The sequence below is a fragment of the Rhizobium sp. 10N414 genome (assembly GCF_056394785.1).
In genome coordinates this window covers 1-111,078 of record NZ_JBFTIN010000001.1, presented here as the reverse complement: position 1 = coordinate 111,078, position 111,078 = coordinate 1, and the positions used below count along the sequence as shown (strand labels likewise).

Here is a 111,078-nt window from a genome sequence, read left to right as displayed (position 1 = left end):
ACCGCATCTTCAGCGGCAGCTTGTGCACCCAATGGTGATGACCGGGGCGCCGCGGTGTCGGCGGCACGTTCTTCGCCGCACGGCGCATGGCACTGACGCTCTCGACCAGCATCAGTCCACCGACCGTGCCGAGAAAGACGACGTAAAGCAAGGAGATGATGAGATCGAGCTGACCGATCCGCCTGAGCAGCGAGAAGATCCAGATGCCGATTGTCGCACCCGTGAGACCCCCAATCAGCAGTACGGTTCCGAGCTTCAGGTCGAGCGATCCACGCCGAAAATGCGTGATGGCGCCGGATATGGAGGAGGCCACGACCTGATTGGCGCCGGTGGCGACGGCAACGACCGGCGGGATGTTGTAGAAGATCAGGAGCGGCGTGATCAGGAAGCCGCCGCCGACACCGAACATTCCGGAGAGAAAGCCGACGGCTGCTCCCATGCCGAGAATGATGAAGATGTTCACCGACAATTCTGCGATAGGCAGATAGATTGTCACAGCAGACCCCAATCTATGAACTGCCCCCACAGGCAGGCGTCTTACATCTTGTTCGAATGGTGCATCATACGGTGAAATCGTTGCCAGAGGATTTCGATTAGCGACACGCGATCCACTCGATAGCGTGATCACTCTCGAATATTCAGGCTTTTTTTGGGTTTTATGACAGACCTTTAGGGGTCGATCCCGACAAAGCGTGCCTAGTGCCGCATCCGGATCGCCGGTTGAATGCGAGACGCCTGCCGACTAGGGTCGGAGCAGGATTGTCCGGGGGATTCGCGTGAAGGCAGGATTGGTTCGTTGGTTGCTGATGGCTTGCGTCCTTCAGCCGGTTGCGGCGAAGGCGGAATGGCAGCCGATCGAAGAGGTGCGGACCTACGCGGTGACGGGCAGTTCCGGCGCAGCCTTGTACGATTCCATCGGCGAGCACGGTCCCGAGCTTGGCCCCGGTCGGGTGGTGGCGCACACGACTTTCAAGCTGACCTGGACCAGAGAATACGAGCGCCGGGGCGATGCCTGCGTGCTTGCCGTGGCGCGGCCGAAGCTGATCATCACCTACACGCTGCCGAAGCCGACCGGCAAGCTTCCCGCTGCCACCCAGGCAAGCTGGGCGACCTTCATTGCCGGCATCGAAACGCATGAGCGGGTGCACGGGGACTATATCGAGCAGATGGTCCGGGACATCGAGGCGATGAGCGTCGGCTTTTCCGCCGACAATGACCCGGATTGCCGCAAGATCCGGGTCGAACTCACCAAGCGGCTCGGCGAACTCTCGGCGCGACAGCGACAGCAGGGCCGCGATTTCGACAAGGCGGAGATGAGCGAGGGCGGCAATATTCGCCGCCTCGTCCTGCAGCTCGTGAACGGCCCCTGAGGGCCGTTCGAACCTATGGCGGTTCAGCCCAAAGCGGCAGCGGCCACCGGCGCGAGGTGCGGCCAGACCTCGAGGGCGCCGCGATAGATCATGCTCAGCGCCACGTAGACGATGATGGCAAGGCCGAGATAGGCGATCCAGTGGTAGCGGTTGAGCAGGCGCGCGATGAAGTTCGCCGCAATACCCATCATCGCAATCGACAGGATGAGGCCGATGACGAGGATCGTCGGATGTTCGCGGGCAGCCCCCGCAACGGCGAGCACGTTGTCGAGCGACATCGACACGTCGGCAATGACGATCTGGCTGGCTGCCTGGAAGAAGGTCTTCTTCGGCGCCGCCGCGTCGCCTTCGGCACCCTCCACTTCGCCGCTGCCGTTGCGCAGATCGCGCCACATCTTCCAGCAGACCCAGAGCAGGAGAATACCGCCGGCCAGCAGCAGGCCGATGATCTCGAGAAGCTGGACGGTAACGCTGGCGAGCGCGATACGCAGCACGGTGGCAGCAAGAATACCGACGAGGATCGCCTTCTTGCGTTGGTCGGCCGGCAATCCGGCGGCGGCAAGACCGATGACGACGGCGTTGTCGCCGGCAAGCACGAGGTCGATGAGAATGACCTGCAAGAGCGCCAGCAAGCCGGCCGAGGTGAAAATTTCCATAATCTGATAATCCCTGACATATGCGAAACGCCCGCCGGCGCGCCGATAACGCATAAATGATCGCTGATCGGCTGATCAAGGGGCGAGGACCTATTGTGGAAAAGTTCTGTCGCCCGTTGCAGTTCCGCCCGGTCGACAAACGACCTTCATTTTCCTGACGTAGAGTTCTTTGCATGGCCTGGGATTGGCCATTGCGCCGCGAACGTGCTAGCGAGAGCCGCAAAAAGCCCCGGCCGGCATGATCGAGGGGCGCAGCAACGCTTTCGGACTCCACGCAGACATGATTCGCATCGAGAATATCAGCAAGCAGAACAGCCACCGCATCCTCTTCATCGAAGCCTCCGCAGCCCTCAACAGAGGCGAGAAGATCGGCCTCGTCGGCCCGAATGGCGCCGGCAAGACGACGCTCTTTCGCATGATCACCGGGCAGGAGCAGCCCGATGAAGGCCAGGTCGCGGCCGAAAAGGGCGTGACGATCGGCTATTTCAATCAGGATGTCGGCGAGATGGCCGGCCGTAGCGCCGTGGCCGAGGTCATGGAAGGTGCTGGGCCTGTCAGCGTCGTCGCGGCCGAGTTGCGTGAACTCGAAGTGGAAATGGTCGATCCCGACAAGCTCGACGAAATGGACCGGATCATCGAGCGCTATGGCGAAGTCCAGGCACGGTACGAGGAACTGGACGGCTACGCTCTGGAAGGGCGTGCGCGCGAAGTGCTGGCAGGCCTGAGCTTCACCCAGGAAATGATGGACGGTGATGTCGGCGGACTGTCGGGCGGTTGGAAAATGCGCGTGGCGCTCGCCCGCATTCTTCTGATGCGTCCGGATGTCATGCTGCTCGACGAGCCGAGCAACCACCTGGACCTGGAAAGCCTGATCTGGCTGGAAGAATTCCTGAAGACCTATGACGGGGCGCTTCTGATGACCTCGCACGACCGCGAGTTCATGAACCGCATCGTTGGCAAGATCATCGAGATCGACGCCGGCTCGTTGAACAGCTACTCCGGCGATTACGGGTTCTACGAACAGCAGCGGGCGCAGAACGAGAAACAGCAGCAGGCGCAGTTCGAGCGCCAGCAGGCGATGCTTGCCAAGGAAATCAAGTTCATCGAGCGTTTCAAGGCGCGCGCATCGCACGCCTCGCAGGTGCAGAGCCGCGTCAAGAAGCTGGAGAAGATCGACCGGGTCGAGCCACCGAAGCGCCGCCAGACGGTCGCCTTCGACTTCCTGCCGGCCCCGCGCTCCGGCGAAGACGTGATCAACCTCAAGAACGTCCACAAGAAGTACGGCAGCCGAACCATTTACGAAGGCCTGGACTTCATGGTCCGCCGCAAGGAGCGTTGGTGCATCATGGGCATCAACGGTGCCGGCAAGTCGACCCTGCTGAAGCTGGTTGCTGGTTCCGCCGAGCCGGACCAGGGCAGCGTTGCCCTCGGCGCCAGCGTCAAGATGGGCTATTTCGCCCAGCACGCCATGGATATCCTCGATGGCGAGCGGACAGTGCTGGAATGGCTGGAGGATTCCTTCCCGCAGGCAGGGCAGGCGCCGCTGAGAGCGCTGGCCGGCTGCTTCGGCTTCTCCGGCGACGACGTCGAAAAGAAGTGCCGCGTGCTGTCGGGTGGCGAAAAGGCGCGGCTTGTCATGGCCAAGATGCTCTTCGATCCGCCGAACCTGCTGGTGCTCGATGAGCCGACCAACCACCTGGACCTCGACACCAAGGAAATGCTGATCAAGGCGCTGTCGCAATACGAGGGCACGATGCTGTTTGTCTCGCACGACCGGCATTTCCTCGCGGCGCTTTCCAACCGCGTGCTGGAACTGACGCCTGACGGCATCCACCAATATGGCGGCGGCTACAAGGAATACGTCGAGCGCACCGGTTACGAGGCACCTGGCCTGCGGGGCTGAGGGTAGCGGGGCGCCGGTCGACCTGCGGGCCCGGGCACGACGGCAGGTGGCGATGGAGCAATCTTTCCAGAAGCCGCACTCGCTGGCGGCCAGCCGTGTGATGACGCATCCGCCGGATCGCGCCTTTTCCTCGCCATCGACCAGTCCGCCATCCTCGAAATTCATGGCCTCGACGACGGCGAGCACGTCGACAACGGGCAGGGCGAGAAGTCTTTTCAGGAACAGGCTGCTTCGCATGCGTCTCCTCCACGGCAGCTCCGCCGCCATGTTTTCGACCATCGATCCGGAGAGCCCACGCAAATGCGGAACCTCACTGGTTAGAATTATTGTGGCTCCGCATTTGCGTGGCCTTCGGCGTTCTTCGGGATATCCCTACCCCTTCAGGCGATCGCCTCGTCTCGCTGCGTCCGAGCAGATCGGCCCGAACTTGCATGGCTGAACCAAACCGGATGCTGGAACATCCGGGGGAGACTTGTGATGGCAGCGGTCTAATGCCGATGCCCGGCTTTCGCCTCCCTGCCTTTGACTACACGTTACAGCCTCCGGCAGGGCGCCTGCTCCCGCCTGCCCGCGAAAGTCTCGCGAAACACCCCGGCGACGGAAGCGGAGGATTTTAGGCACGGGGCCGGGGAGCGAGGATGAGAGATCGGATAAGTGATTGATATGGCGTAACTCGGCGCTGTTTTGCTCCGTTGAGGCACCATGCACTCGATCGGATATTGCATCAGCATATCCCGATTTCGCATGGTCGGACCCGCCTCTAGTCTGCAGATGGGATACTGGTCACATTTACCGTAACGTACTTCCGTATTGAGCCCCGCAAGCATTCACTCCGGATGACGCATCAAGATCGGAGGAGGCCTGCCATGAGGTCTATCGCGCTATTATGCATGCTGCTGCTCGCCGGTCCGGCACTTTCGGCAGATAGGACCGCACGGCAGGTGTTCGACCAGGAGATCGAGCGGAATGCAGTCCAGGCGGCAGTTTGGGGCATACCCGTCGTCAACTACGATCTGATGCGGCAGGAGATGCTTGAGAAGACGCCCGGCAAGGTCGGACAGGTCATCTATTGGGGCCGCCCGCTGGACTGGATGAACCAGACGCTGACGCCCAATCCGGACGCTCTCTACTTCATGGTTTTCTTCAGCACGAAGGACGGCCCCGTCGTTCTCGATCTGCCGCCGGCGGAGGAAAAGGCCTCCTTCAACGGCAATATCGTCACCGCATGGCAATTGCCGCTCGAGGATGCCGGTCTGCTCGGATACGACAAGGGCAAAGGCGGCAAGTTCGTGGTCCTGCCGCCGGGTTACACGGACAAGCTGCCGGACGGGTTCATTCCGCTGCGGTCCGAGGTCTACGGCGGCTACATGCTGTTTCGTTCGAACCTTGCGAGCCATGGTGATGCCGATGTCCAGGCCTCCATCGACTACGGCAAGAAGCTGAAAATCTATCCGCTGTCGGCCGCCGCCAATCCGCCGGAGACCGTTTTCTCCGACGTGAAGGATGTTCTGTTCGATTCCACGATCAGATGGGACGCGAGCTTCTTCGACAATCTGAACCGTGTCGTACAGGAAGAGCCGTGGATCTCCCGCGACCGCGTGATGATCGACCAGCTGAAATCGATCGGCATAGAGAAAGACAAGCCGTTTGAGCCCGATCGCCACACCAAATCCCTGCTGACCAAGGGCATCAAGGAGGCCGAGACCCTACTGGAGGCGAAATACGATGCCGGTCTGCCGCCCTTCTTCAGCGAGAAGAGCCGCTGGACCTTCCCGGCCTATCCCGATCTCATCAAGGCCATGCAATCTGATTTCGCCGAACAGGACGCCTATCCGGTCGATCATCGCGGCGTTGCCTACAGCTATGCCTATATCGGCATCAAGAGGCTCGGGGCCGGTCAGTTCTATGCGATCTCGATCCGCGACAAGGATGGCAATGCCTTCGACGGCGGCAAGACCTATCGTCTCCATGTGCCTGGCAATGTTCCCGTCCAGCAATATTGGTCGGTGACGGCCTATGACCGGCAGACGCACGCGCTGATCAAGAATGTTGCGCGTGCCAGCCGTTCGTCGCAGATTCTGGAACTGGTGAAGAACGGAGACGGATCCGTCGATCTCTATTTCGGTCCCAAGGCCCCCAAGGGCAAGGACACCAATTGGGTGCCGACCGATCCGAAGCGGCAGTTCGAACTGATGTTCCGCGCCTACGGCCCGACGAAGGAGTTGTTTGACAAGAAGTGGGTTTTGTCGGATGTCGTCAGGGTCGCCGCGCCCTAGGTGTCAGCACGAGGGCCCATTTATGACTGGCATCGTGAGCCAAGAGCTCCCATGACGGATACAGAAACGATCATCATCGGTGCGGGACCGGCAGGATTGGCCTGCGCCGTGGCGCTGCAGGCGCGTGGACGCCCGTTTCTGGTGCTTGAGAAAGGCGACACGCTGGCTGCCTCCTGGCATCGCCACTACGACCGCCTTCGGCTGCATACCCACAAGATGCACTCGGCTCTGCCGGGAATGCCAATGCCACGGCGGTTTCCGAAGTATCCCTCGCGGCAGCAGGTGATCGAGTATCTCGAAACCTATAGCTCCTCGAACGACATCGAGGTCAGGTTCGGCGTGCGCGCGACGACGATCCGCAAGGACAAAGAGTGGATTGTCGAGAGCTTCGAGGGGGCATTCGAGGCGAGCAATGTCATCCTCGCGACCGGGCTTTCGAACGCGCCGATAAGGCCGTCCTGGGAGGGGCAGGAGCTGTTTTCGGGCAAGCTTCTGCACTCCTCGGAGTTCCGGAATGCCGCGGAGCTTGCAGCCGAGCGGGTCCTCGTCGTCGGCTTCGGCAACTCCGCCGGCGAGATCGCTCTCGAATGCGCCGAGGCCGGCCTTCATGTCGCCATGTCCGTGCGTGGTCCGGTCAACGTCGTGCCGCTCGAGCTGTTCGGCGTGACGACCGCCAGCATTGCCATCGCCCAGCGGTTCCTTCCCTATCGCCTAGTCGACGCGGTGAACGCGCCGATCCTCAGCCTGCGTTTCGGGGACCTCGGGGCGTTCGGAGTGGAAAGGGCAAAAGGCGGGCCGCTGGCCGGCATTATCGAAAGGGGCCGCACGCCGATGATCAACATCGGCACGATCGAGCGGATCAGGTCGGGGGATATCAAGGTGTTCCCTGCCGTCACGAGTTCCGACGATCGCCAGGTGCAATTCGCGGATGGCCGCTCCGGCATTTTTGACGCGATCGTCCTTGCGACCGGCTATCGGCCGGGGCTCGAGGCGCTGCTGGCCGACTTCAAACAACGATTTGGCGGCGCCGACGGTCCCGCGCGCGGAGATCTCCAGCCGGCGAATGATGGCCTCTACTTTTGCGGCTTCACCGCCGTTCCAACCGGCCTTCTCCGGGAAATCGGACTTGAGGCCGAGAAGATCGCGGCCTCCATCGCCGGCCAATGATGTGTCGTCCATCGCCCGGGACCGGCTTTGTGTTGCCGAGCCTGCGACGGTTGGACCAGCCGTTCAGGCTGGCGTCAGACGTGCTGCCTACATGAAGCGCGGGCTGCAACGGAAAGGCTGATTTGATGAACAGGTACGCATGGTACGCTCTCGCCGCATCTGCCGCGATCGCAACCGCTTCGCCGTCATGGGCGGCTACGACTGTGAAAGTGACCGAAGGCGGCGAGGGCGGCGGGCCGATGACCCTGACGCTCGACCAGGCCACGATCAAGGCAGGGGAAACGATCTTCGCGGTTCACAACGACGCGATGACCGAGGAGCACGAGATGGTGCTCGTCAAGCTGAAGTCCCCGGACCAGAAGGTTCCGTTGATTGCATCCTGGCATAGGGTCGATGAAAAGCAGCTCAAGAGCATCGGCGAAGTCTCGGACCTAAAGCCGGGAGCGGACGGGCAGTTGAAAACGAAGCTCGCGCCCGGCGCCTACCTGCTTCTGTGCAATATCAAGGGGCATTACGAGGCGGGCATGCAGGCCAGCCTTACCGTGACCAAGTAGCCGCGAGATCGAAAGCCAGCCGAAAGCACCGCTGGCTTTGATGACAGGTGCCAGAGGCGGCTTACGCCGCCTCCTTATCCTTTGCGTAAGGGTCGAAGCGGCCGTAGAAGGTCTCGCCCTTGGCCGCCATGTCCTCAAGCAGCGCCGTCGGCTTGAAGTGTGCACCGTAAGCTACAGCTAACGTTTCACATAGCTCCACGAAGGCCTTCACGCCCATCCCGTCGACGTAGGAGAGCACGCCGCCGGTATAGGGCGCGAAGCCGAAGCCGAGGATGGAGCCGACGTCGGCCTCGCGCGGATCGGTGACGATGCCTTCCTCGATGGTGCGGGCTGCCTCCAGTGCGATGGTGACGAGGAAGCGCTGCTTCAGCACCTCGACATCGACGTCTTCCGCCTTCTTCTGCGGGTAGAAGGTCTTCAGCTCGGGCCAAAGCGACTTCTTGGCCGGTTTCGCCGGATAGTCGTAGAAGCCCTTGCCGTTCTTGCGGCCGCGGCGGTCGAGCTCGTCGACCATCTTGTTGATCAGCGCCATATGTTCAGGATCGACGGCGGCTTCGCCGAGATCGGCGACGGTGGCCTTGAGGATTTTCTGCGACAGATCGATCGCCACCTCGTCGTTCAATGAGAGCGGGCCGACCGGCATGCCGGCCATCTTGGCAGCATTCTCGATCATCGCGGGCGGGACGCCCTCGATCAGCATGTCGTAGGCTTCGTGGATATAGCGGAAGACGCAGCGGTTAACGAAGAAGCCGCGGGTGTCGTTGACGACGATGGGCGTCTTCTTGATTGCGGCGACGTAATCGAGTGCCACCGCCAGCGCCTTGTCGCCGGTCTGCTTGCCAAGAATGACCTCGGTCAGCATCATCTTCTCGACCGGCGAGAAGAAATGCACGCCGATGAAATCGGCAGGGCGCTTGGAGTTCTTGGCAAGGCCTGAAATCGGCAGGGTCGAGGTGTTGGAAGCGAAGATGGCGCCTTCCGGCAGCACGGCTTCAACCGCCTCGATCACGGCCTTCTTGACCTCACGGTCTTCGAACACGGCTTCAATGACGAGATCAGCATCCTTGAGGTCGGCATAGTCCGCGGACGGGACGATGCGCGAAAGCAGCGCCGCACCGTCATCCTGCGTAAGGCGTCCCTTACCGATCGAGTCCTTCACCAGGCCTTCACCGACGCCCTTGCCCTTGGCCGCCGCTTCGATGTCGCGGTCGATGAGGGTGACGGGGATGCCGGCGGCGGCGGTTACATAGGCGATCGAGGCTCCCATGAAACCGGCGCCGACGACACCCACTTTCTTCAACTCCGTTTTCGGGATTCCGGCGGGGCGGCGGGCCCCTTTGCCGAGCTCCTGCATGGAGATGAAGAGCGAACGGATCATCGAGAAGGCTTCGCTGGTCTGCAGGATCTCGGTGAAATAGCGCTGTTCGATCTTGAGGCCGGTGTCGAAAGGCACCTGTAGGCCTTCATAGACGCATTTGAGGATTGCGAGTGCTGCCGGGTAGTTGCCCGCCGTTTCGCGGCGCAGGATCGCCGGTGCGGCCGGCCAGAGCTGCGCTGCCGCAGGCGTCCAGATACCGCCGCCGGGCGCCTTGAAACCCTTTTCGTCCCAAGGCGCGACTGGCTTGAGGCCGTCCTTGATCATCTGCTTGGCAGCCGGGATCAGCTGATCCGGCTCGACCACCTGATGCACGAGGTTCATCGCCTTGGCGCGCGCTGCTGTCAGCGACTGGCCTGTCGTCATCATCTGCAGGGCCGACTGGGCGTCCGCCAGGCGCGAGACACGCTGCGTGCCGCCGGCACCGGGGAAGATGCCGACCTTGACCTCGGGCAGCGCGATCTTCACCGACTTGGCATTCGAGGCGACGCGGCCATGGCAGGCGAGCGACATTTCGAAGGCGCCGCCCATGCAGGTGCCGTTGATCGCCGAAACCCAGGGCTTGCCGGAGGTTTCGACTTTGCGGAAGAGGCCGGTCATGCGGCCGACGAGATCGAACAGCTTCTGCGCAGCGCCATCGGGATTGGCGGCCTTCTCCTGCTGATAGAGCGAGAACATCGACTTGATCATCGAGAGGTCCGCGCCGCCCGAGAAGCTCGACTTGCCCGAGGTGATAACCGCGCCCTTGACGGCGCTATCGGCAACGACGGCATCAACGATGGCGTTCAACTCGTCCATCACCTCTTCGGTGAAGACGTTCATGGATTTGCCGGGCATGTCCCAGGTGACGAGAGCGATGCCGTCCGCGTCGGTTTCGACGGTGAAGTTCTTGTAGGTCATCGTCTCTCTCCCTTAGACGCGTTCGATGACGGTTGCGGTGCCCATGCCGGCGCCGATGCAGAGCGTGACGAGCGCGGTGTTGAGGTCGCGCCGCTCCAGTTCGTCCAGCACGGTGCCCAGGATCATCGCGCCGGTGGCGCCGAGCGGATGGCCCATGGCGATGGCGCCGCCGTTGACGTTGATCTTGTCGTGCGGGATCTCGAAGGCCTGCATGTAGCGCAGCACGACGGCGGCGAAGGCTTCGTTGAGCTCGAAGAGATCGATGTCGGCGAGCGACATGCCTGATCGTTTCAGAAGCTTTTCGGTGACGTCGACAGGGCCGGTCAGCATCAGCGCCGGGTCGGAGCCGATATTGGCAAAGGCCTTGATGCGGCCGCGGGGCTTGACGCCCATGCCTTCGCCGCCGGCCTTCGAGCCGAGCAGCACGGCGGCCGCGCCATCGACGATGCCGGAGGAATTGCCGGCGTGGTGAACGTAGTTGAGGCGCTCGACCTCCGGATGCGCCTGGATGGCGACGGCTTCGAAGCCGCCCATCTCGCCCGGCATCTGGAAGGAGGGGTTGAGCGCCGCCAGCGCCTGCATGTCGGTGCCTGGGCGCAGGTGCTCGTCATGGGCAAGGATAACAAGGCCGTTCTGGTCCTTCACAGGAATGACGGAGTTCTTGAAGTAGCCCTTCTCCCAGGCATTCGCAGCGCGCTTCTGGCTCTCGACGGCATAGGCATCGACGTCGTCGCGCGAGAAGCCGTATTTGGTGGCAATCAGATCGGCGGAGACGCCCTGCGGCATGAAATAGGCCGGGAAGTTCACCGACGGATCCATGAACCAGGCGCCGCCGGACATGCCGAGGCCGACGCGAGACATGCTTTCGACGCCGCCTGCGATGACGATGTCATCGGCGCCCTGGGCGATCTTCGCCGCGCCGAAATTCACTGCGTCGAGGCCGGAAGCGCAGAAGCGGGAGATCTGCATGCCGGGCGCCTTGGTGGAGTAGCCTGCCTCGAAGGCGGCCCCACGCGGGATGACCGCGCCTGCTTCCATCACTGGATCGACGCAGCCCATGACGATGTCATCGACCGTTGCCGTATCGAGCCCGTTGCGGTCGCGGATCGCCTCCAGCGTCTTGGCGGCAAGCCGCACCGACGGCACCTCGTGCAGCGAGCCATCCTTCTTGCCGCGGCCGCGTGGCGTGCGCACGTGGTCGTAAATGAAAACCTCGGTCATTCCTCTATCTCCCTATCGGCGGCAAGCGCCGTTGAACTCAAAAGGCCTCGGCGGCCAACGTCATCATCGTTTCCGCGCCGGTCTCGATGCGGGCCTTGCGCAGTGCCGTTTCCGGCATGATCCGCTCCATGAAGAAACGGGCTGATATCAGCTTGTTGCGCAGGAATGTTTCGCGTTCGGTTTCTCCAGCGGCAAGGCCATCATTGGCAGCCTTGGCCATCTTTGCCCACATGTAACCGAGCACGACGAGGCCGAAGAGATGCATGTAGTCGGTGGAGCCGGCGCCGGCATTGTCGGGCTTGGCCATGGCGTGCTGCATGAACCACATGGTCGCCGCCTGCACGTCGTTCAACCCCTTCTTCAGGTTCTTGGTGAAGAAGGCCATCTGTTCTTCGTTGCGGTTCTCCTCGCAGAAATCGCCGATTTCCTTGAACAGCGCCATGACGGCGCGGCCGCCGTTCTGGCCGAGCTTGCGGCCGACCAGGTCGAGCGCCTGAATGCCGTTGGCGCCCTCGTAGATCATGGCGATGCGCGCGTCGCGCACATACTGGCTCATGCCGTGCTCTTCGATGTAGCCGTGACCGCCGAAGACCTGCTGTGCCATGACCGCGTGGTCGAAGCCCTTGTCGGTCAGGACGCCCTTCAGGATCGGCGTGACGAGGCCGAGAATGTCGTCGGCGGTCTGGCGCTCCTTCTCGTCCGCCGAACGGTGGGCGATGTCGGATTTCAGGGCCGTCCACAGCAGGAAGGCGCGGCCTGCCTCATTGAAGGCGCGGATCGTCATCAGCGAGCGGCGGATATCCGGATGCACGATGATCGGGTCGGCTTTATTGTCCGGCGCCTTCGGGCCTGACAGTGAACGGCCCTGGATGCGCTCGCGGGCATAGTTGACGGCGTTCTGATAGGCGACTTCGGAGATCGCCAGTCCCTGCAGGCCGACGCTGAGACGCGCCTCGTTCATCATCACGAACATGGCGCTGAGACCCTTGTTCTCGGCACCGATGAGGAAGCCGGTTGCCCCGTCATAATTCATGACGCAGGTGGCGTTGCCGTGAATGCCCATCTTGTGCTCGATCGCACCGCAGGAAACCTGGTTGCGCGCACCGACCGTGCCGTCCGCCTTGACCAGGTACTTCGGCACGATGAACAGCGAAATGCCCTTCGTGCCTTCAGGTGCGCCCTCGATGCGCGCCAACACCAGATGCACGATGTTGTCGGTCATGTCGTGCTCGCCGGCCGAGATGAAGATCTTCTGGCCTGACAGCTTGTAGCTGCCGTCTGCCTGCGGCACCGCCTTGGTGCGCAGCAGGCCGAGATCGGTGCCGCAATGCGGCTCGGTGAGGTTCATGGTGCCGGACCATTCGCCGGAAACCATCTTCGGCAGATAGGTCTGCTTCTGCTCCTCCGAGCCATGCACGAAGATCGCCGCGATCGCGCCCTGGGTGAGCCCCGGGTACATCATCAGCGACATGTTGGCGGAGGAGGTGTATTCGCCGACGGCGGCATGCAGTGCGTAGGGAAGACCCTGGCCGCCGAATTGCTCGGGAACCGCAAGGCCAGTCCAGCCGCCATGGCAATAGGCGTCATAGCCGCCCTTGAAACCATCGGGCACCGAGACCGAGCCGTCTTCATGGCGCACGCAGCCTTGCTGATCGCCGGAATAGTTCAGCGGGAAAAGCACTTCCTCGGCAAGCTTTGCCGATTCTCCGAGAATCGCCTCGATCATGTCAGGCGTCGCGTCGGCAAACCCCGGAAGATTGTTGTAGCGTTCCAGGCCGAGCACGTCGTTCAGCACGAAAAGCGTGTCGTTTACCGGGGCCTTATAGACTGGCATCGTTCGAATTCCTCCAATTCGGCACGCCGGACGAAGCCGGCATTTGAGAGTCTCTTACAAAATATTGACGTTTGCGTAAACGTCAAATTTCGCGCTTGCTCGAATTTGTGATGCGATTGTGTGGTGCGGTGTCGGGAAGGGCCGACCGGGAACGTCCTTGGGGTGTCGAACCTTTCATCAGAGCAACAACGAGGAGGACAATCCATGCTCAAGGTCAGTTCGAATCTCTGGTTTGAGAAGGACGTCCAGCAGGCCGTCGAATTCTATGTGGCAACGATCCCGAATGCGTCCATGGGGCGCACGACCGTGCTTCCGGCCGAGACGCCGAGCGGCCCGCCCGGCAGTGTCATCATCATCGAGTTCAAGCTCGGGCATCAGGATTTCGTGGCCATGCAAGCCGGTCCGCTTGATGCGTTCAACCATGCATTCTCGATCTCGGTACAATGCGAGACGCAGCAGGAGATCGACCGGATCTGGAGCACCTTCCTGGAGAACGGCGGCGTGGAGGAGCAGTGCGGCTGGCTGCGGGACCGATGGGGCCTGTGTTGGCAGATCGTTCCCCGCGTGCTGAGTGAGATGATTGCCGATCCCGACCGGGAGCGCGCCAAGCGTGTCACCGAAGTCCTGCTCGGCATGGTGAAGCTCGATATCGCGAAGCTCGAAGCAGCCTACCGGTAGCTCTTGATGGCAGTTTTCGGTCGTGGCGGTGCGGGAACGGCAATCTTGTGGGTCGTGTGCGGGCATTGAAAACGCCTGCAACTCTAGCCGTGCGGATGCGGTTTGCGGCCTCTCGCAGAACCTCATCGCCGGCGTGACGGCCGAGCCTGTCATTGATGCCATTGAAGCCATCCATATCGAGATAGAGCGCCCCAAAGGTCTCGTTCGCCGTCAGCGCGGCTGTTTCTCCGTCATCGATGCGTCGGCACATACAACGATGCGATGGGGGCTGAGGGCAAGTGCATAGCGGCGTTCCTAAATGTGGACAACGCCCACACTGCGCGTGAGGCTTTCGTCTAAGCTTTGCCGGAACTGTTTGCTTCCGGGGGAAGACAGGCTAGATTTCACAAGGCAGACTGATGAAAGAGCTTTGGAGGAGCGATTTTATGAGACGGATGTGGCCGGAGGAGTTCAATTCCATTCTCGATGGAGCCGAGGAAGTCACGCTGGAGCTGCCGGCGGTGGAGCACGAAGACGGCTCACGCAGCGAGGCGGTGAGCCGCAAGGCCCTGAAGGTCCGCATGTCCATGGAGGACTACGAGCGCATCTGGCCGCTGGCCGAAATGCGCTACCGTCTCGATGGCAAGATGGCCGGCAAGGCGATCACCTTGATCACCACCAATCCGCACTATCATCGGTGGCACCCCGCCGATGGCGGCAGCGTCGACAATGTTTCCGACAGCGGCCGCCACTACACGACGAAGTACGTCGTCGTGCATTTCCTGCTCGACGATGTGAGGGAAACGGCGGCGGCCTGAGCCGCCGCTAGGATCCAGGTTCACGCGGCGTCCAATGCCTGTTGCAGGTCGGCGACGAGATCGTCCGGATGCTCGATGCCGATCGACAGGCGGATGGTCGATTCCAGGACGCCGATCCGCTGGCGGACGTCGGCCGGCACACCCGAATGCGTCATCGTTGCCGGATGGCTGGCGAGCGATTCCGTGCCGCCGAGGCTGACCGCGAGCTTGAAGATCTGCAGGGCGTTCAGGAACTTGAACGAGGCCGGCTGGCCGCCAACGATATCGAACGAAAAGGTCGATCCCGCACCGCTGCACTGCGCCGCGAAGGTCCGCCCGACCGGCGAATTGGCGTCGTGATAGGGCAGGTAGTGGATCCCCTCGACCTTTGGATGCTCGCGCAGGAAGTCGGCAACGACGCGGGCGTTGTTGTTGGCCCGCTCCATGCGGATCTGCAGGGTCTCCAGCGAGCGGCCGAGCATCCAGCAGGAGTGCGGGTCAAGCTGCGTGCCGATCGCGCCGCGCAGTGCCTTGACCTGCTTCATGACGGCCTTCGAGCCGAGGGCAGCACCCGCGATCAGGTCCGAGTGGCCGCCGACATACTTGGTCAGCGAGTAGAGCGAGATATCGGCGCCGTGCTCGATCGGCCGCTGGAAGACAGGGCCAAGCAGCGTGTTGTCGCAAGCAATAACAGGCGTGTGTCCCTGTTTCCTGCCGATCGCGTCTGCGACACGGCGGATCATTGCGACGTCGACGAGGCTGTTTGTCGGATTGGCTGGCGTCTCGACAAGGATGACAGACACCCGGCCCTTGGCCATGGCTTGTTCCGCAGCCGCTTGCACCGATGCCTCGCTGACGCCATCGGCAAAGCCCACCGCCGCAACGCCGAGATTGAGGAAGGTCTTGGCCAGCAGGGTTTCCGTTCCACCGTAGAGCGGCTGGGAGTGGAGCACGGCATCGCCGGGACGAACGAAGGCCAAGAGCGTCGTGGCGATCGCCGACATACCTGACGAAAATAGGGCGCAGCTTTCTGTTCGCTCGTAAACGGCAAGCCGGTCCTCGACGATCTCGCTGTTGGGGTGATTGAAGCGCGAATAGACGAGCCCCGCGCCTTTGCCTTCTGGCGGTTCCTTGCGGCCGGAGACGTAGTCGAAGAAGTCGCGGCCGTCCTCGGCGGACTTGAAGACGAAGGTCGACGTCAGGAACACCGGTGGCTTTACCGCCCCTTCCGACAATTCCGGATCGTAGCCATAGTTCAGCATCTGCGTTTCGGGATGCAGGGCGTGGTTGCCGATATGAGTCTTGGAAGGATGCGGTGCGGTCATTGTCGTCTCCTCGCGAGATGCCGTGATGCTCGCAAATTATATCAGAACGCGCGGACTGTTCTTGCTATTTGCCGCGCGGCTATGCTCTATAAAGCAACTTATTGCGGAGAATGGCGAATTGTGACGCAGAAAATTGCTGACGATATGGATCGGAAAATCCTCAAGGAGCTGATGAGCGACGCTCGCCTTCCCAACAACGAGCTTGCCGAGCGTGTCGGGCTTTCTGCGTCCGCCTGCCTGCGCCGTCTGCGCCGGCTGGAGGATGCTGACATCATTCACGGCTACACGACACTCGTCGATCCCACCATTGACGGCTGGACGATGACGGCGCTGGCGTCGGTTCGGCTCAGCCGCCAGCACGAGGACGAAATCCAGATGTTCGAGAGCGCGGTTCGCGGGTGGGACGAGGTACTGGAGTGCCATCTCGTCACCGGATCGCGCGACTACGTGCTGAAGGTGATGAGTTCAGGCCTCGAGGACTACGAACGGTTCATCAAGGGAAAGATCGCCCGGCTGAAATGCGTCGATACGATCGAAACCAGCTTCGTGATGAATACGATCAAGGCGCGGCGGGTGTAGTATCCGCAAGCTTGTCACGATCCGGGCATCTATTTCGTTAGGCGCCGCATGCTGGGAGCGGATGGCTGACATCGGTGCCCGCAGTGCCGGCGTGTTTCAACGCGATCATTGCGGCGCAGGCTGCATGTGGTGGATCGGGCTACCGTCCACAGCCACCGCCTGCGCATCCTCGAGTTTCTTGATGTCGTCCTCGCTCAAGGTCGGGCGATCCACCTTGATCGTCAGCTTGTTGAGCTTGGCAGTCAGCGCGAAGGGCGGCGAGTAGTCGGCATCGTTGACGCCCGTTAGCGTGTCGGAACCGACGTCGAAAGCCTCATCCCACTGCAGGATCATCGGAAGGGTGTGTTCCATCTTCTGGGTATCCACGACCTTGCCGTCCACCTTGAGTGTGCCCGTGCCCGATCGGCCGACGCCGCTCATGTTGTTGAAGGCGAGCGTTCCGATGCCGAGGCCATCATACTGGAAGTCGAATTCGAGCATGTGCTTGCCGGCAGTGAGCGCATCCGGCCCTTGCCATTTCACCCGCTTCAGATCGACCAGGTTCCAGAGGAACACCGGCTTGCCCTTGAGAAGATAGAAGCCGTAACCGGCGAAGCGGCCTCCCGAAGTCAGGATCATGCCTTCAGCGTCCCCCTGTGGCACGTCGATGTCGGCGGTGATCGTGTAGGAGCTGTTGAGCAGGGACGGCGAGTCGCCCTGCGGCAGGCCCGTCATCGGATGCGTGTAGGTGAACTCGGTGCGGCCGGCCGTGATGTTCGGGCGCGGGGCGACGATGCGTGCGGCGACCGAGGCGTCCATCGGGAAGACCTGGTATTTCTTCGCCTCGGCGAGGAAGAGATCCTTCATCGCCTTGACCTTGTCGGGATTCTCAGCGGCGACGTCCTGCGACTGGCTGAAATCCTTGCTCAGATCATAGAGCTGAAGGACCTGGTTGTTTAGCGGGTCCGGGTTGGCGGTGCCGAAGGCTTCCCAGGGCGCACGGTTTACCTTGGTGCTGAGCAGCCAGCCGTCATTGTAAAGGGCCCATTGGCCGAACATCTCGAAATACTGCGTCTTGTGGCGAGTCGGCGCCTTGGCATTCACCTTGTCGAAAGTATAGGCGAAACTCGTTCCCTCGATCGGCGCCTGCTTGATGCCGTCCACCATGTCCGGCGCCGGAATGCCTGTTACCTCAAGCAGCGTCGGGACGACATCGATCACGTGCATGAATTGCTCGCGCAAGCCACCCTTGTCGGTAATCCGTACCGGCCAGGAGACTGCCATGTTCTGCCCGACGCCGCCGAGCCGCGAGGCGTTCTGCTTGAACCAGGAGAAGGGCGTATCGAAGGCCCAGGACCAGCCCGCCGACATGTGGTTGTAGGTCTGTTCGGTACCCCAGACGTCATACCATTTCATCTGTACATCGGTCGGCATTTCATTGATGCCGTTGAAGAACGCCACCTCATTGGGTGTGCCGAGAGGGCCGCCTTCCGCGCTCGTACCGTTGTCGCCGTTGATGTAGATGACGAGCGTGTTGTCGAGCTTGCCCATGTCCTCGATCGCCTGGACGACGCGCCCGATCTCGTGGTCGCTGTAGGCGGCGTAGGCGGCATAGATTTCCGCCTGCCTGATGAAGAGTTTCTGGTCCTCTGGTTTCAGATCGTCCCAGTTCTTGAGGATACTGGAGGGCCAGGGCTCCAGCTGCGTGTCCTGCGGGATCACGCCCAGCTTCTTCTGGTTCTCGAAGATCTGCTCGCGCAGCTTGTTCCAGCCTTGGTCGAAGAGATGCATGGCGCTGATCTTCTCTACCCACTCCTTCGTCGGGTGATGAGGCGCGTGTGTTGCGCCGGGCGCGTATTTCATGAAGAAAGGCTTGTCAGGCGCCGTCTGGTTGAGGCGAGTGAGATAATCAATGGCGTCATCGGCCATGCCGGTCACGAGGTTCCAGCCTGGCTTGCCCTCGAAGGGATAGATCTGGGTGGTGTTGCGGAACAGGTTCGGCTGCCACTGGTTCGCGTCGCCGCCGACGAAACCGTAGAAATATTCGAATCCCATGCCAGTCGGCCATTTGTCGAACGGCCCGATCGAGCTGGCGGCGAAGGCCGGGGTGTTATGGTCCTTGCCGAACCAGGAGGTGGCGTAACCATTGTCGCGCAGGATCCGGCCGATGGTGGCCTTGTCCTCGGGGATGATACTATTATAGCCGGGGAAACCCGTCGACTGCTCGGAGATCACGCCGAACCCGACCGAATGATGGTTCCGTCCGGTGATGAGAGCCGCGCGGGTCGGCGAGCACAAGGCAGTCGAGTGGACATTGTTGTACCGAAGGCCATTGGCGGCGACGCGATCCATGGTTGGTGTCGGAATAACGCCGCCGAACGTGCTCGGCACACCGAAGCCTGCGTCATCCGTGATGACCAGCAGGATGTTCGGCGCTCCTTTCGGCGGCACGATACGGGGCGCCCACCAGGGTTTCGAACTGAGAGCATCGTTGGTGATGGTACCGCCGAAACTCGGGTCCGGCGCCGGCAGCTGCCTGCCATCGATGGTTGTCGTAGCACCCGGCGCACCCAGTGTTCCGGTGACTTGTTGTGCATATGCCGCTCCTGTAGCAAGAGCCAATGTTGCTACGGCGGAAGCCAGTGACATCAGTCTCGTCAGTTTCATGACGGTTCCCTCCAACTAGCCCAAAATCGAACTCCCTTTCATTCCAAGCGGTTCGTTTACTTCTGGTAGAAGATATCACGAGAGCGAGGCCAAAACCATGCGCGTGGGGCATTAGCACAATGGTGGAGTGGTCTAGGCCGGCCTCGAGGAGCGGCGGTTTATCATGGAAAGATCGCCCGCCTGAAATGCGTCGATACGATCGAGACCAGCTTTGAGATGAATACCATCCAGGCGCGGTGGGTGTAGTATCCGCAGGCAAGCTTGATGCTCACCTGCGCCGCAGGTTTCGTCGACAACGACCGGAGGACAGCTATGACCGAGTTTCCTTACAGTTCCGCTCTCATCGTCGGTGCAGGCCCGGGCCTCAGCGCGTCGCTTGCGCGTCAACTGACCGGGCGCGGCGTCAGGGTCGCGCTGGCGGCGCGCAACACCGACAAGCTGAGCAAACTCGCTGGCGAAACCGGCGCGCTGATGTTTGCGGCGGATGCCGCCCAGCCGGCGTCCGTCGCCGCCCTTTTCGACGAGGTCGCGGCGGAAATCGGGGATCCGGAGGTTGTAGTCTATAACGCCAGCGGGCGCCTGCGCGGACCGTTGACCGAACTCGATCCGGCAGCGGTCGAACAGGCAATTGCGGTCAGCGCCTATGGCGGCTTTCTCGTTTGCCAGCAGGCTGCAAGGCGCATGATCCCCCAAGGGCGCGGAGCGATCCTGTTTACCGGGGCGACGGCGAGCGTGAAGGGATATGCCCAGTCGGCCGCGTTTGCCATGGGCAAGTTCGCCCTTCGCGGCCTTGCCCAGAGCGCTGCCCGTGAATTGGGGCCGAAGGGAATTCACGTCGCCCATTTCATCATCGATGGCGGAATCCGATCGGAGGTGCGCCGGGAAGACCCGGCCAAGCCGGATGCGACGCTCGACCCGGATGCCATCGCGCAGACCTACATCGATGTCTTACTGCAGCACCGAAGCGCCTGGTCACAGGAAATCGAGGTTCGGCCATGGACGGAATCGTTCTGATCTCCGTCTTGAGCCTTTCAGGGGACTGGCCGATTTCAGCACGCAAAGTGCTGAAAATCCTGAAAAGTTAAAAAAATCTCACGTCGGTTAACGGGTTATTTACCACGTTTCGTGAAAGGTGCTGTTTGAGCATTGGCGACTTGCATTCCTTTTTTCAGTCTCGCGTTTCATGGGAATGCCGCTACGCCGTACAGGTTGAGGAAAGTCTAATTGATTATCCCTTCATGAACGGTGCTCACGCCCGCATTCCGATGCGGCGGTGACGGAAGCCAATGATCGGCCCTGACGAGGGTTCGGACAGATGAAGCGAGCAAGAAGATGAACGGATCGCGATCAAATTCCCCACGGCATTCCGACAGGGCTTCGCTCGATGCGCTGAACCGCACCATCGAAGGCCTGGAGGCGAGGATCGAGGGTCTGATGGGTGCGGGTGCTCGCGACCAGCGCCAACGCGCTCCGGCGCCGGAGCGCGACGTCTACTCTGATCCTTACGCCGCCCGCGCACCCCATGCCGCCGAGGCGCGGCCGGATCCTTTCGCAGAAATTCGCCAGCGCCAGCGCATCCTGGAAGCAAGCCGGGAACGTCCTGCTGCGCGCGAACCCGCCGCCTACACGCGCGAGCAGCCAGCTCCGTCGCGTGCGCCGCTCCCTGTTGCCGAACGCGCGCCGCGTCCCGCCGCTCCGCAACCGGCCTCGGCACAGCCGGCCTATCGTCCGGCGGAAGACACGATGACCGAGATCGCGCAAGCGCTCGTCAATCTTCGCCAGGACCTGAAGCGTGACATCTCCGATGGCGTGACGCGCGAAATGAACGCATTGCGAGAAGAGATCCGCAGCATCAAGGTCGGCGCGGAAGACAACCGGTTCGCCGATGACATCCGTGCCGATATGACCCGCCTCGCAAGCAGCATCGATCAGCTTGCCAGCCGCTCCAGCGCGCCTGAGGCGCAAGGGCTGCGTGGCGAGTTCGAAGAGCTCCGCTCGTTGATGGACGGGCTCGCCCGCGAGGATTCCATTCGCCACATGGAGACCCGCTGGGACGGCGTCGAGAACCAGCTGCATGCGCTCGACACCGCCGGCCTGCAGGAGGAGCTTGTGGCGCTTGCCTACCGGCTCGACGATATCAAGCGCCATATCGGCGGCATGGGGGAAAGCCCGGCCGTTCGCGCACTGGAGGACAAGCTTATTTCCATCGCCACGGCGATGGAGCAGTTCGGCAGCATGATCCAGCCGCACGATCGGGCGATGGCCGAGCAGTTTGCGGCAATGGATAGCCGTCTCGACGAAATCAGCCGTGCTATCGCGGCAACCGGCCGCGCTGCCGCCAGCGGCGATCCGGCCATGATGCATCGTCTCGAAGGCCGCCTGAACGCCCTGGGCGAGCAGATCGATCTAATGGGTCATAGCGTCGCGAGCCGCGCGGCCCCGACCGATGCCCTGGCGGATCGGTTGGAAACCCTGACGTTGCGCGTCGAGGAACTCGCCAACGCCGAGGCGACCTCGCGCCTCGACGAGCGCCTGGAGCATCTGTCCTACCTGCTCGAGCGGAGCCACAAGGCTGCGCCACAGCCGGAACTGACCGGCGCACTCGCAGATATCTCGCGCAAGATCGACGCACTCGAAGTCGGCTCGGTCAACGATGCGCTTGCGCAGCGCCTCGACTATCTCGCGCGCCGCATCGACGAGATGGACTTCCAGCCGCTTCAGCCCGTCGTTGCTTCCGTGGACGACAGTGCTATCAGGCGCATCGAAGGGCGGCTCGGCGATATCGTCGCACGCCTGGAGGAAAGCACCGCGGCACCGGCGGCTGATACGCATGCGCTACGCAACCTCGAGGACCAGATCGCAAACCTTTCGGCGCTTATGAGCGAGCCGCGGCCGGCTGCCGAACTGCCGGCGGAATTCGACCGCCGCATGGGCGCGATCGAAGACTACATGGCGACCAGCGACGAATACATCATCGAGGCTGCCCGCCAGGCGGCGGAAGCGGTGGTCGAAGCCTATGCAAGAAACGGTGCCCTGCAAGGTGGCGCGCCGGCTGCGGCTGATATGTCGGCGCTCCATGCGCTTGCCGAAGACTTGCGTCAGCTCGAAGACCTGAGCCGCAGCAGCGAAGAGCGCACGCACAAGACCTTCCAGGCCCTGCACGAAACGCTGGTCCAGATCGCCGAGCGACTGGACACCATGGAAGACCGCGCGGTCGCAAGGCCGGCAGCGAGAATGCCGGCGGCCGATGTCGATTTTGCCGTCGATACTTTTACGATGATGCAGGCCGGCGCCGAGGAAGCACAGAAGCCGGTGGTTTTCGGAACCCGCGCCTCGGCAAGCAGTCAGCCCGAGGTCGCCGACGAAGCGCCCGCCCTACCGGTCATGGCGACGACCGACACCAGTGTGGTCGCGATCGAAGCGGCAATGAAGCCCGTATCATCCGCAGCTCCCTCCAAGGGTAGCCTGCTTGCTGGCCTCGGCAAGCGCCTGCTGCCCGGCAAGAAGGCCAAGGCTGAGGCCGCCACCGCTGAACGCACGCTCATCGACCCGGTTCCTTCCATCGATCCGGTCGATGTGATGCCGCCGGAAGCTGCCAATGAGCCACTGGAGCCCGGCTCCGGCGCGCCTGACGTCAAGAAGATCCTCGAGCGCGTGCGCGCCAGCCAGAACGCCGCCCGCGTGAATGCGAAGCCGGCAACGGAAAACGAGCGCGCGGACTACATCGCCGCAGCCCGCCGCGCCGCGCAGGCTGCTGCGATGGAGACAGAGCCGAGCGCCAAGCCACAGCCAGCCAAGGCCGACAGGAAGGCAAAGGACAAGGATGCGGTGAAGGGGAGCACCTTCTCGCGCTTCCGCCGTCCGATCCTGCTGGCCGTCGGTGCCGTATTGCTGGCCATCATGGCGTTCCCGCTTGCCCGCACGCTGACGACCGGCCAGTCGGCGCCGTCCGCCGAAGTGGCGGTGCTGACCGATTCATCCAGCAATGCCCTGCCGGTGGACAGCGAGACGGCGCCCGACCAGGCCGTGGTAGCCGCTCCGGAGGTTCCGGCCACTGAAGCCCCGGCCGTGGACGCACTGGCCGCGCCGCTTGCGAGCAGCGATACGGCACCGGCGCCGGCAGCACCCGACCATCTGACGGCCGCCGCACCGCTGACCGGCGACGCGGTTGCCCCGCTCGCGCCCTCCGGCGCTCCCCAGGACGCCTCCGGTTTCGTTGCCAAGGAAACGACGCCGGCTGCTGCCGGCATGGCGACGACGCCTGCCGCTCCGGTGGCGGAAACAGCCGGCATTGCCATTCCCGACACGGTACAGCCGAAGTCGCTCGCGGATGCCGCCAGGAGCGGCGATCCGCTGGCGCTGTTTGAAATCGGCGCCCGCTACAGCGAGGGCCGGGCCGGCGTCGCCGCCGATCCGAAGGAAGCGATAAGCTGGTATCAGCTCGCCGCCGACAAGGGCTTCGGCCCGGCGGAGTATCGCCTCGGAAACATCTACGAGAAGGGCACAGGCGTCGACCGCGACATCGCCAAGGCGAAGCAGTATTACGAGCAGGCGGCAAACCGCGGCAACGCCAGCGCGATGCACAATCTCGCCGTGCTCTATGCCTCCGGCGCGCTCGGCCAGCAGGATTACAAGGCAGCCGCGGACTGGTTCGTCAAGGCAGCTGACCTCGGCATCACCGACAGCCAGTTCAACCTGGCGATCCTCTGTGCCCGCGGCAATGGGATCACGCAGGATCTGACCGAGTCCTACAAGTGGTTTGCGATTGCCGCCAAGGGCGGTGACAAGGACGCGGCACAGAAGCGCGAGGAAGTTGCGAAAGCCATGAAGCCGGACCAGCTTGAGAAGGCGCGTGCCAAGGTTGACCAGTGGAAGGCCGTGCCGCTCGACAGCAAGGCGAATGGCGTGGACCTTCCCGACGAGTGGGTCGGCAATGCCACCAAGACCTCGACCGTCGATATGAAGAAGGCGATCCGCAACATCCAGGCGATCCTCAACAACAACGGCTTCGACGCTGGCCAGCCGGACGGCGAGATGGGCGCGAAGACGGTTGCGGCGATCAAGAACTTCCAGAAATCGATCGGCCAGGAGCCGAGCGGGAAGATCAACGACGATACGGTGAAGGCCCTGCTGGCGCGCAACAAGGGTCCTGCCACCAAGGTCTGACCAAACGTTCGCCCGATCTCCCAGGCCGCGCATGAGAGATCGGCACGTATGCGCGCTTGGCGTGCAGGTCCGTGCAAGCTTCGCGGAATACCTATGAGCACAGGCCTTGATGCAGTTGATCGACCCGCGAATGGCACGATTGTATTTTATCGTGGCTCAGGCGGAGTAATTTCGCATTCGACGTGTATTTCTTTGGCAAATGCTATTTGCAAAATATTGCAACTATGATTCTTCTTGCTGCGTAAGTGCTCTGCGTATCGTGATTCGTGAATATCTTTGATGCTGAATGACTTGGCGGAGATTCCGAATGATAGGTCTGGATATTGAGAGTTGGGCGCTGACGCGAGCTCATCATATTGTCCTGAACGAGGGATTGAATCTTGCGAAGGCGGCGCAAGATCTGGATCGCAAGCGGTCGCGTACGCTGGTATACGAGCTTCAGAAAGTTATCGCCGCCGCCATTCTTGAAGCGCATGCAGCCTCGATCAATTCCAATAGACTGCAGGCGGGGCAGGAAGCCTGATTTTGTCTTGCCTGGACGCGGTGGCCATCGACTGAACTCGGCGACTCCGGCCGTTGCAAAGGGCGGAGGAGGAACCCCATGAAGAGAACCTACACGGGCAGCTGCCATTGCGGCAAAATCCGCTATGAGGTCGATGCCGATCTCCAGGCCGGCACCGGTCGCTGCAATTGCTCGGTCTGCGGCAAGCGGCGCTATTGGGGCGCGATCGTCAAGCCTGAGGATTTCCGCCTGCTGTGCGAGGAGACAGCGGCGGGCGACTACCAGTTCGCATCGATGAGCGGCCATCACCGCTTTTGCCGGATCTGCGGCCTGCATGCCTACGGGCATGGCCATATTCCCGAGATCGGCGGCGACTACGTTTCGATCAATATCGCCTGCCTCGACGACATAACGCCGGAGGAGCTCGCCGCGCTGCCCATCCGCTACATGGATGGGCGCCACGACAACTGGTGGAATGAGCCGGCGGTGACGAGTTACCTCTAGGCCCTTTCAGGGTTCTAGTCTCAGGCAGGCAGCCTGGCAGCCCTGCTGCGCTCGGCGCGCAGGCCGAGAAGCCCGGCGCCGGTTACCAGAATGATCGCCGTTGCGTAGAGATCGGTGGTCAGCTGGTAGCCGAGAGACTTGGCGAGGAAGCCGGCGAGAATGGCCGGAAGGCTAAACGCCAGATAGCTCTGGATATAGAAGGCCGACAACAGGCCGGCGCGCTCGTCGGCCTTGGCGAGCGGCATGATCGTGCCGATCGACCCGAGGAAGTTTGTGCCGAATCCGGCGCCGGTAAAGAAGGTGCCGACGAGCAGCAGCGGCACGTTGCCGAAGTGGACGCCGGCGACAACAGTCAGAATTCCAAGCGTGGTCGCCGCCGTGCCGAAGCCGAGATTGGCCGCGCCGGACTTGGCGCGCCTGAGATAGACCACAACCGCCCCCGACACCATCAGCGCCGTCACGATCAACCCGCCCGTGAGCGGCGCCCGGCTGCCCGTCGTGCTGGCGACCAATGACGGAACCAGCGAGAGGTAGAAGCCGCCAAGCGTCCAATTGGCGATGTTGATCGGCGTCACCAAGGCGAGCGGCCGTTTGACCTGCGGCGGAATCGAAATTGTCGGCTTCAACGAATTCCAGAAACCCGGCCGACGGCCGCCAGTCTCCCGGGTCGCCCAGATGGCGCCGGCTTGCCCGGCGAAAGCCGCGAGCAGGATGGCATAGACGAGGTGGAGCGGGAAGGGACCATACTGGATTAGGGCGCTCGTGCCGACTGCACCGACCGCCATGCCTGACAGCGGTGCGATGGAGTTGACGATCTGGCCCTTCGCCCGGTCGACGTCGACCAATGCTGCCCCAATCGAGGCGCCGGCAATTCCGGTTGCCAGGCCTTGCACGATCCGCGCCGCGATCAGCCAGTCTGGGCCACTTGCCACGACGAACAACGCCATGGCGACGATCTCCAACATCAGGGCGGTGAAGATCACCGGCTTGCGGCCGAGGTGGTCGGAGATCGAGCCCGCTATCAGCAGTGCAGTCAGGAGCGCGAAGGCATAAACCGCGAAGATCACGGTGATCAGCACCGGCGAGACCGCAAAGCTTTCCTGATAGATTCGATAGAGCGGCGTCGGCGCTGCGGAAGCGCCGAAGAAGGTTGCCAGCGTAATTGCATGGAAGGGGATCGGATTACGGGAGGTCGGTGTGGATTTGGCGGCGCCGAACATATATAAGCCTCTTAAAGCTAATTTGTTGCGTTAGCCATGTAGGTCGACCTGCCATTAAAAGCAAATAATTTGCGTTAACAGCTCGATCAAAGATGTTGAAGCATGCGCCGGCGCAGGAAACAGGACGTTAGAAATGGCAGCAAAAGAAAATCCCCGGCCGGGCGGCCGCAGCGCCAGGGTGCAGGCTTCAGTGCATCAGGCAGTCCGCGAACTGCTGGCCGACATGGACCGGGCAGACGTGACAATCCCGCTGATTGCAACAAAGGCCGGCGTTACCCCGTCGACCATCTACCGTCGCTGGGGCGACCTGCAGGAATTGCTGGCCGACGTCGCCGTCGAGCGCCTGCGCCCGGACATGCAGCCGATCGACACCGGCAGCGGCCGAAGCGATCTTGAAGCCTGGGCGGAACAGTATGCCGAGGAGATGTCCTCCGGCGTTGGGCGCGAGATTATCCGCGACGTGCTGGCCGCGCAGGACAATGCCAATGCCGCCAAGTGCTGCGCCTTCACCCGCGAGCAGGTGGAGCTGCTGAGCGATCGGGCGCTCGCGCGCGGCGAGAGCTTTCCGCTGGTCGATAGCGTGATGGATCAGGTCGTTGCGCCGATCATCTACCGCATACTTTTCGGCGACGAGCCAACCGCCGAGCGTGTGCGCGGCCTCGTGTCCGGCGTGATGGCGAAGGATGCGGCGGTCACTCCGCCGCCGCCCGCTTCTGAGCGGAAATCTGCGTAATGTAGGCCCTCAACGCTGCCGGGCGCACCGGTTTGTGTTGGAGCCCAATGCCGTGCCGCTCGACTTCGGCGCGGACCTCCGGCGTGCGGTCGGCCGTGACGATCAGCGCCGGAATGAACGCCATGAAACGCTCCCTGAGCGTCAGGATGGCGGAAACGCCGGTGCCGTCGCCGAGGTGATAGTCCGCGATCACGAGATCCGGCGGCGGCTGGCGTGTATCGAGCGCGCCGACATCGGCCAGCGAACCCAGGCATCGCACCTCGCAGCCCCAGCCGCTGATCAGCAGCTGCATGCCTTCCAGAATATGCGGCTCGTTGTCGACGCAGAGGACCTTCAATCCCTGCAGGCTCTGCGCCGAATGCTCCACCGGCTGGGCTGCGCCCAAGCGCTCGAGTAGTCGCGACGCGTCTCGCGGCATGACGATGCGGAAATCCGTGCCCTTGCCGTGTGTCGAGTGGAGTTCCACCGGGTGATTGAGGACACGCGCGATGCGATCGACGATCGAGAGGCCGAGGCCCAGTCCGGAAGCCGTCCTGGCGCCTTCGTCGAGACGGGCGAATTCCTTGAAGACCGTCCGGAACTTCGAAGGCGGAATGCCGATCCCGGAATCCATCACCTGGATGACGACCTGATGTCCGCGCCGACGCGCACCAACCAGCACCTTTCCGTCGATCGTGTATTTGATCGCGTTGGAAACAAGATTCTGCACGAGGCGGCGAAGCAGGTTGGGATCGGAGCGGACCCGAAGCGAGGTTGGCATCACCACCAGCTTCAGGTTTTTCTCACGGGCGATCGGCTCGAAGTCCGTTTGGATCCGCTCCAGCAGGTCGGAAAGTGGCACGGAGGCGAGGCGCGGCCGCATCGCCCCGGTGTCCAGCCGCGAAATATCGAGAACCGCGCCAAGGATGGTTTCGACCGATTCCAGCGCGGAATCGATGTTGCGAACGATCGCACTGCTTTCGGACTTTCCCATGCGCTCGACAAGCGCCGAGGAATAGAGCCGGGCCGCATTGAGCGGCTGCAGGATGTCGTGCCCGGCAGCGGCGAAGAAGCGTGTCTTTCCTAGATTGGCTTCGTCGGCGGCGGCTCTCGCTTCGCCGAGTTCGCGATTGACACGGGTCAGTTCCGCCGTCCGCTCGGCAACGCGCTGTTCCAGCGTTTCGTTCGCCTGCTTGAGCGCTCGGTCGGCGGCGACGCGTTGGGTGATGTCGGTAAAGGTTGCGACGATGCCCTTGTCCGGCATCGCGTTGGAGCGCACTTCGATGATGCGTTCGCCGCCGCCGAGCACCAGCGCGAAGGGTTTGTCCAGCGTCAGGAAGTGCCGGACGGTCTGGTTGACGTCGCCGGCTGGCACATCGCCGCGCTGGCTGAGGATCGCCACGATGTCGGCGAGCGGGAAGCCCACCTGTCCGGTATTCTCCGGAAGGTCCAGCAACTGCCGGAAACGGCGGTTCCAGATCGTCAGGTTGTTCGAGCTGTCGAAGACAGCGATGCCCTGGTCCATCTGAGACAGCGCCGTCTGCAGCATGTCCTGGTTATATTGCAGGGCCTCGCTCGCCTGGTCGAGCAGCCAGGCGGTGTCGGCCGAGGCGTCCTCCACTTTCTGAAGGATCAGCGACAGCACAAGTCGAGCGGAGGAAGAGCCGATGGCGCTGCCGAGCAGCTGTTCCGTAAAATGAATGAGCGCCATGTCGGCTGGTTGGTCGTCCTCCAGCTTGCGGCCCGAATTCTGCTGGTAGGTCTGGAACGAACGCTCCATGCGCTCCTCGCCGAGATAACGCGAGACCGTCGCCTTGAGATCGGCGATACTGATGCGGGTCTTCCAGCCGCGCGTGGCAAACTGCGAGCGGGACTGCCGCTTGACGAAGATGCCGGCCTGGATGCGTTCGAGCGGCCGCGCATTGCGGGTCACCGATCCGACGACGAAGAAGGCGGTGTTGACGAGCAGGCTCATGACCGTGGCATTGACCAGCGGATCGGCATCGGGTGCCGAAAAGATCGTCGTGCCGGGAAAGATGAAACCGAGGACTGCGCTTGCGACACCCGAATAGTCCGGTCCGCCAAGCGAAGGCAGGAACAGCAGGTAGACCCAGATCACGAAGCCCGACGTCAGCCCAAGAATGGCACCGCGCGCATTGGCTCGCCGCCAGACAAGGCCACCGAACAAGGAAGGGGCCATCTGCGCAATCGCGGCGAAGGAGAGGAGGCCGATCGAGGCCAGCCCCGTCGTGCTGTCGGTTGAACGATAATAGGCGTAGCCGAGCAGCAGTACGGCGAAGATCGCGCTGCGCCTTATGTTGAGCAGCGTCTTGGCGAAATCGCTGCGCTGACCCGAGCGGTCGACGAGCTTCCGGTGCAGGAAGATCGGCATGATGATGTCGTTCGACACCATGATCGACAGCGCCACCGAAGCGACGATCACCATGGCGGTGGCGGCGGAAAAGCCGCCGATGAAGGTAATCAGCGAGACAAAGGGCATCTGCCCGGTAAGCGGTAGCGAAAGCACGTAGAGATCGGCATTGCCGCTGCCGCCAAACGTCAGCAGGCCACCGATCGCCACCGGCAGCACGAAGAGATTGATGGCAACGAGATAGAGAGGGAAGAGGAAGCCGGCCAGCCGAAGCTCCCGGGCGGTCCTGTTCTCGACAACGGTGACGTGGAATTGTCGCGGCAGCATGATGATCGCAAACGCGGACAACAGCGTCAGCGTGATCCAGCGGCTGATCGGTGTCTGGTAGTTCAGGGCCGAGAGCACGAGCTGGTTTTCGCTGGCCTTCTGCCAGAGATCGGATGGACCGTCGAAAAGGAACCAGACCACGCAGACGCCGGCGGTGAGGAAGGCAAACAGCTTGACCACCGACTCCATGGCGACGGCAAGGATCAACCCGTCCTGGTGCTCGGTCGCATCCGTGTGGCGCGTGCCGAACATGATCGCGAAGCAGGCGAGCACTAGCGTTACGAGCAGTGGCAGGTCGAGAAAATAGAGGTTGCCGCTGCCGATGCCGTAATCCGACGGGTTGAGCATAGCCGTCACGGTGCTCGACACCGATTTGAGCTGCAGGGCGATATAGGGGATAGCGCCGACGAGGGAGATCAATGCCACGATTGTCGCGACCGCCGGATTCTTGCCGTAGCGCGCGGAGATGAAATCGGCGACGGATGTCAGCTTCTCGGCCTTGGCGAGCTCGATGATCCGCCGCAGCACCGGCATCCCGAGCGTGAAGACGAGGATCGGGCCGATATAGATGCCGAGGAATTCCAGCCCGCGTTGCGATGCCAGTCCGACACCACCGAAATACGTCCAGGAGGTGCAGTAGATCGCGAGGCTGAGTGCATAGACCGCGGGGCGGCCGCCAACGGGCGTTCCGAACATCCGACGCCTGCGGTCGCCATGGCTCGCGACCGCAAAGAGCAGTAGCAGATAGCCGAAGGCAGATGCAAGTATGACCCAGCCTGGCAGCATTGAACCTCCACCGATGCACCACGCACCGGTTCTCCCGGACAGTTGCAGATTACGGGAATTTGGCGTCGTTGAACATCAGGGGGTGTATAGGTCTTAAGTCAAAGACCGCACGCAGGTCCAATAATTTGTAATTGGCAATTGAATAATTGCATCGAACATGTAGCTAATAAAAACAATGACCTGTCAGTGCGACTGCATCAGAGGGAGACGGATCGGATGCTCAATGAGTTTAAAGCATTTATCGCCCGCGGCAATGTCATGGACCTTGCTGTCGGTGTTATCATCGGCGGCGCTTTCGGGGGGATCGTCAGGTCGCTGGTGGACGATATCATCATGCCGATCGTCGGTGCCATTTTCGGCGGCTTCGACTTTTCCAACTATTTCATCGGCCTCTCTGCCAACGTGAACGCGCCGACACTGACCGCAGCCCGCCAGCAGGGCGCGGTCCTGGCCTATGGCAGCTTCATCACGGTTTTGATCAACTTCCTGATTCTCGCATGGATCATCTTCCTGATGGTCAAGGGCGTGAATACGCTCCAGAAGCAGGTGGACAAGCAGATGAAGATCAAGGAGGCCAAGGACGAGGCGGCCGCGCCGCCGGCCGATGTGGCGCTGCTGACGGAAATTCGCGACCTGCTGGCCAAGCGTCCGGCCGTCTGATGAGATTATGAGCCTTCGCCGACGGGCGCGGGGCTCATCCATCACGAAAATCGATATCGCATCACCGAATGTCATGGGATTTGCCGCCTTATTTGCTTTATATGAGCGCAAACCGGAGTGATGCATGTCGATAGTCAGTAGTCTTAGCCCGCGCGCCCTCTTGGCGCCAGAAAGCGGGATCGTCGAAGTTGTCAACTATGCCCGTGGCCGTGACGGCCTCCTGCCGCTTTGGGTCGGCGAGGGAGATCTGTCGACGCCGGATTTCATCAACAAGGCGGCGATCGAAGCGCTGTCGGGTGGCGAGACCTTTTATACCTATCAGCGCGGCATCCCGGAGCTGCGTCAGGCGCTTTCCGACTACTATGCCAGACATTTCGACGTCTCCCTGCCGGTCGAGCATTTCTATGTCACCGGTTCCGGCATGCAGGCGATCCAGATCGCCGTGCAGGCGCTGACCTCGCCGGGCGACGAGCTCGTCTATCTGGCGCCCGCCTGGCCGAACATCGCCGCCGCCCTGGAAATTGCCGGCGCCCGGTCGGTCGGCGTCCAACTGACCTTCGAGGGCGGCAAGTGGGCGGTCGATCTCGACCGTATCGCGGCGGCCATCACCCCGAAGACCAGGGGGCTGTTCATCAACACGCCGTCCAATCCGACCGGCTGGACTGCAACCAAGGATGATCTCGCAGCCATCCTGGCGCTCGCGCGCAAGCACGATCTCTGGATCATGGCCGACGAGATCTACGCGCGCTATTACTTTGCCGGCGGTCGCGCGCCGTCCTTCCTCGATGTGATGGAGCCCGACGACAAGGTGATGTTCGTCAACTCCTTCTCCAAAAACTGGTCGATGACCGGCTGGCGTGTCGGCTGGATCGTTGCCCCGCCGCAAACCGGCCAGGTGCTCGAGAACCTCATCCAGTATTCGACCTCGGGCGTGGCGCAGTTCATGCAGCGCGGCGCGGCCGCGGCCCTGAATGAGGGCGACAGCTTCGTGCAGTCGAACATCGACAAGGCCAGACGCTCCCGCGACATCCTGTGCGACGCGCTGATTGCAACGAACCGCGTCGAGACGCTGAAGCCGGACGGCGCCCTCTATGCATTCCTCAAGATCGACGGCGTGACCGACAGCCGCAAGGCAGCGATCGACATCGTCGACAAGACGGGTGTCGGGTTGGCACCGGGCGCGGCGTTCGGCGCTGGCGGCGAGCTCTTTCTGCGCGCCTGCTTCCTGCGCGACCCGGCCCAGATCCAGGTGGCGGCCGACAGGCTCTGCGACTATATCCTCAAGCTCTAGGAGTGTGGAGCCGGCTCGACCCGGCTTTTGCGTGAGCGCGTAGCCAACGCCCCGCCGCGTACTCAGACAGGCCGACAGAGCAGATTAGCCGCTGGCGCGGACTCGCGCTAGGCGGCGATCAAGGAGGCGCTGTCGACAACTTCCGCGAAGTCTGCCTTGAGGTGGGCCATCGTGACATCAAAAATGACGCGCGCCGACAGGTTTTCGGAAGGTAGGTCAAAACCCAGGACGGCATCCCGAATGACCGTCATTCTAAAGCCAAGGTCTGCCCCGGCGCGCACCGTAGAGTTGACACAAAATCCGGCGACCGCACCTGTTACGATAAGGCTCGTGATACCCTTTTCATGAAGGTATCGTGCCAATTCCGTTGAGGCGAAGCCCGACGACGTGGTCTTCACGAATACCGGCTCATTCGCGATTGCTTCAGCGCAAGGCATCGCCGGATAGCCCGGCGCATCCGGATGCAGCGGCGATGCCGGGTCATCATCCCTGTGTCTTATGTGGATTACCGGTTGCCCCGCGTGGCGGAAGGCCGTGACAATGGCGGCGATCCTTTCAGGAGCGTTGGAATTGACGTGGTCTCGTCCAGCATCCAGGCGATGCTGCATCGTCATCTGCATATCGATAATGACAAGTGCCGCCGTCATTTTACTGATCCCTAGTATGCTCGGTGCCCCGACCAATCACCTAGCATGGGGTGAGAGAACCGCAAAGGGCCGACAACGACAACGCGCTCGGCGGGAAAGCGCCCGGCCGCCCGGTCGGATGCTGAGAAGGGGGCCAGCGTCGGCGATAGCCCAATGAAGCCAGGCGGCTTCAGCCGCCAAGCTCCACTTTCGTTTTGGATTGCCTGGTTGACCAAAAAGTCGTCCTATTATCAAGCAGCTTTCGAGGCTCAATCGTTGATTTCGGGCTCGACGAGCTTTGCCAGATTGCGCAGCGATTCCTGCCAACCGAGATAGCATGCCTCCGGGGGAATAACGTCCGGTACGCCCGCCTGGACAACATTCAGTTCGGTGCCGACGGAGACCTTCTTCAAGGTCACCGTGACCTCCATCTCACCGGGAAGGTTCGGGTCGTCGAACTTGTCCGTGTAACGGAGCTTCTCGTTCGGAACCAATTCCAGATAGCTGCCACCAAAGGAGTGGCTATTTCCAGTCGTAAAGTTCCGGAAGGACATCCTGTGTGTTCCGCCGACAGTCGGCTCCAGATGATGCACTGTGCACGTAAACCCATTTGGCGGAAGCCATTTGGCCAGCGCATCCGCCTCCAGGAATGCGCGATAGACTTTCTCAGGGCTGGCCGCCAGAACGCGGTGAAGATGTATCGTGTTGAGCATGATGATCCTCCTTTGAATGCAGCATGGGAATGCCCGAGGACGAACCTATCTTTGTCAGTCCGACAATGGATTGAAAATATTCGCTCTCAGCCTATGTCGGTTCCGTGTCCAGTAGGGCTGACATTGTTGCTCCTGCCAGTCCAGTTGTCTTTACGGTTGGCGTGCCAGCTATACAGCTTGGGCATGTTTGGTGTAGCAATTCCCTTAGAGGTTTAGCGGGGAGAGTGGGACCGTGGTGAGGAAGATAATTTCTCTCTTATTGGGAACGGTGCTCGTCATCTCCGGAATCTATGGCGTCCTGTACCTGCTGTATTTCACCGTTTATCCCGTCAGGACCCTGTATTATCTGGTGCCCGGCGGGCTGTTCGTCATTGGTATAGTGATCCTGTGGGAAGATCTTACCAAATTCCTTCGGCGGCATTGAAAGTCTGGACCTGGTGAGCTGCCGCAGAAAAGAGCCCTCGAAATGGTACATCAATAAAATTGTAGCGGAGCCCGAAATCGGCCTCTAACCACGCCATCAAACTTACCGGCGAGGAAGCCCCGCAGAGCGCTTTCGATAGGAAATTCTGAAAGGAAAGCAGCGTCAGATGCCCCCGCGTGAATGAAGTGGGGATGCGGGATATGGCAATTTTGGTCACGGGTGGCGCGGGCTACATCGGCAGCCACATGGTCTGGACATTGCTGGATGCGGGCGAAGACGTCGTTGTCCTGGACAATCTTTCGACCGGCTTTCGCTGGGCGGTCTCTCCGCGTGCGCGCTTCTATCTCGGCGATGTCGCCGATGCCCAGCTTCTGAAGACGATCTTCATCGAAAACGACGTCGACGCCATTATTCATTTTGCCGGCTCCGCGATCGTGCCTGCATCCGTCGCCGATCCGCTTGCCTATTACGACAACAATTCCGGCAAGACGCGGGCGCTGTTGAGCGCTTCGATCAATGCCAACATCCGCCATTTCGTCTTTTCCTCCACCGCCGCCGTCTACGGGCCGCAGAAGACGTCCGAGCCGGTCAAGGAGACCGCGCCGCTCAATCCCGAGAATCCTTACGGCCAGTCCAAGCTGATGACGGAATTCATGCTGCGGGACGCGGCGGCAGCCTACGATTTTGCCTATGTCGCGCTGCGCTACTTCAACGTCGCCGGCGCCGACCCGTTGGGGCGCAGCGGTCAATCGACATCAGGCGCCACTCACCTGATCAAGGTCGCCTGCGAGGCGGCACTCGGCAAACGCACCGGTGTTCATGTCTACGGCATCGATTACCCGACTCATGACGGTACCGGCGTGCGCGATTACATCCATGTCAGCGACCTCACCGCGGTTCACTTGAAGGCGCTGCAGCATCTACGCCGTGGGAGCGGCTCGCTGGTTGCCAATTGCGGCTACGGCGCCGGGTATTCGGTGCTCGACGTGCTCAATATGGTCAACTGCCTGCACGGACACTCCTTCAAGATTCACATGGCGCCGAGGCGTCCGGGCGATGCCGCAAGCGTTGTTGCGGACTCAAGCCTTGCCCAACGCGTTCTCGATTGGAAGCCGACACACGATTCATTGGAGACAATCGTTCAAAGCGCGCTCGACTGGGAACAGTTCCTGATGGATCGCAACGTCGACGATCTACAGAGCCTCCATCGAGCGCTCGCCGCCGCCTCGTTCTGAGAAACGAAATCAATCCCAGGCTCAGCCATCGACTATGCCGTCGAGTGCGCTAAGGTGGCATGACGGTTGATGGCACCGGTTCGCTTGACGCCGGATGGCGACCCGAAGGTGCAACGGAGCGAGGAGGTCAGCATGCGGGACGAGGTTCACCAGAGTGAGGTGATTGTCGAACGGCGGGGCTCGGCCGGCATCATCCGCCTCAATCGACCGCGTGCGCTGAACAGCCTGACACTCGATATGGTCCGCGCCTTTGCCGCTGCAATGGACGATTTCGCGGCAGACGCCAGCATCGCCATGGTGATCGTATCGGGCGAGGGGGAGCGCGGCTTCTGCGCCGGCGGCGACATTCGCGCACTGCACGAGAGCGGCCGCGCCGGCACCGATCTGGCAATGACCTTCTGGCGCGAAGAGTTTCGCTTGAACCATCGGATCGCGACCTACCCAAAGCCCTATGTGGCGCTGATGGACGGCATCACCATGGGGGGCGGCGTCGGCCTGTCATCGCACGGCCGCCACCGCGTCGTAACGGAACGAACCAAGCTTGCCATGCCGGAAACGGGCATCGGCTATTTTCCGGATGTCGGGGCGACCTGGCTGCTGCCACGCGCGCCGGGCGAGGCCGGCACCTGGATGGGGCTGACGGGACTGACAGTCGACGCGGCAGATATCATTTATGCCGGACTGGCCGATTGCCATATCGCTTCTTTCCGGCTGCCTGACATCGTCGATACGCTGGCGGAACTGCCGCGAAACGCGGCGCCCCGTGACGTCGAGGTGGTGCTGAAGAATCTCTCCAGCGATCCGGGGACGAGCGCCGTCAAAAGCAACCGCGACCTGATCGAACGTTGCTTTCATTTCGGCACCGTCGAGGAAGTCATCGATGCGCTTGGGAAGGAGCCCGGCGATTTTGCCGCCGAAACGCTGCGGATCATCCGAACCCGCTCCCCGACCAGCCTGAAACTTGCGCTTCGTCTGCTGCGCCAGGGAAGGCAAAGCAGGAACCTTGCCGAATGCCTGAACCGCGAACTCGGCGCCTGCCAGCAGATATTGAAAAGCCCGGATTTCTACGAGGGCATCCGCGCCGCCATTATCGACAAGGATCGCAATCCGCAGTGGATGCCGGCGACATCGGAGGCGGTCGACCAGGCGGCCATCGATGCCTTCTTCCGGCCCGCGGAGCCGCCGCTGGCGCTCTAGCGCCACATCCCGCGCATGCGTGCGCCGACATCGACGCGCACCTGTCGGGCCTGATGCGACGCGCCGCCATCGGCTCTGGATTGTGGCCAGCCGACCACCTCGAAGAACTGCAGCAAGGTTGCCGGAATGAAGCGCGTGCGCGACGCATAGACGTGCCGGTCGCCCTGCGCGTTCTGGCCGTGCGTGAAGAAGCGTTGCGGCACGACGAGGTCGAGATTGTCCTTGGCGCGGGTCATCGCGACGTAGAGCAGTCGCCGTTCCTCCTCGATCTCGGCGCTGGTGCCGACCGCGAGGTCGGACGGGATGCAGCCGTCGACGACGTTCAGCATGAATACCCGTGTCCATTCCTGGCCCTTGGCGGAATGGATCGTGGAGAGGATCAGATAATCCTCGTCGAGCAGCGGCACACCGGCCTGGTCGCTGGTCGCATCCGGCGGGTCGAGCGTCAACTCCGTCAGGAAACGCTCGCGGGAAGGATAGCCGCTGGCGATCTGCTCGAGTTGCAGAAGGTCGGCCTGGCGGGTCGAGGCGTCCTCGTGCAGGCGTTCGAGATGCGGCGAATACCATTCGCGGACGAGGCCGATTTCTGCCGGCCAGCCGGCCTTGCCTGTCTTCACTTCCTGGAGCATCGCAACGAAGGCCGTCCAATCCTCGCCGGAGCGGGGAGGGGCCGGCAGGTCGGCAAGGGCCTGCATCGGGCTTGCATCCGCGGCCATCTGGTCGATGACGCGCTGCGCCGTCGAGGGCCCGACACCCGGGAGCAGTTGCATCAACCGGAAGCCGGCGACGCGGTCGCGCGGGTTCTGAGCAAAGCGCAGGGCGGCCAGCATGTCCTTCACATGCGCGCTGTCGAGGAATTTCAATCCGCCGAATTTCACGAACGGAATGTTGCGCCGTGTCAGCTCGACCTCCAGCGCTCCGCTGTGATGCGAGGCACGGAAAAGCACCGACTGCTGCTTGAGCTTCACGCCTTCTTCGCGGTTCTCCAACACCTTGTCCGCCACGTATCGCGCCTGGTCGGCCTCGTCGCGCACGGTGACGAGCCTTGGACGCTGGGCCGATTGGCGCTCTGTCCAGAGGTTCTTGGTGAAGCGCTCCGAGGCGAGATCGATGACGGCATTCGCCGCCGCGAGGATTGGCTGCGTCGAGCGGTAGTTGCGATCGAGCGTGATGATGTTTGCCGAGGGGCTGAACGCGGCCGGAAAGTCGAGAATGTTGCGCACGGTGGCCGCGCGAAAGGAATAGATCGACTGCGCATCGTCGCCGACGACGGTTAAGCCTTGTCCACCAGGCTTCAATGCGAGCAGGATCGTGGCCTGCAGCCGGTTCGTATCCTGGTATTCGTCGACAAGCACGTGGTCGAAGCGGCTGCCGATATCGTCGGCGATGATCGGTTCGCTGACCATCTGTGCCCAGTAGAGGAGCAGATCGTCATAATCGAGAATGTTCTGGCTCTGCTTGGCCTCGACATAGGCGCCGAAGAGGTCTCGCAACTGGTTTTCCCAGGACGAGCACCAGGGGAACGCGTCGCGCAGAACGAGGCCGAGTTCGCTTTCCGAATTGACCACGCGCGAATAGATCGCAAGGCAGGTGCCCTTTGTCGGAAATCGGTTCTCCATCTTCGAGAAGCCGAGCTCGTGCCGGATGAGGTTCATCAGATCGGCGCTGTCTTCCCGGTCATGGATCGTAAAGGCGGGGTCGATGCCGATCTGTACCGCATAATCGCGCAACAGCCGTGCCCCGATGCCGTGAAAGGTTCCGCTCCAGGCAAGCGCGTCCGCCATGATGCCGGAATTGCCGCCGAGCACCTGGACACAGATACGCTCGACACGACGCGCCATCTCGGCGGCCGCGCGCCGGGAAAATGTCATCAGCAGGATCCGGCGAGGATCGGCGCCTTTGACGATCAGGTGCGCAACGCGATGCGCGAGCGTGTTCGTCTTGCCCGAGCCGGCGCCGGCGATGACGAGCAAGGGACCGGCAACGTGGGTGCCGTCAGTGAGCGTGCCGTATTCAACGGCCGCGCGCTGCTGGGGATTGAGCTTTTCAAGATACATTCAGCCGTCCGGTTGCTTCGGCGGAGAATCGCACCGCGGAAATATTCGACGTTCCTTGAATGTTCTCGAACGCTGCGGCTGTCAAGCGTGAGCGCATCAGGGGAAATCGGGCACGATGACGCGCCTCGTCAGTTTCAGCGTGCGATCCGGCTGGAGGATATAGGTTTCCTTAACCCTCTGGCCGCGGGAGTCGTAGAAGGAATTGTAGATGACACTGCCGGGCGGCGATTTGGTCAGTTTCGTGCGCGGTTGCCCGCCATAGGTGATGCTCCCCGGAATGGGCTGAACCTCGGTGGAGCTGTCCGTCGTGCAGCCCGATAGTATGACGAGCGATAGAAACGTCGGAAGCAGAACCTTCATCGCGGTAACCCTTAACTAAACCTATGGTATATATGGCGCCTCAGATCAGGGCGCCAAGTAGCGTGGGCTGGGCTCCCCGAGATTCTTTCGAGTATAGATTGGTGCGGCGCAACTAAAACCCCCTCCGGCGTTACCCTGTAACAGACTTTGCCATTTGGAGGCGATGATGGTGCTTCGATTTCAGACGACGGAAGGTCACGGTGGTGCTTGCGGGCAGGGCCACAGCCTCGCGTCAACACGCGCCTCGGTCGAAAGCGCTCTCAGTGCCGCCTATGACGTCGATAGTAGCGAAATCGTCGTCTCGATCCTGGGGCTCTATGTCGTCCTGGAAGGATTCGTCCGGCAGAAAGGCCATGTCGAGCGGGCGGTCGAGATTGCCGGAGACGTGGTCGGGAAGGGTTATGTCCGCAGCCGGATGCTGCGGCGTTAGCCAGCCTACCCACATGTAATACTGTAAGTTCATCAGTTTTGACGCACGCATACGGCATGTTGCTGCGCACCCGGAAATATCCGCCTATCTTCATATAAAATAATACAATTTAGCTCGACCGAAAATACGAAGAATTAACTGTGCGAAAGTAGTAGCGGCGACACTGGAACTAAAAGCGTGTTTCATTAGTTAATGCTCGTAATCAAAACACGGGAGAAGGGCATGCGAAGACTTCTTCGACTGGGAGCGCCGGCTTTTGCGCTGGCATTAGGGACTTTCATCACGCCAGCTTCGGCTTCACTCGAGATTACGAGCGACTATTCCGCCCTGCCGCAGGACGAGATGGCGATGAACGAATATACCGGTTCGGTGTCCTGCACCGCGCCGACGACGCATTATGTGCCATCCTTCATCCGGTCTTTTGACGGCACCATTATCGGCGTCGGTTACCTCGAGGTGCAGAGCGACGGTCGCTGCTGATCGTTTGCTCGTCCGTCTCGGAATCCGATGAAATAGGTAGGAAGATCGCGCTCCCCAAGCCGGGGGCCGATCAACTTTTCTGGTTGTGAGTTGTGCACTGCAGCACATTGCGTTAGCTTCCGCGAAGCTGAGCCTCAACCAGAAGGATACCCTATGATCATTGAGAGCAAGCGGATCGGATGCCTCGACGGGCTGCGCGGACTGGCCGCACTCTGGGTCCTCCTAGGTCACAGCCTGCAATTGACAGGTTGGCACCTTCCGATCCTGTCGTCGCCAGATTTGGGCGTCGACCTTTTCATTATGCTGTCCGGCTTTCTGATGGTCTTTCACTATCGGTTACGCGAGACCGCCAACCCCTGGGAAAAGCCATCCACCTGGTTTGGTTTCTGGCTGAAGCGCTTTTTCCGAATTGCGCCACTCTACTACGTGATGCTGTGCATCGCCCTGTTGCTGGGGCCGCAGCTCTATGAGAGCCGCATGGTCATTGACACCTTCCTATCCCACGGTCCGCAATTGCCGGAGCGCTATCTGGACGGTAGCCTGCGCAACCTTCTCATGCACGCAAGTTTCCTCTTCGGACTGCACCCGGCCTACGCGTTCCGCACACCACTGCCCGATTGGAGTCTTGGTTTGGAGATGCAGTTCTATGCGGTCTTTCCGCTGGCGATGCTGCTCTTGAGGAAAACCAGATGGCTGCCCGGCGCCGCCCTGATTGCGCTTGGCGGTTTCGTTGTCGCCAAGGCCGTGCAGGCCGCACACATCGATTTTCCGATGCCGTCGTTCCTGCCGCTGAAGATGCATGTCTTCCTGTGCGGCATGCTGATCGCCAACGGATTGTTCGTGACGCCGCGGCAAACCGTCATGAATGGCCTGCTTGCCGTCATGCTGGTGATGATTCCGATCGGCGGCGACATGACCTCGACGAAGGTCGCCGTCCGCCTGCTTCTGGTCGTCGGCTTCTTCGCGCTGGTGCATTATCATTTGTTGCCAGGTCTGGTCGGAAAGCTCGGCGATAGCGTCTCATCGCTGATGGGAAATCACTTCTGCCATTGGCTCGGCGAGCTCTCGTTCGGCGTCTATCTGATTCACCTGCTTTTGCTCCAGCCGCTCGCAGCATTCGTCATAACGCATTTCGGGGCTGAGATTTCCGCGCCGGCGCGCTTTGCGATCGTGGTCGCCGCCCTGCTGCCATTGGCCTATGCGCTGGCATATCTCGGCTTCACCCGCATCGAGGGGCCGGGCCAGACGCTTGGGCGCAAGGTGCTGGAAATAATCCGGAGACGGCGCCTGAAGCCGGCCTGACGCATCGGCTTATCGCAATCGAGGCTCGTCTGCTTTCGCTGAGGGTGACGAGCCTCTGACCATCGTCATGATGGCTGCACACTTTCTATTGAGGGACGTGCCTTGATGGCAATGAGGTTAATCGCGCTCCCAACAGCAAGCGCTGCCGAGGGTTAAACAAAAATAAACCATTGCCCTGTTCCGGGACAGGTTGTCGACGATCTGCCGGCGATTGGCGGATTAAGGCCTGATCAGTTGACCTTCAGCTTGGCTTCTTCCGCGGCCGCTACGAATTCCGCGCGTGCCTCCTCGACCGTCTTTCGACCATCAAGGGCGGCTCTGCAAGTGCTTCTTGCCTTCAGATAATGCAACCCGCGACTGCTCGGCCACAGGTCTGCCAGGCATTTCAGCGCGTCCATAGGGCCGACGATCGTGCGTGCGCCCGTATTTTCAAACCCCACATGAATAGGATTATTCCACTTCTCGCTGGCCATAGGCGCATTCTCCGTTGCTTACGCCAAAACGTGCAAGTCAGCCTTCGCGTTCCCCCAGAAGGCCCGTACTGAGTGTATTTTAGCGATATTTTCGGAGCCCGCAAACAGGAAAACCGGATGCTGGTTGATCTCGGTATCCACCGGCGCCGTCCCCCAGACCGCAGATCTTTTGAGTGCCGTGGGAGGTTATCTCTTTTTTAGCCGGCAGATCGGCTAAGCGCACTTTTAACTGGCTGAAAACAACGCTTTGTGCAACCATGGAAAGCTCAACGTCAGTCGCCCTCTGTTAGCGTTGGAGATCGGTGATGCAGGACCTCAAGAACGTTCTGAATGCTGAATGCCAGAAGTATGTTTCTATGGTCATATCCATGCGGCGCGGCAACCAGCGATGGCTCGAACGGGATGATGCCACGGGCTCGAACGTAGACGTGACCGATGCAAAGCTAGCAGCGTTTGAGGAAACCGTCCGGACGCTGAGGCAGATGATCCAAGACCTCGATGAGTCCGACTATACGCTGTGCCGTCCGACAAAGGATTGGCACTTCGACGCCTGAGACCGGACCAGGGCATTTTCTTTGAGCCGATGAGTTGGCAGTGCTTTCCCGCGAGTCCTATCGGAAATTATAAAGCGATTGCGGGTCATAGACGCAGGCGTAGTCGAGAATGCACTGTTTTCCCGTGGCATCTTGCAGGTTGGTTGTGTCCCGTTTGTCGCCGGGGCCGCATTTGGCCGGCGGATAACGGAAGCTCCGGCCACCGATGCCGACGCGCACGAAAAGCTTTTTCTCCTGGCGAATGATTTGCGTGATCTCAGTGCAGGTATGCTCACGGGCATTGATCTGCGTCACCGCGCCGGCAAAGGATGCGGACGACAGCAAAAGCGCGGCCGCTAGAACCATGTTTTTCATGAACGCCTCCTGGTTGCCGACAATTGAGCAGCGCACGTAGCACGATTCAACTGAAATCTCAGGGCGTTAGGTGGCTGCGCACTTGCGGGAGAGGCGTTCTTTCGCAGCCGAGAGTCACAGGTTGCCGACGGTCCACGCGCCAATAGAGCGATCATCGTCAAGCGCGACGGTATGAACCGCGGGTGACACGATTTCGCGCCGCCGTTTAAAACGACGCAGGCTTTACTGGCTGGAGTGCCGTTAAGGAAGCTTCCGAGCATCTGGGGATAGGTCTCATCCGCCCGAGTTTATGCCGCTGTGGATCGACGTAAACGGCCACTCTCACTCCTAAAAACGGCTGGACACTTTTCCAAAAAGCATAATGACGGCGTGGCAATAATGAGTGTCCAGTCACACGCTACCCGTCTTGTTTTTGTTGAGTTTCCGTGTGCCGGCTCTGGACACCAATGCACTTAAGCCTACTTGTTCTTCAGTAGCCATACCTTCCCGGCCATTGTTATCCCGTAGACGTCTTTCGAAGCGTTATCGTCGAGATGCCGCCGCTCCAGCAAGCCAGGCGCCTTTAGCTCATCCAGAACTTTGGCTGTTACGGACTTCACTTTCAGAGGCCGTTCCTTCCAGCGGTCCGACTTTGCGTAGGTTACCGTCGCATTCTGGTGCGTCCATTTGTTCGATGGCTGAAGATACAGGTCTCCGTCCCGAGCGAGTTTCAGTGCGGCAATCTGCGATGGCGTAAGCTCGATCATGTAGGAAACCTATTTGTCTTCTGTCTCGTGAGAACGTGACGGGAACATGCCGCACGGATTTTCTGTGCAATTCGTGGTCTGTTCCACACTTTCACGTCGTTTCGCGCGCCTCTCGGTCGCTGACGTCCACGCTCTTCTATCTGATTTTCCTAGAGAAAACTGGTGCTGCCGAGTGGGATTGAACCACCGACCTCACCCTTACCAAGGGTGTGCTCTACCACTGAGCTACGGCAGCAGGAACCAGACGCGCAACCGAACCGGCTGCATTGCGTGAACGGGGGGCCTATTGCCACAGCTTCATGATAAGCGCAAGCCGCAATTTCCATCTTTGTAGAGATTGAGGCCGGCCCACTTTTGGATTGGCGCGAATTCGGCTAAGTCTGGGCGATGACCGAAAACACCGAAAAAGGCCAGAAGAGCCGCAAGGCCGAGATCGAACGCCAGGCAAAACTACGTCGCGAGCGGGCCGCCGAAAAGCTCCGAGAAAATTTGTCCCGCCGCAAACAGCAGACCCGTGCGCGTCGATCGGGGCAGGCGGATGAGACGGATGGCCTGCCTGCCGCAAAAATGGACGAATCATAATGTTCGGTTCACGGCGAATTGAAGCCCCCGCTAATTTCGTCTAAACACCCGCATCTTTTTACAGACAGCCTTTCAGAAAGGCGGGCATCGCCCGTAAGCGCACATGGATCGTATTAGAATTGTCGGCGGTAATGAGCTTAACGGCATCATTCCGATTTCCGGCGCCAAGAATGCCGCCCTGCCGCTGATGATCGCCTCGCTACTTACCAGCGATACACTGACGCTTGAGAACGTGCCGCATCTGGCCGATGTCGAGCTTTTGATGCGCATCCTCGGCAATCACGGCGTCGACGTTGCCGTCAACGGCCGCCGCGAGCGGCAGGAAGACGCTTACTCGCGCACCATCCACTTCACCTGCCGCACCATCGTGGATACCACCGCTCCCTATGAGCTGGTGTCCAAGATGCGCGCCTCCTTCTGGGTCATCGGTCCGCTGCTGGCCCGCGAAGGCCAGTGCCGCGTCTCGCTGCCGGGCGGCTGCGCCATCGGCACGCGTCCGGTCGACCTCTTCCTCGATGGCCTGACCGCGCTTGGCGCGAACCTCGAGATCGACAGCGGCTACATCAATGCGACGGCACCGAAGGGCGGCTTGATCGGCGCCCGCTACACCTTCCCGAAGGTATCCGTCGGTGCGACTCACGTCATGATGATGGCCGCAACGCTTGCCCGCGGCACGACCGTCATTGGCAACGCCGCCCGCGAACCGGAGGTCGTCGACCTCGCCAACTGCCTCATTGCCATGGGCGCCAAGATCTCCGGCGCCGGCACCAGCACGATTACGATCGAGGGCGTCTCGTCGCTTTCCGGCGCGCGCCATCGCGTCCTGCCCGATCGCATCGAGACCGGCACTTATGCCATGGCCGTCGCCATGGCCGGCGGCGATGTCACTCTTGAGCACACGGATATCGCGCTTCTCGACACGGCCCTTGAAACGCTCCGCCGCGCCGGTGCCGAAATCTCGCCGACCAGCAACGGAATGCGCATCCGCCGCAATGGCGTCGGCATCAAGCCGGTGGATATCGTCACCGATCCCTTCCCGGGCTTCCCCACCGACCTGCAGGCGCAATTCATGGCGCTAATGACGCGTTCGACCGGCATCTCGCATGTCACTGAGACGATTTTCGAAAACCGCTTCATGCATGTGCAGGAACTAGCGCGCCTGGGCGCGAAGATCTCGCTGTCTGGCCAGACGGCGAAGATCGAAGGCGTTCCGCGGCTGAAGGGTGCGCCCGTCATGGCGACCGACCTGCGCGCCTCCGTCTCGCTCGTCATCGCCGGCCTTGCCGCCGAAGGCGAGACGATGGTGTCCCGTGTCTATCACCTCGATCGCGGCTTTGAGCGCCTGGAAGAAAAGCTGACCCGCTGCGGCGCCATCGTCGAGCGTGTGAGCGAATAACGAAAGCGCGCTTCTCAGCCCTTCGATATGGTTGCGCATTGTCGTGTCGCGCCTTATGTCCGTTGTCTGACGCATCGCCATTCCGGCGATGCATTGGCGATGGGGTATTGCCTGAATGACCGACCTGAAGCTGGTAGCACTCGATAGCGAAGATCTTGCCGTCGTCTCCGCGCATTTGCAGGATAGCGTCTTCAAGGTCGCCGATCTGGCCTGGTCGCCGCGCGAAGGTCAGTTCTCGGTCGCCGTCAACCGCTTCGTGTGGGAAGAAGCCGGCAAGAAGCGCAGGGGGTTCGAACGCCGCCGCGCAGCTGTCGTCTTCAAGCGTGTACTTGCGGTTCGCTCCACCGGCATCGATCGCGAGAACCGCGACGCGGTGCTGTCGCTGCTTGCTATCCGCTTCGAGCAGAAGGGCGAGGGGCCGGAGGGAACGGTCGAGCTGGCGCTGTCAGGCACGGCAAGTGTTGCGCTCGATGTCGAATGCATCGAGGTTCAGCTTGCGGATATCGGCGGAGCGTGGGAAACCGCATCCAAGCCGCGCCATCCCGGCGCCTGAGAACTGGTTGTTCTGTTATCAAAGAGGAATATCGCATTGGCAATCTGGCTGGATCAGGCATCGGAAGGCTTCGAGCAACGGTTTGCCGCCTTCCTGACGACCAAGCGCGAAGTCTCCGAGGATGTGAATACGGCAGTCCGCGCCATCATCGATGACGTCAGGGCACGCGGCGACGTGGCGCTTGCCGAATACTCGAAGAAATTCGACGGGATCGATTTTGCCGTAACGCCGATGCGCGTGACGGAAGCCGAGATCGACGCAGCGGTCGAAGCGGTGCCGGCCGAGGTGCTTGGCGCGCTGAAGGTCGCGGCCGTGCGGATCGAATCGCATCATCGCCGCCAGTTGCCGAAGGACGATATCTATGAGGACGACATGGGCGTCGGTCTCGGGTCTCGCTGGACGGCGATCGAGGCGGTCGGCCTTTATGTGCCGGGCGGTACTGCGAGCTATCCGAGCTCGGTGCTGATGAACGCGGTACCGGCCAAGGTTGCCGGCGTCGACCGCATCGTCATTGTCGTTCCGGCAACCGGTGGCGTGGTCAATCGGGCCGTGCTCGCCGCCGCCAAACTCGCGGGCGTCACCGAAATCTATCGGCTCGGCGGTGCGCAGGCCGTTGCAGCCCTTGCCTACGGCACCGAAACGATCGCGCCGGTCGCCAAGATCACCGGCCCGGGCAATGCCTATGTGGCAGCCGCCAAGCGCCAGGTCTTCGGCACCGTCGGCATCGACATGATCGCCGGTCCCTCGGAAGTGCTTGTCATCGCCGACAAGGATAACAATCCGGACTGGGTGGCGGCCGATCTTCTGGCGCAGGCCGAGCACGATGCGAGCGCGCAGGCGATCCTCGCGACTGACGATGCGGAGTTCGCCCGGTCCGTGGAAGCAGCCGTCGAGCGGCAGTTGAAACTGCTCAATCGGGCCGAAACCGCTGCCGCAAGCTGGCGCGACTTTGGAGCGATCATTCTCGTGAAGTCGCTCAAGGACGCCATTCCGCTGGCAAACCGGATTGCGCCCGAACACCTGGAGCTTGCCGTTGCCGATCCGGACGCGCTGCTGCCCCGCATCCGCAATGCCGGCGCGATCTTCATCGGCGCCCATACGCCTGAAGTGATCGGTGACTATGTCGGCGGCTCGAACCACGTTCTGCCGACGGCCCGCTCGGCCCGGTTCTCCTCCGGTCTCTCGGTGCTCGATTTCGTCAAGCGCACCTCGATCCTGCGCCTCGGTCCCGAGCAGCTTCGCACGCTCGGTCCCGCCGCCATAGCGCTGGCCGTTTCCGAAGGACTGGACGCACACGCACGGTCGGTCGCGATCCGCCTGAACCTGGAAGGGTGACAGATGGCAGCGGGCGACTTTCGGCTTTGCGACGTCGTCCTTGACGACAGCATCGGCAGAGCGACGCCCGACGTCGAGCACGAGCGCGCGGTCGCCATCTTCGATCTTGTCGAGGAAAACAGCTTTACGCCCGTGGGTCATTCCGGTGGGCCGTACCGGCTGAATATCTCGCTGGTCGACTCCAAGCTGGTTTTCGCGATCACGACGGAGGACGGAGGCGCCGTCGCCACCCACATCCTGTCCTTGACCCCGTTTCGTCGCATCGTGAAGGATTATTTCCTGATCTGTGAAAGCTACTACGAGGCGATCCGCTCAGCCTCGCCGAGCCGCATCGAGGCGATCGACATGGGACGGCGCGGCATTCACAATGAGGGCTCGCAGACGCTGAGGGACCGCCTGAACGGCAAGATCGAGATCGATTTCGATACCGCACGCCGGCTGTTCACGCTGGTTTGCGTGCTTTACTGGCGCGGTTGACGTCGATGGAAGCGCAGGTCGACGCAGGCGAAGGAAAAAGGCCGGGAGCCATCCTGTTCATGTGCGGCATGAACTGCATTCGCTCCCCGATGGCCGAGGTGATCGCCCGCAGCATGCTGCCTGCGAACGTCTATATCAGGTCCGCGGGCGTCCGTTCGGGGGAGCGGGACCCCTTCGTCGATGTTGCGCTTGAGGAGATCGGCCTTTCGCTTGGCCGGCATCATCCGCATACGCTGGAAGAACTGGAAGATGATTACTTCGACCTGATCATCTCGCTCTCGCCGCAGGCGCACCATGCAGCGCTCGAACTGACCCGGTCGAAAGCCATCGAAGTCGTCTATTGGCCAACCATCGATCCGACAGTTGTTCAGGGCACGCGAGAGCAGATTCTGGACAGCTACCGGCAAGTCCGCGATCATCTGACCGAACTGATCGAGAGCCGGCTGGTTAGAAGAAACACCATCGCCGCGCATTCGGCGTGAAACAAATGACGGAAACGCGATCAATTAGGTTCACAAACCCTCGTTGATTGTGTAGTTTCCGCCCAAAATTTTGGGGCGGCTGCCGCCGTCATCTCAACCCACAGGAAGAAAACCACTATATGCCTAAAGAAGAAGTCCTCGAATTTCCGGGTATTGTGACCGAGCTTCTGCCGAACGCAACGTTCCGCGTAAAGCTCGAAAACGAACACGAGATCATCGCTCACACTGCTGGCCGCATGCGCAAGAACCGCATCCGCGTTCTGGCCGGCGACAAGGTTCTCGTTGAAATGACGCCCTACGACCTGACCAAGGGCCGCATCACCTACCGCTTCAAGTAGGCCTGCATATAAGGCTTGAAAGGCCGCTTTCTCCGTCTTCCGGTGGTCGAGGTTCCATGGCGCTGAAATACAAGCTCATTCTGGCTTCCGGCTCGCCCCGCCGCGTTGATCTGCTCAATCAGGCAGGGATCGAGCCTTCGCGTCTCATGCCGATGGATATCGACGAGACGCCGAAGAAGTCTGAGCACCCGCGCTCGCTCGCCCGGCGCCTGTCGACGGAAAAGGCCGAGGCAGCACTTGCCGCCATCAAGGGCGACATGACGTGGAAGGGCAGTTACATCCTGTCCGCCGATACCGTCGTAGCTGTCGGACGCCGTATTCTTGGCAAGGCCGAGTTCGCGGATGAGGCGTCAGCCTCGTTGTATCTCTTGTCCGGGCGCAGCCACTGGGTCTATACCGGCGTCTGCCTGGTGACGCCCGACCGCAAGATCCGCCAGAAGATTGTCGAGACGAAGGTTCGCTTCAAGCGTCTTTCCGGTTTCGAGATCGAGAACTACCTTGCGTCAGGGCAGTGGCGCGGCAAGGCCGGGGCCTACGGTATCCAGGGCCTGGCCGGAACATTTGTGCAGAAGATGGTTGGCTCCTACACCAACGTCGTCGGCCTGCCGCTTTATGAAACCATCCTTTTGCTGACCGGCGAAGGCTTTGACGTGCATAGCCGGTGGCCCGAGGGCTGATCCTCGAAGGAACCGCTGATGTCTGACGAAAACAAGGCCGCCAAGGTCGAACCGCTGCGCAAGACGCGGCCCTGCCCGGAATGCGGCAAGCCGTCCAACCGCGAACACTACCCGTTTTGCTCGAACCGCTGCCGCGAGCTCGATCTTTCGCGCTGGCTCTCCGGCTCATACGCCATCCCCGTTGCCGACGACGAAGCGAAGGCGGATTACGAGGACGAGCAATAGGCCGGTTTTTCCACGGGCGAAGCCATTAAATTCGTTGATGAATTTGGAAAATTCCAAGGCTTCTCAAAAAACTGTCATTTGGCGCTTGCCATGTCCGGACAAGATGCTATAACCCCGCTCGCTTCCGGGGCGAACCAAGGCCCCTCGGTCCTTTCCCAGGAAAGAATGTCTGCGAAGCGGGTTAGCCCAGATAGCTCAGTTGGTAGAGCAGCGGATTGAAAATCCGCGTGTCGCTGGTTCGATTCCGGCTCTGGGCACCATTTTAAGCCATTGTTACACCTAGTGTTTTTCATGTTTTCTCACCTTTTGCTTATTTGAGTTTGACACTTTCAGACTCCGGATTTGACAATTTTCGTTTTTCGTTTGTTCAGTTCGGCCTCAAAATCGGCGACGGCGGATTTCGTGCGCTTCGTCATGTTGGCACGCCGGGAATAGTGCTTCGCCATTGCTTCCGTGGCGTGGCCGAGCACCAGTGCGATTGTTCCATGGTCCTTGCCCATCTCCGCGAGAATGGTTGCAACTGTGTGCCGAAGACCCTTCAACGTTAGCCCGGGCTGGATCAAACCTTCCGCCTCCAGCTTTCCTTTAAGTCTGCTCCAGTTCGTGCTGAACCCATTGTAGGTCCAGGGTTGGCCTCTGCTATTGGCACACAGCGTCAAGGCATCATGCTTCGGTGCACGCGCAATCGCCTCAGCGACAGGCTCGAAGAGAGGCAGGTAGATTGGCTGGCCAGTCTTGTTGCGGCGTGTATCGAGCCCGGCTTGCGTAATGGCCATCCTCGGCAGTTCCAGCGCGTCCTGCGGATCGAGCGCATAAAACATCATGAGGGCGACCGGCAGCAGCATGTGAGGTGGCAGCGCTGCGAGAACGGTTTCACGCTCAGCGTCGGTCCATGGTCGGTTAGCGTCGGGAAGGGCCTTGGGGCGTCGGGCGGGCTTTACCTTGGCCGCAGGATTGTCCTTTGTGAAGCCATACTCAATTCCCCAGTCGAAGATCACTGAAAGGACGGAGCGTACGTAATTAGCAAAGCGAAACTTGCGTTTCTCCAAGGCCTTGTCCCGGATCTTTGCTATAAATGGAGGCCTGAACCGGTCCAGTGGCGTGTCGCCAATCGCCTGAAGATAGTCGAAACATTTCTGATAGTCGGCGCGCGTTCGAGGAGCCAGCTCGGCGCGGAACCTGACGCTTTCGCGGTATTTCGTAATCAGCATTCCCAGTGTACCGGGTTTGGCCTCCTTTTCATTCCGCAGTTCGTTGATGCGGTGAATCTCCATGTCGAACGCCAAGGTGTATGGCTCGAACCTTCGGCAGTCGATCTTCTCCCGTGTCTTGCGGTGATAACAGCGCCAGTCGCCGTCGTGGTCCCTGAAAATCTGCCAACCCGCGTATTTGTTCGGGCGTCGAACCCGAGGCTTCCTCATCCGAGGCGCTCCAGGATTTCTGCGTCTGTATCCGCGTTTCCGGCTTTGATCAGGTCGAGCCACCGATCAAGGTCGTGGATGTCGTAACGCTCTTCGCTTTCGGGCATAGCGACCGGCTTGACGGAGCAAATCCTCGGGAAACGCCTCAAAGGTAAGCCGACATAGTCCGCTGCCTGTTTTATGGACATCATTCGCGGCTGAACGACACGAATATTCAACATAGCATTCGCCATTGTCCTGCTCCTACCACTGACACGGAAAAACTGGGAAATGTGTTCTGGAGGCCTTGAGAACCGCGCGATCGAACCGGCCGGAGGTTGGACTGCCCACCGCTCGTGCGTGCCTTTTCCCATTCCGAGGCCAGCAACGCTTCGCCGACTAGAGCCCGACCATCAGATGCCTGTATTTAATTTCATTCTGAATTTGGCTGGCACGATTGCACCTTTCTCAATTTGACCGTGCTGCGGATCCGAGGCAATTTGCGCCGCGGCTCTTCAAGCGTTTTCATAGGTTTCAAAGAAGATTGATTTCGGAGCCGAGTAAACTGACAAGTCTGCGAGTCGAAGTTGGGGTCGAATTCGATGTGAATCCTTGATTGGGGCTGCACGAGAACGAATGGGCGAAGCATGCGCGACGAAGATGCCGGCAATACCGCCGAATTGAAAACAACGTTGACGCGCGCAGAAATGCATCAACTTGTTTGGTCCGTGCCAATGAACATTCTTGCGGAGCGACACCTGGTCCTTGGTGTCGCTCGTCTCGGCCGGGCTTGGCATCGGCTTTGTCCCGGAATGGACGCGTGAATTTCCGAACCGCGCCTTAGAGCTGAAGAAGGTCAGAGGCATCGACTTCCGGATCGGGCTGGGGGTTGCCTGGAACCGAGAAGATCCGACCGCCTCGCGCGACGACATCGTCGATATCGCCCGGTCGCTGGCACGGCCGAGGCGGTGAGGGCGGCCGTGTGAGGCTAGCCTCCTGATTACTCGGCCGCCCGTTCGCCGATCCTTGGTTGGCCTGCCTGCTGTTGAACATCCCTTCTGCCGCCCGCGCCTCGCGTCCTGCGCCGGCTTTTGGTCCTGCCGGGCTCGCGCTGGCCCGCAACAGCGTTGCCGTCCTCCACTCCGTTGCGGCCCTATCGGGTGCGTGCCAGCGCTGAAGGCCCGGCATTCGGACCGCCGTAGCAGGTCGCGATGGTCGCGACCTCGAACGGAGGTTTAAACATGACGAGGCAGCCGACAAAGCAACGATCCGATCTCTACAGAAGCATCACCGACAAGATCATCGCCGAACTCGAACAGGGTGTCAGACCCTGGATGCAGCCCTGGAGCACGGCTTGTGCGAGCGACCGGATCACCCGGCCGCTGCGCCACAATGGCGAGCCCTATTCCGGAATCAACGTCCTCATCCTCTGGTCGGAAGCGATTGCCCGTGGCTTTACCTCGGCCACCTGGATGACATTTCGTCAGGCCCGCGAATTCGGGGCGGCGGTGCGTAAGGGCGAGACCGGCACGACCGTCGTCTTTGCCAGCTCCTTCCTGCGGGCCGAAACCAGCGAGACCGGCGAGGCGGTTGCGCACAGCATCCCGTTTCTGAAAGCCTACACCGTCTTCAACACCGACCAGATCGACGGACTGGGCGAGCGCTTCCGACCAGTTGTGCCGGCTCCAGATCCGATTGCCCGCATCGGCCATGCCGACCGCTTCTTTGCCAATACCGGCGCCCTGATCCGGCACGGCGGCTCGTCAGCCTACTATGCGCCGGCCCGCGATCATATCCAGATGCCGGCCTTCGAAGCCTTCCGGGACGCACAATCCTACGTCGCCATCTTAAGTCATGAGCTGACCCACTGGACGGCAGCCCCGCATCGTCTCGCTCGTGACCTCAGCCGTTATGCCAAGGACAACAGCGAACGTGCCCGCGAGGAACTGATCGCCGAGCTCGGCAGTTGCTTCCTCTGCGCCGATCTCGGCGTTGTTCCGGAACTCGAACCACGGCCCGACCATGCGAGCTATCTCGCCTCCTGGCTCAAAGTGCTCTCAAGCGAACCGCAGGCGATCTTTACCGCCGCCAGTCAGGCGCAGCGCGCCGTCAGCTACCTGCACTATCTCCAGCCTGAAGGGGAGGCGGCGTGAGCCGTCTTCTCCCCTCAATGGAACCACTCGCCGCAAAAGGCCGGCACCGGGTCAGCCTCAGGCTCTAACGTTGGGTCGATAGCCACGAGAACGCTTTTGGGCAAGAAGAGTCAGAAGGAGAGCGACGGCTTCTTTCTCGCTGTTGAAGAGGTGCACCCTCTGCTGGCCGCGTCTTCCGATGCGCCCCCAACTGCGGGTAAGCGACACATCACCAAAGAGGGTCGGCTCGATCGACAACTGATAGAATCGAGCCATGTTTCTCTTGAAGTCGGTGATCTCAATATTGAGGTGGTAGGGCTGTGCGATCATGACGGAAGGATCGCAAAGTCCTGTCAGAGGCGTCCAACGACTTTTCTGAATCGGTCGGTCCTGACCGATTCATGTTGGTTATGGCCGTCGCTGTTACTGCTTCTTTCGACCGGGCAGGGAAGCGAACTTCGTCGGGCGTCAGGAGATGGAAAGGTCGGACTTTTCGGAATCAAGAGCACGGGCTGCCGAATGGAAGACCACGGTCGCCCGGCCACTGCGCATCATATTGGCGGCGGCGTTTTTGATTTGACGGGCATAGATCATAACGCCGTGCCGCCATCCTTCGGCGATTGGTCTTCACCGTGTGGCTTCAGAAGATCGTCGACAATTCCCGGTCGCCCTCGCGACTGAGGAACTTCGGTAACGCGCGTTGGACCCATTCGAGAAGGGGTCGCGAAGATGATGCGCGGTCGCCATTCTCCAATCGATGCAGCACCAGTGCTCCGATCAGGACCTTTCGGCGTGTATCGATCGCCCGCTCCTGTTTGCTGAGGCGCAACAGTAACGTCTTCTTTCTAGCCTCGAGCTGGGCAAGTCGTTCGCTAATTGTCGTGCCTGTCACGATGATCATCTCCGCTTGCGTTTTCACCCGAGCGTTTGGGCCAACTGGCCCTCGCAGGTTGCACGGCAACGAAGCTGGCTTAGGGGGTGTGCTCCGGCAACTCGCATATGTGCGGGTAGCAGCACGCGGTCGAAAGCCTAAAAATAGAACGCGGACGTTGCCGCATGGTCCCACCGGGACCCGAAGAGACCAAGGCGATGAGGGTACAAGGGCGCACTTACGGGTTGCTTCACAACCCACGGCGCAGATGCCGGATCTGGATGGGAAATAGATCGAATGGCGATCTATCATTTGAGCATGAAACCTGTGGCACGCAGCGGTGGTCGCAGCGCCGTGGCTGCTGCCGCCTACCGATCCGCGACAAGGATTGAAAATCAGCGTGACGGGCTCGTTCATGATTTCCGCGCCAAGCAGGGTGTTGAGCACACGGAGATCGTCATTCCGGAGGGTGTGGCTGCCGAATGGGCGAGGGACCGTTCGGTATTGTGGAACGCGGCGGAGTTCGCCGAGACACGCAAAGACGCGCGTGTTGCCCGCGAATTTGAGATTGCACTTCCGCATGAGCTGTCTTCGACCCAGCGTGTCGATCTGGCGCGGGAGTTCGCGCAAGGGCTCGCCAATCGCTATGGCACCGCAGTGGATTTCGCGGTGCATCAGCCGCATGTTGATGGTGACGTCCGCAACTACCATGCGCATGTACTGATGACTACGCGACTGGTTGGGTCAGAGGGGCTTGAAAGCAAGACGCATATCGAGCGGGCCAACAAGGAACTTTTACCGAAGGGGCTGCCAACCTCGCAAATGCAGCTACGCGATATCCGCCAATCTTTCGAGCAGACGGCGAACGAGCATCTGGCGCGAGCCGGTCTGGACGTCAGGATTGATCATCATAGCCATTTAGAACGCGGGCTTGAGATCGAGCCGACTGAACACATGGGCGTGCATGCAACGCAGATGGAGCGGCAGGGCAAGCCGGTCAATCGGCGGCGGCTGGATGAGGAGCCTGCCGGGCGTAACGCCGAGCTCATCCGGGAAAAGCCGGAGCAGGTGCTTTCGCTCATCAGCAATGAGAAGAGCGTGTTCGACCGGCGCGATATCGCCCGGACGCTGCATCGCTACGTCAACGACGATATTCGGGAGTTCCAGAGCGCTTTTGCCAAGGTCATGGCCTCGCCCTCGCTGGTGGTATTGCAGCCTGAGCGGATCGATGCAGCCACCGGCGAGACTGAGGTGGCGCGGTATTCGACCCGTGAAATGGTCGAGATTGAAAGCGGGTTGGCCGATCGCGCGGAGGTCATGAAGAATGCACGGAGCCATGGCGTCGATCGTCGTCACGTCGATCGGTCGATAGAGAAGCAGGATGCGGCGATACGTGCAAGCGTCTCCAGAGACACTGCCGGAAAGGTGAAGCGCGGCGAGCAGGACGGATTGGAGCGGGAACGGCAGATTGCGGCGGCGCGGCTGTCCCACGAGCAGCGGGCGGCGATCGAGCATATCACCGGGGCAGGGCGGATTGCGGCGGTCGTCGGTTTCGCCGGAGTTGGCAAGTCCACCATGCTTGCGGCCGCGCGCGAGGCGTGGGAGGCCCAGGGCTACACCGTCCACGGCGCGGCACTGTCGGGGAAGGCGGCCGAGGGCCTGGAGGAAGCATCCGGCATCCAGAGCCGGACGCTGGCGTCGTGGGAATACCGCTGGCAGTCACAGGGTGACGGCAACGTCAGCCGCGACCAACCCGGCCGTAGCGACGTCTTTGTGATCGACGAGGCGGGGATGATCGGGAGCCGGCAGCTTGCTCGCTTCATCAAGGCGGTGGACGAGCGCGGGGCGAAGATCGTACTTGTTGGCGATCATGAGCAGCTGCAGGCGATCGGAGCCGGTGCACCGTTCCGGGCCATTGCCGAGCAGATCGGTCACGCCGAACTCTCCGAAATCCGTCGTCAGCGTGTCGATTGGCAGCGGGAGGCGTCGGTGGCCTTTGCGACGCACCGGACGACCGAGGGGCTTTCCGCCTACCGCGACCATGGCGACATTCGGCTGAGTGAGACGCGGGACGAGGCACGAGCCGAAATGGTGAGCGATTACCTGGCCGATCGCGAAGCGCGACCGGCGGGAACGCGTGTGGCGATGGCGCATCGGCGGGCCGATGTTCGGGCTATCAATGACGCGATCAGATCTGCTCTGTGGGAGCGTGGCGAGTTGGCAAACAGCTGCGGGCTGACTCAGGGCGAACAGGGCAACGTGCCTGACGAAGGGCATGGGCCCTTCGGACGCGAGCTGACGTTCCAGACCAATGACGGCAAACGATCGTTCGCGCCGGGTGACCGCATAGTGTTTCTTGAGAACAGCCGTGATCTTGGTGTCAAGAACGGGATGCTTGGCACAGTCGACAGTGTTGAAGCCGGCCAGATCGTGGCAACACTCGACGGGACTGGCGACAGAATCGGCGTGGCGACGGACGAATACCGAGCATTCGACCATGGCTATGCAACGACGATTCACAAGAACCAGGGTGCGACTGTGGACCGTGCCTATGTAATGGCGTCGGGGTCGATGGACCGGCACCTGACCTATGTCGCCATGACCCGCCATCGCGACAGTGTACGGCTCTATGCCGACAGGCAAGAGTTTGGCGCTCGCAACGCCGGCCGGCTGGTCGAGCACGGCCACGCTCCGTATCAACACGATGCCAAGAACCGGGCCAGCTATTTCGTGACAGTGGAAAACGACAAAGGCCAGAAACACACGGTTTGGGGCGTGGACCTTGAGCGGGCGATGGCCGAAGCTCAAGCTGAACTCGGCACGAACATCGGCCTTGAACATCGCGGATCGGATACGGTGCGGCTTCCGCATGGTATGCTCGTTGAGCGGAACGCGTGGAAGATTCATAGCGCCGATGAGCTGACCTACGCCCAACTGGAACACCGCCTCAGCCGGTCGGGGGTGAAGGAAACGACCCTTGACTACACGCGCGACTTTGCCGAGCGGCGAGGGATCGCGGAGCAATTGGGGGCCCGGAGTGAGATCGAAATTCGGGGCGAGTGTGCCGAGCTACGTCCGGAGTGGGAGTCGAAGGCCGAGGATCACAGGTTTCTGCGCGGATCCGCATACAAAGTTGGCACGGATATTAAACGAGAAGAATCTGCAAGAAATCTGGTGCGCGATCACAAGAATCATGACGTGGCCAGGGAAGGTCTGCAGAAAGCCCCAACTCAGAAGCGCAGCATATTCGCCGGCCTCAAGCTCAGTGTAGGCCGAGGAGCAGCTTTAGAGCGCGGGACAGCCTCGAAAACGCAGCGGCCGGAAAGGGAAGAGGGCTTGCGCTCTTCTGGTCGCGATCAGGAAGCTTCGGCGGCGCATCGGCTGGCGGACCGGGCGCGGCCCTTGTCGGCCTTTGAACAGGCCGTTGACCATTATGCGCAGGCCTTTAGCGCGGCCGACAAGCAGATACGCGAGAACTTGCCCGTCCTTGAAACCCAGAAGCAGGAACTGCGCATCGCGGGCCAGCAGCTCGACCGGGCGCGGCCTGGATCGCACGAACTGATCCGGTCCGCCCTGCAACATGATCCGAAGACGGTTGAGGCGATAACGGAGCTTTCCGGCCGCGCGCGTGTCGGTGAGCTTGTCGGCGGTATGGATCGGGAGCGAGTGGCATTGGCCGATCCGAGCGTCCGGGCCGAACGGTTCGTGCAGCGCTGGCACGAACTGCAGGGCGAGCGCCGGCAACTTCAAGGTTGGCAGCATGATGAGGCCCGCCAGAAGGTCGAGGGCGAGATGCGCGGCATGGTGAAGGGCCTTGAGCGCGACGCGCAGGTAGAATCCGTCCTGCGCAATCGAAGCCAGGACCTTGGAATTCGCCATATGCGGCAGGATCAGACCATTGCCCGTGAGATGGAACGGCAGCTGTCCCAGAGCCGCAGCCGGGGCCTCGGGCTGGAACGATAGGAAGGAGACGGCATGACCGATCGACTGGAGGGCGCCAAGCCCGATGAACAAGACGAAGCCGGCGATCCGGCCCAGGCGTTCGATACGCTACGGCGGACGGTCGAAGATCTCGCTGGCGATCTCACGCGCGAAATGACGACGATTCGAAAGGGTGTGGAGGCTGCCTTCGAGAAATTCCAGCAGCCGATCGATTACGGTCCTGATCTTGGTCGCATCGTCCAGCAGCTCGCCGTTGTCGGGCAGCATCTAGAAGCGGTCGAAAAGACGCCGGCGCTAAGGAATGATCCCGATCACTATGCGCGTGCGCTCGAGAACGCCGCGGAGCGGGTTTCGGGCAATGCGGCGCGGATGATCGAAGCGCGAGGACAGAGCCTCGAGCGCGTGTCGAGCGCGCTTGGGGGCTACGTCAGGAGTGCCCGCCTGCGCCGGGATCAAAATTGGTGGGTATGTAGTGCGGGTGTCGCCGGCCTGGTCGCCGGCATGCTATTGACGCTGTTCCTGCCGCGCGCGCTTCCCGGATCGGTCGATATGGCCGTTGCGTCGACAGTGATGAACGCTGATCGTTGGAACGCCGGCATCTCTTTAACGCAGTCGGCGAACGCCAGAGGATGGCGCAGCATTGTCGATGCGAGCAACCTTGTGAGCGCCAACCGGGAAGTGCTAACCGCGTGTACGGAGATGGCTGCCAAGGCAAAGAAAGATCAGCGTTGCACGATCACGGTGGCCGTGCCGGAAAAATAGAGCACGCGAACAAGTTTCCGTTCGGCGCGTCTAAGCTCGGCGCCTGAACCAGTCTACTTGAAGGCCGCCACCGCCGCGTAGGCGGCTCCAGATCATATCCGCCGTTGTTGCCTATCCAGGCGGTTAGAAGGTTATGCGATAAACTCTTTAAAACGTGCCCTTAGAATTTGGTCCCGTTTCCGAATGCTGTAGGCGTCGTTTCTGGTACGGGCCATCAGCTCATATTCGGCGTGACCTCTTGCATTCGCACAGAAAGGGCATCGGACGGAGGTTCATTCGAAAGGCTACCGTGTCGAGTTTGGATTGCAACTGAACGCCGATCAGCAGCAGGCGGTCCGTCAAAGCCGGCCCGGTCGTGCCACAGGAGATAGGTCAATGAGACTGACCCAAAGGCAACGTATTGGCCAAAAAGGCAAAATAGTATGGCAATCGACAGCTGACCGCCATCTAGGAGCCGGGGAAAGCCCGTGCCCTTGCGGTATGGCTGGTGATAAAGTGGCATAGGGTGGTCTTCCCGGCCCAGCAGACCTTCTTTGATGTCGCCAGCTATTCATGACGCCCTCCGAACGTTGTTATCTCGAGGGTCTTCATTTGCGATGCGGCCTCGACGGCGGCCGAAGAAGGCTATCCAATTGAGAGTGTCGGGGCTTGCATCATCCGGCGGCCAATAGCCGGGCAACGCGTAGCCTGCTTTCCCGTTTCTCACCGTCCGGACACCCAAGGCTTCAAGCGATGGGATACCGTGATGACGTAGCCAAATGCGCCATTGTTGAACCTGAACCGCCTTTGTTTCTGCAACGAAAACGAGCGGGATGGCTCGCCGCGTCTCGACGCGCGGCGGGGCGTCCTCGCGCGGGTTAGGTTTATTTATTTTTTCTTTCTCTGGGTTTGGCGGACATATCTGTCCCCCTTTGCCGGACACATCTGACCGCCTTGCTGGACCAATCTGACCGCCTTTGCCAGAGCAAAGGGTGACAATCTTGTCCGTCTTTTCGCGGGCCTCCGATGCGCGTAAAATCGACGCCGCTGAGGGACGATATTCCGTGTTGTGCCCGATGCCATTTCCGCGCTGGACCTCGAACCATCCTTTAGTCTCAAGTTCACGGACGGCGCGCTGAATGGTTTTGACGCTCCGGCCGGTCGCGTCGGCAATCGTTTGATAGGACGGCCACGCCTTTTCGGTGTGGCCGTTTAAATGCGTGGTGACGACGTAGAGCGCCACGGACCGCGCATTGTCGCTCACGTCCTTGTCGCAGCTCAAATGCTGAAGCCATTGCAGCTTCACATCTCGAAACGGCAGCACCCCACTCATCCGCGCCTCCCGACATATGGCAAGCGCGCGGTGCATAACTGGCGACGCTCGGACCTACTCCTCGGTCGCTTACCGCACCGACCTGTCACCAATGAATCCCCAGAAGGTTGTGCAGGAGGGTTTGACAGGGTTGCCATAAGTAGTTGATTTGGGGGAGACGGTTTGACCTCATTTTTAAAGTAAGCCATCGAAGTTGCGACAATAAATGCGGATTGAAAATCCGCGTGTCGCTGGTTCGATTCCGGCTCTGGGCACCATTTCACCACCCATTTAGTCGTGTTTATCTAGCCAAGTTTCCAGAAGCCTGGCTTGGCTGGATGCCACTATCTCTTAATGACCGCTTTCGGCCCCAAGCGGACTATCCGTTCAATTTGCATTGCTGGCAGGTTTGCGCGATTCCGGGAGCCGCTCCACTGACAACGCACCCCCTGGTCAATCCCAACCGCTTGAGGCTGCATCGTGTAGTTGCAACACGGACGGAGGTAAATTAGTATCCTCTGACATTGAGGCGAGGGGTGAAGCCGGCCATTCGCTGGTGCCAGGTTATCTCAGGGCGATTTCGGTTGGGGGACCGAGCCATGGGGATGGAATTCGACGTTGCTAGCATAGAACGCGCGTTCGTCGAGGCGGCACTCGATCCAACGAAATGGAACGAGGCGATGAACGCCGTCACGATCGCCACTGGATGCACCGGTGCGGTTCTTTTTGATACCGGCAATCATCTGCCAGGACTGCCACACAGCGAAAGCATGGTTCGGTCGCTCGAGGCCTATGTCGAGGGTGGCTGGATTGATCGCGACGTCCGCTACGGGGTGCTTTCGACGCTGGTGCAGAGGGGTGTTGCGACGGATTTCGACATATTCACCCCCGATAGCATCTCGAGGCATCCCTACTACCAGGAATTCCTCGCACCGAACGGGCTGCAATGGTTCGCTGGGGTCAAGGTCGCGTCGAGCGACAGCCTCTGGTGTCTGGCCCTGCAACGCTCCCCAAGTCTCGGTCCGTTTACTCCGGCACAGCTGCACTCCCTGGTGAGCCTCTCAGGGCGTCTCGGCACGGCCTGCGCCATAACAAGGACGCTCGGCCTCGGGCGCATCGATGCTGCACTCGAGGCCTTCGACATGAGCATGACGGCGGCGATCATCTTTGATGGATGCGGCAATGTTCTAAGGTTGAATGCGGCAGCCGAGCGCATTGTCAACGAGCCTGCCAGGGATGAAACCTGTCCTACAATCACCGTGCGGGCAAAGCGCTTATACTCATACGACACCTCGGCTTCGAGGTTGTTCGAGATGGCCCTCGCACAGGTGATACTCCGAAAGGACACGACGTTCGCCGATCCGATCCGGTTGCCGCGACAGGATCGCGTTCCGATCCTCGCCTATGTGACTTCCCTAGCTTCGATCGCATTCAACCCGCTGGCTCCCGGGCAGGCCGTCGCAATCCTGATCGATCCGGATGAGCGGCGCTCGCCCACGCAAGCGTGCCTTCAGAAATGCTTCTCATTGACCCCAAGCGAATCCAAGCTGGCGCAGAAGCTGGCGATGGGACTTTCCCTCGACGACGTTTCCAGGGAATGTTGCATCTCCCACGAGACGGCCAGAAACCATCTCAAGGCCATCTTCGGCAAGACGAACACGCATAGGCAGTCGGAACTTGTCGCCGTCCTTTCGCAGTTCGGCCAAACTCGACCCGCGAATTGACGCGCGCTAGATTTTTGCGTGGCCGGAAACCCAATATTCTTTCCTCAAGGTCTCCGAAAATATCGAAAGAGCTACGTCAAAACCTTTAGCACGGGCGGCAAATCCGACGCGAAAGTGGTCCGGGCATCTAAAGCAGTCGCCTGGCACGACCAGGACGCCGGCATCGGCGAGCGCCATGCAGATCGGGCGGGCGTTTCTGCCGTCCATAACCCAGGGGAACGCGATTGTCCCGGCTTGAGGCTTAACCCACGACAGGATGCCTGGCTGGCTCTCCATGAAGCTCGCAAGCTTCGTAAAATTTGCGGACGCCACTGAGCGCAACCGCGCAAGAATAGCGTTGCGATTGGCAAGGGCGTGGGTTCCGATCCTCTCCAGGAGCGGCGCGCTGCCCATCGTGAAGTAGCTTCGTGCTTCGACGATGCGCTTCCGTCTCCGCCCATCGGGGTCGACAATCCATCCCAAACGCAGTCCAGGAAGGCTAAATGTCTTCGACATGTCACCGATGACAATCACATTTTCGATGCCTGTTGCCGACCGTTCGGCCGTCCCGAAATAGACAGGGTGATAGGCCTCATCCACAACCAGCGGAATCCCGCGGTCCCGGAGGCCGGCTGCGAGTTCGGAAATCTTGCCGCGTGACAGGATCGTTCCCGCCAGATTGTGTGGCGTATTGACCAACGTCAAAACGGTCTTGTGGTCCGAAGCCGCAAGGATTTGATCGGCGTCCTGCCGATAGCCGTTGTCCCGCGACAACTCGTATCGACGGGTTTGCAAACCCCATGCCTGCGCCATAACTTCGAAGGGAGTAAATGCGGGGTTCGGAATAAGGACATTGTGATCCGGCTGGGCCGATATACAAAGCAGGATCGCGATTGCCTCCGATGCACCGGACGTCACAACGACCCATTCCGGATCGACGTCGTAAAGCGCAGCGATCACCCCTCGGAGATCAGGGTCGCCGTCGGGAGGCGCGTCGCCCAGAACGACTTCCGAGACATTCACCGCCTCGTTTCCCAAAGCTAGCAGTTCCCTCAATGTCCAGGTCGGTCCCGCGCTCGAAGCCAGGTCGTAGAGTATAGGGGATCGCGAGGATCCGTATTTCGCCAACCATTGATCAAGCAGGTACGGTGCAAGCTGCATTTGCGACACGTCCTTCTGGTTCGAAATGACCCATCGTTGATAGGTTGAACCGTCATGGCATGAATGCCGGAAGTTGGGTGACGCCAAGCAGTATGCATCCGCGACTTCCGGGAATTTCCTGATTTTCCATATCAGTTGGGAAGGGTCTGCCCATGGCGGCATGCGTCAGGAATGATGGTCGTTGTTCTGTCAGTCGTTGCGATGGCGACCCACTTCCTCCCACCGACAGACGACAAAACGCCTCACCATTCGTCCACCGGCTGCGGCAGACCCCGTCCCCCCCTCTAACGGACCGGATTTTAGTGTTGAGACAATACAACCGCATGACCCGTTTGGGTCATGCGGTTAAGGAAAATCGCGGTGTGGATGCGGTACCTCCGGCTGCCACGAAGATCATTGGCTTCTCCACAGCCGTGACGCACCAGTCGTAAGGCCACCCGCAGGGAAACCTCTTTGGCACAGCGTGCAGCTAGGCTGGCCTACGAAGGCGAACGCAGGACGCTTGAGCGCCTCGTTCGCCCTCAATTGGCCCAGCCCCGGTCAGTAACCGCACGACAACGCGTTTGTCGGTCTGAAGCCATGTGCACAGGCGGGATTCACGGAATACCGCGGTTGATACTGAAAATCTCCGCGATTTGAACTTTGCGGAGTTGTTGTGCAGGCCGAAGCAAACGCGGCGAACCCTATCAGTATAAGCATCCGAAGTCTGCGCATCGGTTTCTCCCTGCAGCGGTTGAACTCGTGTAGAGAAACAATCTACCACCCCATCTGGCGCATGCGAACGAACACTTGACGGCGAAATTGTCTTTGTGTGGCGCCGGTGGAGCGGTACCTTGCACGGCGTGAATACGCCCCTTGACGCTGTCGCAAAATGAGAACAAAATAGGAACATTCCTATGGAGGTTCTCATGACCCATACTGAACAGGTTATCGCGAATGCCCTTGCTGCCGTCGCCGCAAGCCGGGCGGAGCGGGAGCGCGATGCCGAGCGCCGCAAACGCGTTTTCGGCCAGATCGATATCGGCCGCCCTCTGCCTGTAATCAAAGGCCAGCAACTCAGCCTTGACCTTCACTGATGACGACGTGATTGAGACGATCGCCACCGTGCTGAAGGACGTCCGGTGCCAATCGGTATCTTACGATGGCATTGCCTGGCCGGAACTCGTTTGCCGCCGGCCCAAATGAGTTGGTCCGCACCGGCTCCTGCCGCGAAATTCGACGACAGGGGTGCCTCCCGTGACTGCGGCCCAATCGGCGCCGTCGCCCATATTGACGGGACTCGTGATCTGCCTGCCCTCTGTGTAGAGTGTGTCGCGGCCAGGACCCATGTCGATATTGCCGTTGACTGCTCCTGGATCGCTGAAACCGAGATTGACATCTCACTCGTCGCCCAGGCCCGTCGTCGCTGACCCGGCCTGATAGAGAACGCTCACCGCCGATGGCTTGCTGGCCGCCAACTGACGCAGGTCATCAGCCTCCGCCTTTACCGTCGCCCGGCTCACGTGCTGAGGCGTGGTGGTAGGCACGGCCCAAAGTAGATCCTTTCTCAGTCAGCCGATGCTGCTGTGAAAACCGCCAACTGGGCGTCGAAGGCACGCTTGAAGGCCGGCCGCGCTTTGCCGCGGGCGACATAGGCGGAAAGGATCGGGTATGCGTCCAGCATGCCCAATCCTTCCAATCTGCGCAGTACCGTCACCATGAGGATGTCGGCGGCACTGAAGTTCCCGTCGAGCCAGTCGGCATCGCCAAGCCGATCGGAAAGTTCGCTCAGTCGCTTGCGAATGCGTTTGTCAATCATGGGCAGGCGTTGCTCGTACCAGGGCTGGTCGCCCTCCAGGAATCTGGCAACTTCTCTATCGACGATCGGCGGCTCTATCGTGTTCAGCGCGGCAAACATCCATTCGATCGCGCGTGCCCGACCATTTGTATCGTCAGGCAGGAGGCCCGCATGGCGCTCCGCGATATGCAGCACGATCGCCCCCGATTCGAACAAGGCGAGATCGCCCTCCTCATAGGTCGGAATCTGCCCGAAAGGTTGGACCGCGAGATGCGCGGGTTCCTTCATCGCTTTGAACGAAAGAAGACGAACGTCGTAAGGCTGGTTCACTTCTTCGAGCGCCCAGCGAACGCGCATGTCGCGCGCCAAACCCCTGCCACGATCGGGCGACCGTTCAAAGGCGGTAATGGTGATGGCCATTGTTGTTCTCCATAGCGTGTCTGTCTTGAAGACGACCGGCTAAACGAGATTCCGACACCCAATGTTCAAGATAGTCCTCGCGGTTGGTTCAAATAGGGGAAGGATTCTTGCTGGCGCGAGGGGGCAGCTTTCGACTTATGCTAGCCGTTTCTTCCGCACAGGCCGCAAACGCCCACATCGCGAAGGGCGCCTTGCCTGCTTCGACTAAGCCATCCTTCGCAGCACATCGAGCAGCGTCTGGGCGTCATCATTGGCGCCGATCCGCCGGAGGCCGTCGTCCGCAAGCGTAGCGATCGCCTCGAGCGCTTCGTGCTCGCTCCAGCCCGCATCGACCGATGCCGCGACGAGATCGCGGAAGGCGAACTGCAGCGCGTCCTGGCAGCGGATGTCCCGGTCGGGGTCATCAGTGGCGACGAAGGGTTTGTAAATGTCTCTCATCTCGCTCTCCACGAATGTGCCGACGAGGCAGAATAGTCGAAATGTGTTTAAGGAAATGCTTAAGAATTTGCCAATCTACAGGGGTGAAATGCCGATGCGATGGGCGGGGAGTGTTGCGGCGCGTAGCGGTCTCCCGCAACGGTAACAAAATGGTCCTCAGAAGGTTAAATCTCGGACGGCCGCCGTTCTCAATTCTATTGCGGAATGATAATACTGTCAGCGCAAACGGAGGGGGATACTCTATGCCACGCATATCGCAGCTATACTTCAGGACGGCAGTCATATTTCTGATTATCGGCATCCTCATGGGGCTGAACATGGCGATCTCGCAGGATCACAGCGTGATCGGCGCCCATGCGCACTGTAATCTCTTGGGTTGGGTGACGATGGCGATCTTTGGCGGCTACCACGCCCTCAATCCTCAGAAGGCCGAGAAGCGTCTCGCGATGATCCAGTATTACGTCTACACGGCAGGCATCGCGCTCATGGTGCCGGCGCTCTATCTCATGCTTCAGGGCAATACGGCCATGGAGCCGATCGTCGCTCTCGCGTCGGTCATCACCTTCGTCGGCGTGTTGCTGTTCGCTTTCATCATCTTCTCCAGCGAAAAGGTGGTACTCACACCGCCGGCGCCGTCATATCGCTGATCTGTCCAATGCAGCGTCTGGCAGGGTAGCCGCCCTGCCTGGCACTCCGCCCAGCGCATCTCGTCGCCGGACATCGATGTCGCTTTAATTGCGAGCCCGTTGCCTAGAGTTTCAATGGACGATCTGAATGCGGATCTGTTCCTTCGCCGCGTATTCGTGGCAATCGCCGGCAGCATCGCCGACGAAGATCACATCGCCATCGGAATCGAACAGGCCCCAGCAGGCTTCGTCGTCGAGGTAGACTTTTCTGACATAGCCGAAGGGTTCGGCATCGAGGACGACGCTGGGTGCATCAGGAACAGCCGCAAGTGTTCGCATGGATAACTCCATTGAGTCGTTTCTGTTTTAGTGCAAGCTTATATTGCACTTTGAAGCTGACCTGGGGCTATCCTTAGAAATCGGGATGGGAAACTGAGGTTGACGAGCGGACGGATTGGAGTCGACCGAATCACCCGAGTGGTCTGTTTCCGCCCCTTCGCCGGAGCTGAAGCGCATTGCCGCGGGCAATCAAAATCCTTATCTAGCACAGGCTGTCATCACCAAAGGATTTTCTCATGGCCGCCGATCTCAAGGCTCGTCCCCGTCCCGTTGGAGCAACCGCCGTTCTTGGTCGCACCGGCTTTCCACATGTCACCTCGGCCACCAAGGGTGAGCTCGATATCGTCACCGGCACCTCGCAACCTGGCTTCAATCCGCTCGACCTCCTCTATGCGTCGCTGTCAGCCTGCCTGGTCCTGAGCGCGCGCATTGCCGCAAGCCAGATGGGCATGCTCGACCGGATCACGGAGATCACGGCCGACGTTACTGGCGAGAAGGCAAGCGAAGGCCCGTCGCGTGTCCAGACATTCAACATCGCCTTCTCGATCAAGGGCGACCTCGATGAAGAGACGCGCCTGAAGATCGCCCATGCGGCGGAAGAAATCTGCACGGTCAGCAACACAATTCGCGGGGCGCCTGAATTCTCGACCGTCATTTCCGGCTGATAGGCTCGGTGCTGCAAATTCGCATCGGCGGGCAATAAGATTGCGCTTTTGCCTGCCCCTGTCGCTCCTCGGCTATCACGACACCATCGCTTCTGATAGGTCCGTTGCTCGCCGCCGGTCGTCGGGCGGTCAGAACGCATCGAGAGCTAATGTCGCAGGCCGCTTCCACCGTCGCAGAAACCCCCGCATCCAACCGTTTTCCCCTCGCCGCCCTGATCCTCGGCGGCGCGGCGATCGGCGGCTCGCCGATCTTCGTGCGGCTGTCGGAAGTCGGGCCGATGGCGACGGCCTTCTGGCGCGTCGCCCTGGCGCTGATCCCGATCTTCATATTCTCGCTTGCGAAGGGCAAGGATGCCGGCTCGAAGCCTGAAAAGCTATCCGACTATGCCCTGCTGGTCGTGCCGGGTGTCCTGCTCGCCATGGATCTCGCGGCCTGGCACCTCTCCATCACCATGACGTCGGTGGCCAATGCGACGCTGCTTGCCAATCTGGCTCCCGTCTTTGTCACGGTGATCGGGCTTCTGTTTTTCGGCGCAGTCGTTACCCGTGTCTTCGTTCTCGGGCTGGTATTGGCGCTTTCTGGCGTGGTTGTCCTGAAGGGCGGTCCTGCGGCGCTTGGCAATGGCGACCTCAGCGGCGATGGCGTCGCGGTCATCGCAGCCGTCTTCTATGCCGGCTACATCCTGGCAATCGGCAAGCTGCGCAGCCGGTTCGATACGGTCCGCATCATGCTCTGGAGCACGGCGTCGGCTGCTGTCTGCATCTTCCCGATCGGCTTCTTCTACGAAGGCCACATGCTACCGCCGACGGCCTATGGCTGGGCGATCATCTTCGGTCTTGCCTTCGTCAGCCACGCGGGCGGGCAGGTGGCGATTGCCTATGCGCTCGCCTATCTGCCGGCCGCCTTCTCCTCACTGACGCTGCTGCTGCAGCCGGTCGTGGCGGCAATCCTCGCCTGGGTTCTGCTCAGCGAACCGATCGGCCCGATGCAGGCGATCGGCGGGGCAGTGGTGCTCGCCGGGATTCTGGTTGCCCGGCGAGGCTGATCTCAAATCAGGCGGCGGCCGCACGGGCGACGCGACGCGCATCGAGGATGGCGAGCGCCTCGTCGACCGTTGAGGCAAGCTCCGCCTTGTCGCTGTTGCAGGTGCCCCAGGCCTCGATGAAGCTGCTCGTCTTGCCGTAGCTGTTGTCGAGAACGCAGTGATCGGCGCCCAAGAGCACGCACATGATATGCCCGTGCATGCGATCGGTGATGACCTGGCGCGCCGAGCTCAGCAGGGCGACGCCACGGTCGAAACGCTGCTGCGCCCGTTCGCGATAGGCAAGCTCCGTCATCCGCGCGCGGCCGCCGATACGGCCGGTCAGAAGGCCCTTCAGGATCGCGGCGTGCTTCGTCTGGCGCTGGAAATCGGCAGGCTCGTCGGGCCAGTCCGATTTCACGGTACCCGGACGCAAGGTTGCTGCCGTCAGGTCCTGTGCGGTGCCGACTTCCTGGTCCTCACGCAGATTGAGCAGCAGCTCGTGCTGCGGCGTCGGTCGAGTGACCGGACCGATGCAGAAGGCCATGTCCGGGCAAAGCCGCGTTTCGCACTGGAACCAGCGCTGGGCAAATTCCAGGCTTCGCTGGTCGCGAACGAGAAGCGTGAACTGACCGTGGCGCTCGATCGCACGCGCGGTGCTGTCGACATTTGCCTGCTCCTTGAAATGGATCGTCTGCGGCATCTGGACGATCGGGCGGCCCTTGTGCTTGTCGAGCAGGCCTTCGCGGAACTGGCGGTAGCCGGCCCAGATGTCACCGAAATTGCCGCCGCCGTGCAGGAAAATGCGACCGCTGCTGATCGCGCCGAGCATCCGGTCTTCATCATAGGTCGGGATCTCGGTCACGTAGGTCGGGCGCGTACGTTTCTTGTCGAAATAGGCAAGCTCGCCGAGCCAGATGGCGCTGTCGCCAATATTGTAGTGGTTCGGGAAGTCGAGAAGCGCAAAACGCTCGGACGGATCAAAGAGGTCGGAAAGGCAATTGGCGATCACGCCCTGCAGGCGGTTGATGATCGTAATATTGGATTCCATGAAATGCTCCTTGTTTACGGACACTCGGGTCCATGCAAGCGGCTAGGCTTCGGCCTGTTTGCGGAATGGGTTGAGGGACATGGCAAGCGCGATGTAAGGGCGGATGACCGAGCGGCCGAAGATCGGCAGGAACGCCAGGTAAATCAGTCCGCCCAGGCCGATGCTAAGGCCAAGCGCGAGCCAGCGGTTTTGAATGTGCTCTACGATGACCGGATGCGCGAACCACACGCAGACGGCCATCAGTGTCGCGCCGCAGAAGGGCAGGGCGACGGCCTTCAGCGTGCTTTTGGCGTCGATATGCGCGTATCGCTGAAGCACATATTGCTGATAGGGCATCGTCAGCCAGGCACGCAGCGTATAGCCCGCAGCAACGGCGACAACGCCGTAGGGGACGAGCAGCCAGGTGAGGATCAGCGTCGTCACGAGCTGCAGGGCGGCGACGGACAGGATCGATTCCGCCCGGTTGACGGCCGAGAGCGCCGACGAGGCAAAGAAGTTCGTGACGAAGGGAACCGCCATCAGCACGAGGACGGTGGCGATATCGCCGGCATTGCCCCACTTGTTGCCGAAGAGCAGCGCGATCATGTCGTTCGACAGGGCGCCGAAGCCGAGCAGCAGCGGGATGGTTCCGAGCGCGGCTGCACCGACGATCTTGTTGTAGGCGTTGCGGAAGGCCGTGTGGTCGTTCTGCAGGCGCGACAGCGTGACGAGCGATACGCTGCCGATCGGGGCCAGCACCGCTTGGCCGATCAGCTCGATCAGCCGCCAGGCAATGCGATAGCGGCCGACTTCGACCGGGCCGAACCAGCGCGAAATGAAGATATCCTGCACGCGGGCGAGCAGCATCCACATCAGCTGGGTCACGACAAGGCTGATGCTGAAGAGGAAAACGGACCGGAACATCGGCACATTGAAGCGAAACTTCGGCATCCAGGGATAGTAGAACCAGCCGAGGAGCACGGTCACGGCGGCGTTGACCGCGGTCTGCGCAACGAGCGCACAGACGCCCCAGCCGAGAAAGGCGCAGACGACTGCGGTAATGCCTGAGAGCAGGCTGGCGGCGATTGCCTGCCCGGCGAGGCTCTTGTGGCCGAATTCACGGGCAAGGCGCGCATTGTGGATGACGGCCAGCGACGAAATCGGAAGCAGTGGTGCCAGCCAGCGCAGAATGCCTGAAACCGATGGATCGCGCACCAGATCGCCGTAGTAGGGCGCGAAGAAGAACACCAGCGAGGCAACGATGGCGCTGAAGGCGATCGTCGCCCAGAAGGCGGTATCGGCAAGCTCCTCGTCGAGATCAAGCTGGCGCGTGACCGCATCGCCGAGGCCTGCATAGGCAAGCACGCGGCCGATTTCCACGAAGAGGCTCGCAAGCGCGAAGGTACCGAAATCGCCGGGCCCGAGAATGCGTGCGAGGATGACGAAGATCACGAAGGTCGCGATTGTGCTCCAGGCCACGCGAATGACCGACCAGAGGACGGAAAGTGCGGTTTTCTTCTTAAGCTCGGCGTGCGCAATTGCCGTATCGGCCATGCATTGTCCAATCGAATTTGGCTCGCGAAGAGTCGCGCGGTGATTCTGTTGGCGGCGAAGCGAAACCTCAGGCGGGCTGCTTTGCCTTCGGCGCTCGCCAGTAAGCGAGCATGCCGGTCAGGTTGTCACGAAGCTGGCTGCGGTAGGTCAGGCCAAGTTCCTCGTTGAGTTTTCGGCGCCCGATGGCCTCCATGAGCGCCTGGCGGATTTCCCAGCGCAGCATGCCGCGCATGTTCGAGCGGCGATCGAAGAGATATTTGGCGTACAGCGCTCCGTTGCCGAAGGCGTAGCCGGTCTGGAGACGTTTGATATCCGCGAGTTCACGCCGTCCATGGAAGTGTTTGACGGCAAAATCCGGCAGATATTCGACACGCACGCCGGCATTGAAGGCGCGGTGCACGTAGTCGGTGTCCTCACCGGAGCGGAAAGGGGAGCCCGCCCCGAAGCGAGTATCGAAAAAGCCGATCTTCTCGACCAGCCCATGGGGAAACGCCATGTTCGCGCCATGAATGAAGCCGCCGGCATGCAGCTCGCTGCTCAATACCGCAGGTTCCATCTCGGGCTTGATCGTGACCGGCAGGTCGCGTGTGTCGCCGAGCTCGATCCGCCCGCCGCGCATGACCATCTCGGTATCCGAGCTGAAAAGCGCTGCGAGCGTGCTGAAATAGTCGGGGAAAATCTCACAGTCGTCGTCGGTAAAGGCGAGGACACGGCCTCTCGCGGCGTTGAGGCCCGTGTTGCGGGCGATGGCGAGGCCGGGTTTCGCTTCATAGATCAAGTTGGTCTTGATCGGCGCGGTCGACGCCCATTGGCGGACGACGTCCGACGTCTCGTCCGTGGAGCCATTGTCCACGAAGACCAGTTCAAGTCTCAGATAGTCTGCCTGGCGGGCGGCAATAGAAACGGCATCCAGGCAGTTCGTTAGTCCATAGGCCCGATTTCTCGACGAGATGATCAGGCTGATGTCCACGGGCCGAGGAGGCATGCAAATTCCCCTTCTGCGATCGATGTCGAGGCGAGGATAGGGCTGGGACCCCGCTTCGGCAAGGAGCATTTTGCGCTGCAGCAAAATAGAACAGTTGGAGCAGTTCGCAGACGAATGTGGTAATTTCTTGCCTTCTGTATCGCTTAAGACAATCTAAATATAGATTTAAAAGATAAATGCTGAATTCTGGGGACAATGTAAGTGGAAATAATTCGTAGAAATTCATAATTCTAGTTTCAAAAATATATAGTATGATCAAATTGAGAAAAGATATGTAAAGATGTCGACGTATATTGTATAAAAAAATACAGCAGCGTCGAAATATATTTACACCGTATAAGTGTTGCAAACAGTCATGGCATTGCTTTCAATTTCTGGAAAAGAGACGGGCACGTCTTCATGAATAACAAATAACCGAGGGCCTTTGCGCAGTGGCGTTCATTGTTGACGTTTAGCACGAAGCAGAAAGGTACAACCGTCGGGAACAGCAGACCTTTGTTCGCTATCGTCAAGCGCGAGTTTGTGAAGGCTTGTTTGTCTTTGCTTTGAAACGTTGCTTCCGAACGCCGCAAAAGGACGGAATTGCAGGCGTGTCCGCGCGCGTCGGTGCATGAATGCAGGGGAACGCAGGGCCGGTGCCGCCCCTGCGAAAAAGCCCTTCCGAGCTAGTTGATCTGCTGTGCCAGCCATTTCTGGATGATCGAAACATCAGCGTCGCCGAGATCGTGTCCGCCGGCGATGACATCAGAGTCGACGGTCGCTCCCGATTGTTTCAGCCGGGTTTCGAGGTCGCTGGCATATTTGCCGTAAGCATCCGTCTTGCCGCTGATGACCAAGAGATCCGTGCCTTTGAGATCGGCGTGCGGATAATCCTTCAGGACCGGCATGGAGCGCAACAGCACAGCCTTGTGCACCAAATTCGGATGCAGATAGAGGAGCGAGTTGAGCAGGTTCGCGCCGTTGGAATAGCCGACATAGACGATCTTCTTCGGATCCAGGCCGTAGGACGATACGGCTCCCTCGATGAAGGCGGCAAAGGCCTCGGCTTCGTTCTTGATATCGTCCTGGTCGAAGGAGAACGGCGTGATGCGCTTGTACCAGCGCGGAATGCCTTCCTCCGTCGCCCGTCCGCGCACGCCAAGCAGCGTGGCACGCGGGGCAGCCTCGTGCAGCAGGGGCATCAACGTCGTTTCGTTGCCGCCTGAGCCGTGCAACAGCACGAAGACGCTGCCGTCAGGATCCGGCGGCGTATAAAAGCGGTGCACGAAGGGCAGGTCGCGGTAGTTGATGCGGGGCTCGCCGGGCATCGAAAATTGCGGCAGTACGACCTTCAGATCCTTGAGATCGGTGATTGGGTCCTTGGGAACGAAAAGCTTGGTGCCGAGCGTGGCCCGCGGCTCGTCCACCATCATGCCGGGCTTGTCTGTCGCCAATTCGATCAGTGTGCCGCCTGGCTCGCGGGCATAGAGCGATTCGAAATACTTGCGATCGTGCAGGTTCGTCGCCGACGCGCCGCTTTCCTTCAGGGCATCGTGCACCTTGTGAAGTTGCTTCTCGTCTACGGCGCGGAAGGCGACGTGATCGGCCGTCCCGGTACCGGGCGCGCCGGACCAGAATCCCTGGGCATTCCTGATGTCGACAATATCGCCCGATTCCGAGACAAGCCGGTCGATATTGCCGCGCGTTTCCTGGAAGCGGTAGCCGAAATGACGCTCCGCGAAGTCACGGCTTTCGGCCGGTTTCTCGGTGAGCATGGTGACGCCGCGTACCCGCTGAATGGCGTGTTCGACCGGAACGCCCGCGCCGTCCCAGGTAGCGGGCGACTTCAGATCACGGGCGCCGGCGAGCTTGACGATGATATTGTCGGGGTCCTTCAGCCGCAGCACAGGTTCGCCAAACTCATCGGCCGGGCCTTCAGAGCGAAGTCCGAAACTCATGCAGCGGGTGAGCCAATAGCCGATGCTCGATGGATCGATCGCAAGCGACAGCTCACCGATCTGGCTGTGGCCGACGCGGCCGGGTGAACCGTCTTCCCATACAAGGAAGGTCACCAACGAGCCGGGGCTGCCAACGCCGTCCCCGTAGAAGAGATGAAGCTGCGTGGCGTCTTCGAATCCGGCGGTCTGCTTGACCAGCCGCATGCCGAGAAAACCCGCGTAGAAATCCACGTTTGCCTGCACCTTTCGGGTCAGGAGGGTCACGTGATGGATGCCAGATACCATTGAATACAGTCCGGATGGATTGGGAGGCGTCGCCATCGCCAGCATTAGTGCAAGTATAAACGTCATGCCGTTATAATTGGGGTTTGCCTCGAAGGTCCGCATAAAGAACTAAGCTATCTCCACGCGCCTGCAAATTCAAACTGTCCAGTCCGTCCAACACTTCGCGGAATTGCTGAAGGGTCGGCGGCTTGAGCATGCAGGTGGATGCTGCCATCGAGCGCGCGCAGGTTTTTCTCGCGCGGCCGTGAGGCCAAGCCCCGCGCCGGCGGGTCGCCCTGCCTGCGGCAGCTTCCAGAAGGCGTCGAAGATCTTGTCCTGATAGGTGGGGTCGGTACCAGGCCCGGCTCTTCAACTGGTCGCCGTCAAGCTTGCCGGCCAAGTCGTCGAGCAGGATTTCCGCGTACATCGCGATGTCTCGCGGCGGCGATTGCAGATCGTGCGAGGCGATTGCCAGGAAGCGCCGAATGCGCTCCTCGTTTTCAGTCGATTCAATCGGTTGCTCGGACGACATGCTGCAGAACCTCCCAGTCGGGCGAGAATAGAAAGAGGGCGCCGGTTCCGCAACCGGCGCCCTCATTTCGTTTCATCTCACTAGCACTCAGCCGGCGGTCTTGCGCGGCTGGCCCTCTTCCGGAGGGATGATTTCTGCTTCTGGCTCGGCCGCAGCAATGGCCTTGCCGTGGCGACGACGCCAGTCGCCGAGGAAGAGCAGGATCGGTGCTGCGATGAAGACCGACGACGCGCCGGCAACGAGAATGCCGAAGACCATCGGGATCGCGAAGCTTGAGACCGCGCTGCCGCCCCAGATCGCCATCGGCAGCAAGGCAAGAAACGCCGTCGCGTTGGTGTAGAGGCTTCGTGCGAGCGTCTCGTTGATCGACCGGTCGATGATCTCGCGCAGCGGCATCGACTTGTAGAGGCGCATGTTTTCACGCATGCGGTCATAGACCACGACCTTGTCGTTCACCGAATAGCCGACGAGCGTCAGGATGGCTGCGATGGCTGTCAGGTTGAAGTCGAGGCCGGTCAGCGCGAAGAAACCGATCGCCTTGGTCACGTCGAGGATAAGCGTGACGATAGCGCCGACAGCGAATGGCCATTCGAAGCGATACCAGATGTAGAAAAGCATCGCCAAGCTTGCGATGACGACCGACAGAATGCCGGCCCAGGCGAGCTCGCCGCTGACCTTCGGACCGATGACATCGGTGCCGGTAACGGTTGCCGACGGGTCGATCTTGACGATCTCGGCCTTCAGCTTTTCAACGGCTGCCGTCTGGGCTTCTTCCCCACCTTCCTGACGCTGCGCACGCACCGCCATGGTGTTGTTGTCGCCGTAGGTCTGGAGGGAGACTTCGCCGAGGCCAAGGCTGTTCAAGCCTTCGCGGAAGCGGCCGAGATCGGCGGCCTCCTGCGTCTTGACCGACATCTGGATCCCGCCGCGGAAGTCGACGCCGTAGTTGAGACCCGGATGGATGAAGAGGACGACCGAGGCGATCGACAGAAGCGCCGAGACCGTCACGCCGAAGAAGCGAGCCTTCATGAACTGGATATGGCGGCCGTAAGGGTTGAACATCATCGGGATCATCGGCTTGATGTTCAGGACCTTCAGCTTACGACGGCGTGTGATCTCGATCATCGTGACGCGAACAAAGGCGACAGACGTGAACATCGAGATGATCAGGCCAAGCGCCATGGTCACAGCGAAGCCACGGACCGGGCCGGTGCCGAACCAGAACAGGATGGCCGCTGCGATCAGCGCCGTCATGTTGCCGTCGATAATCGTCGAATAAGCGCGGCGGAAGCCGGTATCGATGGCAGCGAACGCGCTCTTGCCCTTGCGCGTCTCTTCGCGGATGCGCTCGTTGATGAGAACGTTCGCGTCGACCGCAAGACCGATACCGAGGACGACACCCGCGATACCTGGCAGCGTCAGCGTTGCTCCGACAAGCGTCAGGGCCGAGAAGGTCAGGATCGTGTGGATGAGCAGCGCGAAGTTCGCGAGGAAGCCCCACGTGCCATACAGGATGAAAATGAAGGCTGCGACAAGCGCGAAGCCGACGAGACCCGAATAGATACCCATGCGGATAGCGTCCGCGCCGAGGTCGGCACCGACGGTGCGTTCTTCGATGACGGTCAGCTTGGCAGGCAGGGCGCCGGCGCGCAGCATGGCGGCGAGCGTTGTTGCGCTGTCAGCCGAGAAGTTGCCCGAAATCTGGCCGGAGCCGCCGGTGATCGGTTCGCGGATGACAGGTGCGCTCAGCACCTTGTCGTCGAGAACGATGGCGAACGGATTGCCGACGTTCTGACGGGTGATGTCGGCGAATCGGGTTGCGCCGGCGCTGTCGAAGCGGAAGCTGACGACGGGCTCATGCGTATTCGGATCGAAGCTGACGCGCGCATCCGAAAGACGGTCACCCGAAATCTCGACGCGGTCGAGAACTGCAAAGCTGTTGCCCTGCTCATCCTTCAGCATCGTCACGCCCGGTCCCGGAGCGTTGTTCGGAGAAAGCATGTGGAAGGACATCTTCGCGGTCGAGCCGAGAAGCTGGCGAAGGCGAGACGGGTCCTGTGCGCCCGGGAGCTGCACGAGCACGCGGTTTCCGCCGATGCGCTGGATCGTCGGTTCGGCGACGCCGACCTGGTCGACGCGCTGGCGAATGACTTCAAGGCTCTGCTGGACCGCGGAATCGACATTGGCTGCAATGCCGGCCGGCGAGAAGGCGACGAGGATATTGCTGCCGCTGGTCGTAACCGAGAGATCGGACTGGCCGGCGCTGAGGCCGGTGGCAATCGCATTGCCGAGCGTCTTCAGCTGTGTGACCGCATCGTCCGTCTGTGCCGTATCCGTCAGGGTCACGACGATCTGGTTCTGATTGCGAACGACTGATTTCGTCTGGATGTTCTTCTCGCGAAGGACGCGGCGGGCATCCTGCAGGAGCGACTGCAGGCGCTCGCGGGTCAGGTCCGCTTCGTCAACTTCGAGAACGAGGTGCGAGCCCCCGCGAAGGTCGAGACCGAGCGAAACCTGGTTATGCGGCAGCCACGAGGGCAGACGCGCGAGGGTGGATTGCGGCAGTGCGTTCGGCAGAGCGATCAGAATGCCGAGGAAAATGATCACCGTATAGGTGAACACCAGCCATGGTGAATTACGCATGTTGTTGTTTATCCTTGATAACGCTTGAGCCTGCGCTCCTCGCGCTGGCGGCGTGTCTTGAAAGCAATGGAAAGCGCCGGACCGGCGCGCATTCATGCCGAGGCCGCAGGCGGGCCGTGCGAGTCGTAAGCCCTCGCATCGGCGGCGCGAAGCGCGGGATGGAAGGTTGCGAGGGGCTGCTCACCGCCAAGGCGGAGCTCGATATCAGGCGTCGCGCCAATGGCTGCTGCGCCGGGGTCGTAAGGGACATGTTTGGGAGCCGCCTTGCGCTCGGCGGTCAAAATGCCGCGGACGGTATCGCGAGCGCTCAGCTGCAGCGGCTGGCCGTCCTTGGCGGACGAGGAGACCGAGTTCGCACCGCGGCTGGGGACGATGACCAGATTGCCGCCGAACAGAAGGCCAAGATAGGCGAAGACGGCAATGACCAGCGAGATCGCAACACGACTGCCCATGCGGCGTGCGTCGAGCCTCATCTCGTGATCATCTGGATTTTCAACCTCGTACCGGCTCAACGGCGCAAAAGTCTCTCATTCTTTATCGGGAGAAGGCGTGTCCTCGACTGCAATTGTAGCAGTGTCGGCCTCATCTTCATAGCGCACACTGTCATGATGCACTTGGGCGAGCCGGTCAACCATGCCCATGGCGATTTCGCGTTCGCCCATGATAACAGTGTCTGCACCGTACTCCAGCAATTCATCCACTTCGGCGTCGGAATGCGCGCGGGCGACGATCAGGAGCGAAGGGTTGATGGTGCGCCCTTGGTCGGCAACCCTGCACGCCTCGAATGCGTTGGGGATGGCGATGACGAGACTGCGGGCGCCGGCGATGTTTGCGAGGTCGAGCAGCTCGCGCGAGGCGGCATTGCCGCTGATCGCTTCGATCCCCTGATCCCGCAGTTCGCCGATGCGGTTGCTCGAGTCCTCGATGACAAGGAAGGGCGTGCCCGATGATTTGAGGTTTTGACCGACGATGCTGCCGACACGGCCGTAACCGACAATGATTGCATGCCCGCGAAGCGCCGTCGGCTGCCTGTTCTCCTCTTCCTCTGGCTCGGGCTCTTTAGCCGGCTCTGGCACATTCGTCGCTATCGGCTCTTCGCGCTTTGTCCGCTCCAGCACGCGGCGCAACCGATCGCAGGCGTAGAACAGCAGAGGGTTGAGGATGATCGAGATCAGCGCGCCGGCAAGGATGAGGTCGCGCCCCTCCTCGGGCAGCAGACCGAGCGAGACGCCGAGTGCGGCCAGGATGAAGGAGAATTCGCCGATCTGCCCAAGGCTCGCCGAAATCGTCAGCGCCGTGCCGACAGGTTTGCGGAACAGTCGTACGATCAGGAAGGCGGCGATCGACTTGCCGACCACGATAATGAGAACGGTGGCCAACACTGGCAGCGGTTTATCGATCAGGATGTTCGGATCGAACAGCATGCCGACCGAGACGAAGAAGAGGACCGTGAAGGCATCGCGGAGCGGCAAGCTTTCCTGGGCGGCGCGCTGGCTGAGTTCGCTCTCGGCCAGAACCATGCCGGCAAAGAAGGCGCCGAGCGCCAGCGACACGCCAAACAGCTTCGAGGCACCGAAGGCAACGCCGAGCGCGATCGCAAGCACGCCGAGGCGGAACAGTTCGCGGGATCCAGTGTGCGCGATGCGGTGCATCGTCCAGGGAATGAGGCGGCCCCCGAAAACCAGCATCACCCCGACGAATATCACGACCTTGACCAGGGTCATGACGATGATGCCGCCCATGCCAAGGTCGAGGCCGAGGAGCCGGCTGATCGCGGCTGAAAGCGGCTCTGCCGTCGCATGCTCTCCACCGCCGATGCTGGCGGCTGCCGGGATCAGAACGAGCGCCAGGACCATTGCGAGGTCCTCGACGATCAACCAACCGACCGCGATCCTGCCGCGATCGCTATCGATCAGCCGTCGCTCCTGCAGTGCCTTCAAGAGGACGACTGTCGAAGCGACGGAAAGAGCGAGTCCGAAGACAAGGCTCCCTCCCGTCGGCCATCCCATGAGCGCCCCCAGTCCCCAGCCGAGTAGCGTGGCAAATCCAATCTGCACGATGGCGCCGGGTACCGCAATGCCGCGAACGGAGAGGAGGTCTTTCAGGGAGAAGTGCAGTCCGACGCCGAACATCAGCAGGATGACGCCGATCTCGGCCAGTTCAGGCGCAAGGCTTTGGTCGGCAACAAAGCCCGGCGTATGCGGGCCGGCGAGAACGCCTGCGACGAGATAGCCGACCAGAGGCGGCATTCGGAGCCTGTGGGCGAGCGTGCCGAGAATGAACGCAAGCACGAGGCCTCCGACGATTGTCGAAATCAAAGGCGTATCGTGCGGCATCATTCTCTCCCGAACTGGAAATCCCGTTTAAAACATGACATATATGGCCTATATCAACCAATATGGGTGGTTTGACATTATGGGTCAAGGTGCAAAGGAAACAATTCTGACCCCGGCATTGTGCCGGGCCGCTCGCGGATTGCTTGGCTGGACGCAGCTCGACCTCGCGGAACAGGCCGCCGTGTCGCGCAGCACCATCCGTGACTACGAAGGAAAGCATCACGATATCCATCGTGCAACCGAGGCGCAGTTGCGTCTCGCCTTCGAGCGAGGGGGCGTCGTGTTTGTGGAGGTGGAGGGGACGGGAACATGCCTTGGCCTCCCGTCTACCCCGAAGTGAGGTCCTATTTGCCGGTCAGGCAGGCCGGCGAAATCCTGTAGGAAAAGATAGTCTTGCCGCGGTAGTAGCCTTCCGTCGGCTGCCAGCTGCGGACCAGCTCAGGCGTTTGGGCGCACTCGACCGGGTGTGTCGTCACAAAAAGCACGTCGTCTGCAACGTCGCTCGGCAGCGCAAAGGTCTGCTCGTAATAGTTGTCAGGCGCGTCGACGGGCGGCTGCGCGTAGATACGGACAGGATCGTTCCTCAGCGTGTGGAACATGTCCGCCAGGAGATCGCGGCTGTCGCTGACAATGATCGAGGTGCCGGACTGCCGCGCCAGCTCGCCAGCCTCGCGGCTGATCGCGCTACGGCCGAGATAGCGCTTCATGATCTCGCTGCCGTTCGGCAGCACCAGCTGGTGCGCAAAGATCGCGGCAAGAGGAAACAGAAAACTCGCCGTGCCATTTATGGCAAGCGACAGGCGCAGGCCCTTGGGCCAGAGGCGGTCAAGCAACCACACGGCAAGGATCGTTCCCGCGATATAGGCCGTCACGCCCCAGTTGGCATAAGCCTTGGCCACCAGCGCCTGGAAGGTGATCAGCACAACGACAGGGATAGACAGCCAGATCAGCAGCTTTTCCCTAGGCTCGCTCTTGCCCTTGAGTGCGCGGACAACGGCCCAGAGCATCGCGGAGAATACGATCGGCCCGACGACGCCGAATTGCGCCGCGAAGAATTCCAGGCCGCCGGCCACATTGACGCCGAGCTTGCTCCAATGCGCGATGTTGGTGGTGTGACGGACCGTTGTTCCGTCATGGGCAAGATTCCACCAGAGATTTGGCGCAGCAACGACAAGCGCAACGATGACGGCTGTGAAAAAATCGCGCCAGGCGATGCGTGCGCTCGGAAGCAGAATGAGCGCGATCAACCCGCCGGGAACGACAAAGAGGATCGCGTATTTCGAGAGGAAGGCGCAGCCGACGGCAAATCCCATGAGGATGGAGAGGCCGACGGAACGCTTCTCGGTCAGGCCGAAATAGGCCCATAGTGCCATCGTCAGGAAAAAGAGAAGCACGACATCGGTCGAGAAGAACACAGATGACAGGGCAACGCCGGGCAGGGTGATGAAGGTCGCGCCGGTCCACCCTTCAATCCTCGGTCCGACAAAGCGGTTGGCCGTCTTCATCAGCATGATCGCGGTCGCCATGTAGATCAGCGGTCCGCTCACCCTGATCCAGTAGATCGACGTCGATCCTGCAAGCTCCGTCATGGCTCGAATGACCCAGGCGATCATCGGCGGCTTCGAGTAGTAGCCGAAATCGAGATTCTGCGACCAGAACCAGTATTGCGCCTCGTCGACGAACAGATCGGTCGTGTCGAAATGGAGGGTGATGACTCGCCAGAGCGTCACGCCAAGAACGATGAGGAGACCAAGTCTGGCAGACATGAATGCAATTCCCGCTGAACTCAAATACCGCAGTAAAGCCAAAGATTAACGCACCGGCATGCCGGTGCGTTTGACCACTCGTTACAATCTGGTTGTGGAATTTTAAAGGACGCGCAGGGCAACCTGACTGCGGGTCGCTTCGATACGGTCAAGCAGCGCAACGGCTGCGAGAACAGCGGTCGAAAGAACGCACGACCCCAATCCGAAAACAATCATTGCCCAATCCTTCTGACGTCATGTCACGGTTATTTCTGGGCATATACCACAAAGCTTGCCTAGGACTGTAGCAGCGCCGCAACGCAAGCCCAGTAATTCATAGATGGTTATTGGGGCCTGCTGGAAAGTCGACATTCATAAAATACGCATTAACCTTCAGGCAAGGAATTAACCATAAACATTGCATGACACGTCGGAATGGGAAAGCTTACTCGTTCCCACCAGGCATGACGCCGCACCGCCGTACCGGTCGATCCGGAATCCATCTCATCAAGCAGCTCCGAAGCAGAATCGACTGATCGGGAGGCTTCACGCCGCCGGCTGCAGCCGAGGCAAGCCACCAATCAGCAGCGTGCACGCTGCGCGGAGCAATAGTTTAATGACGGGCAAGCGCCCGGCATGTGGTTGGGGACAGGTGTTGGGGCAGGAAATGCCATCAGATCAGGCTCGAGGAGCGCAGGCAGGCAGCTTGCGTGAGAGGCTGCGCTTTGCCGGTCTCGACGCCGAACACTGTGATTTGGTCCGGCGCCACCGTCTCGACCTTCAGCAGCATCTGACCGCCGGTCTGCGTGACCTTTTTCAGCGTTTTCAATCGTTTCCAGACGCGGCGCGGAATTTCGAGAGCGAACGTCAGGTCGAGCGCCTCCACGACCTGCAGGCCTCCCACTGGGATGTTCTGACCGATGCGCGCTTTGACAGCCTTTATGCCGAGCGTGTGAAGGTTCTGTCTGATTCCGAAAGCAAGATGGGTCTCGACCCGCGCTGGCATGTCGCGGGTCATGGCGTTGTTCTCGAGCATATCATCGGCGGCCTCGCAACCGAGTTGGCCGGTCGCTCCTTCCTGCCGAGCAGCCGTCGTCGGGCCAAGGAAATCTCCGACCTCATGTCGGCGATCATTCGCCTCGTGATGGTGGATGTCGAGATTGCCGTATCCTTGCGTTTCAATGCCTTGCGGGCCACCCAGCAGCGTGCGCTTGCCGATCAGCGCGCCAGTGACAAGGCGGACGTCGCACGCGTATTCGCCGATGTTATCAATGGCCTTGCCACGCGCGACCTCACGGTTCGTGCGACCATCGAGGAAGACGGCGCCCATCGGGATATCGCGCAGGCGCTCAACGGTGCGCTCGATGCAGTCCAGGCCGAATTTCAGGCGATCGCCGAAAAGACGGCGGTTGCCGGAACCTCCGTCCAGACGCTTGGCGATGCGTCGAAGCAATTCGCCGGAAACGCGTCCGTTCATGCCCAGCAGTTGCTCTCCTCTGCAGCTGCGCTTGCCGATCTGTCGGAAAGCGTTCGCCACGGCGCCGCGGGTAGCCGGGCTGCCGAGCAGGCGGCGGCCACGACCCGCGCCGCGGCCGAAGAAAGCGGCCAGGTTGTCGGGCGCGCGATTGCTGCGATGGCGGAGATCGAACAGTCTGCCGAGCGGATCGGACAAATCATCGGCGCAATCGACGAGATTGCTTTCCAAACCAATCTGCTGGCGCTGAATGCTGGCATCGAAGCCGCGCGCGCCGGCGATTCCGGACGTGGTTTTGCCGTGGTCGCGCAGGAAGTACGTGCGCTAGCGCAACGCTCGGCGGACGCGGCGCGCGAGATAAAGACGCTAGTGAGCACCACCAAGTCGCAGGTGGATGCCGGCGTCCAGATGGTTGGACGTACGCAGGATTCGATTGGCAGCATCGTTCGCCAGGTCAGTGAGATCAACACGGCGATCGCGATGGTCGCTAATCAGGCCAGCGAACACGCTGCGAACCTCGATATCGTGACAGCTGACGTGAAGGGCCTCGGCGCCCAGATGACCGATAACGCGGCTTCCGCATCGCGTTCAGCCGAAGGCGCCGACTACCTGCACAGTGTCATCGTCGAACTCGGCCAAACAATCCGCGAGTTTCGTATTGCCCGGCAGAACGCCGAGCCCGCGCGCCCCCCGCCGGTGTTCTCCCCGGCGATCGGCATCAGGCGGACCGCCGATGTCGTGGCTGACGACGAGGACTTCGGATTTGTGCAGCCGGTCGCCTCGGCCGGAGGGCGGATTGTTTACTAACGGACCGGTATATGAGGAGACAAGGAAGAGCTGATGGCGGCAAGGAAAACTGGGAAAACGCTGAACCTGTCAGCGGTGCTTGATCTGAACGAAGCAACCATGCTTCGCGACAAGCTCGTCTCGTTGCGCGGCAATGATCTGGCCATCGACGCGTCCGCGGTCGAACGCGTCGGAGCCCTGAGCGCGCAGGTCCTGATGGCAGCCGCCAAGACCTGGGACCAGGACAAGCTCGCCTTCACGTTCAGCAAGGTTTCGGACGCATTTCAGAAAACCATGCAGCTGATTGGTGTCGATATCCATCTGCTCGCCAAGGAGATCCGGCAATGAAGAAAAAAGTGCTTACCGTGGATGATTCACGGACCATAAGGAACATGCTTCTCGTGACCCTCAACAATGCGGGCTTCGAGACGATCCAGGCTGAAGACGGCGTCGAGGGCCTCGAGGTTCTGGAAGAATCCAATCCTGATGTCATCGTCACCGACATCAACATGCCGCGCCTTGACGGTTTCGGCTTTATCGAGGGCGTTCGCCGCAACGACAAGTATCGTGCGATCCCGATCCTGGTCCTGACGACCGAAAGCGATGCGGAAAAGAAGAACCGCGCGCGCCAGGCCGGCGCCACCGGCTGGATCGTCAAGCCTTTCGACCCTGCCAAGCTGATCGATGCCATTGAGCGTGTAACCGCTTAAACCCAGGATTTTCTCCTATGGATATGAACGAAATCAAAGAGATCTTCTTCCAGGAGTGCGAGGAGCAGCTCGCCGAACTGGAATCCGGTCTTCTGAAAATGAATGATGGCGATCGCGATCCGGAAACCGTCAATGCGGTGTTCCGTGCCGTCCATTCGATCAAGGGTGGCGCTGGCGCCTTCGGTCTGGATGATCTCGTCGCTTTCGCGCATGTCTTCGAGACCACACTTGATTGCGTTCGTTCCAACAAGCTTGAGCCGACACAGGATGTCCTGAAGGTCATGTTGAAGTCGGCTGACGTGCTGGCCGACCTGACCAATGCCGCCCGCGACGGCGGCAGCGTTGATGAAAGCCGCAGCCGCGGTCTGGTGAAGGAACTGGAAGCGCTCGCCAACGGCGAGCTGCCTACCCCGTCCGCTGGCGTGGAAGCTCCGGTGGCTAAGCCAGCGCCTGTCGCCGCCACTCCGGCCCCCAAGCCGACCGATGACAGCGGCTTCCAGCCGATCCCCTTCTCCTTCGACGATTTCAGCGGCGAGGAAGAGGTCGGCTCCGATCTGCCGACTTACGAAATCACCTTCAAGCCGCGTTCGGACCTCTATTCCAAAGGCAACGACGCGACCTTGCTGCTGCGCGATCTCTCCCGCCTCGGCGAGATGAGCGTCTACTGCAACATGGATGCGCTGCCGGGTCTCGACGAGCTCGATGCGGAAGCTGCCTACTTCTATTGGAACATCACGCTCAAGACAGACAAGGGCGAAGATGCGATCCGCACGGTCTTCGAATTTGCCGAGTGGGATTGCGACCTGCAGATCACCGCAGGCGAGGAAAAGGTGACTGCCCCCGACGCCGAAGAACTGCCGATGATCCCAGTGCCCTTCGACCTGTCGATCCTCGATGATGGCGCGACCGAGGCACCGGCCGAGCAGCCGAAGGCCGACGTGGCCGCTGCGGTTACTGCCGCCGAGACTGCTTCCAACGTCACGCAGATGGCCGCCGCCGCTGCTCGTGTCGAGAAGAAGGAATCGGCTGCCGCCGCTGCCGCAAGTGCAGCTGTCGCCGCCCAGAACAACGCCGCTGCCGGCGCTGGTCAGACCATCCGCGTCGATCTCGACCGCGTCGATCGCCTGATCAACCTCGTCGGCGAGCTCGTCATCAACCAGGCGATGCTTTCGCAGAGCGTCATCGAAAACGACACGACCGGAACGTCATCCATCAACATGGGCCTCGAGGAGCTGCAGCAGCTCACCCGCGAGATCCAGGATTCGGTCATGGCGATCCGCGCCCAGCCGGTAAAGCCGGTCTTCCAGCGCATGTCGCGCATCGTTCGCGAAATCGCCGACATGACGGGCAAGACGATTCGCCTGATCACCGAAGGTGAAAACACCGAAGTCGACAAGACGGTCATCGACAAGCTGGCCGAGCCGCTGACGCACATGATCCGCAACGCCGTTGACCACGGTATCGAAACGCCCGAAAAGCGCGCCGCCGCCGGCAAGAACGTCGAAGGCACGGTTCGCCTGACGGCGAAGCACCGCTCCGGCCGCATCCTGATCGAGCTCGCCGATGACGGCGCCGGCATCAACCGCGAGAAGGTCAAGCAGAAGGCCATCGCCAACGAGCTGATCCCGGCTGACGCCAACCTGACCGACGAAGAAATCGACAACCTGATCTTCTTGCCGGGCTTCTCCACCGCCGACAAGATTTCCGACATTTCCGGTCGCGGCGTCGGCATGGACGTCGTCAAGCGCTCGATTCAGGCGCTCGGCGGCCGCATCAACATCACCTCGAAGCCTGGGCAGGGCTCCGTCTTCACGATGAGCCTGCCGCTGACCCTTGCCGTTCTCGACGGCATGGTCGTCACGGTTGCCGGCCAGACGCTGGTTGTCCCGTTGACGGCGATCGTTGAGACGCTGCAACCGGAAGCCGCCGCGATTCATTCCTTTGGTGCAAACCATCGCCTGATCTCGATCCGTAACAGCTTCTGCCCGCTGGTCGATGTCGGTCGCATCCTGAACTTCCGTGCCACGCAGGCTAATCCTGTCGAAGGAGTCGCTCTTCTCGTCGAATCGGAAGGCGGCGGTCAGCGCGCGCTCATGGTCGATGCGATCCAGGGGCAGCGCCAGGTCGTCATCAAGAGCCTTGAGGCGAACTACACGCACGTTCCGGGTATCGCTGCGGCGACCATCCTCGGCGACGGTCGCGTGGCTCTCATCCTGGATGTCGACGCGGTCGTGGGAGCTTCCCGCGGTCAGGCGTTGAGGCAGGAAGTGTCGCTGGCAGCTGTGGGGTAAGCTATGTCGTATGCCGTAAAAAGTCTGAAGGATGGGGACCGCGAGTTGATCGCGTTCCGCATCGGGGATCAGGAATTTTGCGTGAATGTCATGTCGGTGCGCGAGATCCGCGGATGGACGCCGGCAACGGCGATGCCGCACTCGCCCGGCTATATGAAGGGCGTCATCAATTTGCGCGGTGCGGTGCTGCCGATTATCGATCTGTCGGCTCGCCTCGGCATGCCGGCGACTGTGCCGACGGCGCGACACGTCATCATCGTAGCGCAGGTGCACCGCAAGGTCGTCGGTCTGTTGGTCGATGCCGTGTCCGACATTCTGACCGTCACTGAAGACAATGTGCAGCCGACACCGGAAATCGCATCTGAGCTGCAACGTCAGTTCGCGCGCGGCATCCTGGCGATCGACAAACGCATGATCTGCCTGCTCGAGCTCGAAGCCATTTTCCCCGAAACGGAAAGCGAAGCCGCATGAATGTTCTGAGTGCAAAAGACATGCGGCAGGGAAACCCTGACGAGGTGTTGGCAAGCGGAGAGTACCCGCTGACGCGCCGCGACCTCACGGAAATCGCTGCGATGATCTACTCGGATGCAGGCATCTTCCTGAACGAGACCAAGGCCTCGCTGGTCTACTCGCGGCTGTCGAAGCATATCCGCAATCTGGGCCTTTCCGGATTTCGGGAGTATTGCGCGCTCGTTTCTTCACCGGCGGGTGCGGCGCCGCGCCGCGAGATGCTGTCGCATCTGACGACGAACTTCACGCGCTTCTTCCGCGAGAACCACCACTTCGAGCACCTTCGGGACCATGTGCTGCCAGAACTGCTGCATCGCGCGAAGATGGGCGGTCGGGTTCGTATCTGGTCGGCTGCCTCGTCGGATGGCCAGGAACCCTATTCCATCGCGCTCACCGTCCTGTCGATGATGCCCAACGTCGCCGACTACGATTTCAAGATCCTGGCGACCGATATCGATCCGAAGATTCTGGCGATCGCCCGTGCCGGTGCCTATGACGAGAGCGCGCTCGAAACCGTGTCGCCCGCCATGCGCAAGCAGTGGTTCAGCGAGGTCGAGGTCCAGGGGCGGCGCAAGTTCCAGGTCGACGACCGCGTCAAGCGTCTGATCACCTACAACGAGCTGAACCTGATGGCGCAGTGGCCGTTCAAGGGCAAGTTCGACGTCATCTTCTGTCGGAATGTGGTGATCTACTTCGACGAGCCGACGCAGATGAAGATCTGGTCACGCTTTGCCGAATTGCTGCCTGAGGGCGGCCATCTCTATATCGGCCATTCCGAACGCGTCTCCGGCGACGCCAAGCATGTCTTCGACAATATCGGCATCACCACCTATCGCTACACGACCAAGGGCGTTGGGAGGAAGGCATGAGCGCACCGGCCAAGGTTCTCGTCGTCGACGACTCCGCCACGATGCGCGGCCTGATTACCGCTGTTCTCAGCGCCGATCCCGAGGTCAGCGTCATCGGTCAGGCAGGCGATGCGCTTGAGGCCCGCGAGGCGATCAAGAAGCTCAATCCTGATGTCGTAACGCTCGATATCGAGATGCCGAACATGAACGGTCTCGACTTCCTCGAGAAGATCATGCGGCTCCGCCCGATGCCTGTCATCATGGTCTCGACGTTGACCCATCGCGGCGCCGATGCCTCTCTGGCGGCGCTTGAGATCGGCGCGTTCGACTGCGTCGGCAAGCCGCTCCCGGGCGATGCGCGTCCCTTTGGAGATCTTGCCGAGAAGGTGAAGGCTGCCGCCCGCTCGCAGCGACGCCAGTACGCTCAGCCGGCTCCGGTTGCTCCGCCACCTGCTGTCGCTGACTTCCGCGTCGGCCGCAAGATCGTCGCGATCGGTTCGTCGACCGGCGGCGTCGAGGCGTTGATTGCGGTGCTGCAGAAGTTCCCGGCAAACTGCCCGCCGACGGTTATCACGCAGCACATGCCGCCGACCTTCACCAAGAGCTTCGCGGAACGCCTCAACCGGCTTTGCGCGCCCGTCGTGCAGGAAGCGACCGACGGTGCGCGCCTGGAGATCGGGAAAATCTATCTTGCACCAGGCGGCGAGCGCCACCTGCAGGTTGCCAACGTCCATGCGCCATGCTGCCGCCTCATCGAACGCGATCCGGTGAACGGTCACCGGCCATCCGTCGACGTGCTGTTTGACTCGGTTGCCGAACTGGCAGGCCGCAACGCGGTCGGTGTGATCTTGACCGGCATGGGACGCGACGGTGCCGCCGGCCTCTTGAAGATGCGCCACGCCGGCGCGCGTACGCTCGGCCAGAACGAAAAGACCTCAGTGGTCTACGGCATGCCGAGGGTTGCCTACGAGCTCGGCGCCGTCGAGCAGCAACTGCCCCTCAATGCCATCGGCGAAGAAATTTTGAAAATGACAGCCGCCCGAAAGGAAGGAACTGACTAATGTCTATCGCAGAGAAAATCAAAGTTCTGATCGTCGACGATCAGGTCACGAGCCGTCTGCTGCTCAGCGACGCTCTGACCCAGCTCGGCTTCAAGCAGATTACGGCCGCCGGCGATGGTGAGCAGGGCTTGAAGATCATGACCCAGCAGCCGCATCATCTTGTCATCTCCGATTTCAACATGCCGAAGATGGATGGCCTCGGCTTCCTGCAGGCTGTTCGCGCCAACCCGGCGACGAAGAAAGCCGCCTTCATCATCCTGACGGCGCAGGGTGACCGCGCACTCGTGACGAAAGCGGCCCAGCTTGGTGCCAACAACGTTCTCGCCAAGCCCTTCACGATCGAGAAGATGAAGGCGGCTATCGAGGCCGTATTTGGAGCATTGAAATGAACCTCGATGTTGCGGCCCGCCGCGTTCATATCATCCAGGGCGAATGGAAGGTCCTGAATGATCCGAGCGCGGTACTGACGACCATCCTTGGCTCGTGTGTGGCTGCATGCCTGCGAGATCCCGTGGCAGGCGTTGGAGGAATGAATCACTTCCTTCTGCCAGGGACAGGAAATATGCCGATGACGGGCGCAGACGCCACGCGATATGGCGTCCACCTGATGGAATTGCTGATCAACGGTCTACTGAAGCAAGGGGCGCGTCGCGACCGCCTGGAGGCCAAGATCTTCGGCGGGGCGAAGACGATCTCGACATTCTCGAATGTCGGCGAACAGAACGCCGCCTTTGCGGTGCAGTTCCTGAAGGATGAAGGCATACCGGTCGTCGGCTCCAGCACCGGCGGGGAGCACGGGCGCAAGCTCGAGTACTGGCCGGTCTCGGGACGCGCCCGGCAGTATCCGCTCACCGGTGCGGAAACGCAGAGAACCGTTGCGCTTGAGCAGCGTCCGGTCGCTCCGCAGAAACCCGTCGAAAACAGCATCGAATTCTTCTGAGGGCAAGGACCTTACTAATGACTGTGAATGCCATGACAGAGCAGCCGTCGCCCGCCGAAGCCCTGCCTGATGTCCTGATGCGTATCGTCGCGGAGTTGCACGACGTCGCGTACCTGATCGAGCGCATCGAACCACAGCTCCTCGACGTCGGGGGCGGCGAACTGCTGAACTCGCCGGAAAGCATGAAGGCGATGCAGGGAATTGATCTTGCCGTGCAGAAGACGCGCGGTCTTGCCGAGTTCATAGATACCATCACGGGCGAGATTCCGCAGGACTGGTCTGTCGATGTCGCAACGGCCCTGAGCCTGGTGAAGCTCAGTGAAATGCAGCGCGCTCTGAGCGGGGCGGCGCGCTATAGCAGTGTTCAGCCGCTGGCGAAGGCAGCCGGAGACTTCGACTTCTTCTGATCCGGCCTGCTCGCACCCTCCGAAACGTTCGCACAAGTTTCGGCACCTATTGTCCACATGAGGCAACAAGCCTGCTTTGTCTGGATGGTCGTGCGAGAACAGAATGAATCTGTTAAATCAATTAGTTCAAATTTTTAAGAACTTCAGTTCGCTAGGACGGAATCGCTTGCTGGCGTTGGCCGGCGTGGGTGTCGTTTCCGTGGTACTCATCCTGGCGGCGGCCTTTTTGGTCAATAAGCCGGCCCAGGAAACGCTTTATGTCGGGCTTGATACGCCCGATCTGAACCAGATCAGCATTGCGCTCGCCGAGGCAAATATCGGTTTCCAGGTCGGAACGGATGGCTCCAGCATCACAGTTCCCGCCGGTATGACCGGCAAGGCGCGTCTCCTGCTCGCCGAGCGCGGCCTCCCGAACAGCGCCAACGCCGGCTATGAACTCTTTGACAACGTGGGCTCTCTCGGCCTGACGTCGTTCATGCAGGAAGTCACCCGGGTTCGCGCGCTCGAAGGTGAAATTGGCCGCACGATCCAGTCGATCTCCGGCATTACGGCAGCACGCGTCCATATTGTCATGCCCGAGGTCGGCAACTTCCGCAAAGCCGAACAGAAGCCGACCGCTTCCGTCATGATTCGCGCAAGTGTCGCGGCCGGCCGCACCGCGGCGACTTCGATCCGCCACCTTGTTGCGTCTGCCGTTCCCGGCCTCGATGTCGCCGATGTTACCATCCTCGACTCCGCAGGCCAGTTGCTCGCTTCGGGCGACGAGGCCAGCAACAGCTCGCTGAACCGTTCTCTGAACATCGTCCAGAACGTCCAGGGCGAAGTTGAAACCAACATCGACAAGGCACTCGCGCCCTTCCTCGGCATGGATAACTTCCGCTCCAGCGTCACCGCGGAATTGAATACCGATAGCCAGCAGATCCAGGAAACTGTCTACGATCCGGAATCGAAGGTCGAGCGCTCGATCCGCACGACCAAGGAAGCCTCTCAGTCGCTGCAGAAGCAGTCCGACAACGCGACGACGGTCGAGCAGAACATCCCGCAGGCGGCACCGGACTCGGGCGGACCCAACGGTCCCGAATCGCAAGACAAGTCCGACAAGAAAGAAGAGCAGACCAACTACGAGATCAACAGCAAGACCACTGCCACGACGCGCAACGGCTACAAGATCGAAAAGCTCTCCGTTGCAGTCGTCGTTAACAAGGGGCGCATTGCTCAGATGGTCGGCGAGCCGGCGGACCAGGCAAAGATCGATGCCTATCTCGCGGAGATGCAGAAGATCGTGGCATCCGCCGCTGGCATCAACAACAATCGCGGCGACATGGTGACCGTTACGGCCATGGACTTCCTGGAGAACCAGCTTCTCGAGGAAACCGGCGGCGGCGTCCGTGTCATGGATATGCTGAGCCGCAATCTCGCAGGCATCATCAACTCGCTCGCTTTCGTCGCTGTTGCCTTCCTTGTGGTCTGGATGGGCGTCCGCCCGATGATCCGCAGCGTGACCGGCAACGGCGCCGCGGTCATCGGCGACACGTCGCCGGAAAGCGCCGGCCTCGAACTTCCCGATTTCGCTCCGGCGGGTGGCGTGGGCACCGGTGCTGCGCTCATGGATGGCTTCGGTTCGGACTTCGGCTTCGACAGCACTGAGGACCTGCTCAGCCTCGGCGACGACGACGGCAACTTCAATCGTCGCGTCAAGGAAGGCCCGGAACGCAAACTGGCGCGCATGGTCGAGATCAACGAGGAGCGCGCCGCGAAAATCCTCAGAAAATGGGCGGTCGACAACGCCGCGTAATGAAAGGCCGGGCAACCGGCCTTTTTCTTTTGCCCGTCTACTGCACCGCGATCGGCACAGTTTTGCCATCGCTCGGGCGCGCACGCGAAGATTTCTGAGGATAGGCTTGACACAGGGCTGAAATAGCTGCGCGTTTTACGCGAATCGTATTGTCAGGATTCCCCGAATCACTTTAATTTTAGAATTCATTAACAAGCGGAATTTCCGTGCGAATCAACGCACAAAGTGCGGGCGATGTAAATCCCGAGAACTCGGAGATGGCGAAGTTTGCCACCTAGTGTAGTGTTGGATGGTTCGCGGAGGGGGCGCAATTTGCTCAAGGGCCGCGGATCGGGTTTCTGTCGTAGTGGTTCGCGGCCGCGGGGTTTTTGCCAATGGATATGCAGATATTGCAGGCTCTGAAGAGCGACACGCAGAAGGCAAACTTCGTTGGCATCGCAGCGACAAACCTGTCTTCGCGTGACGAACTGATCGCGCAGCTCTGTGAGATTTCGAGCACGGGGCGGTTGCAACCCGGCCTGCGCGCCCTGACCGACTATGTCGGCGCCTCGCACTACCTCCTGGCGCGGGCGGATCTGGTTCAGGAAGCGGGGCTCGATTTCGTGGTCTCGTCTGACTGGCCGTTCGATCTTGTCACCAATCTGGCGCATACCTTCGTTGGCGGCTTTGCCCGTGCGACGGAGATCGAAAAGTGTATGCAGCTGTTCCAGCCGCATTTCGCGCTCCTGCCGGATTCCGCGGATGCGCCAGACGGCGCCAGCCGCCAGTACTGTTCGTTGATGTTCAACATCGGACGCTCGCGCCTGGTGCTGATGTTCCTGTTCGATGACGGTTTCATTCTGTCGCAGGAGCGCTTGCGCGACGTGGGGCTCTTGTCCGCCTATTTCACGAGTTTCCTGCAGTGCGGCGCCGCCAAGGCCGACCGGGACTTCGAGCTGACCGATCGCGAACTGGAATGCCTTTTCTGGATCGCCGAGGGCAAAACGAGCGATGAGATTGCGATGATCCTCGGCATCTCTCGCAACACCATCAACAACTACATCACCAGTGTCATGCGAAAGACGGCGACGAAGACTCGTTCCGAGGCCATCGCATTCGCGGTCAGGAACAATCTCGTCTAAGGGGACGGCGTTATGGGGCAGTCGTCCGGTCGATCGATAGGAAATTCGGAAACAATGCGCGGCGTGCGGGTCAGCAAGGTCGCTAGTCGGTCCGACCTGTTTCCGCGTCTCATCGGCATGCAGAAGCTCGCCGACGCCCAGAATTTCGCTGTCTATCGAATCAGCGGTGCCGGCGTCCCGGGAAAGCAGCGTTTGGTCTGCGAACTGGAAAACTGGGGATCGGTGAACAGCGGCTTCAGTGGCGCATTCATCGACGCTCATGGCGAGGCGCTACTTGATCATATCGAGAAGTCGCTTCTTCCAGTCGTATGGGCTGGCGGGCTTGATCGCGCCGCTCCGGGGCCGGCAAGCATTGCACCTTTCATGACGCGCCTGAAGGGCGGCCTGGCTCCCTTTTCCGGCATGGCGTTTCCGGTGCGCCTCGGCGCCGTTGGCAACGGCTTCGTTGTCTTTACGGGCGATGATCTCGAGCCGGCCAGCGATATGATCGTCGAACTGCACGTGAGATCGTGCCAGATCATGATCGACCTGCTTTCGCTCGACGAGCGCCGCGTGGCGGCTGCCGAAGCTCTCAGCGAACGCGAAATTGCCTGCCTGCAGCTTGCTGGAGACGGGCGCATCAGCGAAGAGATTGCAGAGAAGCTTGGTCTCTCGGTGCATACCGTCAACGCCTATCTCGGTTCGGCAACGATCAAGCTGGATTCGGTCAATCGAATCCAGGCGATCGCAAAGGCCATCCGTCTTGGATATATCAGCTGACGAGAAGCCGTGTGGGCTTTAGCCCGCCAAAGCCTGCAATGGTTCGACGTTATAGCGTGCGTCGCGCAGGCTTTGCTCGAGGAAAACAGTGTTTTCGTCGGGATCCGCCGAAGGGTTCTGGAACGCGATGTGGTTGATCTCGATGCCGGCGTGCGCCTCTGCAAGCATCAGCTGCGCATAGATCGTGACGCCGCGCGGCTTGATCTCAAGGTCGATGACCACTTCGGGCTTGCCGCCCCACTCTAGCGTGTAGCTGCCGCCATGGCCGAAATTGACCGTGCCGGGGTGGAAGAAGAGCTCGGCCGCTGACGATACGAGATCGGAAAGATTGCCGTAATACTCGAAGCGCAGAAGAGAGATGAGATCTGAGGCGTCCAGAAGCCGCAATTCCGTGGCAACGGGGCTGATGGCTTCAGCCAGGATTTTTTCACGCTGGGCAGAGTAGGGGCATTTTTTCATTCGGCTATCTTACCCGTTTGTTCTTGGCTTGCGCCGCGTAAACCCGATGGATGAGTTCCGCGACTGCCTTATAGAATACAGACGGTATGACACTATCGACCGAGACTTGCGCAAACATGGAGCGCGCGAGCGGCGGGTCTTCGAAAACGGGGATCCCATTCTTTTCCGCGATCTCCCTGATTTTCAATGCAATTAGGTCTTGCCCCTTGGCGACGACGACAGGCGCGTCGTTTTCCTCACGCACATAGCGCAGGGCGACGGCAAAGTGAGTCGGGTTGGCGATTACGAGCGTCGCGCGATCGACATTGGCAATCATGCGGCGGCGGGCACGGTCACGCATGAGCGAGCGCTGGCGGCTCTTGACGAAGGGGTCACCCTGCGACTGCTTGTTCTCTTCCTTGACCTCGTGCCGCGTCATCTTCAGTTCGGTGAACCAGTGGTAGCGCGTCCAGAAGAAGTCGGCGATGGCGACGACGGCTGTGGCGATCAGGACGACGATGGTGATCTTTTGCATCGACGTCATCATCCGCGTGAAGATCGTTTGCGGATCGGAGAACATCGCATCGATCGCGCTGAAGTATTCGCTCTTCAGCGCAAAGAACATGACGACGCCGACGATCACAATCTTCGTCAGCGATTTGCCAAACTCGATGAGGCCAGGCAGGCTGAACAGCCGCGACCATCCCTTGACGATCGAAATGCGCGAAAACTGCGGCCGTATGCGCTCGAGCACCGGCGTTGGCAGGTTCTGCGAGATGGACGCGGCAACGCCAAACGCCATGAACAGGATGAAGGCGGGCGCGAGGAAGGCCGCCGAAACCCAGGCGAGGTGAACGAACAGGGAGAGCGCGTCCGGCCCGGTTTCGAGTTTCCATTGGTCGGGCTGCTCGAAAATGTCCTTCAGCGCCTCGCCGACCTTGCTGAGCCCACTCGGCAGGAAGAAGATGATATAGACGAAGGTGGCAAGCACGGTGGCAAACAGTGGCACCTCGCGCGAGAACGGCACGTTGCCTTTCTCGGCAGCGTCGCTTTTCTTCTTCGCTGTCGGGTCTTCTGTTTTGCTGTCCTTGTCGTCGTCGGCCAAGGCCGAAGCCCTCCATCAAAAAGAAACGGCCGCGCCAGGGCGCGGCCTTTCCTAGAAGGTATCTCCCTTTCGCCGCGGCGATCAACCGCAGCGGCCGGGAAGAGGTGCTTCGTACACAACAACAGCGGCTTAGGCCGCGGCCGAGCCTTCGCCTTCGGTCTCCTTGAGCTGGATTTGCCCGGAGTTTGCCAGGCGAATCGCTTCCTGGGCGATGGCGCGCCGGGCGATTGCGATTTCGCGCGGATTGATGCCAACGGTGCCGCTCTGCAGATCCGATTCGATCATGCGGCGCTGGCGCGGGCTGATCGATGCGAGGACGGCCTCGCGCATGTCGGCAGACGAGCCGCGCAACGCCATGGTCAGGATGTCGGACGAGATATCGTTCATGAGCATGACGCGGCTGCGCTGCGGCATGAGCATGAGGTCGTCGAAGAGGAAGATCTTCGGACGGACCTTGTTGACCGATTCGCGGCTGATCGATTCGAGCGAGGTGAGCAGGGTATCGACCTGCGGCTTGTCCATCTCGTTCATCAGTTCCGCAACCTTCGTCGAGCCGATCGAATTCTTCTCGGCGTCGATCTCTGCCAGCAGGCTTAGCACCTGCTTTTCGATGATCTGCGCGGCCTTGGGGCTGACGGCCTTGAGGTTGACGGTACGGTTCATGATGTCCGCGCGGCGGCCGTCCGGAATCTGCATCAGAACCTTGGCGCCGAATGAGGAGGGCATCATGGAGAGAATATAGGCGACAGTCTGCGGATGTTCGCGCAGGAGGAACTTGCCGATGAAGGCCGGGTCGCCTTCGCCGAGGCGATCCCAGATCGACGTCTCGTATGCCTGGAAGGTGGTGCGGCGGCCAAGCAGGCTGTCGACTTCGTCGGGCGTGAGACCCTCTTCAAGGATGCTCTCGATCGCCTTGGCATTATCCATGAGGCCTGCACCCTCGGTGAACAGGTCCTCGAATTCGGCGACAAGTCCGAGCAATTCATCCGGCGGGATCGCACGCAGCGTTTGCGCCGAGCCGATGATCGTCTGCAGCTCGGCCTGCGTGAAATATTTCAACAGCCTGCCGGCGACCCCTTTCCCCATGGCGAGGAGAACGGCCGCCGCCTTTTCAGCCTGGGTCAACGGTTTCTCGGCTAGCGCGCCGCCGAAATCGTCAAAGTCCATCATGGTCTAACCTCTCCGTCCCTGCACCGGGATCAGGCTTTCTTTGTACTCAGAACTTCTATCAGTTTGACGCCGAAACGCGTGTCGTCGTTTTCCAGAACGGTGATCTCGCCGCGAGCGATCTTGCGGCCGTTCACCATGATTTCGACCGGCTCACCGATCTTCTTGTCGAGCGCGATGGTTGCGCCCTCGTTAAGGTTCATCAGGCCGGCGACCTGCATGCGGCTGCTGCCGAGCATGATCTGAACGTCGATCGGGATATCCATGATCAGGTCGAGGTTCGACTGCATGGCGCTGCCGAGCGGGGCAGGTTCGGAAGCGATCGCACCAAACGAGCTGTCGCCGAAGTTGGCAGAGCCACCAAAATCGGATGTTGCGCCGAAATCGTCGCCACCAAATGCGGGCTCTGCCGCATCTCCGAAACCGCCGCCAAAGGTTGACAGGTCGGTGCTGCCGCTAAAGGCGTCGGCCTCTCCAGCAAAATCCGGCAGGCCGCCGTCCGCGTCGGTCTTCAGGACGCCGCGCAGGTCATCGATGGCCTGATCAAGCTCGGCCTCGTTGCCCGGGAGCTCCATTGAAAGGTCGCTGTTCTTGGGTGTTTTCTTCGTCGCCATGAAATCACTATTCCAGTTGAAACTTGCCTCAAGCTGCCGTGGCAGCCCGGTTGGAAAATGGGCTAATTCATCAAGTGGCGGATGAGCTCGTCATCCGAATTAATCGTATCCTTCACCCGGACGGTATAATGTTCGCCCGAACGTCCAAACTCGCAGATGTACAATTCCTTGCTGTTGGCGCTGACTTCGACGCGGACGTCGCCGCGGTCGTGGAAGGGGATGACATCGCCAGCCGCAAGTTTCGAAATGGTCCGCAGCGTCAGGTCCTGCAGACGGATCTTTGCGTCGAGCGTCACCGGCGAGCGGCGCACCTGCTCGCTGAGCTGATCACTCCATTCGGTCGATTTAGCCGACTGGCCCTTGGCCTTCGGAGCCGTCACCGTCGTCTTCAGCAGGGCAGCCTGGGGAACGATCAGCGAGAAATCCGAGGTGATGCCGGAGAGCGTGATCGACATGTTGATCGCGGCCGCGAACTCGTCGGGCTTGTCTTCGGCCGGCTTGATCCGTGTTTCGAACGCATGCGGAAACTCAAACACTGGCTCGAAGCCGCCAGGCGCGTTCACTGCCGAACGAAGGACATTGGCGAACTTGTCGAAGACCATGACCGCAAGCTCGAGCTCGATCACGGAGAGCAGGCGATCCGCCGGCTGCTCGACGGCGTCTGCCGCCGCACCCAGCAAGTGTTCCATCAGGGTGATGATGAAGCTGTTGCCGCAGGCAAGCGTAATGTTTGGTGACCAGTTGCGGAGCGTCGCATCGACGAGCGTCGTATTGTCGCCGAGGTTGGCGACCAGCTCGTTCTTGTGCCCGCTGTCGCAACCGAGATAGGCCACTTCGACGTCGAGGTTCGTCTCGCTCTTGATGATGTCGGGCAGAAAGACGGCGTAGACTTCGCCGAATCCGCTGCAGATCTTCTCGACGGTGGCCTTGTCGCCCAGCCTGCCGGTGAGTTTGGCAAGAAGGGCTTCGCCCATGAGGGGTTTCTTGAGGGGAGCGTTCATGACCGTTTACGCCGCCTTGTTCTCGCCGCCGGGATTCATCATTTCCTGCTCGACCGCGTCGATCGAAGGACGCTCGTAGGCCGAAATTGTCTTGCGGCCGTATTCGAGCGCGACCTGCGGCACCGAGCCGTTCATGTAGGCAAGCAGGGTCTGCTTGACGATGACGTAGAGGCGATGCTGCTTGGTGCGGACGATCTTGATCTGGGAAATGATCGGCGAACACACGCAATAGGACAGGATGATGCCGAGGAAGGTGCCGACGAGCGCCGAGCCGATCAGGTGGCCGAGGACCTCAGGCGAATCGTTGATGTGCGCCATGGCCTTGATGACACCGAGAACGGCGGCGACGATACCGATCGCGGGGAAGGCGTCGCCCATGATCTGGATGGCGTGATAGGGCTTCATCTTGTCGTGAAGGATCGTGTTGATCTCTTCGTCCATCAGTGCTTCGATCTCATGCGAGCGGGCATTGCCGATGATGATCAAGCGGACGTAGTCGCAGATGAACGCCGTCAGTTCCTTGTTCTTGAGGATCGTCGGCGCGGACTGGAAGATCGAGGATTCGGCCGGGTTGTCGATATGGGCTTCGATCTCGTTGCGAGACTTCGTGCGAAGATCGCGCATCAGGGAGTAGAGGACACCAAGCGTATCGAGATAATTCCGTTCCTTCGGCACCGTGTGCTTGAAGGCTTCGACGAGCGCCTTGCCGGAATCCTTCACCACCTTCATCGGGTTGCCCATGACGAAGCTGCCCAGGCCGGCGCCGCCGATGATGACTAGCTCGAACGGCTGCCAGAGCGCCTCCACGTGGCCACCCATCGCCATGAAGCTGCCGACGATACAGCCGCAGGTAATCACAAATCCGATAATGATATTCATCGTCAGTCCAAACCTGATCGTTATTTTCAACTCAACGGATAGGGCTGCTGGCTTGCGTGAGGCTGATGATAGTCCCTGCAAATCAAGCTTTTGCATGCCAGCTTCGCGCAAGCATTTGCTGTCAGCTTGTCGGTGACGAATGGGCATCCGTGCCCGTTTCTGAGGTGCCGCCTCAGCGAAATTCGTGGTCGAACCGACTGCAAACACCCGGATTTCGTACCGTTCATCGCCAATGCAGGAGCCTATCGGGATGCAATCCGGTCTTTATGTTTCTTTGTCGTCGCAGATCGCACTCGAACGTCGCCTCACCACCATCGCCGACAACATGGCGAACGTGAACACGACGGGCTTCCGCGGGACGGAGGTGAAATTCGACGAGATGCTCGGCGAGACCGGCAACAAGATCAATGCGAAGATCGCCTATGTGTCCCAGGGCAACGACTATCTCTCCGGCGATACTGGCGAGTTCGAGCACACCGGAAACATGCTCGACTTCGCGATCAAGGGGGATGCCTGGTTCTCGGTCGACACGCCGGCCGGCAAAGTTCTGACCAAGGATGGCCGCTTCACGATGAAGGAAAACGGCGAGCTCGTTTCCGTTCGAGGTTACCCTGTTCTCGACGCCGGCGGTGCGCCGGTGACGCTCAACACGGCTGCTGGCGAACCGAAGGTCGGCTCTGACGGATTGATCTACCAGGACGGCAAGCAGGTCGGTTCGCTGGGTCTCTTCGAGGCCGATATCAGCAAGGGCTATCTGCGCTACGAGAATAGCGGCATCATGACGACCGAGCAGCCACGCGCCGTCACCGATCGTTTCAATGTCGGTGTCCGGCAGGGCTATCTCGAAAATTCCAACGTCAACGCGATGCGCGAAATTACGCAGTTGATCGAAGTCAATCGCGCCTTCGAGAGTATGACGTCGCTCTCGAAGGACAGCGAGACTTCGTTCAGCGAGGCGATCAAGACGCTCGGCGGCAGCCGCTGAACGGGGCCTGAAGCATGAGCAATACGCCGCTCACCGAATCCGACCTTTCGCCGAAGCTCACGCATCTCGCGGGGCTCGTGTCGCGCTATTCGAGCCCCGAATTCCTGGTCGCCCCCGGCGGTCACGTCCAGACGATCGCGGCCGGCCATTACACCGTGACCGGCCTGTCGCGCCATGTGCGGCTCGGAGAATTCGTCGCCCACAAATCGCCGACCGGCATCCACCTCGGCGAAGTGGTTCGCGTCGAGCCTGAACTGACCTATGTCTGCCCGATCGAGCCGGGCGAGCCGATCGGCATCCATGATACGGTCATCCGCAAGGGTGCATTCCGCATCTCTCCGGCGGACAGCTGGTGCGGGCGCACCATCAACGCGCTGTGCGAGCCGATCGATGGCCTCGGTCCCATTGTCGAGGGGCTCGGCCGCCGCTCCATTTCGAACACGGCGCCGCCGTCCATGACGCGGAAGCGCGTGGAGACAGGCTTCAAGACGGGCGTTCGCGCTATCGACATTTTCTCGCCGCTTTGCCTCGGCCAGCGCCTCGGCATTTTCGCAGGCTCGGGCGTCGGTAAGTCGACGCTGCTGTCCATGCTGGCCCGTGCGGATGCTTTCGACAAGGTCGTCATCGCGCTTGTGGGTGAACGTGGCCGCGAAGTGCGCGAATTCATCGAGGACACGCTTGGCGACAACATGAAGAAGGCGATCGCCGTCGTCGCGACGAGTGACGAGAGCCCGATGCTGCGCAAGATGGCGCCGCTGACAGCGGTCACCATCGCCGAGCATTTCCGCGATCAGGGCGACAACGTGCTCTTGATCGTCGACAGCGTTACCCGATTTGCCCACGCGATCCGCGAGGTCGCGACCGCGTCGGGTGAACCGCCGATCGCCCGTGGCTATCCCGCCTCGGTCTTCACCGAGCTGCCGCGCCTGCTGGAGCGTGCCGGACCCGGACCGGAGGGGACCGGAACGATCACCGCGATCATTTCCATCCTCGTCGATGGTGACAACCACAACGACCCGATCGCCGACTCGACGCGCGGCATTCTGGACGGCCACATCGTCCTGCAGCGTAGTCTGGCGGAGGAAGGGCGTTACCCACCGATCGATCCGCTGGCCTCGATCTCGCGTTTGGCGCGCAAGGCCTGGACCCCGGATCAGGAGAAGCTGGTGTCTCGCCTGAAGACGCTCATCCACCGCTTCGAGGAAACACGCGACCTGCGCCTGATCGGCGGCTATCGCCCGGGCGCCGATCCTGATCTCGATATGGCGGTCAAGCAGGTACCGATTATTTACGATGTTTTGAAACAGTCGCCCGGCGATAGCGATTCGAGGGATGCCTTTGCCGATCTGGCCGGCGCCCTGAAAGCCGCGGCCGGCATCGGCGGCCAGCCGAGTATCCGCAGGTAGAGAGGCGCGACGTGACAGATTTCGATGACGATGAGAAGATCGCCCCGCTGAAGCCTCTGCGGCGCAAAACCGTCTTTCTCGACCGCGCCCTGACAATTACCGGCCTTACCCTGGCGGCGGCGTCCGCCTTCTTTCCGTGGTACGTCTTCTTTAACGAGGACAAGTTCGGCATCAATGTCGCGCAGGGCGACCGGACACGCGACCTTCCCGACTGGCCGGCACGAAACGTCTTCAGCGTTTCGCCCCTCGCGATGGCCAACAAGAACCGATACGACAAGAAGCCCGAGATCCCCGTCGATCCGCTGACGACCGCGACGGTCTCCAACATTGGCAAGGAAGACGATAAGGGTCCGCCGGCCGAGGATCAGCCGTTCCCCGGTAAATCCGGCTTTCGCCTCCTTCACGTGGCAAACGGCCGTGCCTTGATCGAAGATACCTCAGGCATGTACGTCGTTCGGGTGGGATCCATTCTGCCGGACGAAAGCCGGTTGGCGACGCTGGAGGAACGTGATGGCAAATGGGTCATCATCACCTCCAAGGGCGATGTCTATCAGCATAATTGAGCGTGCACCGCTCTCAAGCGCATCAGTCGAAGGCTCCACCGGATACGGTCGGAGCCTTCGTCCCGTTATGGGAGTGCGCGCCAGGCAGCCACGGAATGTCGGACCGCATTCTCCGTAAGTCTGACGCAAGATTACCGTCCTAGGTTCGCCCCAGTAAAAACGGAGAGTTCCCATGCAACCGATTCAACTTTTCGACTTGGCGTCGCGGCAGGCCGAATGGCTGACGATCCGTCAGGAGGTTGTGGCCGGCAACATCGCGAACGCGAATACGCCGAAATATCGCGCCAAAGACATCACGCCTTTCCAGGCCACCCTCGACCGGTCGGACATTACTATGGCGCGCACGAATGCTGCGCACCTGACCGGCAACGATCTCGGCACGAAAAGCGACATCGACGTCAAGGACGCGGCCCTTGACCAGGAGATCGGCGTGCAGGAGTCCGGCAACACGGTCGGTCTCGCCGAGGAACTCACGAAGTCCGGTGAAATCAAGCGTCAGTACGATCTGAACACGTCGCTCGTAAGCTCGTTCAATCGACTGATGCTGATGACAGTGAAGAGCTAAGATCATGGATCCTTTGTCAGCAGCACTCAAAATCGCGGGATCCGGGCTTGAAGCGCAATCGACGCGCCTTCGCATCGTGTCCGAAAACATCGCCAACGCACGCTCGACCGGCGACACGCCCGGTGCCGATCCCTATCGTCGCAAGACCATCACCTTCGGCGAAGCGGTCGATCGCGCCAATGGCGTCACGACCGTCAACGTCAAGAAGTTCGGCGTCGACGAATCGAAGTTCATCACTGAATTCGACCCCTCCAATCCGGCTGCGGACGAGAAGGGCATCGTCAAGCTCCCGAACGTCAACATGCTGGTCGAGATGGCCGACATGCGCGAAGCAAACCGTTCGTATGACGCCAACCTGCAGACCATCAAGCAATCCCGCGACCTGATTTCGTCGACAATCGACCTTCTGAAGAGCCAATAATCATGATCAACAACGTCAATAGCGTCAGCTCCCTGTCGATGACCCGCGGCCTTGCCGCCATCGAGAAGGACCGCTCCACAGCTTCATCGGCGGCAGAAAGTGCTGCAAACGACGGCGGCTTTGGCGCGGTTCTCACCAATGTTGCGACGGGCGCCGTCAATACCCTCAAGAATGCAGAAAGCATGTCCTTTGCCGGCATCAAGGGCACCGCGACGACGCGTGAAGTCGTCGATGCCGTCATGCAGGCACAGCAGACCCTTCAGACTGCGATCGCCATTCGCGACAAGGTCGTTTCGGCCTTTCTCGACGTTACCCGCATGCAGATGTAATTGATTTGAGGACGAAGCCATGAGAGCGCTTGCCATTGCTGCGACGGGTATGGATGCCCAGCAGACCAATCTTGAAGTCATCGCCAACAACATCGCGAACATCAACACGACCGGCTTCAAGCGCGCTCGCGCTGAATTCACGGACCTGTTGTATCAGACCGAGCGCGCCAAGGGCGTTTCGAACCGCGCGAACCAGGCGATCGTACCTGAAGGTGCGAACATCGGTCTCGGCGTCCAGACGGCCGCCGTCCGCAACCTGCACATCCAGGGCGAGCTTTCGCAGACCGGCAACGACCTAGACGTAGCGCTTATTGGTCGCGGCTTCTTCCAGATCCAGGCGCCCGATGGCACGACGCTCTACACGCGCGCTGGCGCGTTCAATAAAAACGAGACTGGCCAGATCGTCACCACCGACGGTTACCTGGTAGCGCCTAATATCACGATCCCGCAGGGTTCGACGCAAGTGACCATCAGCCGCTCGGGCGAAGTTTCGGCGAAGCTGCCGGGCGACACCGATCCGACCGTGCTCGGCCAGCTGCAGATCGCCGACTTCGTCAACGAGGCCGGCCTTCAGCCTCTCGGCGACAACCTCTTTCAGCAGACACCTGCGTCGGGCGATCCCGTGGTCGGCACGCCCGACGAAGAAGGCTTCGGCTACATGAAGCAGGGCTACCTCGAATCGTCGAACGTCGACCCGGTGAAGGAAATCACCGAACTGATATCGGCGCAGCGCGCCTATGAAATGAACTCCAAGGTCATCACCACCGCCGACGAAATGGCCTCCATCGTCAGCAAGAACCTGAAGTAATCGGGAAGGGCCGAAACATGATGTTTTGCCGGGTCAAAGGTATCCTCGGATGGGCGGCAGCCGCCGCCGTTGCGATCACCGCATTTGCCATGCCGCAGGCAGCAGCCGCTGCCGGCATGGGATATGCCGTCGTTCCGACGACGACCATCTACCCCGGCGAAACCGTTTCCGGCGCCCAGCTCCAGGAAGTGGAAGTGACCAACCCCAACCTCAAGGGCGACTATGCAAAGTCGATCCGCCAGGTCGAAGGGATGATTTCGAAGCGCACGCTCCTGCCGGGGCGCACGATCTCCGTCTCGGCGCTGCGAGAGCCCTATACCGTGACGCGCGGCTCCTCGACCCGTCTTATCTTCACGCTCGGCGCGATGACGATCTCGGCGGCCGGCTCGCCGCTCGAGGATGGTATGACGGGGCAGCTCATCCGCGTTCGCAACATGGATTCCGGCGTGATTGTCAGCGGCACCGTGCTCGCAGACGGCACCATACACGTGGCCGCAAAATGAAGATGTTTTTTCGCCTGTTCGTAGCCCTCGCGTTTCTGTCTCCGAATGTCCTGGCCGTCACGCCCGCTGCGGCGATGAACTCGCGCATCAAGGACATTGCCTCCCTGCAGGCCGGACGCGACAACCAGCTGATCGGCTACGGTCTGGTCGTCGGTCTTCAGGGCACCGGCGACGGTTTCCGCGCTTCCCCGTTTACCGAGCAGTCGATGCGCGCCATGCTGCAGAACCTCGGCATCTCCACGCAGGGCACCCAGTCCAACGCGAAGAACACCGCAGCTGTCATGGTGACAGCAAATCTGCCACCCTATGCCAGTCCCGGCAGTCGCATCGACGTGAACGTCAGTTCGCTTGGCGACGCGACTTCGCTGCGCGGCGGCACACTGATCATGACGTCGCTGTCGGGCGCCGACGGCCAGATTTACGCTGTCGCGCAGGGCTCGGTCGTGGTCTCGGGTTTCACCGCCCAGGGCCAGGCCGCGACGGTAACCGAGGGTGTGACGACCGCTGGACGGGTGCCGGGCGGCGCCATCATCGAACGTGAACTGCCCTCGCGCTTCAAGGATTCCGTCAATCTCGTCCTGCAACTGCGCAACCCGGACTTCTCGACAGCAATCCGCATTGCCGATGTCGTCAATGGCTATGCTTCCACTCGCTTCGGCGGCCCGGTAGCGGAAGCCAAGGACGCGCAGGAGGTCATCGTCCAGAAGCCGAGAACGGCGGATCTGACGCGCCTGATGGCCGATCTGGAGAATCTTATCGTCGAGACCGACACGCCGGCCAAGGTCGTGGTGAACGAGCGAACGGGAACGATCGTCATCGGCGCGGACGTGCGCGTGTCGCCGGTTGCCGTCAGCTATGGTACTCTCACTGTCCAGGTAACCGAGACACCGCAGATCATTCAGCCAGAGCCGTTCTCGCGCGGTGTGACCGCCGTGCAGCCGCAGACCGACATCGCTGCGCAGAAGACGGGCGGCAAGGTGGCTCTGCTGGATGGGCCTGATCTCAGGACGCTCGTGGCGGGTCTCAACAATATCGGCGTCAAGCCGGATGGCATCATTGCCATCCTCCAGGGCATCAAATCAGCCGGCGCGCTGCAAGCGGAGCTCGTCCTGCAATGATGAAGAATATGGCCTTGTCAGACTTGCTTCAGCGGCTTGCACTGCCTGCGATAGCCGTCGTGGCGTTGTCCATTCCCGGCGCCTTCGCACAGGAACAGCCGTCGCCGAGGGGTGAAATGACATCGCAGGAGGAGATCAAGCAGTTCTGCACGAACATTGCCGATCCCGCGCGCGACCAGCGCTATCTGCTGCAGAAGCAGGAACTCGAGAAGCTTCGCGCCGACGTCGATTCCCGCATTGCGGAAATGAGCAAGCGCAAAGAGGAATATCAGGACTGGCTGAAGCGCCGTGATGATTTCCTCAAGCAGGCCGAAGCGGGCCTCACCGATATCTATAAGAAAATGAAGCCGGACGCAGCCGCATCACAGCTGCAAGAGGTGAAGATCGAAGTGGCGGCCGCCGTCATCATGCGGCTGAACGCGACCCAGTCGAGCTTGATCCTCAATGAGATGGATCCGCAGAAGGCCGCGGTCATCGCCAATATCATCGCCAGCGCGTCCGATCCCAATACGTCGAAGGACCCCTCATGAACATGCGTTTCCCGGTCGCGATCGCCGCCGTCGCCCTTCTTGCAGGCTGCGCATCGCCGCAGGCTGTCAATGAGATCGGTCGCGCCCCAGCCATGAGCCCGATCGGCAGCGGCCTTGCTTATGGCCAGACGCCGCAGATGGCGCTTTATCCGAAGCAGCCGCGCCAGGTCGCGCAGGGCTATTCTCTCTGGAGCGACTCGCAGGCCGCCCTCTTCAAGGATGCGCGCGCGCTGAATGTCGGCGACATCCTGACCGTCGATATCCAGATCAACGACAAGGCGAAATTCGAGAACGACACCAGCCGCAGCCGGACCAACTCGAGCGGTCTGAACTGGGATGTGAACGCCAACGTCATGGGTTGGAATCCTCAGTCGAAGACCGATGTGACCTACGGTTCGGATACCAGTACCGACGGCAAGGGCAAGATCGACCGGTCCGAAACGCTGAAGCTCATGGTCGCCGCCGTCGTCACCGGTATCCTCGAGAACGGCAACCTCGTGATCAGCGGTTCTCAGGAGGTTCGCGTCAACCAGGAGATCCGCATTCTCAACGTTGCCGGTATCGTGCGCCCGCAGGACGTGAACTCCGACAACCAGATTTCCTACGAGAAGATTGCTGAAGCGCGCATCTCCTACGGCGGTCGTGGCCGCCTGATGGAAGTACAGCAGCCGCCGCGCGGCCAGCAGGCCGTCGATCTCTTCTCGCCGCTCTGAGGCACACATCATGGCAGAGACAGAAACCGCTGGAGGCCAGTCGAAAAAGGCCACAATAATGACGATCGTCGGGCTTGCTGTCCTGACGCTGCTCGGCGCCGGCGGCGGCTGGGTGGTCGGTGACATGGTCGCCCCCAGCATCAAAGGCGTCGAGCAGGCGGAACAGGCCAAGGCAGCCAAGGACGAGGCCGCGCAGAAGAAGGAAGGCGAGGCGGGCCTGCCTCGCATTTCGACGGAAGCCAACAACATCGTTCAACTCGAGCCCATCACCACGAACCTTGCCTATCCCTCGGAAAGCCTAGTTCGCCTGGAAGTCGCGCTGCTCTTTAACGGCCCGCCGGACGTCAAGGTCGCCGAGGATGTCCATCAGGACATCCTCGCCTATGTCCGTACGGTTTCGCTGCAGCAGATCGAGGGACCGCGAGGCTTCGAATATCTTAAGGATGACATCCAGGAGCGTGTTGACCTTCGCGCGCAAGGGCGCGTATCGAAGGTCATGTTCAGGACCTTCGTCGTCGAATGATTCGATTCATATTGTTATTCGCTGCCATGATGGCGGCACCGGAGCTGGCCCATGCGCAGCAGCTCCCATCAAACCTTTTGAACTTGCCGGTCGACGGTTCGGTTGCGGCATGGATCATCAGAACATTCGGCCTGTTGACCGTTCTTTCGGTCGCTCCGGGCATCCTGATCATGGTGACGAGCTTCCCGCGCTTCATCATTGCATTCTCGATCCTGCGATCGGGAATGGGCCTGTCTTCCACGCCCTCCAACATGATCCTCCTGTCGCTCGCGTTGTTCATGACTTTCTACGTCATGCAGCCCACGTTCGATCAGGCATGGCAGACCGGCGTCCAGCCGCTCCTGTCGAACCAGCTCGACGAGCAGCAGGCGGTGGCGCGTATCGCCGAGCCCTTCCGGGGATTCATGGCGAACAACACCCGCGACAAGGATCTGGCGCTTTTCGTGGATCTGGCGCGCGAGCGTGGCCAGACTGTCGAGACCGGCGAGAAGATCGACTACCGCGTCCTCATTCCGGCTTTCATGATTTCGGAAATCCGCCGCGGCTTCGAGATAGGCTTTCTCGTCGTCCTTCCTTTCCTGGTCATCGATCTGATCGTCGCCACCATCACCATGGCAATGGGCATGATGATGCTGCCGCCGACCTCGATCTCGCTGCCATTCAAGATTCTCTTCTTCGTGCTCATCGACGGCTGGAACCTGTTGGTCGGAAGTCTGGTCCGCTCGTTCCACTGACGAGGTTTCGAGGCTTCACACTCCACACAACAAAAAGCCCGCTGGCGTTCACCGGCGGGCTTTTTGTTGTGTGGGGCTTCCATCTAGTCGAAGCTGAAGAATGGCTCCGTGCGCGGCGGCAGGGCCGGAACGTCGATGTGGTCAGGGTCCAGTCCCATCTTGGCGCGCTCCACCATGACCTCGTAGGACTTCTCGAGGTGGAGCGTGAAGCGTTCCGCATCGAACAGCGGCATGATGCAGGCGTTCTGGCGAATGCGCTGCTTGTAGTCGGCAATGCGCTCCGGGCTGCTCGCGAGCTCGACGGCCATGTCCTCGTAGGCCTTGATGTCCGCGGCGACGAGTTCCGGCAAGCCGATTGCGTTGAGCAGACTCTGGGTGACGCGGGAAGCGAAATTGGTGCCCTTGACCGTCAGGACTGGCAGGCCACCCCAGAGCTGTTCGGAAGTGGTTGTGTGGCCGTTGACCGGGAAGGTGTCGATACCGAGGTCCGCCATCTGCTGGCGATCGATGTGCTCTTCGTAGGATACGCGGGGGCAGAAGATCACTCGCTTCGAATCGATCCCCCTCCTGTTCATATAGTTCCGCAAGTTGGCCTCGGTACGCGGTGACGAAAGCATAAGCCAAAGTACGCTGTTCGGCGTGCGCTTGAGAATGTTGCACCAGACGTCGAGTATGTCCGCGTTGATCTTGCGGTTTGCGTTGAACGAGGCAAAGACGAATGCATCCTCCGGCAAACCGACCTCAGCGCGTGTTGTTGGCCTCGGCTTCGGACGGTTGGCGGGATCATTGGGCTGATAGCTGTCCGGCATGCGCACCAACTTCTCGTAATAGTGCGCTTCACTGCCCTCGGGCAGCACGAAGCGATCGCCGATCGAGTAGTCAAGATCGATGTCCGTTACCGTGCCCGGGAAGCCAAGCCATGTCGCCTGTATTGGCGCCCCGCCATAGTTTAGTATTCTGGACCGTCCGCCGAGTGTGTGCCCCTTGAGATCAATCAGGATGTCGATCTGCCGCTCACGAATGGCTTGTGCGGCTTCTTCATCGGTCATGTCCCGGACGATGCATACTTCGCCCCACTGTGAGCGATCGACAGTGCTGGCCTCATGTTCCAGGTGTTTCTCCGCGGTATGGCAGAAGAGCGTCACCTCGAACTTGTCTCGGTCATGCAGCTCGAGGACGCGGCGCAGCAACTTCATGGTCGCATGCCCAACCCAAAAGTCCGAGGAGAGATAACCGATCCGAATTTTGTCTCCCCATGAATGGGGAACGGCTTTGCGCCGCGCGGCTGCCTCCTTCAGGGGAAGCGAAGGAGTGTGGGAGGCGCGCGCATTGAGCGCCTCGTTGCCACACCAATGGAGGTTGTAGAAAGGGTTGTCGCGTTCCAGGAAGCCCAGGTCGCCCTTTTCGAGCATTCGCTGCACGGACTGAAACTCCCTTGCGACCAAATCGAAATCGCACACCTCGCGCGCGAAAACGAGCAGGAGCAGCCGGAGCGATATGATCTCCGGAAACTTCTTGAAGAGATTGCGGATAAGCGTCTCGTTGGTCGCATCCAGAATGTCGTCGCCGACCATTCGCACGGCGAGGCGCGCATGGTCCGGGTTGCTGCTCTTGGAAATGACGTCGCGGTAGGGACTGACGAGATCTTTTCGGCCCTGCTTCAGATGAATGTTAACAAGCACGCTGGCAAGGTCGACGTCGGACCTAGCGAGAGACATGAGACGAAGTGCGTAAAGCAGGGCCTGCTCCTCGTCGCCGCAAGCAAAATACAGAAGCGCGGCTTCGCGCGTGTAAAGCGACTCCTTGTTGCTGTCGAGTTCGCCCGCCAACGCATAGGCACTTGCCGCCTCCGATTTGAAGCCGAGTTTCAGCAGGTTCTTGGCAAGCAGGACGTACGTTTTTACATCCTTCTGCGTGTTGATGATTTGGTTCAGCGCTTCAAGCGACTTGAGATACTGTCCCTTTTGGTAGTCTTTCGAAGCCGCTGCAAACGAAATATTGGTATTCAAGAGCCCACCCCATTCGGAATTTTGTCGACGAGCGCCAAGGCCACACGCGCGCAGGCCATATTGCGCCTAGTTTTGCTCTATCTATTCACACCAAGCTTGCTTGAAGCCGACGTGTTCCGCTGGGTCGGGCGCCTATGGGTGTTTGGACACCGTTAACCACATCGTGGACCTGACGCCGTTTCATCAGCCGTTTTAATGAGTTGGCAATGAATGGCTGCAAAATTGTTCCCGACATGACGGGTTTGGTTGCTCAAGAGAAACGGCACCGAGTGGCATGAAGCTGGTCCGTCATCGCCGGTATAGAAGTCCGGTATGTCCTCCTTTTGTATTTTGTTTTTGGGGACAGACTTATGACAAGCATTAACACCAACAACTCCGCCATGGCGGCACTCCAGACGCTGCGCAACGTCAACAAGGGCTTGAATAACACGCAGAACGCCGTTTCGTCTGGCCTGCGCGTCGGCAAGGCTGCCGACAACGCTGCCTACTGGTCGATCGCCACGACGATGAAGTCGGACAACAAGGCCCTTTCGGCTGTTTCCGACGCCCTCGGCATGGGCGCCGCCAAGCTCGAC

General features: G+C 60.7%; 107 protein-coding genes, 3 tRNA genes and 3 pseudogenes (1 of these 113 only partly in view). 70 read left to right on the top strand and 43 right to left on the bottom strand.

The features are described from left to right. On the bottom strand, positions 1-496 hold the 5' portion of the coding sequence (locus tag AC1DE4_RS00565; RefSeq protein ID WP_018858589.1) for a sulfite exporter TauE/SafE family protein. 425 nt of this gene lie to the left of the window's left edge; only the first 496 of its 921 coding nucleotides appear in the window; its start codon is at positions 494-496; its stop codon lies beyond the left edge, outside the window. A gap of 310 nt (positions 497-806) precedes the next feature. On the opposite strand from AC1DE4_RS00565, the gene AC1DE4_RS00560 reads away from it, so the two are divergent. Then, the gene (locus AC1DE4_RS00560) at positions 807-1,370 is read left to right on the top strand and encodes a DUF922 domain-containing Zn-dependent protease (protein WP_477879818.1); all 564 of its coding nucleotides are present in this window, start codon (positions 807-809) and stop codon (positions 1,368-1,370) included. A gap of 23 nt (positions 1,371-1,393) precedes the next feature. On the opposite strand, the gene AC1DE4_RS00555 is transcribed toward AC1DE4_RS00560, so the two are convergent. Further along, entirely contained in the window at positions 1,394-2,026 is a 633-nt protein-coding gene (locus AC1DE4_RS00555; protein ID WP_062373483.1) for a TerC family protein, read from the bottom strand. A 280-nt stretch (positions 2,027-2,306) separates the two neighbouring features. On the opposite strand from AC1DE4_RS00555, the gene AC1DE4_RS00550 reads away from it, so the two are divergent. The 4 genes from AC1DE4_RS00550 to AC1DE4_RS00535 all read left to right on the top strand — a co-directional run bounded on the left by AC1DE4_RS00550 (position 2,307) and on the right by AC1DE4_RS00535 (position 7,926). After that, positions 2,307-3,929: an ABC-F family ATP-binding cassette domain-containing protein gene (locus tag AC1DE4_RS00550; protein WP_477879433.1), complete on the top strand. Its 1,623-nt coding sequence runs from the start codon at positions 2,307-2,309 to the stop codon at positions 3,927-3,929. 866 nt (positions 3,930-4,795) lie between these two features. Continuing rightward, positions 4,796-6,205, top strand: a complete 1,410-nt coding sequence (locus tag AC1DE4_RS00545; protein WP_477879431.1) for a DUF1254 domain-containing protein — start codon at positions 4,796-4,798, stop codon at positions 6,203-6,205. Between the two features lie 51 nt (positions 6,206-6,256). After that, entirely contained in the window at positions 6,257-7,372 is a 1,116-nt protein-coding gene (locus AC1DE4_RS00540) for a flavin-containing monooxygenase (RefSeq protein WP_477879429.1), read from the top strand. A gap of 125 nt (positions 7,373-7,497) precedes the next feature. Then, positions 7,498-7,926 (top strand): plastocyanin/azurin family copper-binding protein, encoded by a 429-nt coding sequence (locus tag AC1DE4_RS00535; RefSeq protein ID WP_477879427.1) that lies wholly within the window; start codon positions 7,498-7,500, stop codon positions 7,924-7,926. 61 nt (positions 7,927-7,987) lie between these two features. Here AC1DE4_RS00535 and AC1DE4_RS00530 read toward each other — a convergent pair whose 3' ends face one another. From AC1DE4_RS00530 to AC1DE4_RS00520, 3 genes are read right to left on the bottom strand one after another with little or no spacing between them, the layout of a single operon-like run. Then, the gene (locus AC1DE4_RS00530) at positions 7,988-10,201 is read right to left on the bottom strand and encodes a 3-hydroxyacyl-CoA dehydrogenase NAD-binding domain-containing protein (protein WP_169683770.1); all 2,214 of its coding nucleotides are present in this window, start codon (positions 10,199-10,201) and stop codon (positions 7,988-7,990) included. Between the two features lie 12 nt (positions 10,202-10,213). Beyond that, complete coding sequence (locus AC1DE4_RS00525) at positions 10,214-11,422, bottom strand: acetyl-CoA C-acetyltransferase (RefSeq protein WP_477879424.1); 1,209 nt, start codon at positions 11,420-11,422, stop codon at positions 10,214-10,216. A gap of 37 nt (positions 11,423-11,459) precedes the next feature. Further along, positions 11,460-13,256 (bottom strand): acyl-CoA dehydrogenase C-terminal domain-containing protein, encoded by a 1,797-nt coding sequence (locus tag AC1DE4_RS00520; protein WP_169683771.1) that lies wholly within the window; start codon positions 13,254-13,256, stop codon positions 11,460-11,462. 204 nt (positions 13,257-13,460) lie between these two features. Between AC1DE4_RS00520 and AC1DE4_RS00515 the strand changes: the two genes are divergently transcribed. Beyond that, positions 13,461-13,934 carry a VOC family protein gene (locus AC1DE4_RS00515; RefSeq protein WP_018858579.1) on the top strand — a complete coding sequence of 158 codons (474 nt, stop codon included), beginning with the start codon at positions 13,461-13,463 and terminating at the stop codon, positions 13,932-13,934. 73 nt (positions 13,935-14,007) lie between these two features. Here the strand turns inward: AC1DE4_RS00515 and AC1DE4_RS00510 are convergent. After that, a pseudogene (locus tag AC1DE4_RS00510) lies at positions 14,008-14,184 on the bottom strand (diguanylate cyclase domain-containing protein); the annotation flags it as partial. A gap of 175 nt (positions 14,185-14,359) precedes the next feature. On the opposite strand from AC1DE4_RS00510, the gene AC1DE4_RS00505 reads away from it, so the two are divergent. Next, positions 14,360-14,731 carry a hypothetical protein gene (locus tag AC1DE4_RS00505; RefSeq protein WP_037090126.1) on the top strand — a complete coding sequence of 124 codons (372 nt, stop codon included), beginning with the start codon at positions 14,360-14,362 and terminating at the stop codon, positions 14,729-14,731. A gap of 20 nt (positions 14,732-14,751) precedes the next feature. Here AC1DE4_RS00505 and AC1DE4_RS00500 read toward each other — a convergent pair whose 3' ends face one another. Next, positions 14,752-16,035, bottom strand: coding sequence for a cystathionine gamma-synthase family protein (locus tag AC1DE4_RS00500; protein ID WP_018116986.1), 1,284 nt, complete (start codon positions 16,033-16,035; stop codon positions 14,752-14,754). A gap of 120 nt (positions 16,036-16,155) precedes the next feature. Here AC1DE4_RS00500 and AC1DE4_RS00495 point away from each other — a divergent pair, with 120 nt between their 5' ends. Then, positions 16,156-16,614 carry an Lrp/AsnC family transcriptional regulator gene (locus AC1DE4_RS00495; protein ID WP_025660352.1) on the top strand — a complete coding sequence of 153 codons (459 nt, stop codon included), beginning with the start codon at positions 16,156-16,158 and terminating at the stop codon, positions 16,612-16,614. 105 nt (positions 16,615-16,719) lie between these two features. Here AC1DE4_RS00495 and AC1DE4_RS00490 read toward each other — a convergent pair whose 3' ends face one another. Beyond that, entirely contained in the window at positions 16,720-19,260 is a 2,541-nt protein-coding gene (locus AC1DE4_RS00490) for an arylsulfatase (RefSeq protein WP_477879421.1), read from the bottom strand. A gap of 168 nt (positions 19,261-19,428) precedes the next feature. Between AC1DE4_RS00490 and AC1DE4_RS00485 the strand changes: the two are divergent. The 5 genes and pseudogenes from AC1DE4_RS00485 to AC1DE4_RS00465 form a co-directional block, all read left to right on the top strand. Continuing rightward, a pseudogene (locus AC1DE4_RS00485) lies at positions 19,429-19,506 on the top strand (Lrp/AsnC family transcriptional regulator); the annotation flags it as partial. Between the two features lie 66 nt (positions 19,507-19,572). Then, the gene (locus AC1DE4_RS00480; RefSeq protein WP_018858576.1) at positions 19,573-20,274 is read left to right on the top strand and encodes an SDR family NAD(P)-dependent oxidoreductase; all 702 of its coding nucleotides are present in this window, start codon (positions 19,573-19,575) and stop codon (positions 20,272-20,274) included. A 318-nt stretch (positions 20,275-20,592) separates the two neighbouring features. Further along, positions 20,593-24,426, top strand: coding sequence for a peptidoglycan-binding protein (locus tag AC1DE4_RS00475; protein ID WP_477879419.1), 3,834 nt, complete (start codon positions 20,593-20,595; stop codon positions 24,424-24,426). A gap of 307 nt (positions 24,427-24,733) precedes the next feature. Beyond that, positions 24,734-24,949, top strand: coding sequence for a hypothetical protein (locus AC1DE4_RS00470; protein WP_018116992.1), 216 nt, complete (start codon positions 24,734-24,736; stop codon positions 24,947-24,949). A gap of 78 nt (positions 24,950-25,027) precedes the next feature. Next, the gene (locus AC1DE4_RS00465) at positions 25,028-25,432 is read left to right on the top strand and encodes a GFA family protein (protein ID WP_018116993.1); all 405 of its coding nucleotides are present in this window, start codon (positions 25,028-25,030) and stop codon (positions 25,430-25,432) included. Positions 25,433-25,452: 20 nt separating this feature from the next. Here the strand turns inward: AC1DE4_RS00465 and AC1DE4_RS00460 are convergent, their stop codons facing one another. Further along, entirely contained in the window at positions 25,453-26,652 is a 1,200-nt protein-coding gene (locus tag AC1DE4_RS00460; protein ID WP_169683776.1) for an MFS transporter, read from the bottom strand. Between the two features lie 133 nt (positions 26,653-26,785). Between AC1DE4_RS00460 and AC1DE4_RS00455 the strand changes: the two genes are divergently transcribed. Then, on the top strand, positions 26,786-27,385 hold the full coding sequence (locus AC1DE4_RS00455) for a TetR/AcrR family transcriptional regulator (protein ID WP_018858573.1): 600 nt from the start codon (positions 26,786-26,788) through the stop codon (positions 27,383-27,385). On the opposite strand, the gene AC1DE4_RS00450 is transcribed toward AC1DE4_RS00455, so the two are convergent. Next, a complete protein-coding gene (locus tag AC1DE4_RS00450; protein WP_018858572.1) occupies positions 27,345-30,848 on the bottom strand; it encodes a PAS domain-containing hybrid sensor histidine kinase/response regulator in 3,504 nt (1,167 codons plus the stop codon). The genes AC1DE4_RS00455 and AC1DE4_RS00450 overlap by 41 nt on opposite strands. A gap of 216 nt (positions 30,849-31,064) precedes the next feature. Between AC1DE4_RS00450 and mscL the strand changes: the two genes are divergently transcribed. Further along, entirely contained in the window at positions 31,065-31,508 is a 444-nt protein-coding gene (gene mscL, locus AC1DE4_RS00445; protein ID WP_018116997.1) for a large conductance mechanosensitive channel protein MscL, read from the top strand. A 124-nt stretch (positions 31,509-31,632) separates the two neighbouring features. After that, positions 31,633-32,799 (top strand): pyridoxal phosphate-dependent aminotransferase, encoded by a 1,167-nt coding sequence (locus AC1DE4_RS00440; protein ID WP_025660347.1) that lies wholly within the window; start codon positions 31,633-31,635, stop codon positions 32,797-32,799. A 107-nt stretch (positions 32,800-32,906) separates the two neighbouring features. Here AC1DE4_RS00440 and AC1DE4_RS00435 read toward each other — a convergent pair whose 3' ends face one another. After that, positions 32,907-33,446, bottom strand: a complete 540-nt coding sequence (locus AC1DE4_RS00435) for an isochorismatase family protein (RefSeq protein WP_018116999.1) — start codon at positions 33,444-33,446, stop codon at positions 32,907-32,909. Between the two features lie 248 nt (positions 33,447-33,694). Beyond that, positions 33,695-34,138 (bottom strand): SRPBCC family protein, encoded by a 444-nt coding sequence (locus AC1DE4_RS00430; protein WP_025660346.1) that lies wholly within the window; start codon positions 34,136-34,138, stop codon positions 33,695-33,697. Between the two features lie 624 nt (positions 34,139-34,762). Between AC1DE4_RS00430 and galE the strand changes: the two genes are divergently transcribed. Together galE and AC1DE4_RS00420 are read left to right on the top strand one after the other, a co-directional pair. Continuing rightward, on the top strand, positions 34,763-35,797 hold the full coding sequence (gene galE / locus AC1DE4_RS00425; protein WP_025660345.1) for a UDP-glucose 4-epimerase GalE: 1,035 nt from the start codon (positions 34,763-34,765) through the stop codon (positions 35,795-35,797). A 132-nt stretch (positions 35,798-35,929) separates the two neighbouring features. Beyond that, positions 35,930-36,994 (top strand): enoyl-CoA hydratase/isomerase family protein, encoded by a 1,065-nt coding sequence (locus AC1DE4_RS00420; protein ID WP_025660344.1) that lies wholly within the window; start codon positions 35,930-35,932, stop codon positions 36,992-36,994. On the opposite strand, the gene AC1DE4_RS00415 is transcribed toward AC1DE4_RS00420, so the two are convergent. Both AC1DE4_RS00415 and AC1DE4_RS00410 read right to left on the bottom strand, forming a co-directional pair. Further along, positions 36,991-39,051 carry an ATP-dependent helicase gene (locus AC1DE4_RS00415; protein WP_477879413.1) on the bottom strand — a complete coding sequence of 687 codons (2,061 nt, stop codon included), beginning with the start codon at positions 39,049-39,051 and terminating at the stop codon, positions 36,991-36,993. The two genes, AC1DE4_RS00420 and AC1DE4_RS00415, sit on opposite strands and share 4 nt — an antisense overlap. 96 nt (positions 39,052-39,147) lie before the next feature. After that, a complete protein-coding gene (locus AC1DE4_RS00410; RefSeq protein ID WP_018858561.1) occupies positions 39,148-39,411 on the bottom strand; it encodes a hypothetical protein in 264 nt (87 codons plus the stop codon). A gap of 166 nt (positions 39,412-39,577) precedes the next feature. On the opposite strand from AC1DE4_RS00410, the gene AC1DE4_RS00405 reads away from it, so the two are divergent. The 3 genes from AC1DE4_RS00405 to AC1DE4_RS00395 all read left to right on the top strand — a co-directional run bounded on the left by AC1DE4_RS00405 (position 39,578) and on the right by AC1DE4_RS00395 (position 41,623). Further along, on the top strand, positions 39,578-39,841 hold the full coding sequence (locus AC1DE4_RS00405; RefSeq protein WP_477879411.1) for a BON domain-containing protein: 264 nt from the start codon (positions 39,578-39,580) through the stop codon (positions 39,839-39,841). Positions 39,842-40,063: 222 nt separating this feature from the next. Next, positions 40,064-40,321 carry a hypothetical protein gene (locus AC1DE4_RS00400; protein ID WP_018117007.1) on the top strand — a complete coding sequence of 86 codons (258 nt, stop codon included), beginning with the start codon at positions 40,064-40,066 and terminating at the stop codon, positions 40,319-40,321. A gap of 153 nt (positions 40,322-40,474) precedes the next feature. Continuing rightward, entirely contained in the window at positions 40,475-41,623 is a 1,149-nt protein-coding gene (locus AC1DE4_RS00395; protein WP_477879408.1) for an acyltransferase family protein, read from the top strand. Between the two features lie 230 nt (positions 41,624-41,853). Here AC1DE4_RS00395 and AC1DE4_RS00390 read toward each other — a convergent pair whose 3' ends face one another. Beyond that, positions 41,854-42,096, bottom strand: coding sequence for a DUF982 domain-containing protein (locus tag AC1DE4_RS00390; protein WP_025660341.1), 243 nt, complete (start codon positions 42,094-42,096; stop codon positions 41,854-41,856). A 305-nt stretch (positions 42,097-42,401) separates the two neighbouring features. On the opposite strand from AC1DE4_RS00390, the gene AC1DE4_RS00385 reads away from it, so the two are divergent. Beyond that, a complete protein-coding gene (locus AC1DE4_RS00385; protein WP_112661316.1) occupies positions 42,402-42,650 on the top strand; it encodes a hypothetical protein in 249 nt (82 codons plus the stop codon). 57 nt (positions 42,651-42,707) lie between these two features. Here AC1DE4_RS00385 and AC1DE4_RS00380 read toward each other — a convergent pair whose 3' ends face one another. The 3 genes from AC1DE4_RS00380 to AC1DE4_RS00370 all read right to left on the bottom strand — a co-directional run bounded on the left by AC1DE4_RS00380 (position 42,708) and on the right by AC1DE4_RS00370 (position 43,985). Beyond that, the gene (locus AC1DE4_RS00380) at positions 42,708-43,004 is read right to left on the bottom strand and encodes a hypothetical protein (RefSeq protein WP_025660340.1); all 297 of its coding nucleotides are present in this window, start codon (positions 43,002-43,004) and stop codon (positions 42,708-42,710) included. 458 nt (positions 43,005-43,462) lie between these two features. After that, a complete protein-coding gene (locus AC1DE4_RS00375) occupies positions 43,463-43,750 on the bottom strand; it encodes a hypothetical protein (protein WP_018858555.1) in 288 nt (95 codons plus the stop codon). A 160-nt stretch (positions 43,751-43,910) separates the two neighbouring features. Beyond that, positions 43,911-43,985 (bottom strand) — tRNA-Thr (locus AC1DE4_RS00370). 152 nt (positions 43,986-44,137) lie between these two features. On the opposite strand from AC1DE4_RS00370, the gene AC1DE4_RS00365 reads away from it, so the two are divergent. From AC1DE4_RS00365 to AC1DE4_RS00320, 10 genes are all read left to right on the top strand, one after another. After that, positions 44,138-44,332, top strand: a complete 195-nt coding sequence (locus tag AC1DE4_RS00365; RefSeq protein ID WP_025660339.1) for a hypothetical protein — start codon at positions 44,138-44,140, stop codon at positions 44,330-44,332. A 103-nt stretch (positions 44,333-44,435) separates the two neighbouring features. Further along, positions 44,436-45,728 carry a UDP-N-acetylglucosamine 1-carboxyvinyltransferase gene (gene murA / locus AC1DE4_RS00360; RefSeq protein ID WP_025660338.1) on the top strand — a complete coding sequence of 431 codons (1,293 nt, stop codon included), beginning with the start codon at positions 44,436-44,438 and terminating at the stop codon, positions 45,726-45,728. A gap of 115 nt (positions 45,729-45,843) precedes the next feature. After that, on the top strand, positions 45,844-46,281 hold the full coding sequence (locus tag AC1DE4_RS00355; RefSeq protein ID WP_018858552.1) for a DUF2948 family protein: 438 nt from the start codon (positions 45,844-45,846) through the stop codon (positions 46,279-46,281). Between the two features lie 36 nt (positions 46,282-46,317). After that, positions 46,318-47,616, top strand: coding sequence for a histidinol dehydrogenase (gene hisD / locus AC1DE4_RS00350; protein WP_025660337.1), 1,299 nt, complete (start codon positions 46,318-46,320; stop codon positions 47,614-47,616). 3 nt (positions 47,617-47,619) lie between these two features. After that, positions 47,620-48,093, top strand: a complete 474-nt coding sequence (locus AC1DE4_RS00345) for a UPF0262 family protein (RefSeq protein WP_025660336.1) — start codon at positions 47,620-47,622, stop codon at positions 48,091-48,093. 5 nt (positions 48,094-48,098) lie between these two features. Further along, a complete protein-coding gene (locus tag AC1DE4_RS00340) occupies positions 48,099-48,575 on the top strand; it encodes an arsenate-mycothiol transferase ArsC (RefSeq protein ID WP_025660335.1) in 477 nt (158 codons plus the stop codon). A 119-nt stretch (positions 48,576-48,694) separates the two neighbouring features. Beyond that, positions 48,695-48,913 carry a translation initiation factor IF-1 gene (gene infA, locus AC1DE4_RS00335; RefSeq protein WP_003545338.1) on the top strand — a complete coding sequence of 73 codons (219 nt, stop codon included), beginning with the start codon at positions 48,695-48,697 and terminating at the stop codon, positions 48,911-48,913. 56 nt (positions 48,914-48,969) lie between these two features. Beyond that, on the top strand, positions 48,970-49,590 hold the full coding sequence (locus tag AC1DE4_RS00330) for a Maf-like protein (RefSeq protein ID WP_025660334.1): 621 nt from the start codon (positions 48,970-48,972) through the stop codon (positions 49,588-49,590). An 18-nt stretch (positions 49,591-49,608) separates the two neighbouring features. Beyond that, positions 49,609-49,815: a DNA gyrase inhibitor YacG gene (gene yacG / locus AC1DE4_RS00325; RefSeq protein ID WP_477879403.1), complete on the top strand. Its 207-nt coding sequence runs from the start codon at positions 49,609-49,611 to the stop codon at positions 49,813-49,815. Positions 49,816-49,999: 184 nt separating this feature from the next. Next, positions 50,000-50,075 (top strand) — tRNA-Phe (locus tag AC1DE4_RS00320). A gap of 69 nt (positions 50,076-50,144) precedes the next feature. On the opposite strand, the gene AC1DE4_RS00315 is transcribed toward AC1DE4_RS00320, so the two are convergent. Beyond that, positions 50,145-51,236, bottom strand: a complete 1,092-nt coding sequence (locus AC1DE4_RS00315; RefSeq protein ID WP_477879401.1) for a tyrosine-type recombinase/integrase — start codon at positions 51,234-51,236, stop codon at positions 50,145-50,147. Further along, positions 51,233-51,469, bottom strand: a complete 237-nt coding sequence (locus AC1DE4_RS00310; RefSeq protein WP_018858545.1) for a hypothetical protein — start codon at positions 51,467-51,469, stop codon at positions 51,233-51,235. The genes AC1DE4_RS00315 and AC1DE4_RS00310 overlap by 4 nt, the downstream gene beginning before the upstream one ends. A gap of 499 nt (positions 51,470-51,968) precedes the next feature. On the opposite strand from AC1DE4_RS00310, the pseudogene AC1DE4_RS00305 reads away from it, so the two are divergent. Continuing rightward, positions 51,969-52,187, top strand: a pseudogene (locus AC1DE4_RS00305) (hypothetical protein); the annotation flags it as partial. Between the two features lie 269 nt (positions 52,188-52,456). Next, entirely contained in the window at positions 52,457-53,368 is a 912-nt protein-coding gene (locus AC1DE4_RS00300; RefSeq protein ID WP_113113395.1) for a zincin-like metallopeptidase domain-containing protein, read from the top strand. 57 nt (positions 53,369-53,425) lie between these two features. Here AC1DE4_RS00300 and AC1DE4_RS00295 read toward each other — a convergent pair whose 3' ends face one another. Both AC1DE4_RS00295 and AC1DE4_RS00290 read right to left on the bottom strand, forming a co-directional pair. Further along, complete coding sequence (locus AC1DE4_RS00295; RefSeq protein ID WP_477879399.1) at positions 53,426-53,677, bottom strand: WGR domain-containing protein; 252 nt, start codon at positions 53,675-53,677, stop codon at positions 53,426-53,428. Between the two features lie 310 nt (positions 53,678-53,987). Continuing rightward, complete coding sequence (locus AC1DE4_RS00290) at positions 53,988-54,248, bottom strand: hypothetical protein (RefSeq protein ID WP_018858541.1); 261 nt, start codon at positions 54,246-54,248, stop codon at positions 53,988-53,990. A gap of 267 nt (positions 54,249-54,515) precedes the next feature. On the opposite strand from AC1DE4_RS00290, the gene traA reads away from it, so the two are divergent. Together traA and AC1DE4_RS00280 are read left to right on the top strand one after the other, a co-directional pair. Then, positions 54,516-58,181: a Ti-type conjugative transfer relaxase TraA gene (traA, locus tag AC1DE4_RS00285; protein WP_477879396.1), complete on the top strand. Its 3,666-nt coding sequence runs from the start codon at positions 54,516-54,518 to the stop codon at positions 58,179-58,181. A gap of 12 nt (positions 58,182-58,193) precedes the next feature. Continuing rightward, positions 58,194-58,922 carry a DUF6118 family protein gene (locus AC1DE4_RS00280; RefSeq protein ID WP_477879394.1) on the top strand — a complete coding sequence of 243 codons (729 nt, stop codon included), beginning with the start codon at positions 58,194-58,196 and terminating at the stop codon, positions 58,920-58,922. 550 nt (positions 58,923-59,472) lie between these two features. On the opposite strand, the gene AC1DE4_RS00275 is transcribed toward AC1DE4_RS00280, so the two are convergent. Next, complete coding sequence (locus AC1DE4_RS00275; RefSeq protein WP_477879393.1) at positions 59,473-60,234, bottom strand: helix-turn-helix domain-containing protein; 762 nt, start codon at positions 60,232-60,234, stop codon at positions 59,473-59,475. 139 nt (positions 60,235-60,373) lie between these two features. On the opposite strand from AC1DE4_RS00275, the gene AC1DE4_RS00270 reads away from it, so the two are divergent. Together AC1DE4_RS00270 and AC1DE4_RS00265 are read left to right on the top strand one after the other, a co-directional pair. Next, a tRNA-OTHER gene (locus AC1DE4_RS00270) sits at positions 60,374-60,491 on the top strand. Between the two features lie 321 nt (positions 60,492-60,812). Then, positions 60,813-61,937, top strand: a complete 1,125-nt coding sequence (locus AC1DE4_RS00265; protein WP_025660332.1) for a helix-turn-helix transcriptional regulator — start codon at positions 60,813-60,815, stop codon at positions 61,935-61,937. A gap of 6 nt (positions 61,938-61,943) precedes the next feature. Here the strand turns inward: AC1DE4_RS00265 and AC1DE4_RS00260 are convergent, their stop codons facing one another. Continuing rightward, entirely contained in the window at positions 61,944-63,077 is a 1,134-nt protein-coding gene (locus AC1DE4_RS00260; RefSeq protein ID WP_025660331.1) for a pyridoxal phosphate-dependent aminotransferase, read from the bottom strand. A gap of 908 nt (positions 63,078-63,985) precedes the next feature. Here AC1DE4_RS00260 and AC1DE4_RS00255 point away from each other — a divergent pair. Continuing rightward, positions 63,986-64,153: a hypothetical protein gene (locus tag AC1DE4_RS00255; RefSeq protein ID WP_198021155.1), complete on the top strand. Its 168-nt coding sequence runs from the start codon at positions 63,986-63,988 to the stop codon at positions 64,151-64,153. A 470-nt stretch (positions 64,154-64,623) separates the two neighbouring features. Here the strand turns inward: AC1DE4_RS00255 and AC1DE4_RS00250 are convergent, their stop codons facing one another. Together AC1DE4_RS00250 and AC1DE4_RS00245 are read right to left on the bottom strand one after the other, a co-directional pair. Then, a complete protein-coding gene (locus AC1DE4_RS00250; RefSeq protein ID WP_025660330.1) occupies positions 64,624-65,274 on the bottom strand; it encodes a glutathione S-transferase family protein in 651 nt (216 codons plus the stop codon). 204 nt (positions 65,275-65,478) lie between these two features. Further along, positions 65,479-65,712 carry a hypothetical protein gene (locus tag AC1DE4_RS00245; RefSeq protein ID WP_025660329.1) on the bottom strand — a complete coding sequence of 78 codons (234 nt, stop codon included), beginning with the start codon at positions 65,710-65,712 and terminating at the stop codon, positions 65,479-65,481. Between the two features lie 242 nt (positions 65,713-65,954). On the opposite strand from AC1DE4_RS00245, the gene AC1DE4_RS00240 reads away from it, so the two are divergent. After that, positions 65,955-66,359 (top strand): heme-copper oxidase family protein, encoded by a 405-nt coding sequence (locus AC1DE4_RS00240; protein ID WP_018117009.1) that lies wholly within the window; start codon positions 65,955-65,957, stop codon positions 66,357-66,359. A 111-nt stretch (positions 66,360-66,470) separates the two neighbouring features. Here the strand turns inward: AC1DE4_RS00240 and AC1DE4_RS00235 are convergent, their stop codons facing one another. Beyond that, entirely contained in the window at positions 66,471-66,677 is a 207-nt protein-coding gene (locus AC1DE4_RS00235; protein WP_018117010.1) for a hypothetical protein, read from the bottom strand. A 236-nt stretch (positions 66,678-66,913) separates the two neighbouring features. Here AC1DE4_RS00235 and AC1DE4_RS00230 point away from each other — a divergent pair, with 236 nt between their 5' ends. After that, positions 66,914-67,342 (top strand): OsmC family protein, encoded by a 429-nt coding sequence (locus tag AC1DE4_RS00230; protein ID WP_025660328.1) that lies wholly within the window; start codon positions 66,914-66,916, stop codon positions 67,340-67,342. A 149-nt stretch (positions 67,343-67,491) separates the two neighbouring features. Beyond that, positions 67,492-68,388: a DMT family transporter gene (locus tag AC1DE4_RS00225; RefSeq protein ID WP_477879388.1), complete on the top strand. Its 897-nt coding sequence runs from the start codon at positions 67,492-67,494 to the stop codon at positions 68,386-68,388. A gap of 7 nt (positions 68,389-68,395) precedes the next feature. Here the strand turns inward: AC1DE4_RS00225 and AC1DE4_RS00220 are convergent, their stop codons facing one another. The 8 genes from AC1DE4_RS00220 to ybaL form a co-directional block, all read right to left on the bottom strand. Next, entirely contained in the window at positions 68,396-69,415 is a 1,020-nt protein-coding gene (locus AC1DE4_RS00220) for a polysaccharide pyruvyl transferase family protein (protein WP_025660326.1), read from the bottom strand. A gap of 42 nt (positions 69,416-69,457) precedes the next feature. After that, entirely contained in the window at positions 69,458-70,948 is a 1,491-nt protein-coding gene (locus AC1DE4_RS00215; protein ID WP_477879386.1) for a lipopolysaccharide biosynthesis protein, read from the bottom strand. A gap of 67 nt (positions 70,949-71,015) precedes the next feature. Beyond that, positions 71,016-71,933, bottom strand: a complete 918-nt coding sequence (locus AC1DE4_RS00210) for a glycosyltransferase family 2 protein (protein WP_025660324.1) — start codon at positions 71,931-71,933, stop codon at positions 71,016-71,018. 665 nt (positions 71,934-72,598) lie between these two features. After that, positions 72,599-74,221 (bottom strand): VOC family protein, encoded by a 1,623-nt coding sequence (locus AC1DE4_RS00205; RefSeq protein ID WP_025660323.1) that lies wholly within the window; start codon positions 74,219-74,221, stop codon positions 72,599-72,601. A gap of 4 nt (positions 74,222-74,225) precedes the next feature. Beyond that, complete coding sequence (locus tag AC1DE4_RS00200; RefSeq protein WP_477879384.1) at positions 74,226-74,666, bottom strand: hypothetical protein; 441 nt, start codon at positions 74,664-74,666, stop codon at positions 74,226-74,228. Between the two features lie 87 nt (positions 74,667-74,753). Then, the gene (secD, locus tag AC1DE4_RS00195; protein WP_025660321.1) at positions 74,754-77,309 is read right to left on the bottom strand and encodes a protein translocase subunit SecD; all 2,556 of its coding nucleotides are present in this window, start codon (positions 77,307-77,309) and stop codon (positions 74,754-74,756) included. A gap of 92 nt (positions 77,310-77,401) precedes the next feature. Next, positions 77,402-77,782: a hypothetical protein gene (locus AC1DE4_RS00190; protein ID WP_025660320.1), complete on the bottom strand. Its 381-nt coding sequence runs from the start codon at positions 77,780-77,782 to the stop codon at positions 77,402-77,404. A gap of 54 nt (positions 77,783-77,836) precedes the next feature. Beyond that, positions 77,837-79,645 carry a YbaL family putative K(+) efflux transporter gene (gene ybaL, locus AC1DE4_RS00185; RefSeq protein ID WP_025660319.1) on the bottom strand — a complete coding sequence of 603 codons (1,809 nt, stop codon included), beginning with the start codon at positions 79,643-79,645 and terminating at the stop codon, positions 77,837-77,839. Between the two features lie 34 nt (positions 79,646-79,679). Between ybaL and AC1DE4_RS00180 the strand changes: the two genes are divergently transcribed. Continuing rightward, positions 79,680-79,985: a helix-turn-helix transcriptional regulator gene (locus AC1DE4_RS00180; RefSeq protein WP_018859710.1), complete on the top strand. Its 306-nt coding sequence runs from the start codon at positions 79,680-79,682 to the stop codon at positions 79,983-79,985. Between the two features lie 4 nt (positions 79,986-79,989). Here AC1DE4_RS00180 and AC1DE4_RS00175 read toward each other — a convergent pair whose 3' ends face one another. Beyond that, positions 79,990-81,411, bottom strand: coding sequence for an ArnT family glycosyltransferase (locus tag AC1DE4_RS00175; protein WP_018859709.1), 1,422 nt, complete (start codon positions 81,409-81,411; stop codon positions 79,990-79,992). A 646-nt stretch (positions 81,412-82,057) separates the two neighbouring features. Here AC1DE4_RS00175 and AC1DE4_RS00170 point away from each other — a divergent pair. From AC1DE4_RS00170 to visR, 13 genes are all read left to right on the top strand, one after another. Further along, positions 82,058-83,671, top strand: coding sequence for a globin-coupled sensor protein (locus AC1DE4_RS00170; protein ID WP_025660318.1), 1,614 nt, complete (start codon positions 82,058-82,060; stop codon positions 83,669-83,671). A 33-nt stretch (positions 83,672-83,704) separates the two neighbouring features. Further along, complete coding sequence (locus AC1DE4_RS00165; protein ID WP_018859706.1) at positions 83,705-83,998, top strand: STAS domain-containing protein; 294 nt, start codon at positions 83,705-83,707, stop codon at positions 83,996-83,998. Next, a complete protein-coding gene (cheY1, locus tag AC1DE4_RS00160; protein WP_007530053.1) occupies positions 83,995-84,360 on the top strand; it encodes a chemotaxis response regulator CheY1 in 366 nt (121 codons plus the stop codon). Before AC1DE4_RS00165 ends, cheY1 begins: the two co-directional genes overlap by 4 nt. Before the next feature lie 17 nt (positions 84,361-84,377). Continuing rightward, a complete protein-coding gene (locus AC1DE4_RS00155) occupies positions 84,378-86,651 on the top strand; it encodes a chemotaxis protein CheA (RefSeq protein WP_025660317.1) in 2,274 nt (757 codons plus the stop codon). A 3-nt stretch (positions 86,652-86,654) separates the two neighbouring features. Then, entirely contained in the window at positions 86,655-87,122 is a 468-nt protein-coding gene (locus AC1DE4_RS00150; protein WP_018117028.1) for a chemotaxis protein CheW, read from the top strand. Then, the gene (gene cheR / locus AC1DE4_RS00145; RefSeq protein WP_018859704.1) at positions 87,119-88,030 is read left to right on the top strand and encodes a protein-glutamate O-methyltransferase CheR; all 912 of its coding nucleotides are present in this window, start codon (positions 87,119-87,121) and stop codon (positions 88,028-88,030) included. The genes AC1DE4_RS00150 and cheR overlap by 4 nt, the downstream gene beginning before the upstream one ends. Continuing rightward, complete coding sequence (cheB, locus tag AC1DE4_RS00140; protein WP_025660316.1) at positions 88,027-89,070, top strand: protein-glutamate O-methylesterase CheB; 1,044 nt, start codon at positions 88,027-88,029, stop codon at positions 89,068-89,070. Before cheR ends, cheB begins: the two co-directional genes overlap by 4 nt. Continuing rightward, positions 89,070-89,459 (top strand): response regulator, encoded by a 390-nt coding sequence (locus AC1DE4_RS00135; protein WP_007530058.1) that lies wholly within the window; start codon positions 89,070-89,072, stop codon positions 89,457-89,459. Before cheB ends, AC1DE4_RS00135 begins: the two co-directional genes overlap by 1 nt. After that, positions 89,456-90,010: a chemoreceptor glutamine deamidase CheD gene (gene cheD, locus AC1DE4_RS00130; RefSeq protein WP_018117031.1), complete on the top strand. Its 555-nt coding sequence runs from the start codon at positions 89,456-89,458 to the stop codon at positions 90,008-90,010. Before AC1DE4_RS00135 ends, cheD begins: the two co-directional genes overlap by 4 nt. Before the next feature lie 17 nt (positions 90,011-90,027). Next, positions 90,028-90,417, top strand: coding sequence for a chemotaxis protein CheT (cheT, locus tag AC1DE4_RS00125; protein WP_025660315.1), 390 nt, complete (start codon positions 90,028-90,030; stop codon positions 90,415-90,417). A gap of 103 nt (positions 90,418-90,520) precedes the next feature. Then, the gene (gene fliF, locus AC1DE4_RS00120; RefSeq protein WP_025660314.1) at positions 90,521-92,212 is read left to right on the top strand and encodes a flagellar basal-body MS-ring/collar protein FliF; all 1,692 of its coding nucleotides are present in this window, start codon (positions 90,521-90,523) and stop codon (positions 92,210-92,212) included. A 374-nt stretch (positions 92,213-92,586) separates the two neighbouring features. After that, positions 92,587-93,333, top strand: a complete 747-nt coding sequence (gene visN, locus AC1DE4_RS00115; RefSeq protein ID WP_018859700.1) for a transcriptional regulator VisN — start codon at positions 92,587-92,589, stop codon at positions 93,331-93,333. Between the two features lie 12 nt (positions 93,334-93,345). Then, complete coding sequence (visR, locus tag AC1DE4_RS00110; protein ID WP_025660313.1) at positions 93,346-94,092, top strand: transcriptional regulator VisR; 747 nt, start codon at positions 93,346-93,348, stop codon at positions 94,090-94,092. Positions 94,093-94,110: 18 nt separating this feature from the next. On the opposite strand, the gene AC1DE4_RS00105 is transcribed toward visR, so the two are convergent. From AC1DE4_RS00105 to motA, 6 genes are all read right to left on the bottom strand, one after another. After that, positions 94,111-94,551 carry a hypothetical protein gene (locus AC1DE4_RS00105; protein WP_018117036.1) on the bottom strand — a complete coding sequence of 147 codons (441 nt, stop codon included), beginning with the start codon at positions 94,549-94,551 and terminating at the stop codon, positions 94,111-94,113. Positions 94,552-94,555: 4 nt separating this feature from the next. After that, positions 94,556-95,635 (bottom strand): flagellar biosynthesis protein FlhB, encoded by a 1,080-nt coding sequence (flhB, locus tag AC1DE4_RS00100; protein WP_025660312.1) that lies wholly within the window; start codon positions 95,633-95,635, stop codon positions 94,556-94,558. 129 nt (positions 95,636-95,764) lie between these two features. Next, a complete protein-coding gene (gene fliG / locus AC1DE4_RS00095; RefSeq protein ID WP_018859697.1) occupies positions 95,765-96,805 on the bottom strand; it encodes a flagellar motor switch protein FliG in 1,041 nt (346 codons plus the stop codon). 29 nt (positions 96,806-96,834) lie between these two features. Then, positions 96,835-97,416 carry a flagellar motor switch protein FliN gene (gene fliN, locus AC1DE4_RS00090; protein WP_018859696.1) on the bottom strand — a complete coding sequence of 194 codons (582 nt, stop codon included), beginning with the start codon at positions 97,414-97,416 and terminating at the stop codon, positions 96,835-96,837. A gap of 62 nt (positions 97,417-97,478) precedes the next feature. Beyond that, positions 97,479-98,417: a FliM/FliN family flagellar motor switch protein gene (locus AC1DE4_RS00085; protein WP_477879378.1), complete on the bottom strand. Its 939-nt coding sequence runs from the start codon at positions 98,415-98,417 to the stop codon at positions 97,479-97,481. Between the two features lie 6 nt (positions 98,418-98,423). Further along, entirely contained in the window at positions 98,424-99,296 is an 873-nt protein-coding gene (gene motA / locus AC1DE4_RS00080) for a flagellar motor stator protein MotA (protein WP_025660310.1), read from the bottom strand. 250 nt (positions 99,297-99,546) lie between these two features. Here motA and flgF point away from each other — a divergent pair, with 250 nt between their 5' ends. The 13 genes from flgF (at position 99,547) to fliP (ending at position 108,494) form a co-directional block, all read left to right on the top strand. Beyond that, positions 99,547-100,281, top strand: coding sequence for a flagellar basal-body rod protein FlgF (flgF, locus tag AC1DE4_RS00075; RefSeq protein WP_018859693.1), 735 nt, complete (start codon positions 99,547-99,549; stop codon positions 100,279-100,281). 14 nt (positions 100,282-100,295) lie between these two features. Next, positions 100,296-101,687: a flagellar protein export ATPase FliI gene (gene fliI / locus AC1DE4_RS00070; RefSeq protein ID WP_025660309.1), complete on the top strand. Its 1,392-nt coding sequence runs from the start codon at positions 100,296-100,298 to the stop codon at positions 101,685-101,687. An 11-nt stretch (positions 101,688-101,698) separates the two neighbouring features. Continuing rightward, positions 101,699-102,250: a hypothetical protein gene (locus AC1DE4_RS00065; RefSeq protein ID WP_025660308.1), complete on the top strand. Its 552-nt coding sequence runs from the start codon at positions 101,699-101,701 to the stop codon at positions 102,248-102,250. Between the two features lie 172 nt (positions 102,251-102,422). Continuing rightward, on the top strand, positions 102,423-102,815 hold the full coding sequence (gene flgB, locus AC1DE4_RS00060; protein WP_018859690.1) for a flagellar basal body rod protein FlgB: 393 nt from the start codon (positions 102,423-102,425) through the stop codon (positions 102,813-102,815). Positions 102,816-102,819: 4 nt separating this feature from the next. After that, complete coding sequence (flgC, locus tag AC1DE4_RS00055) at positions 102,820-103,236, top strand: flagellar basal body rod protein FlgC (RefSeq protein ID WP_018116161.1); 417 nt, start codon at positions 102,820-102,822, stop codon at positions 103,234-103,236. Between the two features lie 2 nt (positions 103,237-103,238). After that, positions 103,239-103,565: a flagellar hook-basal body complex protein FliE gene (gene fliE, locus AC1DE4_RS00050; RefSeq protein WP_018859689.1), complete on the top strand. Its 327-nt coding sequence runs from the start codon at positions 103,239-103,241 to the stop codon at positions 103,563-103,565. A 19-nt stretch (positions 103,566-103,584) separates the two neighbouring features. Beyond that, entirely contained in the window at positions 103,585-104,373 is a 789-nt protein-coding gene (gene flgG / locus AC1DE4_RS00045) for a flagellar basal-body rod protein FlgG (protein WP_018859688.1), read from the top strand. Positions 104,374-104,390: 17 nt separating this feature from the next. Beyond that, on the top strand, positions 104,391-104,876 hold the full coding sequence (gene flgA / locus AC1DE4_RS00040) for a flagellar basal body P-ring formation chaperone FlgA (RefSeq protein ID WP_025660307.1): 486 nt from the start codon (positions 104,391-104,393) through the stop codon (positions 104,874-104,876). Next, positions 104,873-105,994 carry a flagellar basal body P-ring protein FlgI gene (locus AC1DE4_RS00035; RefSeq protein ID WP_018859686.1) on the top strand — a complete coding sequence of 374 codons (1,122 nt, stop codon included), beginning with the start codon at positions 104,873-104,875 and terminating at the stop codon, positions 105,992-105,994. Before flgA ends, AC1DE4_RS00035 begins: the two co-directional genes overlap by 4 nt. Further along, entirely contained in the window at positions 105,991-106,524 is a 534-nt protein-coding gene (locus AC1DE4_RS00030; RefSeq protein ID WP_025660306.1) for a MotE family protein, read from the top strand. The genes AC1DE4_RS00035 and AC1DE4_RS00030 overlap by 4 nt, the downstream gene beginning before the upstream one ends. Beyond that, the gene (flgH, locus tag AC1DE4_RS00025; RefSeq protein ID WP_025660305.1) at positions 106,521-107,237 is read left to right on the top strand and encodes a flagellar basal body L-ring protein FlgH; all 717 of its coding nucleotides are present in this window, start codon (positions 106,521-106,523) and stop codon (positions 107,235-107,237) included. Before AC1DE4_RS00030 ends, flgH begins: the two co-directional genes overlap by 4 nt. Before the next feature lie 10 nt (positions 107,238-107,247). Continuing rightward, positions 107,248-107,760, top strand: a complete 513-nt coding sequence (locus AC1DE4_RS00020) for a flagellar basal body-associated FliL family protein (protein WP_025660304.1) — start codon at positions 107,248-107,250, stop codon at positions 107,758-107,760. Next, on the top strand, positions 107,757-108,494 hold the full coding sequence (gene fliP, locus AC1DE4_RS00015) for a flagellar type III secretion system pore protein FliP (RefSeq protein WP_018859682.1): 738 nt from the start codon (positions 107,757-107,759) through the stop codon (positions 108,492-108,494). Before AC1DE4_RS00020 ends, fliP begins: the two co-directional genes overlap by 4 nt. 83 nt (positions 108,495-108,577) lie before the next feature. On the opposite strand, the gene AC1DE4_RS00010 is transcribed toward fliP, so the two are convergent. Beyond that, positions 108,578-110,503, bottom strand: a complete 1,926-nt coding sequence (locus AC1DE4_RS00010) for an O-linked N-acetylglucosamine transferase, SPINDLY family protein (RefSeq protein ID WP_062369615.1) — start codon at positions 110,501-110,503, stop codon at positions 108,578-108,580. Positions 110,504-110,853: 350 nt separating this feature from the next. On the opposite strand from AC1DE4_RS00010, the gene AC1DE4_RS00005 reads away from it, so the two are divergent. Beyond that, the coding region (locus AC1DE4_RS00005) for a flagellin N-terminal helical domain-containing protein (protein WP_477817967.1) at positions 110,854-111,078 on the top strand (225 nt) is incomplete at its 3' end.

Excerpts from the sequence above, each read along its gene's own strand:
- AC1DE4_RS00380 (WP_025660340.1), bottom strand. The coding sequence starts at position 43,004 with ATGAAAAACATGGTTCTAGCGGCCGCGCTTTTGCTGTCGTCCGCATCC.
- AC1DE4_RS00155 (WP_025660317.1), top strand. The coding sequence starts at position 84,378 with ATGGATATGAACGAAATCAAAGAGATCTTCTTCCAGGAGTGCGAGGAG.
- AC1DE4_RS00400 (WP_018117007.1), top strand. The coding sequence starts at position 40,064 with ATGCGAAGACTTCTTCGACTGGGAGCGCCGGCTTTTGCGCTGGCATTA.
- AC1DE4_RS00165 (WP_018859706.1), top strand. The coding sequence starts at position 83,705 with ATGGCGGCAAGGAAAACTGGGAAAACGCTGAACCTGTCAGCGGTGCTT.
- AC1DE4_RS00500 (WP_018116986.1), bottom strand. The coding sequence starts at position 16,035 with ATGACCGCACCGCATCCTTCCAAGACTCATATCGGCAACCACGCCCTG.
- secD (WP_025660321.1), bottom strand. The coding sequence starts at position 77,309 with ATGCGTAATTCACCATGGCTGGTGTTCACCTATACGGTGATCATTTTC.
- AC1DE4_RS00475 (WP_477879419.1), top strand. The coding sequence starts at position 20,593 with ATGAACGGATCGCGATCAAATTCCCCACGGCATTCCGACAGGGCTTCG.
- AC1DE4_RS00265 (WP_025660332.1), top strand. The coding sequence starts at position 60,813 with ATGGGGATGGAATTCGACGTTGCTAGCATAGAACGCGCGTTCGTCGAG.
- AC1DE4_RS00190 (WP_025660320.1), bottom strand. The coding sequence starts at position 77,782 with ATGAGGCTCGACGCACGCCGCATGGGCAGTCGTGTTGCGATCTCGCTG.
- motA (WP_025660310.1), bottom strand. The coding sequence starts at position 99,296 with ATGAATATCATTATCGGATTTGTGATTACCTGCGGCTGTATCGTCGGC.
- AC1DE4_RS00520 (WP_169683771.1), bottom strand. The coding sequence starts at position 13,256 with ATGCCAGTCTATAAGGCCCCGGTAAACGACACGCTTTTCGTGCTGAAC.
- AC1DE4_RS00315 (WP_477879401.1), bottom strand. The coding sequence starts at position 51,236 with ATGAGGAAGCCTCGGGTTCGACGCCCGAACAAATACGCGGGTTGGCAG.
- fliF (WP_025660314.1), top strand. The coding sequence starts at position 90,521 with ATGAATCTGTTAAATCAATTAGTTCAAATTTTTAAGAACTTCAGTTCG.
- infA (WP_003545338.1), top strand. The coding sequence starts at position 48,695 with ATGCCTAAAGAAGAAGTCCTCGAATTTCCGGGTATTGTGACCGAGCTT.
- AC1DE4_RS00260 (WP_025660331.1), bottom strand. The coding sequence starts at position 63,077 with ATGCAGCTTGCACCGTACCTGCTTGATCAATGGTTGGCGAAATACGGA.
- AC1DE4_RS00085 (WP_477879378.1), bottom strand. The coding sequence starts at position 98,417 with ATGAACGCTCCCCTCAAGAAACCCCTCATGGGCGAAGCCCTTCTTGCC.
- AC1DE4_RS00275 (WP_477879393.1), bottom strand. The coding sequence starts at position 60,234 with ATGAGTGGGGTGCTGCCGTTTCGAGATGTGAAGCTGCAATGGCTTCAG.
- flgA (WP_025660307.1), top strand. The coding sequence starts at position 104,391 with ATGATGTTTTGCCGGGTCAAAGGTATCCTCGGATGGGCGGCAGCCGCC.
- fliG (WP_018859697.1), bottom strand. The coding sequence starts at position 96,805 with ATGATGGACTTTGACGATTTCGGCGGCGCGCTAGCCGAGAAACCGTTG.
- AC1DE4_RS00035 (WP_018859686.1), top strand. The coding sequence starts at position 104,873 with ATGAAGATGTTTTTTCGCCTGTTCGTAGCCCTCGCGTTTCTGTCTCCG.
- murA (WP_025660338.1), top strand. The coding sequence starts at position 44,436 with ATGGATCGTATTAGAATTGTCGGCGGTAATGAGCTTAACGGCATCATT.
- AC1DE4_RS00555 (WP_062373483.1), bottom strand. The coding sequence starts at position 2,026 with ATGGAAATTTTCACCTCGGCCGGCTTGCTGGCGCTCTTGCAGGTCATT.
- AC1DE4_RS00225 (WP_477879388.1), top strand. The coding sequence starts at position 67,492 with ATGTCGCAGGCCGCTTCCACCGTCGCAGAAACCCCCGCATCCAACCGT.
- AC1DE4_RS00280 (WP_477879394.1), top strand. The coding sequence starts at position 58,194 with ATGACCGATCGACTGGAGGGCGCCAAGCCCGATGAACAAGACGAAGCC.
- AC1DE4_RS00525 (WP_477879424.1), bottom strand. The coding sequence starts at position 11,422 with ATGACCGAGGTTTTCATTTACGACCACGTGCGCACGCCACGCGGCCGC.
- AC1DE4_RS00375 (WP_018858555.1), bottom strand. The coding sequence starts at position 43,750 with ATGATCGAGCTTACGCCATCGCAGATTGCCGCACTGAAACTCGCTCGG.
- mscL (WP_018116997.1), top strand. The coding sequence starts at position 31,065 with ATGCTCAATGAGTTTAAAGCATTTATCGCCCGCGGCAATGTCATGGAC.
- cheT (WP_025660315.1), top strand. The coding sequence starts at position 90,028 with ATGACTGTGAATGCCATGACAGAGCAGCCGTCGCCCGCCGAAGCCCTG.
- AC1DE4_RS00390 (WP_025660341.1), bottom strand. The coding sequence starts at position 42,096 with ATGGCCAGCGAGAAGTGGAATAATCCTATTCATGTGGGGTTTGAAAAT.
- AC1DE4_RS00030 (WP_025660306.1), top strand. The coding sequence starts at position 105,991 with ATGATGAAGAATATGGCCTTGTCAGACTTGCTTCAGCGGCTTGCACTG.
- AC1DE4_RS00530 (WP_169683770.1), bottom strand. The coding sequence starts at position 10,201 with ATGACCTACAAGAACTTCACCGTCGAAACCGACGCGGACGGCATCGCT.
- AC1DE4_RS00460 (WP_169683776.1), bottom strand. The coding sequence starts at position 26,652 with ATGTTCGGCGCCGCCAAATCCACACCGACCTCCCGTAATCCGATCCCC.
- AC1DE4_RS00345 (WP_025660336.1), top strand. The coding sequence starts at position 47,620 with ATGGCAGCGGGCGACTTTCGGCTTTGCGACGTCGTCCTTGACGACAGC.
- AC1DE4_RS00490 (WP_477879421.1), bottom strand. The coding sequence starts at position 19,260 with ATGAAACTGACGAGACTGATGTCACTGGCTTCCGCCGTAGCAACATTG.
- galE (WP_025660345.1), top strand. The coding sequence starts at position 34,763 with ATGGCAATTTTGGTCACGGGTGGCGCGGGCTACATCGGCAGCCACATG.
- AC1DE4_RS00545 (WP_477879431.1), top strand. The coding sequence starts at position 4,796 with ATGAGGTCTATCGCGCTATTATGCATGCTGCTGCTCGCCGGTCCGGCA.
- AC1DE4_RS00535 (WP_477879427.1), top strand. The coding sequence starts at position 7,498 with ATGAACAGGTACGCATGGTACGCTCTCGCCGCATCTGCCGCGATCGCA.
- flgH (WP_025660305.1), top strand. The coding sequence starts at position 106,521 with ATGAACATGCGTTTCCCGGTCGCGATCGCCGCCGTCGCCCTTCTTGCA.
- AC1DE4_RS00255 (WP_198021155.1), top strand. The coding sequence starts at position 63,986 with ATGACCCATACTGAACAGGTTATCGCGAATGCCCTTGCTGCCGTCGCC.
- AC1DE4_RS00310 (WP_018858545.1), bottom strand. The coding sequence starts at position 51,469 with ATGGCGAATGCTATGTTGAATATTCGTGTCGTTCAGCCGCGAATGATG.
- AC1DE4_RS00410 (WP_018858561.1), bottom strand. The coding sequence starts at position 39,411 with ATGAAGGTTCTGCTTCCGACGTTTCTATCGCTCGTCATACTATCGGGC.
- ybaL (WP_025660319.1), bottom strand. The coding sequence starts at position 79,645 with ATGCCGCACGATACGCCTTTGATTTCGACAATCGTCGGAGGCCTCGTG.
- visR (WP_025660313.1), top strand. The coding sequence starts at position 93,346 with ATGGGGCAGTCGTCCGGTCGATCGATAGGAAATTCGGAAACAATGCGC.
- AC1DE4_RS00175 (WP_018859709.1), bottom strand. The coding sequence starts at position 81,411 with ATGTCTGCCAGACTTGGTCTCCTCATCGTTCTTGGCGTGACGCTCTGG.
- cheR (WP_018859704.1), top strand. The coding sequence starts at position 87,119 with ATGAATGTTCTGAGTGCAAAAGACATGCGGCAGGGAAACCCTGACGAG.
- cheD (WP_018117031.1), top strand. The coding sequence starts at position 89,456 with ATGAACCTCGATGTTGCGGCCCGCCGCGTTCATATCATCCAGGGCGAA.
- AC1DE4_RS00450 (WP_018858572.1), bottom strand. The coding sequence starts at position 30,848 with ATGCTGCCAGGCTGGGTCATACTTGCATCTGCCTTCGGCTATCTGCTA.
- AC1DE4_RS00415 (WP_477879413.1), bottom strand. The coding sequence starts at position 39,051 with ATGTATCTTGAAAAGCTCAATCCCCAGCAGCGCGCGGCCGTTGAATAC.
- AC1DE4_RS00245 (WP_025660329.1), bottom strand. The coding sequence starts at position 65,712 with ATGAGAGACATTTACAAACCCTTCGTCGCCACTGATGACCCCGACCGG.
- AC1DE4_RS00505 (WP_037090126.1), top strand. The coding sequence starts at position 14,360 with ATGAGACGGATGTGGCCGGAGGAGTTCAATTCCATTCTCGATGGAGCC.
- AC1DE4_RS00440 (WP_025660347.1), top strand. The coding sequence starts at position 31,633 with ATGTCGATAGTCAGTAGTCTTAGCCCGCGCGCCCTCTTGGCGCCAGAA.
- AC1DE4_RS00420 (WP_025660344.1), top strand. The coding sequence starts at position 35,930 with ATGCGGGACGAGGTTCACCAGAGTGAGGTGATTGTCGAACGGCGGGGC.
- AC1DE4_RS00230 (WP_025660328.1), top strand. The coding sequence starts at position 66,914 with ATGGCCGCCGATCTCAAGGCTCGTCCCCGTCCCGTTGGAGCAACCGCC.
- AC1DE4_RS00330 (WP_025660334.1), top strand. The coding sequence starts at position 48,970 with ATGGCGCTGAAATACAAGCTCATTCTGGCTTCCGGCTCGCCCCGCCGC.
- fliI (WP_025660309.1), top strand. The coding sequence starts at position 100,296 with ATGAGCAATACGCCGCTCACCGAATCCGACCTTTCGCCGAAGCTCACG.
- fliN (WP_018859696.1), bottom strand. The coding sequence starts at position 97,416 with ATGGCGACGAAGAAAACACCCAAGAACAGCGACCTTTCAATGGAGCTC.
- AC1DE4_RS00205 (WP_025660323.1), bottom strand. The coding sequence starts at position 74,221 with ATGACGTTTATACTTGCACTAATGCTGGCGATGGCGACGCCTCCCAAT.
- AC1DE4_RS00355 (WP_018858552.1), top strand. The coding sequence starts at position 45,844 with ATGACCGACCTGAAGCTGGTAGCACTCGATAGCGAAGATCTTGCCGTC.
- flgF (WP_018859693.1), top strand. The coding sequence starts at position 99,547 with ATGCAATCCGGTCTTTATGTTTCTTTGTCGTCGCAGATCGCACTCGAA.
- traA (WP_477879396.1), top strand. The coding sequence starts at position 54,516 with ATGGCGATCTATCATTTGAGCATGAAACCTGTGGCACGCAGCGGTGGT.
- AC1DE4_RS00290 (WP_018858541.1), bottom strand. The coding sequence starts at position 54,248 with ATGATCATCGTGACAGGCACGACAATTAGCGAACGACTTGCCCAGCTC.
- AC1DE4_RS00455 (WP_018858573.1), top strand. The coding sequence starts at position 26,786 with ATGGCAGCAAAAGAAAATCCCCGGCCGGGCGGCCGCAGCGCCAGGGTG.
- flgC (WP_018116161.1), top strand. The coding sequence starts at position 102,820 with ATGGATCCTTTGTCAGCAGCACTCAAAATCGCGGGATCCGGGCTTGAA.
- flgG (WP_018859688.1), top strand. The coding sequence starts at position 103,585 with ATGAGAGCGCTTGCCATTGCTGCGACGGGTATGGATGCCCAGCAGACC.
- AC1DE4_RS00395 (WP_477879408.1), top strand. The coding sequence starts at position 40,475 with ATGATCATTGAGAGCAAGCGGATCGGATGCCTCGACGGGCTGCGCGGA.
- AC1DE4_RS00340 (WP_025660335.1), top strand. The coding sequence starts at position 48,099 with ATGGAAGCGCAGGTCGACGCAGGCGAAGGAAAAAGGCCGGGAGCCATC.
- AC1DE4_RS00170 (WP_025660318.1), top strand. The coding sequence starts at position 82,058 with ATGCCATCAGATCAGGCTCGAGGAGCGCAGGCAGGCAGCTTGCGTGAG.
- AC1DE4_RS00465 (WP_018116993.1), top strand. The coding sequence starts at position 25,028 with ATGAAGAGAACCTACACGGGCAGCTGCCATTGCGGCAAAATCCGCTAT.
- AC1DE4_RS00240 (WP_018117009.1), top strand. The coding sequence starts at position 65,955 with ATGCCACGCATATCGCAGCTATACTTCAGGACGGCAGTCATATTTCTG.
- AC1DE4_RS00560 (WP_477879818.1), top strand. The coding sequence starts at position 807 with ATGGCTTGCGTCCTTCAGCCGGTTGCGGCGAAGGCGGAATGGCAGCCG.
- AC1DE4_RS00470 (WP_018116992.1), top strand. The coding sequence starts at position 24,734 with ATGATAGGTCTGGATATTGAGAGTTGGGCGCTGACGCGAGCTCATCAT.
- AC1DE4_RS00515 (WP_018858579.1), top strand. The coding sequence starts at position 13,461 with ATGCTCAAGGTCAGTTCGAATCTCTGGTTTGAGAAGGACGTCCAGCAG.
- AC1DE4_RS00220 (WP_025660326.1), bottom strand. The coding sequence starts at position 69,415 with ATGGAATCCAATATTACGATCATCAACCGCCTGCAGGGCGTGATCGCC.
- AC1DE4_RS00435 (WP_018116999.1), bottom strand. The coding sequence starts at position 33,446 with ATGACGGCGGCACTTGTCATTATCGATATGCAGATGACGATGCAGCAT.
- cheB (WP_025660316.1), top strand. The coding sequence starts at position 88,027 with ATGAGCGCACCGGCCAAGGTTCTCGTCGTCGACGACTCCGCCACGATG.
- AC1DE4_RS00200 (WP_477879384.1), bottom strand. The coding sequence starts at position 74,666 with ATGTCGTCCGAGCAACCGATTGAATCGACTGAAAACGAGGAGCGCATT.
- AC1DE4_RS00210 (WP_025660324.1), bottom strand. The coding sequence starts at position 71,933 with ATGCCTCCTCGGCCCGTGGACATCAGCCTGATCATCTCGTCGAGAAAT.
- visN (WP_018859700.1), top strand. The coding sequence starts at position 92,587 with ATGGATATGCAGATATTGCAGGCTCTGAAGAGCGACACGCAGAAGGCA.
- AC1DE4_RS00150 (WP_018117028.1), top strand. The coding sequence starts at position 86,655 with ATGTCGTATGCCGTAAAAAGTCTGAAGGATGGGGACCGCGAGTTGATC.
- AC1DE4_RS00385 (WP_112661316.1), top strand. The coding sequence starts at position 42,402 with ATGCAGGACCTCAAGAACGTTCTGAATGCTGAATGCCAGAAGTATGTT.
- AC1DE4_RS00180 (WP_018859710.1), top strand. The coding sequence starts at position 79,680 with ATGACATATATGGCCTATATCAACCAATATGGGTGGTTTGACATTATG.
- AC1DE4_RS00020 (WP_025660304.1), top strand. The coding sequence starts at position 107,248 with ATGGCAGAGACAGAAACCGCTGGAGGCCAGTCGAAAAAGGCCACAATA.
- fliE (WP_018859689.1), top strand. The coding sequence starts at position 103,239 with ATGATCAACAACGTCAATAGCGTCAGCTCCCTGTCGATGACCCGCGGC.
- yacG (WP_477879403.1), top strand. The coding sequence starts at position 49,609 with ATGTCTGACGAAAACAAGGCCGCCAAGGTCGAACCGCTGCGCAAGACG.
- AC1DE4_RS00405 (WP_477879411.1), top strand. The coding sequence starts at position 39,578 with ATGGTGCTTCGATTTCAGACGACGGAAGGTCACGGTGGTGCTTGCGGG.
- AC1DE4_RS00300 (WP_113113395.1), top strand. The coding sequence starts at position 52,457 with ATGACGAGGCAGCCGACAAAGCAACGATCCGATCTCTACAGAAGCATC.
- cheY1 (WP_007530053.1), top strand. The coding sequence starts at position 83,995 with ATGAAGAAAAAAGTGCTTACCGTGGATGATTCACGGACCATAAGGAAC.
- flgB (WP_018859690.1), top strand. The coding sequence starts at position 102,423 with ATGCAACCGATTCAACTTTTCGACTTGGCGTCGCGGCAGGCCGAATGG.
- AC1DE4_RS00135 (WP_007530058.1), top strand. The coding sequence starts at position 89,070 with ATGTCTATCGCAGAGAAAATCAAAGTTCTGATCGTCGACGATCAGGTC.
- AC1DE4_RS00215 (WP_477879386.1), bottom strand. The coding sequence starts at position 70,948 with ATGGCCGATACGGCAATTGCGCACGCCGAGCTTAAGAAGAAAACCGCA.
- AC1DE4_RS00105 (WP_018117036.1), bottom strand. The coding sequence starts at position 94,551 with ATGAAAAAATGCCCCTACTCTGCCCAGCGTGAAAAAATCCTGGCTGAA.
- AC1DE4_RS00480 (WP_018858576.1), top strand. The coding sequence starts at position 19,573 with ATGACCGAGTTTCCTTACAGTTCCGCTCTCATCGTCGGTGCAGGCCCG.
- AC1DE4_RS00295 (WP_477879399.1), bottom strand. The coding sequence starts at position 53,677 with ATGATCGCACAGCCCTACCACCTCAATATTGAGATCACCGACTTCAAG.
- AC1DE4_RS00430 (WP_025660346.1), bottom strand. The coding sequence starts at position 34,138 with ATGCTCAACACGATACATCTTCACCGCGTTCTGGCGGCCAGCCCTGAG.
- AC1DE4_RS00540 (WP_477879429.1), top strand. The coding sequence starts at position 6,257 with ATGACGGATACAGAAACGATCATCATCGGTGCGGGACCGGCAGGATTG.
- AC1DE4_RS00250 (WP_025660330.1), bottom strand. The coding sequence starts at position 65,274 with ATGGCCATCACCATTACCGCCTTTGAACGGTCGCCCGATCGTGGCAGG.
- AC1DE4_RS00365 (WP_025660339.1), top strand. The coding sequence starts at position 44,138 with ATGACCGAAAACACCGAAAAAGGCCAGAAGAGCCGCAAGGCCGAGATC.
- fliP (WP_018859682.1), top strand. The coding sequence starts at position 107,757 with ATGATTCGATTCATATTGTTATTCGCTGCCATGATGGCGGCACCGGAG.
- AC1DE4_RS00235 (WP_018117010.1), bottom strand. The coding sequence starts at position 66,677 with ATGCGAACACTTGCGGCTGTTCCTGATGCACCCAGCGTCGTCCTCGAT.
- AC1DE4_RS00550 (WP_477879433.1), top strand. The coding sequence starts at position 2,307 with ATGATTCGCATCGAGAATATCAGCAAGCAGAACAGCCACCGCATCCTC.